This is a genomic window from Pseudomonas sp. FYR_7 (genome assembly GCF_043106155.1).
In the GTDB taxonomy this organism is placed as follows: domain Bacteria; phylum Pseudomonadota; class Gammaproteobacteria; order Pseudomonadales; family Pseudomonadaceae; genus Aquipseudomonas; species Aquipseudomonas parafulva_B.
In genome coordinates, this window is the sequence record NZ_JBICMI010000053.1 from 114,472 (window position 1) to 229,814 (window position 115,343).

The window sequence follows — 115,343 nt, forward strand, 5'->3', positions numbered from 1 at the left end:
AGGATCAGGGTATCGAGAGCCTCGCCAACGCTGGCAATCTGCAATACCTCATCCAGGCTACCGGCCTCGGCCACGCAGGCGCTTGGCAGCACACGGCAGACGGTACGTACCATGGCTTCCCTGAACAGCGGATGGTCGTCCGCCACGATTATTCGACTGGTCACACTTGGCAACTCCCTTTGGCCGCAGGTCGATCAGGCCATGTTAACGTAGCAGCCCTGGCACGTGCGCGCTGCCCCGTGATGGGAGCAAAGGCGCCTGATGATAAGGATTTCGGCCATGGTCATGGATAAAAATAACGAGCTCGATCAAGCGAACTTGCGTCTGATTGTTGGCAGTTGCGCGTTCGCCTATGTGGCGATGCTGGTATTTCTGCTGGACCGCTCTGCCGCGCTCTACGTGCCGGTGGTTGTCTACATCTTTGTCTTTCTCTTGGTATCGGTGCTTCTGCGCCAGGCTATCGCACGCTGGCCCGGGCATTATCCGTGGCGCCGGGTGCTGGGCATGGTGCACGACTACACAGGCACCTGTTTCGGCTTGGTGGTCGGCGGTGAAGCGGCGCTGCCGCTGTATGCCGTGATGGTGTGGGTCAACCTGGGCAACGGCATGCGTTTCGGCTCTCGATACCTGGCCATTGCGACCGGGCTGGCGCTGGTCGCGCTGGTAGTGGTGTACCGGCTGACGCCTTACTGGCAGGCCAACCCTTTTCTGGTGCTGATGTTGCTGACCACCAGTACCGTGATACCCGTCTATGCGCACTTGCTGCTCGAACGCACGCGCCGAGCTTCGGAGCAGGCCGCTGCAGCTAATCGCGAGAAGTCCCGCTTTCTGGCCCAGGCGAGCCACGACCTGCGCCAACCCATTCACTCTATCAGTCTGTTCACGGCGTGTTTGCGCGAGGCGCGGCTGGGCGAGGAGGAACGCAGGCTGGTGGACAGCATTGACCGATCGTTGCTGAACGTGTCCCAGCTGTTTCGGTCGATTCTGGACCTGTACACCCTGGATAACGGGCGCGTGCAGCCGCGCTATGAAACATTTGCTCTGGGCGATTTTCTCGAAGCCCTTGCACGTGAGCATGCCGAGGCTGCTCGCTGGGCGGGGGTGGAGATACGCGTGCGGCCTTGTCCCTACTGGACGCGTGCAGACCGCGGCATATTGACGACCATGGTCCAGAACGTCCTGTCCAATAGCCTTAAATACGCATCGGGACGGCCACTGTTGATAGGTGTACGGCGCTGCCGGGATGGTCTTGCCATCATGATCTGTGACCAGGGACGAGGCATCGAACCTGCACACCAGACGCTGGTGTTCGAAGAGTTCTACCGGGTCAGGCAAGTGCGCGACAAGGACGTCGAAGGCGTCGGGTTGGGCCTGTCGATTGTTCGTCGGCTTGCGCGGCTGATGAACGTGCAGGTGCACCTGCGATCTCGACCCGGTCACGGCACCACCGTGAGCCTGAAGGGGTTGCCGCAGATAACGCCTCACCCTACACGGGCAGCGCCTGAGCAAGAGCTGGCTGCTGCAGGTTTGCTCAACGGCCTGCGGGTTTGCCTGATTGAGGACGACCAGAACGTGCTCAGAGCAACGTCGGCCCTGTTGCAGCGCTGGGGATGCGAGGTAGATGGCCATAGTTCAGCTGCCGCTTCGAATGAGGACTGCGACGTCATCGTTGCCGATTATGACCTTGGCCAGGACGCCACCGGAGTCGATTGCATCGAGCGGCTGCGCAGCGAGCGTGGCTGGGCTGTACCAGCCTTGATCATGACGGGGCATGATCCGGACCGAATACAGGTCGCAATACAGGGTCGCGATATCGCGGTGCTTTCCAAGCCCGTGCGCCCTGTCGAATTGCGGGCCATGTTGCGCACGCTCTGTGATAACGCCACCTCGCCCCGTTATTGAAAGCGGCCATAGCGCCGGTCAAAAGCGTCCGGTCTGGCCTTCTTTCACGCAGCTGGGCGTGGGTTGATAGATGCCCATGCCGGCCGCAGCGACCAGCGCGCCACTGGGCATCTGGCATTCGAATCGCCCTTTGCCAGTTGTGGCGGTGTAGTACGTGATGGTGCTGTCGCTGCGCACATCTTCCACTTTGGAGACCTTGGTATTGAGTACGAACTCGGTACGCTTCTTCAGCGTGTCATCGGAAGGCTTGACGGTTTGGCAGCCGGCCACGGCGAACAGCGCACCGGCAATGCCGATTAGCTTGAAAGGACTCATGGGAGGTTTCCTTGGCGATGAAAGCCCTGGAATATAGCGTGCGTTGAAGGGAGGAGCGATTAGGACGGATGTGCTAAATGGCACCTGGCTACTAGAGCCTTGATCAATTTATACGAGATATAGAGTCAACAACTATTGATCTTATACTAGTTAGTGTTGATTATAGTCGCTTCTATGAGTCTGGTTTCTCATTTTAGAGGCAACCGACGTAAGTCTTAAGCCTCGTAAAATTGACGATGGTGAGCATTATGCAAGACTTCTTTCCCGTGGCTTGTGCCGACATGCTCGCGCGTGTAGGCATGCTGGTGAAGGCACAGCGTTTGGCGCTAGGTATTCGGCAGGCGGACATCAAGGCCGCTATTGGCATATCGCCGCACCTGTTGCGCAAGGTCGAACAGGGCTCGCCTCACGTAGACCTGCGCTCCTTCATGCTGGTGCTATGGCGGCTTGGCATCAACGATACGGTCTTCCGAACGCTCGAGGACGTTGAGCACAGCGCCCAGATGGCCCGTTTCGTTCAGCTGGAGGATGACCCTGAGCAACTTTCAGCCCGACGCGTGCGCCTTCCCAAACCCAAGCCTGAGGCGTTCTGATGCAACGTGCCTACATCTACATGGAGCATCCCGAGAGCGGCCAAGTAGTCACCCTCGGCCGCCTGAGCCTGAAGGGCAGACTGGGCGAATTCGTCTACGCACCCGAATACGTGGCGCAGGACGGATGGGTACCAGACCCGATCCACTACCCGCTGCGTGCCTGCGCTTCACGATCACTATGCCACCTTCCTCGCGGGTGCGGACCTGGACAGCGCATGCGCAGCGGCGAGCAGTGATCGGATGCTCAGTTGATTTCGCAGCGGGGTCTTTGCGGCAATCAGACCATAAGGGCCAACAGCGCGGCGGCCAAGGCTGGCGGCATGATCAGCAGACCCAGGCGCAGGAATTGCCAGGCGCTGACAGACTCGCCTTCACGTCGAATCGCCACCAGCCAGAGCAGGGTTGCAAGGGACCCGGTGATGGACAGGTTCGGACCCAGGTCGACGCCGATCAGCAAAGCGGCGGTAGTTTGCCGAGGCAGGTGGGCGATATCAACCATTGAGCCGGCAATCAGCCCAGTCGGTAGGTTGTTCATCAAGTTGCTTGCCACGGCCACACCGACCCCAGCGGTCCAGCTCGCAGCGGCCTGAGACCGCTGTTCCAGCGTCATGAGCATGTGCGCCAAGTGTTCGATCACGCCTGTCTGGGCCACAGCTTCGACCAATACGAACAAGCCCGCAACCAATGGCAGTACACTCCAGGCCACGTGTCGCATAACGGGCATCGGGCTGCGCCGTTGGCGCAAATGAATCAGCGCGGTGGTCGCGACACCAGCGCTGAAGGTAGGCAGGCCCAAGGGTATGTCCAGTGCCGAAGCACCCAATAACACGCAAGCAGTCAGCGCAATACCCCATGCACACAGACGGGCACCGGCTGAAAGAGGCTGTGTTTGCACAGTCAGGGCAAGCGGTTGGCAGACCTGGCGGCGTTGGGTAATGCGCAACATGAGATAGGTCGCCATGATTGCTGCCAACGAAGGCAAAGTGAACTGCCTGAGCCAGTCCCACAAGGGCGGCATCTGGCTGCCGAAAACCACTAGGTTGGCAGGATTGGAAATGGGCAGGACAAAGCTTGCGGCATTGGCGATGAACGCACAGATGAACAGATAGGGCAGGGGCTCAGCCTTGGCGGCCTTGCAGGCTGCATACACTGCCGGGGTAAGCACCACAGCAGTGGCATCGTTCGAGAGAAAGACGGTCACCAGAGTGCCGACCAAGAAAACCAGATTGAACAGGCGCTGGCCAGAGCCCCGGGCATGTCCTACGGCGTAACGGGCCACCCAATCGAAAAGGCCTTCCTGACGGGCTACTTCGGCCAGAACCATCATGCCGATCAGAAACAGGTAGACGTCGCCGCCCTTGGCCACGGCGGCCAAAGCGTTCATCGGCGCAATCAGCCCAAACAGCACGAGTGCGATGGCGCCACCCAGCGCCCAGATAAATTCCGGCACCTTGAAGGGTCGGAATATGACGCCGGCGGTAGCCAGGGCCGAGACGATCCAGATGATCAATGAGGTTTGGCTCAGGTGCATGAAGGGTTCAGTTTCCGGCGGCTGACGGTATTGAGGAGGAGGGCGCATCGCCCTGACGCGGGTGGGTTTCGGGCAGGGCGACCAGTACAAGCACGAAGGCGCAGGCTGCTATACCGGCCAGCGTCATGAACGCGGCATTATAGCCCGCCGCTTGGACGACGAACCCCGCCAGACCAGGGCTTAGCGCCGCACCAAGACCGAACACGGCGGTAAGCGCCCCAAGGCTGAAGTTGAACCGCCCGGTGCCCTCGGTGAGGTCCTTGACGATGATCGGGAACAACGCCCCGAAAATGCCGGCGCCAATGCCGTCGAGTAATTGCACGCCTACAAGCCAGAAGGGATTGTCCGACAAGGTGTAAAGGGCGCCGCGCAGCGGGAGTATCAGGAACCCCACGAGCATGAACGGCTTGCGCCCCCATTGTTCGGCACGCGCCCCGACCAACAGCGCCATGGGTACCATGACCAGCTGGGCTGCCACGATGCAGGCCGAGGTCAGCGGCGTGGCCAGGCGCAGGTCGACCTGGGAGAGCTTCTGGCTTACCAATGGCAGCATGGCCGCATTGGCCAGGTGGAACAAAGCGCAGCAGATCGCGAAGAGCAGCAAGGTGCGGTTATGCAGCAACAGCGCAAAGCCAGCCGGGTTGTCCTGATCGTTCGGGCCATGGGCCAGGCCGCGAGCCACGTGGTGGTCGATGGCGGCGCCCGGCACGCATGCTACTGCGATGATGCTGGCCACGGTCAAGGCAGCCATCAAATAGAACACCACTACTGGGCCATAAAGGTAGGCGAGCCCACCGGCTAGTAGTGCAGAGAATGCATTGCCAGCATGGTTGAAGGTTTCATTGCGCCCTACGCGTCGCGTAAACGCCTTCGGTCCGGTCAGCCCCAGTGAGATGGCAGCGATCGCCGGCGCGAACACGGAGCCGGCCAGTGCGCTTACAGTCTGGGTTATAGCGACCCAGGTAAATGACGTGATAAAAGGCAACAGCACACAGCTCCCGGTTACCAGTACTGCCGCTATGACCACCACGGCACGCTTGGCAGGCGTACGGTCAATCAGGGCGCCGGCGGGCGTCTGAGCGAGCAGGGCAGTAACACCGGCAATCGTCATGACCAGCCCTATGCTTGCGGGCTGCCATTGATGAACGGCAAGCAGATAGATGGCTAGGTACGGTCCAAGTCCGTCACGTACATCGGCAAGGAAGAAGTTCAACCAGTCTAGCGAGCGATACGGGGCGGATTGCCTAGGGTTTTCCAAGGACGTGCTCTCGAGAGGGCCACGCAGCCATCTCGCTGGCGTGGGCCGGGGGATGGACGGCAGGCGAGTACTGATGCTGGGGTGTCATTGGCAAAGACTGTGCTCTGCGATAATAGGTTCCAGAGGCGGATTTGAGTTGTCTGGGGTGAAGGCCAAGAATCAGTGAGGGATGAAATAACAGGCCTGGTCATCAGGGCATCATCAGATGAGAACTTGGCAAGGTAGGGCTGGATATACAACGATACGGAGTAATAAATTATAACTAAACTAAATGAATATTTAGTGTAGTTATCACCTGTAGTTATATTAGTTTAGGGCAGGAGGCGCCCTAACCATACGGTTAGTCCTCCAGATTCTGGATCTTCAACAACGTGATCGACGACCTCGAACCCGTTGATGCGCAACTGATCGGCGTATTCCTTGGCATTTAGACTCGCGTGATACAGCGTTTCGCCTTCGAATGTACCCAAGGCCTCACCGTAAGAAGGCCCACTCGTGAACATGAGCAACGCCCCTGGAGCCGCGTGACGACGGAAAACCGGGAACATCCCGCGCTGATCAGAGGGTTTGAGATGGAAGAAGCTGTTCCAAGCAATGATCGCGTCAAATTGGCGTCCCAATGCAAGCGCGCGCATGTCTGCGTGAATCCATTGCTGTTCAGGAAACTGTGCACTGCAAAGGGTCAGCATCTGGTTGGAGGAATCTACACCCACAATGCGAGCGCCGATTCCGACCAGATATCGCGCCACAGGTTGGCCAGAGCCGCAGCCCAGATCTAAAACAGTTGCTGACGGCCTCAACAAGGCCCCGAAACGCTCAATCCATTTGCGATCGGTGAAGTGATTGGCACGTTTTTGGTGCCAGGTGAATGCATGGCGATCGTAGAGGTCGATGATGTGGTCAGCTGATAGATGGTGGGACATGGGAAGAGAGTTTCCGTGAGCGGTCTACAGAAGGACGCTGTATGCGGTTCGTGGGTTCGAATGTACCCCAGGGTGGTATCGAACTGGAAATACCTAGATGCGCATAATGTGTATTATGTTAAATAGTAGGTAAGCTTGTTGGACTGAGCGTGTCACCAGCCCCCGGAAACCAGTGATCCCGTCGCTAAATTATGAGAATCGCTTCGCTTCGCCCCTAACCCATTGATATTGCTGATGATTGCTCCCTTGGCGAGAGGACGACTGCGAATACATGAGAAAAAACGGGTGAATTGTTAGCCTGCAAACGGGGTGCATGGGTCATTCAGGTCCTCGGCAGAGCCTATGACTCCCGAAAATAGGCTTGCATTAAAAAGGAGAAATTCCCGCTCGAATATTTCGCTAAAGCGAGAAAAAACGCTTTGAGTCTAGCGTGCCCTTACGGAAAGCCCGTAATAGTTAGGCTTGCTCTTTGCGGCAATTATGAGAAATTCCCGGCTGGATGTTGCCTATTGATGAGAAACCCCCGACTGACACACTGGCGCTGCAAACATAGCCATAGAAAATTCCGGGAATTTCTCATAATTGAACAATAACGCATTGCCGAGCCTTTGCATTTTAGGTGTCCGTCAGTCAGTCTTGCGCCTCAGGGAGCATGTCGCTACCATCGATATAAGGAGGCTAAATTCACCTAAAAGCTTCGTACTTCCGATTACTGTCATAAGTGGAAGTCTATTGTCTTCAAAACTCTGGCTGGTATTCCATGGCGCGCGCACCCACTCCCTTGTTCTAAACCTACGATAAATTCATCGAGCAAGACTTCAGTTTGCAGGGCTCCTCACTCGCCTGCGTCGCTTCCTTTTTGGATGAGTGTGAAGCGGCTTTGCAGCCTGAGCGTGGCTACGCTGCGGTGCGTGCATTCCTGCGCGCGTTTTCCGACAACGCGCAGACGTTCAACTCGTACCGCAGTCATACGGAGCGATGGGTACTCGTGATGGCTGGATCCCTAATCCGAAATGGCATCCTTTCAACATGAAGTCTCGCAAGGCGACGGCCACAGAATTGCCCAGTGCCCAGCACTATCAAGCGGCGAATGGCACGTTAAACCAAGTGTTTACCGTCTGCAGCCGGTTCTATGAATTTCTCATTGAAGACGGCTTCGCCCAAACGAATCCGTTTCGCCTCCTCAAGAAAGGCAACCGCTTTTCTACGCAAGAACTTGAAGTTGCGTCTTCGCGGGCACTCACGCCCCTGCAATGGGACTTTGTCCTGGACACCGTTGAGGAGATGGCGAACACCGAGCCGGAACGGCATGAACGAATAAGGCAACTGGTGGTACTTCGCGGTGGGTAAAGGCAACAAGGCGGCCAAGATCGCCGTGCGGGATATCTACGAAGAGCGCTATCTAAAACGTTACCGCCGATTCCTGGGACTCTCCCAATTACCTCATCCAGGGGAAAGTACGCCGCTGATCAAAACACTCAAGGGTCGAGCAGGCTTGTCTGATCGGCAAATCCGCGCCCTCCTCCAAGCTGTTTTTGATAAAGCCGTAGACAAGATGCGCAGCGAAGGCCGCGCTCACCATGAGATGGAGAGTCTGCGCTGTGCCTCTGCGCACTGGCTGCGTCACACCTCCGCCACGTTTGACGCTCCGCTGCGCAATCCTAAGGACCTGCAGGAAGACCTGCGGCACAGCAACCTTAGTACGACCCAGAACACCTATTATCACGCGCATGACCAGGAGCGTGCGCATTCGGTGAAGCGCATCGGCATGCGCGACCGCGGTTAAGCCTGGATTGCCCAGTCGTCAACCGCCAGCTTGCCGCCCCCAAGTGAACGATGTGGCTGGCACACTCCTGATAAAGACGCGTGCCGGCCCCAACTCAAATGTACTGTTTCCTGCCGCTTCGCTCGATCGGCCGGCCCTTGAATACGTGTGGACCATCCATGGTTAACTCGACCTTTTCACCCTTACGGGTCATCCAGGGTGTGGCTTCGGATCCCGACCTTGAGGTGACGCCGCTCGGGCTTATCGTGATGGCATCACCATCGATCTCAATGATGCCAAGAACATAGGTGTACACCATGCTGCTGAAGAATCCGCTCTTGAATTCGAACGCGCACTCCACTATCTGATCGCCGTACTCCATGCGCATTTTGGGCTTCAGCGAGGCTACCGAGACAGCACCGTTGTCGACTGCAGAGTACACGCTGCAAACAAGTGCCACCCTCCCACCCATGCGATGCGAGATAGCCGGATTGATCTCAACGCTCTCTATCCCAGGGGCAGAAGAACTCGCGCTTACCACATCGCCCGTATGGAAAACGTAGGGGTCAGAATCGAACGTCCCCCGCTTGTCAGGGGCCTGGATGATTGACATGCGTCCGTCAGGACGAAGTATGCCGACACGGAGATCAAGGTCGTCATTATCCCGACCATCTCCATTGTCCACCCAGGTAGCGCTTACCTTGATCGTCTTTGGCGCTGCAGCGCCCTTCTCCAGCGAGACCTTGTGGGCAGCTCCAGGCTTGTCCAAGGTGATGACCGACTTGGTGATGTTCACCGGCTTGGACTGTGCAGCTACTGGCTCGACCAGTGCAGGTTCATCGCTGACCTCCACCCCATACATGTTGCAGAGGCCGGCCAGGCCCGAGGCGAATCCTTGCCACACAGCCCGGGCCTTCGCCTGACCATTTCGCACATAGAGTTCAAGCACAGTGATGCCCGTCTCACCCTGGAAGGCATCAGGCGTTAGCGCCAGCACCTGGTCGCCCACTACTACCTGGGCACTGAGGTCCTTGACCTGTGCAAAACCACCGCCGCTGCCGTCCTGCGTCAGGGTGATCGCGATCTTGTTGATGCCGGCCGGGAGTCGACTCAGGTCGAAACTGATGCTGTGCCGTACCACGCCTGCCTGATTGCTCGGTGGAGTGAATGTTGCTGAGCCAGAGGCGTGCACTGGGGCATTGAAGAACACCATGCCACTGTCATCCTCGACGCGCCCAGCATCTGTCAACAAGAAAGCGGTCAGGTTCACATCGAGATTTGCGCCAGCCGCATGGGTTACCTGCACAAGTCCGTTAGCTACGCTGAGCCTTGTGTTCTCACCTGGCTTGAGGGATTGAGTCAAAGTTGGTCGCCTATTCCATTGATATGCCGACGGGGGCCGCCGGGCAGCTGCATACGTCCTTGCCCATTCAAGCAATGACAGTCTGCTGGCCAGTTTAACCAGCCGGCCGTCAGAGGGAAGCCAGAATGCGGCAGGGAAATCACGAGCGGGCTGAAGCTGCCCGCGTGGGGAATAAAGGCGCCGGGCAAAAAGGGGTCTTCTAGACCAGCATTTGGCCTATGCCTTCGGTACCGCGCTTGCTAGTCGCGCACTAAGGCACGAGAGCAAGGTGGACTAAACCTGAGCAGTTAGCTCGTCGATTCCTTATGAGTTCGCATCGCCGAGAGCCCAAACATTCATCACATCAAACGCTCGATCACGAAGCAGCTCCGCGGCGTGGCTACAGGCGTGCTCGAGCGTCATAGGCCCGGCGGTGATAGAGAACGCCGCGCAGATGCCAATCTCGCGCAGGAGCTGGTAGCCCTCACCAAGGGTACCGGCAATAGCGATCGTCGGTACTCCCGCCGCTTTTGCAACAGCTGCAACACCTGCAGTGGTTTTGCCGTAGTAGGTTTGCTGATCCAATTTACCTTCCCCGGTGATTACGAGGTCGGCCCCCTTCACCCCGTCAGCCAGGCCGGACAGCTCGGCGATTAGTTGCACACCCGGGCGAAAGCTTGCGTCAAGAAATGCTTTCGCTGCGAATCCTATTCTACCCGCAGCGCCGGCTCCTGGTGAATTGCGCACGTCCTTGCCCAGTAAGTTGGCAGCGATGTCGGCATAAACGCCCAGCGCCGAATCCAGTTCTCGGACCTGGGAAGACGTTGCACCCTTCTGTGGGCCGAAGACATGCGAGGCGCCTCTCTCGCCGGTGAGCGGGTTGTCAACGTCACATGCCACTTCGAATCGGATGCCCTGCAGACGTGGGTCCATACCTGACAGATCAATGCGGGCCAGCTGCTGAAGGGGCAAACCGCCAGGCTGCAACTCGGTACCGGCATCGCACAAGAACTTGGCCCCAAGAGCCTGAAGCATCCCTACCCCACCATCGTTGGTAGCACTTCCTCCAAAACCCATGATTATCCGGTGAACCCCAGCCTGAAGTGCCGCTTGAACGAGTTGGCCAGTGCCATAGGTGGAGGTCCGCGTTGCGTCGCGCTGGCCGACAGGCCCCAGGTGGAGGCCGCTAGCTTCAGCCATCTCGATCACTGCGGTGCGCGTATTTGCAAGCCAACCCCAGCTAGCAGTGACCTCCGTACCAAGTGGCCCGTTGACCTGGGTGGATCGCAGTTCGCCTCCGGCTGCGGCGAGAACAGCTGCGACAGTACCCTCCCCGCCATCAGCCATTGGAACGGTCACAATCTCAGCGTTGGGTAAGGCCTTTCGTACCCCTTCCGCAAGGGCCGCAGCAACTGCCTCAGCTGAAAGGCTTTCTTTGAAGGAATCGGGGGCAATGACGACTTTCATCTTTGGGAATCCTTGATCAATCGGTCAGGTCTTTTTGTGTTTTCCCGATCATGAGCCTGTTCCATGGCAGGTTCTATGTTCGAGGTGACAAAAAAGGGGCTGGCGTTTGTTCAGGTCGACAAAGGGTGCGGGGCAAGGTGCCCCGGCCTAACCGTCCAATTACGGGTGCTGCTTTGGTTCATCCTTAGGAACGGAAACTGCGGGCGGGGCTGGACACGCGGCACTTGCAGGTGCCGCTGCAGGAGGAAAGATGAATGTGAATGCCCCGAATGCAATGCCAGCGATGCCTACAATGAAGCCACCAAATGTGTAAAAACGCTGCCGTCGATTTGCTGGTTCTTGGTGCTTCAGAAGGTCTCTGACATGGTTAGCCAAAGGATAAAGGTCTGATCCATTGGGGGCTAGGTGAAGTCTCAAACGATCCATCATGAACCTGGTTTGTGTAGGTAGGCCCTCAAAGGGCAACTGTTTCTGGTGTTCCTCCTGAAGGGCCTCAAGAACCGATACCTTGTCATCAAGGCCAGTCAACCTGTTGGCTACCACATCCCGGATAAGCGTCTTGATGAGAAACTCAGTGCACGACATGTTTACGTGGCGTGTGTCAGCCATGGTACAAACTTGGCTCCAGCTAGGACTGCCTTTCTTGAGAGCGTTGATTAGGTCTGTGCGAAGGCTCCTTCGGCTCATGATGCCAAAGACTACGTCAACCGTAACCATTGTCATCCAGACCACCGACCCACACGCCACAAGTATCACGACGCCCCATGCACCAACAACCAACGATTCCATTACATTCCTCTGTTTTAGTGCTGCCCATGAATCTCGTGAAAAAATGCGCGACGTGACCCTTCTGCAACCCAAGTATACCGGGCCGCAGGTGCCAGATTAATTGGTCTGGAGGTCAAATCCAGGGGTGACAAAAAGCGATGCAAACAAGGTCTTTTCAGGACGGAACGTGTAGGTTTCCTCAAACGAGCCGCTCTTCGCTAAGGCCAACGCGATTCCACACTCCGAATCGCTGTGCGTCTTACCCTTGCTACCGAAATCGCTCTGCCAAGTTGCGAGGCCTGCAGAATCACAGAACGCACCGCCCGAATTGCCAGCCTGGCTGTAAGGCACCTTGAGCGAATCGAATCCCTTATAGGTCAGTGCATAGCTCTCAACCTTGGCCTTACGAGCGAAACTGCCGGCAGCGTCAGTCAGGATGGCTTGGCTAGCGATTTTGTCGTAGGCGCCGACGATGAAGGCGGTCAGACCTGTTTTGAGCGTTTCCTGGACGGCATCCAGCTCAGGCAGGGCAGCGAACCGAGCTTCGCGAACGATCCGGCCCACCTCGTTCCCATCGATACGGTGAATGACCACAAAACTCATGGTCCCTTCTCCGTCGTCGGAGCGCGTGAATGTTAGATCCAAGTCGACCTTGGTTCCGAACTCCCCCGAGGCTGCAATCAGAAATGAACCCGTCACCGATGATCGAACTGCCATGTTGGCACCCCACGAGTACTTGGGCTTCACAACTTCCCCATGCGGCCCCACCTCATCACCAGGCTGAACCTCATCAGGTACATCGGAGACCAAGACCATTTCTGACCCTAGGCGCGACAGGTACTGGTTGCTCTGGTCCACACCCAACAGCTGGATACGAATCTTGCCGCTTTTACTATCCCCACTGTGGCTGAGCTTCAACTCATCAGCATGGATGTAAGCGCCAGCAGTGCCGCGGCCGACTGTTGATCCAACCTGGTATTTTGCCCAATCAGCCAGGCCACCTTCTGTGGTCCCATCCAGGGAGGCACCGAATAGTCCGTACAGCCCACGCAGGAACTGCTCAGCTCCATTGGTTCGGGCAGCAATTAGGCGAATCTCAGGGTTCTCGACGGTCAGGTTCCCAGAGAAAATGCTGTAGGAGATGTCACCTTCAGCGAGGACATCCTGGAGGTAGAACCGTTGCTTGAAGTCCTCGTAGTAAGCGAGGGCCTTCTTCCCGCCAGTGTTCATCATGCCGGCTATTGAAGCTCCGCCCAGCACCACCATGGAGAGAGCGCAAATCAGCTGGGCCTTTCTGTTTTTCAAGATGGTCATCGTGATGCCTTATTGGATTTGTGCGGAAGCGTTCTTCCAGGCGTTCAGGTGCTGCTGGGATACATTAGGGGTCCATCTGAAATCGATTCCAGCATCGGGAAACTCCCGGCCTAGCACCGCGCCAAATGAAACGCGCTCCGCGCAGCTCGCCTGCTTACAAGGCTCCGGCTCCTCGGCCGAGTAGATCTTGAATGTCGGGACGGCTTTAGCACCCACGAGTGGAGCGACCGGGGTCAGGTTCGCTGCCTGCAGGACGTACCATCCATTCCCGAGCTTCCGATCGGACTTCAAGCGGCCTGGGCCTGGGAAGTCGATTTGATAGTAATCACCTTCATGGCCAGTCACGTGAACCATCATCGGGCTGGCTCTCATTGAACTGCCCGGGTCCATCATGGCCAACGGGGAGCTAAATCGAGCCCTGATCCCTGCAAGCTGTGCCAGCGCCTCACTCTCGTGCCCGCTGGTCTCCTTCAGGCTGGCCTTGAGCTGCTCGTAACGCGCTAGCACCCGAGTGTGCAGGTTTGCCATGCGCTCCATCTGGCGTCGTGCTTCCTGAGCCCGTTCTTCCCCGTCCTCGACTTGTGCGAGCTGGGTGTTACTGAGCACAACCGACCGGTAGCCGTCGATAGCCACAGCATCGACAACCGCCGCGGGGATTGTGTCCCCTGTCACAGTTGCCAGCTCATCTTGTGCCCGGGCCGGTACCGGCTCTGTTGCAACACTCTGTGTTGTTGCCTCCGCCTTTGGGGAATTCACCCCTTCAGTCGACGCTTTAGTGCCAGCCGTTGTTTGAGTTCCAGCTGCGGCTTCAGGTACCACTGTTGAGGCGGCCGAGGAGAGAGCTGTGGTAGGGCCATCTTGGCGTAGTTGGGGTTGCGCCAAGGAAACGATACCCAGGTTCGCAGCGTTACCAAAACCGCTCGCATATGGCTTGCCAGATGCGTCGACGGCTTTCCACGTTACTTTAGCCGCCGGGCAATCTTTCCCGAGGACGACCGGTAGCACAGAAACCAAACGCTCAAGAGTTTGTTGGTTGTCCCACGAGGCCCTCGAGATGGTTAGTTCAATGTCCGGTTTACACCAGGTATCCGCGGTACCAGGGACCTCAACCATGACCTGGTCTTTCTTCGAAAATGCCAACTCGTGAGATAGGGCATCCGGCACAAGACCGAATGCTCCAACCACAGCCAGCGCGAGAGCGCTATATTTCATCGCTGTCCTTAGATCAGTTCCCAAGTGCCGTTGTTCTGCTTGCAGAAGGTGCTCTGCTGCTGCTCAGGCTGGCCACTTGCGGACTTTAGGCTCACAGTCACCGGACGGCAGGATGTTTCTGCCGCGATCTGCTGGGTCTGCAGAGTCTGGATAGAGTCCAGGTCGAATGCCTGGGTCTCTTTGCTCGCTTTCACGTCCATATCGTCCAGGTGGGCAGCTGGTGCCGCCCGCTGAGCTACGGCCTGCTCTTTCGGCTGTACGTAGGACTTGTGCACGTATCCGACAGTGACACCTTTCCGACCAACCAAAACCCAATCACCCGTGGAGCCTACCGCGGTGAACTCTGTGCTCGGAGCAAGTCCGCCGACCTTTCCAGCCTTCAAACTCGGGGCGGATCGTACATTCACGCTCGACTTGGTCACGTAAGGCTCGTTGATCAATCGCATCGAGGGTACGGCCTGAACCGTAGGGGCGCGCTTGACCTCGACGACTTTGGTCTGGGTGAACTCCTTGCCCTGCACAATTTCAGCAGTCGCCCCAGAATGGTCCGACGCCCAGGTGGTGGGTCGGTTGGGGGCTACAGGTTGGTTGAGGATTTCCTGGGTACGCAGCGCCAAGGCTTGCTGGTCCTTTTCATCGAGACTGGCGCCGATACGGTTACCAAGGTAGCTGCCGAGGCTGCCGGCAATGATGATTGCCACAATCTTGCCGGTGCCCTTACCCATTGCCGCCCCAGCGACAGCGCCAGCCAGGCCGCCGATGATCGTACCGGCCTGCTGTTTGTTGATTCCCAGTTGAGCGCACCCGGTCGTGCTAGCGATGGCGATAGCCAAGCAAGTGGCGACAAACTTCTTACGCACGTTGAAACTCCTTTTTACGAACAGTCACTCTGCTTTAAGCAGTGGCTTGGTGAGGTTGTAGAGCATTGCTTCAGCAGTCATTGCCCAATGAAAAACACCCGCAACCAAAGTGGGGCCGCGATCGATGCTGCGGAAGGCCTTCTTGTACCCTTCAGATTGCACCAGGGCATTGCCGGCCATTAGGGGGATAACCACGATTGCAGCAATGGAGACGGTACGCAGCAGCCACTGGCGGCCTCGAATCAGTCCTCGCCGCTCGCAGGCGGACAGGATCAGGCCAACCAGGTTGAGTGCTCCCAGAAAGAGTCCGCTCAACAGCGACCAGGGGACGAACCACATGTTTTTGAGCACATTCAATCCTTGCTCACCGCGGATGTCGGTGTGTGCAACATCGGTGGCCATGTTGCGGGCGATCTGCGGAAGGTACTTCTCGAATTGCTCGCGACTGGCAAGCACATTCATCCCCTTCACGTAAATTGGCCCTAGCGCTTGACTCGCCATGTACAGGACCTCAGGAGACTGAGCGACCTGCGGCCGACTACGCAGGCCTGGCTTGATCGCCTGGGCGTATTCAGCAACTGTTGGCTCAAACCCGAGGTCTTCGCCAGGCTTGGGCAGCCGGATGGGTTTCCACTCACTATTGCCTATGCCAGTAGCACGGAGTGCTTCTAGCTGAGCATACGCGCGGATGACATCCAGAGTGGTTGGTACCACTTCAGCTTGGAGGCGCTCGTAGAGCGCATCGCCGTTGCGGCGCGTGTAACCTTTGAAAACGGCCTCAGCAAATGCTGGGAAATTCCCGTCGATCTTCTCTACATAGGTCCCCTGCGCACTCATCAAAATCCCGAGGTTTGCAATGAATGCCTTGCCCTCGCCGTGCTCCCGGTAATCCTGATAGGGAAGCCCTGGGATTTGAATGGAATCGTAGAGCAGCCCCTTTTTAGTGACATAGGCGTAGAGGCTGGATACCCGAAGGGTGTGAGGGAATTTCTCAGCGATGAGATCTGGCGCCTCACCCTGAACCCACCATGTTGCAGGAGCGGCCACCAATGTCATTGCTCCCACGCTGTGCCAGAGGTACTTTTCTCCGCCCCAGCGGTGATGAGCCCAGATGCACACTCGCCAACCAGTCAGGCAGACGGTTACTGACGCCAGGATCTGGCTGTATATTTCGAGATCCTGCAGTTTCTTCAGCGGTATGTCCGCGCCGGCGACGTTTAGGAGCTCAGCGTTAAAAAGAAGGCCTGCTAGCAAACAGACAGCGTTGAGGCACGCGAGCAAAACTAGGAGCATCCAACGGTTCCTTGTCAGTGTTGGTGTATAGAAACGGCACCTGCAGCTCCGAAAGCCTGAAGCTACGCATTACCCAAAAGCAGTGTGCCGAATCAGGTGAGAATTAAGCGTTATCTCTGAACCTAACTGCCGATCTTCGGATTTCAAGAGGTTCCTACCCTGCAGTAGAAGCTCTCAGGCTGTCCACGACAATATCATAATGACTTCACAGCAGTGATGGGTCTGAATTACGGCCCTATGAGCGTGTCCGTCTTCGATAGCACACACGCTGCTCTGCATCATCCAGAGCCAGGACGGCGTCGAACTTCCCTAACGGGATGAGAAATGGGATGCCTTCAGGGTACGCCACGTGCGCTAGGCCGGCTGTTACGTTCTAACGCGACAAGTAACCCTCGCTGCGGTCTTAAAAGAGACCCGGAGGATACCGGCTTCAGGGCGTGTGTCATCCCAAAGTGGGCGTACAGAATTGGGTCGCGCTGTTTAGGGACTGCGGACGCACGGCCTATCCCGCCTTAGGCGGGCTTGCTACTCAGAAGGACGGACAATTTGCGGCGCAAAATGTCCGTTCGACTACACAAAGGCGGCGCGGCGCATGATGAGCTTACTCAGGAGGCAGAGCGGCTTTTTGCGATTGGGTACCGTGCTTTCGGACGAAGGCCTGCATTGCTGGCGAAAGCGGCCGCTCTATGTCGAAGTCACCATAGGCTTGCAGGAACGATGGCCACCTTGCCTCGAGAAGGCCGGCGCGCCTGTATTTTGGTGCTACCCATATCCATTGCAAGGACCACTCAGGCCCCTCAACGGCGCCGTCGCGGCGCATGAATCCGCATGCACCCGCAATCGTACCCATGTCGTATGCAGCAAAGAGCCATCCCTGCCAATCCTCCCCTGCACGCCTAGTCGAGGAACCATCCCACTGTACAAAGTCGTACTTGAACTCGCGCTTGAACTCAAAAGCTCGATCGCAGACTGCACCGTGCATCCAGAAGGGGGAGTCCTGATCAACGAGTTCCCCAGCCCGACCGAGGTTGGTCAATCGCTCTGCAAATTGCTCATCTGGCTGGGGATCAATCATCTGCTTCTTACGACTGTGCACCTCACTATGGATGCGAGTCTCCTGCGAGTTGTTCGTGTAGTACGAATGACCGCAGTACTCGCATACCGTGTGCTCCTGAGGCTCTGGCTTCCGATACCTTGGGCCCAGGACTTCAAGCCAGACTACGACGTCACCGTCCCATTTCATGGTGAAACGGTATCCTGCTTCGTCTTGGTGGGTCGTCTCGGTCCACATAGGGTGTATCGGCCCTTGAGCTGCATTCAGCACAGTGCGGCGGCGGCCGGCGTAGTGATCATAAAGGACTATTTCAAGCTCATTGCTTGTGAGCACCTCTCTGCCCTCAAGTGCCTTTGTCAGTTCTCGAACGAGCCGAGAGGGGTCTACTTGAAGGCCGAGTCGCTCCAAACCAATGATCAGGGCCGTTGCGTCGAATGCAGTGAGGGCTTGAGTGAGGGTGATATCGTCTTCAGGATCGACCGGGCGGCGGCCAACAGACTGCTGAGCAATTCCAAAAGGCATGAGCAAGTCTTCGAAAATGTATTCGATGATTGCTAAGGCTCGCGTCTCAGTTGTAATAAGGTAGTCGCCAATGTCCAAGTTCTTGGCTACACCCTCCTTCAGAACCTCACGCTCAAATCTCGTCAGCCCCTCACCACGAGGTGAGGCTTTGCGCTCTTCAACAAGGATCTCGCAGAGCTTGGTAAGCGTTTCGCTAGATACGTTGGTGGCCATGGTCTACCTAAACTAAATGGTGCCCCGCTTCTTGGAAGCCGGAGGGTGTACAGACCTTCGTGAAAATCACCTTGATCACGAGGTGCAATTCATGAGCTACGGTTGGCTAGGCTCAGTGCTGTGCATAGTGCCAAACGATCTGACTGCATTTCGGCTCACCCTTCGAATGACCTGCTTGGGCAAAAAACGCACGCCGCGGCGCTGCATCTCCAAGCTCACGCTCATCTCTCCAGCCATTTTTTGGAGTTTGGCTCTATCCTCAAGCCGTGCGGTTCGTGTCACTTCTGCAAGTAGTCGCATGGCATGGACCAGCCCTCTCGCTTTGCGAGCTTCCGAAATGGTCGCAACAGCCGGAGGTGCGGCCCGAAGATCGATGCCTGAGAAGAGGTCAGCCACCAAATCTAAGCGTGGATCATCAGCCTCCTCAAGAAACCTCAACGCCGGCGGACTGAAGCGGAAGGAAAACTGATCCCCGTCGCTCCAGTACTCGATCAGGATCGGAGCCCGACTCATAAAACCATCATGGGTGACATTGACTGTCTCAGACGACAAGTACGCAGCGTGCTTGTGAATAGCTTCATCAGACAGGGTGCCGTTTGGGCTGCCCTTCAATTCAGGTTGAAATCTCATTTGTCGCCTTACGCCGGATAAGTGGGGTCACCTGGTCTGCAGGTCTTTCATCAACCATGAGTGCGTGTGCAGGCGGCAGATCAATTGCCGCCCAGTCGGCCCATTTTAACCGCATGCCCAGGCGGGGACCGCCTAGCGTGGGTCGAAATGCATGCTCACGGCACACAAACCCAAGCCCTGTAGCCAACTCGGCTGGTTCGAGGCTCGAAGACAGTTTCTAAGGCAATAAATTGTAGTGACAAAATGCCACGATGGCTCTTTACTACGTCGCCCGCCAGCCAATAGATGGAGGGTCAGGAATAGCTGTCTTCAAAGGAGTTCAGAATGCTTACAAAGGGCGCAATCGCACTGGCTATGGGTTTGATCGCAGGAAGCGCTTCAGCAGCAAGCTTCGACTGCACGAAAGCGTCGGGCTTTGCAGAGACTGAGATTTGCCGAGATGGCTACCTATCCGGAGTGGATGTAGTTCTCGATCGTACATACAAGAAGGCCGTCGCTGCCTCCTCAAACCCAGAGGGGCTCCGCCAATCGCAAAGGGAGTGGCTCCAAACCCGAAATCAATGCCAAGACCAGAAGTGCCTGGATAAGGCGCTTGGGACTCGAATTCAGGAACTGGAACGTATCGCAAGTGCCGAGCGCGTAAAAGCAATGCAGGCGCGAGACGAACAGGATGCGGCACAACGTAGAGCTGTGGAGGCCGAGCGCGAAAGGCAAGCCACCGCGCTGGCTAATCAGCAACGCCAGGCAGCACTAGCGACACAGCGCACACCCTCCCCAACGGCATCTTCCACGCAGGCAATACACCCGACTAGCGCCCACGCCCAGCAAGCACAGAATCCCGTGGCTTCGTGGTTCATCAATGGGCCTGGCTGGAAATACACCCTGGTGCTGGGGTTACTCCTCTCCATCTGGGCTGTTGTGCGCCACCATAGCGGGTCTGCAACCATCTACAGCGACTACACAGATGCTTTGATCACGAACCTACTACCTGCGCTCGGGATCGCTACAGGCGCGATTTGTCGCTGGCTTGAAATGCCAGGCGTCGTATCCGCTATCGCTGTGGTAGCTGGTTTCGTCCTCTCGATTGCCTACGCGATTTACTCGACTGCGAAGAACAACAGGGGTGGCTTAAGCATCTTCCTGACCTTGGTGGCGAAGCTGACTCTGATTTCAGTCTTCTATGTCGTCATCGGGTTGCTGATTGCCTCGCTGTTCAACGGTGGTGCGCGTCGTAAGGGCGAATCCCAGGCAAGAGCCGATGCCCGCAATCGACGTGAGCGAAAGGCAACCATGGCATTGATCACGGCTCTCTCTGCGGCATACACCGCCCTCACTGCATGGGTGTGCCGTAACCCTAAGTTCGCCCCTGTTAGCGAATGCCTGGAATTCAACCGAGTCCCTGCTCTGACATAAGCCCCCCTATTCCGTGCGCCACCAGGCGCACGCGACTTGCCCAGAAGGGTCAGCTGAGCATCATGGCGGGTGGAAGAATGCTAGGCCCACCCGCCCCGATATGGCAGCATCAATACTCGCCGGCCTGAAGCGGTTTGCAACAACTCTGCAGCGCAGGTGCCTCACTTTCCCTGCATATTGCCAATTTCAAAAGAGTGATCACTTTGATGCCCTGGGTAAAACGTTCGCTTGGAATCCTCAGCTTGGTGCTGGTTACGGCAATCGGTTTATGCCTCCACTTCTACTTACCGCGCCATGAGGTCGTTCATGTGACTGGTGTCGAGGTGAAGCGCATGGATGCAGATGGCGTGATCAGCGCTGAGAACCCGGCTGATGGTCCAACCCGAGATGTCTATTTCATCAACACTGTTTCAACCGACGCAAATCGTGAGGTAGCGGTCTATCGAAATGAGGATACCGGTTGGGGATTCCCGTGGTACTTCAAATTCGATAGCGCCGACCTGCAGGCTAAGGCCCAGGACTACTCGCGTGACGCGAACCAGCTCGCGGTCATCAGGTATTACGGCTGGCGCTTCCAGATCTTCTCGATGTTCCCAAACATCACCGACATCAAGGCCACAACCAGCAACATCGAGCCTTTCCCAATTTTCGTTACCCTCTTTTTCGGCGGGCTGCTCATTCTTGTGCTTGTGATCACCCTCCTCGTCCGCCGAAAGCTGCGCGCCCGGCATAGGCCAATGGTCCCGAACCAGTAGGCTTTACCTTCGCCGTTATTCCCCCGGACGTTAAGCTGTGTTGGGCACCGCCAGGGCGCTGTCCTGGCTTCTCAACCGCCGGATCTGACTTCTCAAGGACGCAGTATGCAAATCACACAGGGCCAGCGCCTGCCGCTGTCCAGCATAGGTATTTCTGACCGCCTCACGGTTGCGGTCTCCATTCAGTCAAGCAATGTGATCGACGTAGCCTGTTTCGGGCTTGATCAGCAATCGAAGCTGTCCGACGACCGCTTCATGGTGTTCTTCAACCAAACCTCCGCACCTGGTGATGCCATCCGGCTGATTGGACAAGGCCAGTTCGAAATCAACCTGGGCGCATTGCCGGCAACGATCGATCGATTGGTATTCACCGCGGCGATTGACGGTCCGGGTGCCATGAAAGACATCTCGTCCAGTCGCTTCGTTGTGAGTGGCCCTGATGCACCAAGCGCAGCCACGTGCGAGTTTGACGGGGGCACGTTCACCGTCGAGAAGGCGATCATGGTTGTCGACATTTACCGCAAGGGTGGCGAGTGGCGCATGCTTGCCAACCTGCAGGGCTTCAAAGAAGGCTTGAGCGCGCTTGTGCGCCACTTCGGCGGTGAGGTGAGCGATGAACCCGCGACCGCGCCTCCAGCACCTGCTACGCCGCCTCTTGTCCAGGCAACGGTATCTCTCGAGAAAAAGGTCGCAGCCCAAGCGCCAGCATTACTCAGCCTGGCAAAAAAAGCTCAGATCAGCCTGGAGAAAAACAACCTCACCAAGGTGAGAGCGAAGCTAGGCTTCGTGCTCGATGTGAGTGGTTCTATGAATGGCCAGTACAGCCGAGGCAGAGTGCAAGAGGCCATGAACCGGCTGATGCCACTCGCCGTAGCCTTCGATGATGACGGCGAGCTGGATGTTTTTGGGTTTGGGGCAAAACCAGTTCAGCTCTCGCCAGCCACTCTATCCAACTACAGCGACTACATCGACACTGAGCAAGGCGGTTGGCGGAAGTGGGATGTGGGCCAGCGCGTAAATGACGAACCACGCGCGATGAGGATGGTTATAGATTTCTATAACCGCTTGGGTGGATCAGAACCGGTCTACATCATTTTCCTCAGCGACGGCGGCGTGCACAAAAACCGTGAGATCACCCAGCTGATGATGGAGGCCTCAGGCAGTCCGTTCTTCTGGCAATTTGTAGGCTTAGGCGGCAACGGTTACGGCATCCTGGAGCGCCTTGACGATATGCCCGGCCGCGTTGTCGACAACTGTAGCTTCTTCGCTATGGATGACCTCCACGATCTCACCGAAGAAGCTCTGTACGAAAAATTGATGGAAGAATTCCCAGGATGGCTGATCGAGGCGCGTGCCAAAGGGATCATCACCTAGTAAGTGCTTGAAAGCTGCGGCACCACGGTGCCGCAGTTAATCTCAGCCCAAATACTTAAGGTCGAACGGTTGGATCTCCCGGAAACGCGCAGAACGGTCCAAGTCGACCCGAGCACCCCAGCTATTCAGCGCGCCGACAGGATCTATGTGCTCAATGCGGCCAAAGTCCAAAAGGTCCCAGTCTTCCCGTCGCACGACTACAGACAAGATATACGGCTCCTCTAGGCGACCGGTCGCGGGGTCATTACGCTGAACATACCCTGACACCAGGCAGCGATTGATTGCCGGCAGCAGCGCGAATACCTCGCCAACGACCCTGAACAAAGAGCCGTAACACAATCCCACAAAGTCCCGTCGCACCTGGGCATCACTTCGTGTCTTGAAGGTGAGTTTTCCATTGCCTTTTGCCTCGGCAGTACGCCGCGGGGTATCACCCTCGTCAGGTAGATCCACATCCAATGCTATCCCGGCTGCATCGTAGGTGAACTGATAGGCAACATTCGTTTCCTTGGGCCAGGCTATGCCGCTCAGCACGTAATCAAGCGCTTTCTCCATATGAGCACTGAATCCCTTCGCAGCCAGGCGAAAGGTCTTCTCAGCTTCCGAGCGCTCATTGTCATGCGCGTCACGGGCTGCCTCCCACTCCGATAGATCCTGCTGGTAGATCTGCTCGTTGGTGAGGCGGTCAGCCTCTAGCTTGCCAGACCTGAACAACCTATCAACGAAGCTAGGCTCAACTGACGTCGGCGCCGTCGGAATCGGCATCGAAAAAGGAGGCGGTAATGCCGGCATAGTACCCGGCCGAGGGGTGCCTACGTGGACGTTCAAGCAATCATTGAGATCCTGGTTCAAACTCTCTGCAGCTTTTGTGAGCAGCGCTTCAATCTCTGCAGCCTGTTCGCTCTTAACGCGCCTCACAACTCCTGCAGGAACCGGACTTCCTGCCTCATCGACAATCAATAGCGTACCGTCATCCTGCACGCTGATCTTGATCGGCCCTGAATAGCCCGCTGAACCGGAGGAGCTGGATGGTGACTGACGTGCACCATCCAAGCGCTGACGGTAGGACAACCCGGTCCCGGGTAGGCCAGCGTTCAGAAACGTGCCATTACGTCCCATTGTCATGCTTAGGCCCCTCGGGCCAACTGAAGCGGACAATCCGCTGGGGGAGATATTAAGCCTTACGCCCGGCACAATCGTGATCCGCTTACTGAACCTCCACCCCATAGCCTTTTCCTTGACTTATGATTGTAAAACTGGGCGCTTACTGTCATAGCAGTGTCTCGCACGCATGACGGCAGATACGAAGGTCTGAACATGCGCCCGGTTGAGAACTAGCGTTTAAGCGCCTGGGAGCTCGATGAACTTCTCACCACTCCACTGGAAGCGCTGAGGGTATGGCTGCGTCGGGCAGCAACGTGGATCATCATCTCCATGAACAAGGGCGTCGATGAAGATGGTGCGACTGCCGACATCGCGCGCCTCACGAACGGCTCCACTAATTGCAGCATCGCCACCTTGAGCCTGCCAACCCTCTGGCGCGTGGTAGAACGCTGCGAGGGAGTGATAGGCCGACTGTGAGCCGCCTGAGCCTTCGATGGTATAGAGCACTGCGGCATCAAATTCACCGTCACCATTCAGGTCCACCTGAATGATTTGCCGACCTTCTGGGTACTCTACACCGCCGTCTGTATCGAGCCCCGCGATGTACGCATTGATTGCCACAGTCAAGTCAGGGAACGACTGTGCTGCAACAGTAGATTGAGCCATCACGACTGCAGGTGGGGTGGCAACTGGGTTATTCAATTGCGGCTCGGCCGGACCTGCTGCCAAGGTATCAGCGCCGGCATTCGGCTCCGGCTCGACAGAGCTCGGGCTACCTTTGCCGTTCACGGCATCGGCAATCATTTGGTAACTCCGAAGTGCCTGATCGTCTGGCTTCAGACCTGCCTTCTTCGCACGAACAGAAAACTCCTTTTGGATCTCGCCCAAAGCCCGTCCCATGTCCTCAGGGTTGAAGGTCATCACAAATCCTTTAGGAGACATCGGTTGCGAGTCACCAAAGACGATGCGCGCAAAAATGTTCGGTCGCATGTCCTCAAGGGCGTCGATGCCGGCATCAACAAACTCGTCCGCGACATCCTTGTACAGCGACCATCCTTCATCGCCGAAAAGCTTGGTGATGTTCTCTTTGGCCACGTCATTTTTGAAGTCGGTTAGCTCCAGGGCTTTCTGGTTAAAGTCGATCGTTTGGCTCCTGCAGCTATACGTGTCATTACCGAAGCAGTTCTGCCTTAACTCGTTGAGTGCCAGGGAAAGACGTACGTCATTTGCTGCCTGGCCGCAGCCGGCCAGCATGGTGACCACAGCACTGGAAACCAAGATTCTCTTAATCACTTGAAACTCCGCAATCCATGCGCATCACGTGTGCGCGCAAAGCTAGGTGGTCAGAACGAACCACCTGACAAAAAAAAGCCCCTGCCGTGTTAGCAGGGGCTTTTCCTACAGGCTCGAATTAGCCGATGGAAACGCCATGAGCTTCAGCCAGTGGCTTCAGGCCGCCAGCGAAACCTTGACCGATCGCCTTGAACTTGAACTCGTCGTTGTGACGGTACAGCTCACCGAAGATCATCGCGGTTTCAGTCGAAGCGTCTTCGCTCAGGTCGTAGCGCGCCAGCTCTTTACCGTCTGCCTTGTTAACGACGCGGATGTAGGCGTTGCCCACCTGACCGAAGCTCTGCTTGCGTCCTTCGGCTTCGTGGATGGTGACCGCGAAAACCAGTTTTTTGACGTCTGCAGCCAGGCCGGTCAGCTTGATGTTGACCTGCTCGTCGTCGCCTTCACCCGCGCCGGAGCGGTTGTCGCCCAAGTGCTCAACAGAACCGTCTTGCGAGGTTTTGTTGTTGTAGAAGATGAAGCTGTTGTCGTTCAGGACTTTGCCATTTTCACCGGTGATGAAGATGGATGCATCGAGGTCAAACTCGGTACCGTCGGTTACACGAGGGTCCCAGCCCAGGCCAACGACCACTTCGGACAGGCCAGGAGCTTCTTTAGAAAGCGATACGTTGGAGCCTTTGGTCAGCGAGACAGCCATTGGATAATCCCTTGAAAATAGATGGAGTGGTCTTTAGCACCGTGTGGTGCTAACGACGGATAACGGACCTTAGAAATTCAGGCCGTACGAGTTGGCAAGAGCCTTCAGGCCGCCGGCGTAGCCTTGGCCAACGGCGCGGAATTTCCACTCGCCGTTGTTACGGTACAGCTCAGCGAAGATCATCGCGGTTTCAGTCGAAGCATCTTCGGCCAGGTCGTAACGAACGACCTCAGCACCAGTCACATCGTTGGCGATACGGATGAACGAACCGCCGACCTGACCGAAGTTCTGCTTGCGAACATCGGCGTCATGGATGGTAACGGTGAACGCGATCTTGTCGATGTCCGCTGGCACGCGGCTCAGGTCGACCTTCAGTACTTCGTCATCGCCGTCGCCAGCGCCAGTACGGTTGTCGCCGGTGTGCTCGATCGAACCGTCTTGGCTCTTCAGCTGGTTGTAGAAGATGAAGTCTGCTTCACCGCGAACCTTGCCATTGGCAGCCAGCAGGAATGCACTGGCGTCGAGGTCGAACTCGGTGCCATCGGTCGAACGCGGGTCCCAGCCCAGGCCGACGATGATCTTGGTCAGCGACGGGTCAGTTTTGGTCAGGGACAGGTTGCCGCCTTTCTGCAGGGTCAAAGCCATTTCTTAAACTCCTTGTTAGGGTACGAGTGATTCAGTTGGATTCTGCTTGAGTGTCTTCCTTTTCGGGGAAGATCACACTTGCAACGATGCCGATTACCAACACCACCATCACGATGAGGAGGCTGGTATTTGGATCGATCTTGAAGCCGTGGTGGAACATATGGTCTGTGGCGTTGAGGCCCAGTTTTACCGCGATGAAGAACAGCAGTGCAATGACAGCTTTCTCCAGGTGTACCAGGTAGCGCTTCAGGGCCTCGAGTACGAAGTACATCGTACGCAAGCCCAGAATGGCGAACAGCATAGCGGAGTAAACGATGAGAGGCTCACGGCTCACCGCGATCACAGCCGGCACGGAGTCGAAGGCAAACAGCACATCCGATACTTCAGCGACAACCAAGCACAGGAACAGCGGGGTAGCAAACAAACCACCTTTGGCCGCCAGGCTCATGCCTTTGTTCTCAGGTTTCAGCAACTCGCCCTCGAGAACCTTGCGGCTAACGAAGAACTGGTTGCCGTGCAGCCTTGGCCAGACCGGGAACAGTTTCTTGGCGAATCGATAGGCGATGTGCTTGGAGTAGTCTTCCTCCTCCTCATCATCACCGCCGCTACGAAGCATCATGACGGCGGTCCAGGCCACGATCAGTGCGAATACGATTTCTACCCAAGGGCCGAACGCCAGAAGGCCGGTACCGATCGCAACGAAAATGCCGCGGAAAACGATAGCGCCGATGATGCCCCAGTAGAGCACGCGGTGGCGCAGGCCATCAGGAACTTTGAACCAGGCAAAGATTGCCATGAACACGAAAAGGTTATCGACGCTGAGAACCTTCTCAAGGGCGTAACCGGTGACGAACAGGCTGGCGACTTCAGGCCCGTGCTGAACGTACAGGAATCCTGCAAACGCGAGGGATATGGCAATCCAGAACACGGACCAGACAGACGCTTTTGCCAGCGAGACCGGCTTATCGCCGCGATGCGTAACCATGTCGAGCAGCAGAGCGCCTAAGGCGATGCCGACGAAAACCATCATGGTCAACGGGGGGAAACCGATATGGGTAACTTCCACGGGTCAGTCCTTAAAGTTCGAAATCAGCTGGGGAGAGGCCCAGCTCCATGCAGATCAGACGGCATGCCGCCTTTTCCTTTTCATTAAAGTCACCATCGGATGCGCCGACGGAGCAGGTAACGCGTACGAGAAGGCGCGCAGCCCCTTCGTTGTCTTTGATTCTGCCGATGACCTTCAACGCTTCTGCTTGACCGATCTGCGGGTCAAATTCGAACTTGCTCATCGCGTCGTTGAACACGGCGAGTACGTCGGTCAGGCTGAACACCTTCAACTCTGGGGAGTTGTTGATGAAGCCGATCATCTTTTGCTTTTCTTCAGGACCTGAGCCATTGCTCGCTACAGCTACCATGGCGCAGCCGTTGGCGGTTGCTTCCATGAACTTGCGATTCTTGTGCTTGCCTACTTCGGCAGTCAGGGCCTCGCGTGCTTGCGCACCTTTTGCTTTCAACCAACTGAGCATTGTTCGTACCTCAAAGTGGCGGGACCGAAACCCCGCCCGAAAGTGGATTACTTGGAACCAACGCTCCAGCGCAGACCCCAACGGTAGGCCTTATCCATGGGCTCTTGGTTTCTATGGAAGTCGACCCTACGAGACACCTTAACGGCGCCGTTGTCGTTTTCAAGGAGAGCAATGGCGCAACAACCGAGACTTCCACCCTCCTCGTTCAAACGGACTTCAATCTCTGGCTGGCCAGGGATGAAAATGGTGACCACACCATCAGTCTGCCCCCAGTTCGGTGCACCGTCGTAGATGAAGGCGTAAACCAGGATTCGCTTGATCTCACTCCACTTCTTCCCATTGATGTAAATCCACTCGCCGCCGGATACGGAGCCAGTTCGGTCATCACCCATGAGTTGAATGTAAGGCTCGTGCTCAAGGGCGCCGAATGCGTTGCCAAGGGCTTGGACCACGCCCTTGTGGCCATCCTGCAACTCAAACAAGCAGCCAACATCGAGGTCAATAGACTTACTACGATTGAAGAAGCCGCCGGACTTTCCTTGGTTCCAGTTCAGGTTCACCCGGATTTCACCGAACCCAGCAGCTGTCTTTTCCAGGCTGATCGAGGATCGAGTCTTGTCGAGGGTCACCTTACTCAGGCTGATAGTCGACTTTGGAGCAGGGGCCGGTGCTGGGGTAGGCGCTGGAGCAGGTGCCGGCGCAGCACTTGGAGCTGGCGTCGGGGCCGGGGCCGCAATGTCGACACCAAAGTGGGTTGCCAGTGGTGCAAGGCCACCGGCAAAGCCTTGAGCGACACATCGGAATTTCCACGCACCCTGGCGACGGTAAAACTCGCCAAGAATGAGCGCGGTTTCCTTCATACCCGAAGTCGGGATTTGGGTCTCAATGCCGCCAGACACAGTGACCACAAGCATGGGTACACGGTCGAAGCTGGCTTTGTTCTCGTAGATGGTCGCCGTCAGCGCGACCTTTTCGATAGCTGCGTCCAGCCGGCTGAGGTCAACGGTGAACACGGCGCGGCCAGCAGCCGTATCAACCAGCTGCACCGACCCACCCAGTACACTGGGCTGGCCGTAGAAGCACATGTCATTGTCGCCACGGACCTTTCCAGTTGTGGTCAGGGCAAATGCAGACACATCAATGTCTGCACCTGGAATGGGCGAATAGCCCACCTCCACCCGCAGGCTCCCGGTCGCTACCGGTGCGTTACCACCAGGGACCAAGGTTGTCATGCGCGCACCGCCTGAACGGCCAGGTTCACCAAGTCGTCAGCAGTACGGCCATGGGTAGTCTTACCGATAGCTTTGAACTCCCAGCCAGAAGCGCCGCGCGACAGGTTGGCCATGACCACTCCAGTGTGCTCACCCTGGTCACTGAGGTTGAAACGCGCCAATTCCTGTTTATTGCCGTCATTGACGATGCGGCAGTACGCATTTTGGATGCGAGAGAAGTTCTGCCCAGTGAAGCTGTTAGTCGTAAACACCAGGTGCTTGACCGATGCAGGAACGTTGCTCAGGTTTACGGTAATCGACTCATCATCACCCTCACCCTCACCAGTGCGGTTGTCACCAGAATGCTGTATCGAACCATCTTTGGATTTCAACTGGCGGAACCACACCAAGTCGACCGGCTTCAGGTCGCCATCCAGCATGATGCACGACGCGTCGAGGTCGATCTCTCCACCGCCACCACCGAAAATCTTGCCGAAAAGACCAGTAGCTTTCACAGGATCCCAGCCCAGACCCAGGGTTACCTTGGACAGACCCGAGCCCGCGGTCTTCTCCAGAGAAATGGACTGATTCTTCGAAAGGGTAAGTGCCATCGTTACGCTCCTTGTTGGTCATCGTGCTGTTGGGTGCCAGAGGAGACACCCGTAACTGAATTTGTGGTCGCGTCCGTCGAGTTCACACGCGCACCAATTTTCTCAATCTTCATCCGGCCACGTTGCCAGCGCGGGTGAAAGTGCCGCCAGTGCGGCTCTTGCGCTGCAGCAAGTAGCTCTTGATCCCCGCGGGTGTCACCCCAAGCTCGTAGCTTGTACTGGGCCAGCGGGCCATATACAGCTTCCAGGCGAAGTACCTTTGCTTCGCAGCGGCAGTTACTCCCGCTAAGCGCGCCTGTTAGCTTGCCTTCAACTACTTCAAGCTCAGTCCCAATCAAGCTGATACCCAGCTCCTGAGCGAATGGCATGAGCACTATCCGCGGAGAAGCTGAACAGATTGTTACCAGGGCACCGCTTGCAACCTCGGACGCGACGGATTCTACGCCGGCCGGCCGCATGAGCCGTACCCAAAACGCCCGCCTGAATTCCGCAGCCTTCCGCTTCACCCAAGCCTCCTCAACACCAGTCAGGAAGGTGGCGACAAGCACAGCTTTAAGCTCGTCGCGACTCATTCCCTTGCCGAGGTAGCGAATGCACGCAGGAAGCATGCGTATCACCCGTGCGGCGAACTTCCGCTTACCGAACGCAAACAGCAGGAATGGGACGAAAGTGTCTCGCCGCGTCAGGGTGCCGTCGAAGTCAAAAACCGACAGGACCTGGCCGGAGGCCGGGCCAGCTTCAATCAATTCCTGGGTCATCGAACTGCCTCAGCCAAGCGAACTGGCTCCGCTATACCTGCTTCTGCGGGTTTCACTCCGTGCCATTTCACCCGTTCGATGATGTTGACGGCCCAGTTGTAGTGGGTCGCTGGTTCAACCATCGCATCGTTGTGCTTGAAGACAGCGGGCGCAGAACCATCGACGATGAGCTTGGCGCAGTTGTAGTCCTCAAGAGGAACGCGGAAGCCGTCATGAATCTGCGCAATCTGAGTCGGGTGGATCGCTGTCTTACCAACCAGCCCATGGGCAATGTCCAGGTCCAGCTCCTCAGCGAGCAGCTGAGGTGTTGCGAGCTGCTCGAAGACAGGCGCGGTAAGAGCAAAACCTTGTGCCCCAAGGACCCCGCACAGCATTGGGATCACGTACCCCATTGGGGTCTGATACAAGGTCGTTGCCGGGTTTCGGCGCAACCCCAGGCAACTCATAAGATCATTTCCACCGATGCGCAACGCAAGGATTCGATCCCCCAGCTCTGCGCGAAGCGCGCAACCCAACTCGCCCATCGCCCCAGGGTTGTATACGTCGCTGGTTTCAAGCGTGGGCATCAACAGCAGGTCGGGGTTGGTAACTGCTCGGACCCACTCGCCCAATGTGGCAAGGGACAGTTTCGGCACTACGAACCCATGCGCTGCGGTGATTTCTGGCCACTCATTGAGTACAGCCGCCATCCTCGAATCACGCGGTCGAACGAAAACCAGTGGACTTCTTGGAGAGCGATTAACTCGGGGCCCGATAGCAGTCAGGATCGCGCGCAGCGACTCCAGAGCATGCTCAACATCGGTCGCGGCAACCGCGTCCTCTAGGCAGATAACGAGCGAGCGAAGACCAGGCTGCTTATCAGCGCAAATCACCTCGACGATATCGGCTCGAGTTGCAGGCATGTAGAGCGTCGCGCCCAGTGCCCACGGGGAGATGCGGTCCATTAGCTCACCTCCCGGATGATAGTAACGGCACGGTAGGGCCCCAAGCCTTCACCAGCTTCCTGTACCTGGATGCCGGCACGGTCAGTCAGATGGATCAGCAGTTGGACATCTGCATCGCTGCGGTCCCGCACCAGTACCTGATCTGGGACACGGCGCAGCACAGCGCGAGTCGCTTCGGCGATACCGGGCTTGATGCGATTCAAATTGGTCACACCAAATCGGTCAGCAAGACGGCTGACGACATCAAGTGCATCGTTCTGCAGGTTCTTTGCCTCTTCTGGTGTCCACGGCAGGGCCGGACTTACCTCGACGGCAGCTCGAGCTGCTTCGATCCGATCAATGAAAGCCCGGGTCACGTCGTGCTCTCGCAGGTGGTCGTATACGACGCAACCATGCAACCCGCCATCACTCGGCCAGATCGAACGGGAAACCAAACCGGAGACGGTCGCACCGAGAATACCGGATGGGATGATCCAGTCTTCAGCCGAGGCTGCCAGCCAGGCCCGTCCGCACGGATCTGCCAGTACGACCAGTCGGGGGTCTTCAGGGAAACGGCTGTCTCCTGCAAGGCTGCGCTTGATCTCCCCAGAGATTGCGCCTTTGCCCGTCCACCCATCGACGAAAACGATGTTCTCGGCGCCGTGCGCAGCGATGATAGATTCAAGCGCAACAGTGTCGATACCACGATCGCGGACGATGCTGATGCCGTAGTGATGTGCATCGCGGCCCAGGTCAATCAATGCACGGCGTAACAGAACCCCAAGCGGAAGCCCGGCGCGAACGAAGGACACGAGCGCAATCGTCGGACCCTGATAGCGTTCTTCCAAGGCCAGAGCCAGGGATTGAACGTCCGCCGCCATGCGCAGGCCGTTCTGAGTCATCGCTCGCTCGAACAACTGCATGTGAGTCTGTGACGGCGCATCTTCCTGGCTGATCATTTCCGAGTAGTGCTTTTGCTTGGACTGGATCAGCCGCTCCTTTTCCAGCACATCGGTCAGGCCGATGTTCACTGGCTGCAAAAGGAAATGAACATCCTCAGGCAAGTAGCTACCGCTACCAACAGTCATCGAGGTCAGGATCGGGTTAAGCATGGATGCTGTCCTCCACCAATGCGGCAAGCTGGCTCCGCGCCGGAGTCGACCAGAAATCGCAGAGGTTCATGTAGCCGAGATCGGTGATGCTATCGCCGAAGCCGAGCACAGGGCGCTCCCCGTTCAACTCACGATCCTGCTTGAGGAAGTGCTCAACAGCGACGCGCTTGGACAGACCTGCAGGTAACAGGGCAAGGTTGTTGCCGTTGGAATGAGTGTGCATGCCTTCGATCAGGCCAGCTTCTCTCAGCTTGTTGCGCACCAGAATCAGGTCAGCGTCAGAACCGTTGTTGTGCTTGACCACAACGTAGTGACGCTGATCGGCCTCTTCCACAACCCAGCCACGAAGCGATACACCTTGCTCGTCCCCAATACGCAACGCCGTCTCACACAGCACGGGCAAGCGGTCCTGGAACGCCGAGAGAATTCCATTCATCACGCCATGCCAGTCCATATTGACGGAGCGGTCGGGATTCAGGATCAGGCCGCCATGGGAGCAAATAGCAGGGCCAGTGAAATCCAGACGAACACGGTTGAAGGCCTCGGCACTGCGCGCAGTAACGGGTACCGCATCAGTCGTTGCCAGAAGCCACCCAAGGAACTGCTTCTGCATCTCGGTCTGGAAACCGCTCACTTCACCGTTAACGTCAAAGGACGCCGGATAGCGCGAAGTGCCCTCAGGCATTTTTCGAGCGGTTTGGAAGAGCGTGTCGTCCAGGTCGACCAGGGCCAGCGGGCGCTTATTTGCCATCGACGATCACCTCCGCGTTCAAAGTCTCAACCAACGCAGGCGGCACGGCCTGTGCGTCCGTCTCACTGCAGATCAGCACTCGATCGAATTCCCCGGGTGCCACGTTGTAGAGGAAGTTGACGATGCCAAGACCGTAGTTGTCCGAGAAATTCAGCGCGTGCCCAATCGAATGGCCTAGTGCAATTGGCGAACGGGTAGTCGAGCTGAAATGCACATCGGCGCCAGCGCGCTCAAGGCGTTCAGCCAGCAGGAAGGGCTTCCAAACGAACTCACCGGTACCGAGGACGATGACCCGCTCACCCGGCTGGACAGCGATGTTGAGCCCCAGGGTGTCTGCGACCCCACGGGTACCCAGTCGGCCCCAATCGTTTTCGGGGTTCACAGCCCAATCTCCAGCTGCCACAGTGCCGGTGTCCGGCATTTCAGGAAGCGGAGCTTCAGGATCTTCAGTGAAGCTGTAAGCGCCACTCAGCAGGGATACCTGTGCGGCCGCTTCACCGATGCTGCTCGATACAGCGCCTGCAGACCAATCAGTCAGCACGCAGGTGACAACGCGCTCGATCTGGTTGAGGCCAGCGTCCACAAGGGCGCGGTGTAGATTGATGAAGGTGCGACCGGTCGAGGCCTCATCATCAACGAGCACCAGCGACTTGGCGCTGCGCATCATTTCCGAGAGTTGAGGTTCGGACGGCTCATGAATTAAGTGTGCACTGGCATGGCTGTGCTCTTCTTCAAAACGAGCAAAGATCTGATCGCCCACCGGGTGGCGGGTACTGACGATGTACATGGTGTCAGCCCGTGACTCGCTGAGGGCTCGATGAACGCCCGCCCCCAGGCCGACGGCTGTCTCTGCCATACCGATGACAAGTACAGGGCCTGGCAGGTCGGATGGGATTTGTGCAGCCAAGGCCTTATAGGATTGCTGCATCACCGATGGCTTGACGGGAATGTGCTTACCCAGCACCCGAGAAACAAACAAAAATGCTCGTTTCGGATTGCGCCGCTCGGCAAAGCCAAAAAGCGACTCAGGCAAAATGGAAGCCTGATGCACATCAACTTCGAGAATGCCGCGCTTCAGCGTGGCGCTCAACTTTGAAAACGGTTGATTCACTAAACTATGCTCCATGTTGGAGTTCCGTGGACGATAGTAGTGAACCTAACGTGCGCACTTTTAATTTCAATGGCCTGCAGCATTTAATTTCGCGCTTCGATTTTCCAAAGCGACGGTTGAACACCCCTCGCTATATCGGCAGGTGTCTGCGCTGCATGAGAGTCATTGACTGTGATGTGGATATGGCAAGCTTCTAAGAAGGCGCCGAGCAAATGGGACTTGACCGCAAAGTTCATGTTCTGCGCATCTGGCACGGTTGAAGTAACCATGCCGATCACACTCCCCCGCGAGTCGAACAGTGGACTACCACTCGACCCGGGTTGAATAGCCGCTGTGAACTGCAAGAGGCTCGAGTCGTTACGCAGTCCGAACAGGGCGGAGACGCCGCCCTGAGTGACATGCGCGCCACCGCCAGCAAATCCCGACATTGGGAAGCCAATCGCTGTCACTGCATCGCCCAGGGAGCAGCCGCCGGTTGCGGCGAATTGGACGGGCGTCAATGGCGCACCATCTACTCGGAGCAATGCAATGTCGTTTGAAGTGTCGACCATCACTGGCTCAGCTCGGTATCGACCATTGAAGGAACTGATCTCAATCGACGACATCCCCTCGATGACATGGGCGCAGGTCAGCAGCACGTTGCTGGATACAGCAAAGCCAGTGCCAGTGGCGGCAGTTGCACCGCCATTAGAGCGAGAGTCACGACTCCCAACCTCTGGATGGTCAGGGTTGGCTTCGTCAATCTCCACCCCGAGCTTGCGGCCAAACGCCGCCAGACCATAGGCTGAGCCTTCTGCCATGGCCCGGAATTTCCATTGTCCACCGCGGGAATAGAACTCGCCCAATATCAACGCGCTCTCGCCAAACGCGCTGGTATCTAGGTCGTAAGAAACCGTTTGATCAACCTTGAGCTTCAGGTGGCCAAGAGAGCTAACCGGCCCGAGGTTGGAATATCTGTAGACGATCAGCAGAACGCGATCACTGCCGGCAGGCAGGCTCCCGAACTGAAGCGAGCAGCCGACCTGCTCCCGACTGCCACTCCATTGCATCCAAGCGGGCTGCTCAATATGAAAGAGAGCGGCAGCTCCCCTTGGGGATCGTTTGTCATCAACAGGGATCAGCGCGACAGCTGCGGTCGAGCCAAAAGCATTCTGCTGCGAAGACTCCAGCGTCCACGATGCTTTTTGTGAAGAAAGTGCAACATTGGCGCCTGGCGTCAGCATGTCTCGCTCCCTGAGTAGACAGAAACTTTAATCTAGATTTGGTACACGTGGTACCAGAATGATGGCCATTCTATCACCCAGCTGGGGCCGTAACGGCAATAGTGATCGCCCGAATTCGCACCCCCTCCTTCCAAGAAATCTGTGGTTCTGGGAGGCCAAGCCGGCGCGCAGCGAAGATACCCGCCAGGTTGACACCAGCTTCACGGGTGTAGCCAACACCACCTGAATATCGTGGGTTGATCTCTAGAAGCCTTGGCATCCCATCGGCGCCATCGCGGGTCTGGACGTTGATGATGCCGTCACAATCGAAATGCTGAGCCGCGGCGACAGCCAGATCGGTTGCAGGCGTGTCTCGCTCGAAAGTTTGGTGCGCTCCGGCCTTCCGGCGACCGACATACGCTACTACCTTGCCGCCCTCACAAACCATGTCTACGGAGCACTCTGGCCCTGGGAGGTAGGGCATTACCAGCATCGGCTCACGAGCTGGCCCGGCCGAGTAGATCCGATGATAAGTCTCGAAGTCGACTTCTCGAGCATCTGGGTTCGCAAAGCAGCGGAATGGGTCAACCCCGGCCTTGAACCGCCAGAATCCCTGTCCATAGATGCCAACAACCGGCTTGATGCAAACCTCTGAAGTCGGACTCAAGGTTTCATAGGCAGCGCGTAGTTGGTCTGGGTTTTCAACCGGGATAGCGGGGATGCAAGCCAACCCAGCGCGTTCTGCCTCGGCTGTAAAATTGGCCTTGTCGTCAACCAGCTCAAAAGTGCGCTTGCTCATACCGCCGGTAACAAGCGTGATGCCTGCGCGCTCAAAATCCGCACGACGGCTCTCATACGCGCCCCCAACGCGACCAGCTAAGACCACCTTAATCGAGTTCTCGATTGCAGTGCGGAGCACCCAGTCGATGCGATCTTCGCGGTCTTCAGGCTCCTTAAAGCTGCCGTGAGCCAAACCGGTGATCTCCGGCCGGTCACCCCCATGGGATGCGAATACGCGCACGTCGGCTGGGAGTGCCTCCAAGGCGCCCAGAATGATGTCGCGCTGAGAAGCCTGACCCTGTAGAAACCAGATCATTAGAACCACCTTGATTTAGTGCAATTGAATTTGGATCTAGGATCCTGACCTTGGGCGAGATGGTAACGGTTGAGCCGGCGGCTTCAAGCGGGGCGACATTATGATCTGCCTCCCTGAAAAAGGCTTCTGGCCGAGCGAAAAACGCACCACGCAAATTGTTGCGATTTATGAATGGGGTTGACGCCAAGAATCCAGGGTACACTACCGTCAGGAAGGTGACTAAGTGTGCCCCTGGCCATGAATGTTTTTTCAATAACCTTGTTTGTTTTTACTCACGTTTGCAGAACCTGGAGGAGGCGGCGCGCTGACTTCGTCAAGCATTTCTATGAGGCGGTCGTACTCTTCCTGGGTGATCGCTCCTGATTCCAACGCCTTCCTAGCCTGAAGTCGGATCACGTCCTTCGATAGTGTTGTCCAAGGCTATGTCAGCCTGATGTGCCGAGGGATGACCATGGCGGGTGTGGTGAACGTCACGACCATCATTGCACGTCTTCCCTATTCGGAAACCATCTACAAAATCAGCACTGGTGGTAATACCTACGAACGATAGTGCGGGGATCATTAGCAGATCAGGTGGAGAGTCGGATCCTGATGTGAGATTGCTTCTTCAGGACAGGATAGAGGCACGCATACGGTCCCTCATTTCTTCGCCTGAGGGAGTGACACGCTTATCACGGTGTGCCACAGAACACTTTGCAGCCCCCTATTGCGACCCAAGGCCGTATCAAGAGTGTGCGATACGCCCTTAAAGACAGGCCTGGTGTACGCCGATCCAATTAACCCATCCAATGGCATCAGTTTGGAGGTCAGCATTTAGGCGAACCAGCCCGAATGGTCAAAGGCTTCAAGCAAGACGAAGAGGTCGTAGTGCTTGGGATCTGGCGCCACTCAGTTTCTGAGTCACCGGATACGCTCGACCCCATTCGTCGAGCTGAAAATTTTGTGAGAATTACGCACATATTGGGTCAAAAGGCGCTTCAATTAATAAGTGGAAAATCACGAATCTGGAGAAATTAATCGGTGGAATATCACGATCTATTTTGTTTATTCAGCGGAAAAACCATAAATAATTCCACTAATTTATCGAAGGGATCGATTTGGCCTATGAAATACGGGACTTTAGGGCTTTCCACTTAAATCACGATTGGTGCAGTAGATAAGGCATATTGGAGAGCATTATGGATCCCGGCTAGAACTCCACCTTCCCTCTGCCCGCCTTGATACCGCTACGCCTGGCCTTCCCCTCCAGGCGGCGCGTTTTGGAACCGAGTGTCGGCTTGGTAGGCCGACGCTTCTTTTCAACCTTGCCTGCACTCACGATCAATTCGGTCAGACGCGTCAGCGCGTCAGCCCGGTTCTGCTCCTGGGTACGGTATTGCTGAGCCTTGATGATCAACACACCGTCCCCAGTGATGCGGCTGTCTCGTAATGCCAACAGTCGCCCTTTGTAGAACTCAGGCAATGAAGAAGCGGGAATGTCGAATCGCAAGTGCACGGCACTCGACACCTTGTTGACATTCTGCCCGCCTGCGCCCTGGGCGCGCACGTAGGTCAGTTCCACTTCAGCGTCCGGCAGTTGTACGGAATTGGAGATGGTCAGCATGAAGGGACCCCTATGATTGACCGCATTATCACAGCAATGGCCGCGCCTTAATAACGGTACTTGATTATTCGATGGCTGGCCCTTGTGAAAGGTCAGTCGGGATCTGCCGCCAGGGCTTGTGCGACCTGCCCCTCCAACGCTCAGTCTGCTTGAGCGCCACGAGAATATCCCTTGCTTGGATCAAGCTGCTCAAGTAGCCGGGCAAGATCGGAAACCAGCGCCAATGCCTCCTTCTGATATCGCGCTTGCGACGATAGTTTACCAAGGTGCGAAATGGGTTAATCAGCTCACCAAAGCCTTGGATTGGCATGACAAATATTTCGTTCGCAAGCGCATGAATCGACTCAAAAACGTGCGGTCAGAGGCCGGTAATGGCGAGCTTACTCGATATCTGGATCAAGCGCTCGATATCGAAGTGTTTCGACTGGCCTCTGGCATCAGCGCCAGCCGCTCACTGGTGGAGTACCTGCTCAAACTCGACAGCACTGGACGCTGGAGTCACGCGCAACTGCGTAGCCTATCCAAGTTCGTAGTCCGGGACCCTGCAGATGACAACTTGAAGGTCGCCGTTAGTCATCTTGACGGTGTCATCGCCTGGGTCGGAGGGGTCATGGCCATCAGCTTATGGGCCATAGCTATGGAGTGCTGCATGATCGCTTCAACCGAACCCTCGCCTTGGGCAAACCGTGCTTCGATCAGGTGGTGCAAGTCCACAACTTCCTGAAGATAGCTATTCATTAGGGTCTCTCAAACGAAGATGCGCTGTGATCGGTCGGTGAATACCGCCTCACCGCAACCCGAACCCCATCCGCTTCAATTCATCAAACAGCGCTTCCCGCCCATGCAAGCTGGCAACGCTTCGTAGCCGGCTGACGACCTGTTCCGACCACCCCGAGGCTTTCATGCCTTCACGGTGGTAGAACGCCCCCAGGCGCTCGTCGTAACGGGACAGCAAGCTCTGTTCCTGAGCGGTCGAGTACGTCTCATGGTGCAACACGACCTCCTGCGGTAGCCGCGGCTTGACCTTGGCGGGCCGATCCGCAGAGGGGTAGCCGACACACAAGCCAAACACGGGATAGACATGAGCAGGCAAGTCCAACTCCGCGGCCACACCTTCGATGTCGTTACGAATGCCGCCAATGTAAACGCTCCCCAGCCCCAGGGACTCCAGGGCAATGACCGCGTTCTGCGCCGCGAGTGCCGCATCGATGGTGCCTAGCAACAAGCTTTCAAGATAAGGCAATGCTTCTAGTGCCACACCATGCTGCTCGCCAATGCGCGACACCCGTGACAAGTCGGCAAGCCAGACCAGAAACAGGGGTGCCTGGTGGATATAAGCCTGATTGCCCGCCAGCACCGACAGCCGTTGCTTGCGGCCGGGATCCTGAACTGCCACCACGCTCCAGACCTGAAGGTTGGAAGACGTGGACGCAGACTGGGCAGCGGCAACCAAAGCTTCCAACGTACCATCAGACAGCGATCGGTCCGCAAATGCCCGTACGCTGCGATGGTCGAGCAACTGCTCGATCACTGCATTGCATTGGGTGAGCGGCGATACCTCTTCGGTACCATAGCGGGCGGCAAGTTTTGATCGGCTATCGGCTGTCATACAATTCCTCCAGAACGATAGGAGGCTATCAAAAAACGGCCACGCGCACATAATGGGTGTTGTAGTCTCTGAGCCTAATGGCTGGCTCAAGTGCCATGGGCTAACTGACTTGCAACCCAATCGAGTACGGACCATCAGCGTGACAACACCTTCCCTGGCAACTCGTGAGGTCTACCAGATATTGCGCGATATCGCCCTCGGGATCCGGAACTTACAGCGCGTAAGCGAACCAAGCTGGACAGAAATAGCCTGTGGATCCATGACCGTGCAAGCAGACGGCTGGATACTCACCTTGCGCAATGAAGCCGGCGCGTTAGATCACCTCATCAGCTGTTTCAGCCCCGACGGCCGTGTTTACGCGTTAAACACCCATCACCACTACGGCACCGACCCGGTTGCGTTGATGAGCACTTGGGAGCACGCCCAGTTGCTGCGGTTACTCGGCGCGGCCTAGCCCCTGTACGGAAAGCTTTGCTACCGTCCGATCCCAGCACTGTGCGATCTCATCACCCACCGCCCCGCAGCGCGCAACTGCCGGCTCGAACGGCCGCACCTTAACGTGCTCGATCAAGAACTCATCCGTCCAGCCTGCCCACTCGCCGGTCATGGACCTGAGGTTCCAATGCAATGCCGGGTATAGTTCATGCCACAGCATGCTGTGCAATTGATCAAGCGTGTAGGGGCTCTGGGCCACGGCCCTAGCCACCCACGCCAGGCTCGACTCTGTCAGTTCGGTGTCCAGAAAGAACTGCGACAGGGCTTGCCAGGCTTGCAGGCGGCTCTCGTCTATCGTTTGCACCGACTGAGCTACCACTGCTCTGCCAGCGTCACGGGGACGCGCAGCGGCGCCAGGGGACCATCGCGCTGGCCGCACATCTCGTCATGCACCACATGCTGCACCAGCATGCATGGCACAGGCGGCACATCGGCCAGTAGCTCGCGCAGCTCCGTCATCGACCGCAGGCGCACCGCCTGCCCCTGGGCATCGCTGAACGTCTGCGGTCCGTCGGCCGTCAACGCACGCAGTACGTAAAAGCCGCCTTCGAGCGACAGCAGTTCGAGTTCGTTGACGGTGCCGGCAGTGGCCAGTTGCTTCAGTTGCTCTAGGTTCATGGCTAATACTCCATCCGGCAGGCGCGGCCTGCATCGGGCTTGATGGATAACGTCGAGCGTTCGCACTTATACAAATCCAGCGCCTTGTATAAGGATACCGCAGCGCTGCCGTCGTTCCGTCTCGTTTGCAAAACCCGAACACGGGTCGCGAAACTATTTGCACCCACTTGAACTCAATCGTGGCGATGCCGCAGAGCTTCAGCCTGCTTGCGGCCTACCTACTGAGGAAGATTGACCACCATGATCGCTCGCTGGCGTTGGGCACTTGCGCAAACGACGAAAAGGCTATGGTTTCGCGCCAGCCTGTTTTCCCTGATCGGTGTACTCACCGCGCTGCTGGCCATTGCCTTGCGCGACATGGTGCCGGCGTCGTTGCCGGCGAAAGTCGGGGCGGACTCGGTCGACAAGATCCTGGGCATCATCGCCTCCAGCATGCTGGCCGTGACCACGTTCTCGCTCAGCACCATGGTATCGGCCTACAGCGCCGCCAGCAGTGGCGTGACACCGCGCGCGACCAGCCTTGTGATGGAGGACGCCACGACTCAGAACGCCCTGGCGACGTTCATTGGCTCTTTTCTGTTCAGCCTGGTGGGCATCATTGCCCTGAGTACGGGCATTTATGGCGCTCAGGGCCGTGTAGTGTTGTTTGCAGTGACCTTGGTGATGATCGTACTGATCGTGTACACCCTGCTGCGCTGGATCGATCACTTGTCCAAACTTGGCCGCGTCGGGGAAACCATCGACCGCGTGGAGGACGCGGCTCTTGCAGCGCTCAAGCGCCGTGCGCAGTGGCCTTACCTGGGGGCACAACCCTACACGGATGCTACGCAGGTTGACCCGGACGCAGTACCGATTCCCTGCGATGACATCGGCTATGTACAACACGTCGATGTCAGCGCCCTCGCCCACGCAGCCGACAAGTACAGTGCCGTAATCTACCTGGAAGTGCTGCCGGGCAGTTTCGTGCATCACGGTACGGTACTGGCACGCGCCGTGTGCAGCGTACAGGCAGGCAATACCGCAGAACTTGAAGCTGAGATTCTGGCTGCAGTGACGCTCGGGGCACGGCGCACCTATGGCCAGGACCCGCGCTTCGGGCTCTCGGTGCTGGCAGAGATTGCATCCCGCGCACTGTCTCCCGCCACCAATGACTCTGGCACGGTCATCGACGTCATAGGCCGTGGGGTACGCTGCTTTTCCACATGGGCACGGCAAGCGCCGGATACAACGACCGATGGCCAGTTTCAGAACGTGCATGTGCGCGGTTTAACGGTCGACGACATGTTCGATGACTTCTTCACCCTGATTGCACGGGACGGTGCCGGCTTGCTGGAAGTGGACATCCGCTTGGTAAAGGCCCTGGCGAGCCTGGCGCACATCGCGCCTGATCGTTTTGGCCAAGCGTGCATCGCGCATGTGGATTTATTGCTCAAGCGGGCCGAGCATGCGTTGCCGTTGGAAGAAGACAAGCAGCGATTGCGGGCGTTGGTCCAGAATCTGGAATGGCCACGGGCGCAACTGCCTTAAGGGTCATCTCACAATCTGACCGTTCATCGGCTTTGCCGCACAAATTAGCGCTCTACACAATGGGGACTTTTATTTCACCGAATTTTCACGTTGCCAAGTGGATTATCAACTCATCCCCATGAGAAAGACTTAAGCCCGACTAGCAGCGGGCTTTCTTTTGCCCGCTCGAAAATCCCCCTCCTTTGAATGCCACCCTCCCTTGCTCAGCCCATGGCGACGCCCACGCTGAACCGTGGGTATTACCCTCAGGTCAATTGATCACAAGGTGGAGATGGAGGGCGCTTGATGGAGTCATTCGATCTGCAAAGGATGCTGCTGGGTGACTTGCCCGTCACGTTTCTGATGGAAGTGATGATGCGCGTGGTTGCGGCCTTTCTCGCCGTGTTTCTGTTTCTGAAGTTCAGCGGCAGGCGTGGCATCAAGCAGCTTTCGCGCTTCGAACTGGTCGTTATCCTCACCCTGGGTTCGGCCGCCGGCGATGTGACCTTCTACGAAGATGTGCCATTGCTGCCGGTGGCCCTGGTGTTCGTCACGCTACTGCTCCTGTATCGCGGTACGATCTACCTGATGCGCCGGAGTAAGACGTGCGAAGCCTGGATCGACGGGCTACCGATCACTGTCGTCAAGGACGGGCAGTACGAAATCCACTCGTTGCGCAACCTGAACATATCCTCCAACGAGTTGTTCATGGAGCTGCGCCAGCAAGGGGTGGAGCACCTGGGCCAGGTGCGGTTGGGTTTGCTTGAGACCGACGGCGAACTGAGCCTCTACTTCTACCAAGCCGAAGACACTCAGCCGGGACTGTCAGTGCTGCCACCTGAACACCGCCTGGAATACGACGCCCCACCTTCAGCAGGTTTGTATTGCTGCGTCAGTTGTGGTCTGCCGGTACAGCACCAACTTCATGACGTCATTGCCTGCCCGCGCTGTGGCCATCGCAGTTGGTCACCCGCCCTGATGACCACCCGCACCCGCTAGTGGCCGGCACCCACGAGACCCGTAAGCAACCATCGAGTTACAACTTGGGCCCGGCGATGCAAACAAAAGCTTAGCGATAACGATTCCCACTCGCTATAATTCTGCACCTTGCTGCAAGGCCATTTCCTGTCGTTCCAATTCCTTCATCAGGTTCTCACATGCCCTTCCCAAATTTTGCCCGCAAGCCTGCGTTGCACACTGTCGTCTGGTTGCCCCTGGGGTTGGTCGCAAGCGTGGCGTCACCGCTCACACTTGCCCAGAACACACTGGAAATCCCGGTGCCGGTCGCACAGCCCGTCAATGCGGCCGGCACCACCGGTACGGTTCTTGAGCTTGAAGAAACCGCAGTCTCGGCCAGCGCCGACGCCTCCAGGGATGGCTTGGTACCTGAATATGAAGGGGGCCAAGTAGCCCGCGGTGGGCGTGTTGGTATCCTGGGCAACAAGGACTACATGGAGACGCCCTTCACATCCACCTCCTATACCAATCAACTGATCCAGGACCAGCAGGCGCACAGCGTCGCGGATATTCTGCAGAACGATCCTTCCGTGAGAGTCGCCCGTGGCTTCGGCAACTTCCAGGAACTCTATGTCATGCGCGGCTTCCCGCTGTATTCCGATGACATCGCCTACAACGGCCTCTATGGCCTGCTGCCGCGTCAATATGTGGCGGCGGAGTTCATCGAGCGGGTCGAGGTATTCCGCGGGGCCAATGCCTTCCTCAACGGCGCTGCCCCCGGCGGCACCGGCATCGGCGGCGCCATCAACATCCTGCCCAAGCGTGCCCCGAACGAGCCCCTCACCCGGCTGACCGCTGGCGTTGAAAACCGGGGCTTCGGTACCGTTTCGGCCGACGTGGCGCGGCGCTTCGGGGAGCAAGACCGTTTTGGCGTTCGCGTGAACGTGGCCAAGCGCGACGGGGAGACGGCGGTACAGGACCAGGACCGCTCCCTGGACATGTTCGCCCTGGGCCTGGACTACCAAGGCGAGCGTCTGCGGCTTTCGGCCGACATCGGCCACCAGTACCATTTCATCGACAACCCGCTGCCCAGCGTCACTCCCACAGGCCGCGTACCCAGCCCGCCGGATGCCGACAAAAACTACGGCCAGCCCTGGACGTACTCCAAGGAGAAGCAAACATTCGGCACCTTCCGTGCCGAGTATGACCTCTCCGATGCACTCACCACCTGGGCTGCCATCGGCATGCGCAAGGGGGAAGAGAAGAACGTGCTGGCCAACCCCTCCTCCGACGCCAACGGCGTGACCCGTTCGACGCGCTTCGACAATTACCGGGAAGAGACCGTGGCCACCGGTGAGGTGGGCATGCGCTACACCCTGCAAACAGGTCCGGTGTCGCATCAGTGGGTGCTGTCCGGCTCGATGTTCGACAACAAGGACCGCAATGCCTGGGCGGGTAATTTCGGTGGTTTCGCCAACGATCTCTATGACCCGGTGTATGTCGCCAAGCCCGACAACACCAGTTTCAGTGGCGACATGTCCGACCCACATGTGACCGCGAGAACCCGTACCCAAAGCCTGGCCATCGCTGACACTCTAGGGTTCTTCAATGATCAGTTGCTGATCACTCTGGGGGCTCGTCGGCAAGGGCTGGACGTGACAGGTTACGACTACAATTCCGGCGACAAGACATCCAAGTACAAACGCTATGAAACCACGCCGGTTGCCGGCGCGGTGTATCAAATCAACGAGCAGTTCTCGGTATACGCCAACTACATCGAGGGCTTGACCAAGGGCGATACCGCCGGCGCCACCACTACCCTGCCTGACGGTTCCAGAGCGCCGGTGCTCAATGCCGGCGCCTCCCTGGCGCCCTACGTGGCCAAACAGACCGAAGTGGGCGTGAAGTATGACGGTGGTGGCCTCGGTGGCAGCCTGGCAGTGTTCGAGACGCGCAAGCCGGTCGGCATCGTCGAGGACCAGGTCTTCAAAGAAGGCGGCGAGCAACGCAACCGCGGGATCGAGTTGTCGGTGTTCGGCGAGCCGACGCCCGGCGTGCGTCTGCTTGGCGGCGTCACCCTCCTCGATGCTGAGCTCACCAAGACCCAGAACGGTCAGGACGACGGCAACCAGGCCATCGGCGTGCCCAAGACCCAGGCCAACATCGGTGGCGAATGGGACGTGCCAGGTGTGAACGGCCTGACACTGACCAGCCGAGTGGTCTACACCGGCCGTCAGTACATCAACAATGCCAATAACCTCGAGATCCCTTCATGGACGCGGCTGGACCTGGGGGCCCGCTACGGCTTCAAGGTCGACGAGAAGGATGTCACCCTGCGTGCGCGTCTGGACAACGTGGCCGGTCGTGACTATTGGGCTTCCGCTGGTGGGTATCCAGGCTCGAACTATCTGGTACTCGGTGCGCCACGTACGCTGTCTCTAAGTGCGTCGGTCGATTTCTGACCGCGCAGGTCGCACGACCTGCCCCCCCCTACGGCAAGCGTTGTGCCATGCACCGCTTCAGGGCTGCTTCGCAGCCCGTCGCCGTCAGGCCGGGCCCCTCACAACTTAGAGCCAATGCAGGCCTCAGGTTTGAATCTTCGCGCATCGACTACCCTCCCGTTTTCACTCCTGAAAAGAAAGTATTAATCCTCTAAGCCTGTTTTTCTTCACAAACGATAGGAATAGCCTAGGCAGGTACCTTTTCACTCAAGGCCCTGCCCCATGAAATCTGTCGTTTACTCGCAGCCCGGCTTGCCGCTGCAAGACCCTCAATCGCTCTATGATGCAGACCTGCCCAAACCGTCCCCCGGTGCGCGAGACCTGCTGGTCGAAGTCAAGGCCATCGCAGTCAACCCGGTCGATACCAAGATTCGCGCCAGCCGTGGCGGTGACCAGCCACAAGTGCTGGGCTGGGATGCGGTCGGTATTGTCCGCGAGGTGGGCGAGCAGGTGACGCTGTTCCAGCCAGGGGATGAGGTGTTCTACGCCGGCGCCATCGACCGCCCCGGCTGCTACAGCGAATTCCATCTGGTAGACGAGCGCATCGTCGGGCGCAAGCCGTCCAGCCTGGATGCTGCCAGCGCCGCCGCGCTGCCACTGACGTCCATCACGGCGTGGGAGCTGCTGTTCGACCGCTTGCGCCTCGAAGAAAACGGCGGTCAGGGTCAGCACCTGCTGATCATCGGCGCTGCCGGTGGGGTGGGTTCAATCCTGGTGCAATTGGCTCGCCAATTGACCGGGTTGACCGTGATCGCTACGGCATCCAGGGCCCAGACCCAAGCCTGGGTGAAAGACCTGGGCGTGCACCTGGTCATCGACCACACGGCCCCACTGGCCACCCAGCTCAGCGCACACGGTGTTGAAGCGGTCGATCACGTCATCAGCCTGACCCATACCGACACCTACCTTGAGCAACTGATCGAGGTCCTGCGCCCGCAAGGGCAGCTTGCCTTGATCGATGACCCGGCGCAGCTGGATGTGGTCCCACTCAAGCGCAAATCCTTGTCGCTGCACTGGGAGCTGATGTTCACCCGCTCGCTCTATCAGACGCCCGACATGATCAAGCAGCACCAACTGCTCAGTCGTATCAGCGAGATGGTCGACAGCGGTGTGCTCAAGACAACGTTGGGTGAACACTTCGGGACGATCAATGCGAGCAACCTGAAACGGGCGCACGCGGTCATCGAGAGCGGCAAGGCCAAGGGCAAGATTGTGTTGGAAGGCTTCTGAGCACGGCGGCTCGAGGGTCGCGTTCAGGCGTGCAACAGCGGCGTGATGGACTCCATCAACTGGTCGACTGCAGCCGTCACGGTGCCGTCATTCTGACAGAGCAGCCAGCCGTGCTTGTTTGCAGCACGGCTGAACGCCTGGGTGCTTGCGATCTGCTCCTGCAAGGTATGCATCACCGTGCTGCCCAGGCCCCGGCGGCGTGCCGCCGCCCTCGCCCAGGACGTTTGCGCTGTGGTGAGCACCGCAATGTTCAGGTCAGGCACCTGCACGCCGTGTTCGATGTTCAACCGCAAAACCTGATCGAACGGCACGGTTCGGCGAAACGCTGCGTCCGAGGGGTACCAACGGTCGATCAGAACAATGCTGTCGCCAGGTTGACGCGGCAGTACGTGCCGGGTGATCCAGGCGCGACTTTCGGCCAGTTGTTCGCAGACCTGCCACTCAAGTGCTGGCGAAGGCTGCCTAGCCAGCTGATTGACCAACGCCATGGTCTGCGCGCGCTGTGGATCATTGTTGCGCTCACACAGCCTGACCACCTTGTTGCCCTGGGCTCGCAACGCCTGGGTCAGTGCTTCGAGCAGCGTGGTCTTGCCAGTGCCCTTGGGCCCATCCATGGCGATGAAAAGCGGACGACTCATGCGCGTTTACCTTCACAATCATGGGGCGCATGAAACCACCGAAGCCTGTCATGCACAAGGGCGGGCACCTGGTGCAGACGACCGGCACCCACAAAACTGCTATCCGGGGCACTCACCGGCTTTGCCGTACGCGGGTGTACTGCTAGGCTGACGGCGGCGGCCGCGCAGGCAGCCTCTACATCATCTACAGGCATGGCTAATGACCCTCGACCCACAGGTAAACCTGAGTAATTGCGACCGCGAACCCATTCAGATTCCTGGCAGCATCCAGCCCCATGGCTGCTTGCTGGCCTGCGACGCCACCGCAACCGTGATCTTGCGCCACTCGGTCAATGCGCCGCAGTTACTGGGGGCGGCGCTGCCACTCAATGGCCTTAAACTCGATGACGTGATTGGCGGGGAGCTCGCCCATACCTTGCGCAATGCCCTGGCCCGGGTACGCGAAGGCTCGCGCCCGGCGTTGAGCTTTGCAGTCGCCCTGCCCGATGGCAGGCGTGTGGATGTATCGGCGCACCGCTTCAAGGGCAGCACCATCCTGGAATTCGAGCCTGCCGGCCAAAACGTTGCGGAACCCATCGAGCTCGCCCGCACATTGATCGCGCAGTTGCGTGAAATCGACCAGACCGACCGCCTGTTCCGCGATGCCGCACGGTTTGTCCGTGCAGTACTGGGCTACGACCGGGTGATGATCTACCAACTGGGCACCGATGGCGCCGGCAAAGTGATTGCCGAGGCCAAGCGCAGTACGCTGGAGAGCTTCCTGGGGCAGTATTTTCCCGCTTCGGACATCCCGCAGCAGGCACGCGCCTTGTACCTGCGCAACCCGATCCGGGTCATCCCGGACGTGCAGTTCGAGGCAGTTGCCCTGGAGCCTGTGCTGGACCCTTCGGGCGAGCCATTGGACCTGTCCTATGCGCACCTGCGCAGCGTCTCCCCAATCCACTGCGAATACCTGCAGAACATGGGCGTGGGTGCCACCATGTCCATCTCGATCATTGTCAATGGCGCGCTGTGGGGGTTGATTGCCTGCCACCACTATTCACCGCGCAACCTGACCATGGGCCGGCGAGTGGCGGCCGAGATGTTCGGCGAGTTCTTTGCCCTGCACATCGAAACATTGCGCAGCCGGCAACAACTCGAAGCGGCCGTGCAGGTGCACGACACGCTCGACCTCATGCTGCGCGATGCCAACCATGCCGCCGACATGCACAGCTTCTTCGAAGACCGGCTGCCAAGGCTGATGTCGCTGATCCCGTGCGATGGCATCGGCATCTCGCTGCAAGGGCGTTGGTCGAGTGCCGGTAGCGTTCCGCCCCGAACCTGCGTGCCTGAATTGTTGCGCTTTGCCGAGAGCGTGGCCGAGGCCAGAACATGGGCATCGAATAGCCTGTCCCAGGCCCATCCGGCGGCCCAGGCCTACTTCAGCGACGTATCGGGCGTGCTGCTCATCCCCATTTCGCAGCGCCCGCAGGACTACATCATGTTCTTTCGCAAGGAAGTGGTGCAGACCCTCGACTGGGCGGGCGACCCTAACAAGACCTATACCAGTGGCGCGATGGGCGACCGGCTGACGCCGCGCACGAGTTTTTCCATATGGAAACAGACCGTGCACCAGCAATCTGCGCCCTGGTCGGAGCAGGATCGGCAGTTCGGAGACGCCATTCGGACTGCCATCGTCGAGGTGTTGCTGCACAACAGCGAACTGCTGGCCAGCGAGCGCTCCAAGGCCGAGGTTCGCCAGCGAGTACTCAATGAGGAGCTCAACCACAGGGTCAAGAATATCCTGTCACTGATTGGTGCACTGGTCGCCCATCCCACGGCCGAGGGCCAGACGCTCAAGGGTTACGTGAACACCCTGCAAGGCCGCATCCAGGCCCTGTCGCTGGCCCACGACCAGGTCGTGCGGGGTGACGGTGGTGGGCGCCTGGCGATGTTGCTCGATGCCGAGTTGTCGCCTTATCGCACGGCGATTGCCGACATCGTCATGCAAGGGCCCAACGTGATTCTCGATGCCAGGGCCTACTCGGTAATGGCCCTGGTGCTGCACGAACTGGCGACCAACGCCGCCAAGTACGGTGCGCTGTCATGCCCAGGGGGGCGGCTGTGCGTCAGCTGGGCAATCGACGCTGCGGGCGCCTGCGCCATTATCTGGCAGGAAAGCGGTGGCCCGCCGGTGCAGGTGCCCAGGCGTCGAGGTTTCGGGTCGGTCCTCATCGAGCGCAGCATCCCGTTCGATCTGGGCGGTACCAGTAGCGTGGAATACTACCCTGAAGGGGTTCAGGGCTTGTTCACGCTGCCAGCCCGGCACCTGGCGGTCGCGGAATCCGAGCCTGCGCCTGCTGCTGCCTCGCCCCTGATCGATTCGACAGAGGCATTCGCCGCACGACCTGGCCTGAGCGTGATGATTCTGGAGGATCAGTTGGTCATTGCCATCGGCCTCGAGCAAATACTCAACGATGCCCAAATCGAGCACGTCATCACGGCCAGTTCCGAACAGGAAGCCTTGCAGATATTGGAGCGGCACTCACCCGACGCCGCCATTCTCGATGTGAACCTGGGAAGAGGTACGTCCATTGCCGTGGCCGAGGCATTGGTACGTCGGCGCATCCCTTTCCTGTTCGCAACCGGTTATGGCGATGGCATCAGTATTCCCGCGCACTTGAAGCACATTCCGGTCACGCGCAAACCCTATGACATGAGTACCATCGTGATGAGCCTTCGTGGCCTGCTGAACCCCAGGACTGAAGACGCTCAAAGCACGGCGGCCATTGCGGCCGCCGCATACAGCGGGAGATTACATCTTCACCGCCTGTTGCATCTGGTCGATGCAACAGGATGAACGACTCAGCGATCAGCCACAGCGTGTGGGTACGCTTCAGATCGCCAGCGCTCGCTCACGCAGCTCGCTGTTGAGAATGCGGTCGTTTTCGCTGTAGTCGACCGGGCAGTCGATCACATGAACGCCTGGGGTAGTGATGCAGTGCTCCAGCAGTGGCAACAGGCCCTCAGCGCTTTCGACACGGTGGCCGGTGGCGCCGTAGGCTTCGGCGTACTTGACGAAGTCTGGGTTGCCATAGTCCAGGCCGAAGTCGGTGAAGCCCATGTTGGCCTGCTTCCAGCGGATCATGCCGTAGCCATCGTCACGCAGAATCACCACGGTGATGTGCATGCCCAGGCGCACTGCGGTTTCCAGTTCCTGGCTGTTCATCATGAAGCCGCCGTCGCCGCACACCGAAATCACCGGGCGGTCCGGATAGACCAGGTGCGAGGCCATGGCCGACGGCAAGCCGGCACCCATGGTCGCCAGGGCGTTGTCCAGCAGCACGGTGTTGGGCTTGTGCGCCTTGTAGTTGCGGGCAAACCAGATCTTGTAGATGCCGTTGTCCAGGGCCACGATGCCCTCGGAAGGCAGTACACGGCGGATATCGGCCACCAGGCGCTGTGGATAGACCGGGAAGCGGTCGTCGTCGCCGCCTTCGGCAATCTGCGCCTCGTTGGCTTCACGAATGGCCATCAGGCGGGTGAAGTCCCAGTGCGCGGTGTCGGTCAGTTGTTCGCTGATCTGCCACACGGCGTTGGCGATGTCGCCGATCACTTCCACCTGAGGGAAGTACACGGCATCGACTTCGGCGGAGCGGAAGCTGATGTGGATGACTTCGGTGCCGCCACGGACCATGAAGAACGGCGGCTTCTCGATCACGTCGTGGCCGATGTTGATGATCAGGTCGGCCGCTTCGATCGCACGGTGCACGAAATCACCGGACGACAACGCCGCGTTGCCCAGGAAGCGCGGGTGACGCTCGTCGACCACGCCCTTGCCCATCTGGGTGGTGATGAACGGGATGCCGGTCTTGTCGATCAGCTGCTTGAGCACCTTGGCCGTCATCTTGCGGTTGGCACCGGCACCGATCACCAGAATCGGGCTGCGAGCCTTTTGCAGTTTTTCCACAGCCGCTTCGATGGCCACGTGCTCGGCCAGCGGACGACGGTGCAGGCTGCGCGGAATAGGCAGGGCGTCGGTCTGCTCGGCGGCGATGTCTTCAGGCAGTTCCAGGTGCACGGCACCCGGCTTTTCTTCCTCGGCCAGGCGGAAGGCTTCGCGCATGCGGGCCGGGATGTTGTCGGCCGAGGCGAACTGGTGGGTGTACTTGGTGATGGGGTCCATCATGCCGCACACGTCGATGATCTGGAAACGGCCCTGCTTGGACTTCTTGATCGGCTTCTGCCCGGTGATCATCATCATCGGCATGCCGCCCAGGTAGGCATAGGCGCTGGCGGTGACCAGGTTGGTGGCGCCAGGGCCCAGGGTGGAGAGGCTGACGCCGGTCTTGCCGGTCAGGCGACCGTAGGTGGCAGCCATGAAGCCTGCAGACTGTTCATGGCGGGTCAGTACCAGCTTGATCTTCGACTTGCGCAGGGATTCGAGCAGGTCGAGGTTTTCTTCACCGGGAATGCCGAACACATACTCGACACCTTCGTTTTCCAGGCATTGCACAACGACATCGGCGGCCTTGGCCATTTAATGTACTACCTCAAGATCCAGGGAGGATGCAGCCAGCTGGCTGCGTGACTGAGATGTTGCAGGATGTCTCAGTGCCGCGCATCGTAGGCCTTGGCGTTAATAATAGTAAATATATTGTTATGATGCTGAGCATCACAAAACGTTATCAATTCTGGAATGCCCTAAATGAATCTCAAGGCGCTGCGTTGTTGCGTCGAAATCGTCCGCCAAGGCAGCTTCACCAAGGCCGCTCAGCACCTGCATATCGCCCAGCCTGCGCTGAGCATGGCCGTGACCCGCCTTGAAGAAGAACTGGGCGTCAGTTTGTTCAACCGCACCACGCGCAAGGTGGTACTGACCGTGGAAGGCGAGCAATTTCTGCCCCGCATCGCATCAGCCTTGCGGGAGATGGACGTGGCCCGCCAGGCACTGCGTGACATGGCCGACCTCAAGCGCGGCGAAGTGCGGCTGGGGATCCCGCCCATGTTCGGCCTGCACTATGTGCCCGGGTTGATGAACGCCTTTCGCAGGCTTTATCCCGGCATCGCCATGACCGTGTTCGAGGGCAGCGCCGAAGACATTGGCCAGCGCCTAGAGCAACGAGAAATCGACCTGGCGCTGCTCGAGTCCCGCCGCGTGCCCGCGGATAAGGAATCGATCCTGTTGGGCAGCGACGAGATGCTGGCCTGCATGCACCCGGATCACCCCTACGCCGGCAAGGCAAGCCTGACTGCCGAAGACCTGCGCAGCACCGACATGGTGGTGTTCGACCGTACATTCGTGCAGCGCCAGTTGCTCGACGCCTTCTTTGCCGAACACGGCATTACCTACCAAGTGGCATTGCAGAGCAATTTCGTTTCGTTGGTGGTCCAGGCTGCACTGGACAACATGGGCGTGGCCACATTGCTGCGCTCCGTGCAATTACGAACGCCAGGTATCGTCGGTGTGCCGTTCGAGCCTGCCCAGCAGATGAGTTTCCGGCTGTGCTGGCGGTCGGGTGAGTACCTGTCGCTGGCCAGCCAGCGCTTCATCGACTTTGCCGGACAGAGTCAATATCTAGATCGCTAACGCTATGGAGTACATCTGTACTCCACCTCGCATTCGCCCTACTTTTGCGCCCGTTAGAAGACCGCTGGTTGCGTCGGCGAGCGAGTCGGCGCGGCTCGACGCACCGTTCGCGTTGCCATTATCATCCCTTGAACGTTTCAGCATGTTTCAAGGAGCCAGATGTCAGTTTTAGAACCCTCCCCGTTGCCCAGCAAAAGCACGGTCGTAAAAATGGAAGCCGCCATGGCGCTGGGCAGCTTCGCCATTGGCACCGGTGAGTTCGCCATCATGGGCCTGATGCCGGATATCGCCAGTAACCTGAACCTGAGCGAACCTCAGGTCGGACATGCCATCAGCGCCTACGCGCTGGGGGTCATGGTGGGCGCACCCACCTTGGCCATCCTTGGCGCCAAGATCCTGCGCAAGCACATGCTGCTGTTGCTGATGGGCCTGTACGCGCTGGGTAACCTGGCCACCGCCTTCGCACCTTCATTCGGCGGGCTGATCGCGTTTCGCTTTATCAGCGGCCTGCCCCACGGTGCGTACTTTGGCATTGCCGCAGTCGTGGCCTCCAGCATGGTGGCCAACAACCAGCGCGCAGGCGCCGTGGCTCGGGTCATGATGGGGCTTACCTTGGCCATGTTGCTGGGCAACCCGATCGCCACCTTTCTGGGCCAGTACTTTGGCTGGCGTTCGGCGTTCGTGCTGGTCGGGCTGATCGCCGTGTGCACCATCGCCATGGTGTGGCGCTTCGTGCCCCAGCGTCATGATGAGCTGCGCAGTGACCCGCGCAAGGAGCTCAAGGCCTTCACCTTGCCCCAGGTCTGGATGGCGCTGGGCATTGCGTCCATCGGCTTTGCCGGGATGTTCTGCGTGTTCAGCTACCTGGCCCCGACCATGCTCGAAGTGACCCGCGTGGCGCCGCAGTGGATTCCGTTCGGCCTGGCAGCCTTCGGCGTGGGCGGCATTGTCGGCAATATCGTCGGCGGCAAATTGTTCGACCGCTTGCAGTTCCGCGCCGTGGGGCTGGTGCTGGCGTGGTCGGTGTTGGTCCTGCTGTTCTTCACCTTTGCCGCCGCGAACCTGTGGAGCCTGCTGCTGGGCATCGGCCTGGTGGGTACCATGATCGCCCTGGCAGCGCCCTTGCAAATCCGCCTGATGGACATCGCTCACGAAGCCCCAAGCCTTGCAGCGGCCTCGAACCATGCCGCCTTCAACTTGGCCAACGCCCTGGGCCCATGGTTGGGAGGCATGGCGATCACGGCGGGGTTGGGCTGGACCAGTACAGGTTACATCGGCGCTGCCATGGCGCTGCTGGGGCTGGGGCTCTATGTTGTCGCACGGCGCATGAAAGGCGGCGCTTGAGCCAAGGCTACATTCCCGCACGGGCTGGTATCCAAGACGGTGTCTGGCCCTCTCAGACCTATAACTGCCGAGCCCGCTCATGTTCGATTGGGAAGACTTACGCCATTTCTCGACCTTCTGCGCGACCGGGTCGCTGTCTGCCGCCGCCAGGGTACTGTCAGTCGACCACGCTACCGTCGCTCGGCGGATCGCATCTCTCGAGGCTTCGCTCAACCTGAAGCTGGTCGACCGCCGCGCACGGGCCTATGTGCTCACCGAGGATGGCGAGCGCGTAGGCGAGTTGGCCGGTCAGATGGCCGCATCGTCCTTCGCCCTCGAACACTTTGCCAGCGCCGGTCAACAAACGGTAGAAGGTGAAGTGATCATCTCGGCACCGCCCGCCTTGCTGGGCAGCATCATCGCAAGGCGCCTGGGGGACCTTTACAAGCACTACCCCCAACTGCGCCTGCGGCTGGTGGGCAGCAAATCTCGGGCATCCCTGGCCAGGCGCGAGGCCGACATCAGCATCGTCCTGTCACGGCCCACCGAGCCGACCCTGGTGGTCAGCCTGCTCGGGCACCTGGACTATCGTTTGTATGCCAGTGCCGATTACCAAGCTAGCGGTTCGGCACGCCGGTACATTGGTTATGACGCCTCCCAGGCCCATTCACCGCAGCAACAGTGGCTCAACCGCCAGGCGGGCGAGCAACCCTTCGCCTTGCTGAGCAACGACTTGCGCATCCAGGCCCAGGCGTGTGCCGGAAGTATAGGCATCGCTTGCCTGCCCGCCTTCATGGCCCATGAGCACGGGTTGACCGTGGCTGGCCAGCCTGAGCAGACCATCAGCATCGAGATCTGGCTGGCGGTGCATGAAGACGTGCGCGCCACGCCGCGGATAAAGGCAGTGACCGATTTCCTGCACCAGCAGATCAAGCCCCTGTTGCGCTTGTGAATTCCTGCAGGTCCCACTTGCAGCAACACGGAATTTGCCCGCATGGCCAACGCGGGTACGCTGCACCTATTCAAAGGCTGACGAGGACACACTGATGCAATACGTGAAATTGGGTACCACCGGGTTGGACATTTCCAGGTTGTGCCTGGGCTGCATGACCTTCGGCGAGCCGGATGCCGGCACGCACCCCTGGACACTGGGCGAAGACGCGAGCAGGCCCATCATTCGCCATGCCGTCGAGCAGGGCATCAACTTTTTCGACACGGCCAATAGCTATTCCGCGGGCACCTCAGAGGTGATCCTCGGCAAACTGCTCAAGGAATTCACCCGGCGTGACGAGACGGTGATCGCCACCAAGGTTTTCTACCCGGCCAACATGTGGCAGGGCGCCAGCCGTCCCAATGAGCAAGGGTTGTCGCGCAAGGCGATCATGACCAGTATCGACGCCAGCCTGTCGCGTTTGGGCACCGACTACGTCGACCTGTACCAGATCCACCGCTGGGACTACACCACTCCCATCGAAGAGACCATGGAAGCGCTCAATGACGTGGTCAGGGCGGGCAAGGCCCGCTATATCGGCGCTTCGTCGATGTATGCCTGGCAATTTGCCAAGGCGCAGCAGGTGGCCACCAGCAACGGCTGGAGCCGTTTCGTGTCGATGCAGAACTTTTTGAACCTGCTGTACCGTGAAGAAGAGCGCGAAATGATTCCCCTGTGCCTGGATCAGGGCGTCGGGCTCATGCCCTGGAGCCCCATGGCACGTGGTCGCCTGACCCGCCCCAACGGGCAGCAGACCGAACGGACCCGCACCGATCTGTCCGGGCAGTCATTCTTCGAGAAAACCGAGGCGCAAGACGGACGCGTCATCGACGTGGTCGAACAGATTGCCCAGGAGCGTGGCGTGCCGATGGCCCAAGTGGCGCTTGCCTGGGTACTGGGCAAGCAAGGGGTCAGCTCGCCCATCGTCGGTGCGTCCAAGCCCGCGCACCTGGACGACGCCTTGGCCGCCATCGACCTGCGCCTGACGGCTGAGGAGACCGCTCGACTCGAGGCACCCTACGTGCCCCATGCAGTCACGGGTTTCAAATAGCATCACGCCTTCCCTGCGACCATTGGCCACCCGTTTTCCTACGCGTGGTGGTCAATGCGTGCTGTCTGCTCTGGGTAGAAGTACTACAATGCACGCCCCAGTAATCTGCGTGTTGTTTACCCATGAAATCATTGCGTTACGCCCTTCATCTACTTCTGATTCTAAGTAGCCCTGCCTGGGCAAACCCGCCCTCCACTTTTGCTGAAGCCAAGGTCGTGGCCAAGCAGCAGGTCTACATGGACCAGGACAAGAGCGCCATGGGCGAGCTGTATTGCGGCTGCCAGTGGACATGGGTAGGCAAGTCAGGCGGACGGATCGACGCGGCTTCGTGTGGCTACCAGACCCGCAAACAGCAAAACCGCGCCGAGCGCACCGAGTGGGAGCACATCGTGCCGGCCCATACCTTCGGCAACCAACGCCAGTGCTGGAAAAACGGCGGCCGGGAGCACTGTGTGGACAGCGACCCGGTATTCCGCGCCATGGAGGCCGACCTCTTCAACCTCTACCCTGCCGTGGGTGAGGTCAACGGTGACCGCAGCAATTTCAACTACGGCATGGTCAGTGGCAACCAGGGCGAATATGGCCAGTGCACGACCAAGGTGGATTTTGCCCAGCGCGCGGCCGAGCCCAGAGATGAAGTCAAGGGCCTGGTCGCCCGTACCACGTTCTACATGTTCGATCGCTACCGCCTGAACATGTCTCGCCAACAGCAACAGCTGCTGATGGCATGGGACCGCCAGCACCCCGTTTCAGCCTGGGAAAAAGAGCGCGACAGACGCATTTCCGCCATCATGGGCCACGCCAACCCGTTCGTCACGGGCGAACGCAAGTGGACCCTGAACTACACCCCAACGGGCGATGGCGTGCAGCCAGCGCTGGCGGCGCCTGCCCGTACCACCGTAGCAAGCCAAGCCCCCGTGGGCGCCGTACTGGGCAACCGCAACAGCCACGTGTATCACTTGTCTGTCGGGTGCCCGGGCTATCACCAGGTCGCGCCCAAGAACCAGGTCGCCTTCGCGACCGAGGTAGAAGCCCAGGCAGCGGGCTACCGCAAAGCCGGCAACTGCCGCTGATCAAACATCCTCAGCGGCGGCGCATCAGCCGTTGACCGCGTTGGCTGGGCGTCTACCCGCTAGCGCGGCGAGCATGTTGTCCACGGCGCAACGCGCCATCGCTTGCCGGGTGTCTTCGGTGGCCGAACCTATGTGCGGGGTGGCCACCACGTTAGCCAGCCGCAGCAAAGGCGAGTCGACCGCCAATGGCTCCTGAACGAACACATCCAGGCCCGCGCCGCGGATGCGCCGTGTTTCGAGGGCATCGATCAGCGCCTGTTCGTCCACGACACGCCCTCGGGAGATATTGATCAGGATGGCCGCAGGTTTCATAAGCGCCAGTTCCTTGCGCCCGATCAGCCCCTCGGTAGCTGCGCTCAACGGGACGGTGAGGCAGACGAAATCTGCCTGCGCCAATAGCGCGTCCAGCGCAACGCGTCTGGCCCCGTAGCGGGCCTCGACGTCAGGCTTGGGTCGCTGGCTGTGGTAGATCACCTGCATGCCGAAACCCGCGGCCGCCCGCCGCGCCAGTGCTTCGCCGATACGCCCCATGCCGACGATGCCCAGCGTCTTGCCGTGTACGTCGCTGCCGAACTGCGCAGGGCCAAGGCTTGATTGCCAATGACCATCGCGCACCCAGTTGGCCAGTTCCACCACCCGCCTGGCCGTGGCCAGGATCAGTGCGAAGCCAGTGTCGGCCGTGGTTTCGGTCAACACATCGGGCGTATTCGTGAGCACGATGCCGCGTCGATCAAGGTCGGTGATGTCGTAGTTGTCCACGCCCACCGACACACTGGAAATGACCTCAAGCTCGGGCGCCAGGTCGAGCAGGCTGGCATCCAGGCGCAAACTGGCGCCTAGCAGGCCGTGGGCGCCGGGCAGCGCATCACGCAAGCGCGCCATCCCATCGGGGCGGGCCAGGTCGACGGTGGTGACCTCTGCCGCGGCCTGAAGGCGCGCGAGCAAGTCGTGGGACAACGCCTTGTACAACACGATGCGTTTTTTCATGTTGGGTTCCTGAAGGGGGTGGCCGGACGCAGGCAAGGCGTCTTGGCGCGCCCGGAGGTGGTTGAGTTGTTCAGCGCTGCGGTCAGGGCAACGGCACACAGCAGCGCGCCACACATGAACAGGTACGACGCTGCGGGACTACCCGTGGCGCCGTTGAGGTATCCCACCAGCCACGAGCCACCGAATGAGCCCAGCGCGCCCATGCTGTTGATCAAGGCCATGGCGCCACCGGCCACGTTGGCCGGCAGAATCTCGGGCACGATTGCGAAGAACGGACCGTAGGGGGCATACATGCAGGCCCCGGCGACCACCAGCAGGGCGTACGACAACCAGAAGTGTTCGGTCCCCAATGCGTAGGAGCCGTAGAAAGCGAGCGCCGCCACCAGCAGCGGTGGCCACACGAAGCGCTTGCGCCGTTGCATCCGATCAGAGGCCCAGGAGACGCCCACCATGGCGATCACCGCCGCCAGGTAAGGCACCGAGGCCAGCCAGCCGGCCTCGACGATGTCGACGTTGGCCGCCTGCTTGAGGATCGAGGGCAGCCACAGCACGAAGCCATATACGCCAATGCTCCAGCAGAAATACTGCAGTGACAGGATGATCACCTGCGGCGAGCGAAACGCCTCACGGTAGTTCTTGACCGGCTTGATGCCCTGCTGCTCTGCTGCCAGTGCCTGTTGCAGATCATTTTTCTCCTGCTCGCTCAGCCAGGAAACCTGCGCAGGCCGGTCATCGACCAGGCGCCACCAGCAAAACGCCCAGAGCACCGCCGGCAAGCCTTCGATGATGAACATCCAGCGCCAGTCGAAATGCTTGATCAGGTAGCCCGATACCACCGACATCCACAGGATGGTCACTGGGTTGCCCAGCATCAGGAAGGTGTTGGCGCGCGAGCGTTCCGCACGGGTGAACCAATGGCACAGGTAGACCAGCATGGCCGGCATCACCGCCGCCTCCACCACGCCCAGCAGAAAACGGATGCCGATCAACATGTACACGTTGCTGACCATGCCGGTCAGCGTGGCCAGCCCACCCCACAGGATCAGGCAGACGAAGATAAGCTTCTTGACGCTGCGCTTTTCGGCATAGATAGCACCCGGCACCTGGAAGAAGAAGTAGCCCAGAAAGAACAGCGCACCCAGTAGCGAGGACAGCACAGGGGTGATGTGCAGGTCTTCGGCCATGCCCGATGCTGCTGCGAAGCCGTAGTTGGCACGGTCTAGGTAGGCAAGGCTGTAGGTGATGAACACGATGGGGATGATGTACCACCAGCGGCGTGGCGCCAGGCTTGTACGTTTCATGGTGAGTTTCTCCTGAGCTTGTTGTTTTTGTGCGACAGGTGATTCAGGCCGTGCGTATTTCAGGGTTATGTGGGAATTCGTATGCCGTCAGGTCCTGCCGGCGCGGCAAGCCCTCCATGTCACCGCGCGACTGCACGGCGCGGCTGCCGCACCAATTGCCACGGGCAACGGCGTGCACGACGGGCTGGCCTTCGAGCAAGGCGCTGAGCACACCGACGGCGAAGGCATCGCCAGCGCCCACGGTGTCGACCACCCATGGCGCGGGTACGGCCGCGACCTGGCCCTCGTCGTTGGCGCTGCGGTAATAGGCGCCCGCCTCGCCCAGCTTGATCACCACCAGGTCCACACCAAGGTCCAGGTAAAAGCCGGCGATCTCGGCAGGTGTCTGACGCCCCGTGAGCAGACGCCCCTCCTCCAGCCCCGGCAACACCCAGTTGGCCTGGGCAGCAATGGCGTTGATCTCCTCGATCATGCGCTGCTTGTCGGGCCATAGCGTCGGGCGCAGGTTGGGGTCGAATGAGATGGTGCGACCGGCTGTGCGCATCTGGCTGACCAACGCCTGGGCCAGCGTCCGACAGCCATCCGACAGCGCCAGCGGAATGCCGGTTACATGCAGGTGGCCCGCGCTCAGCCAGGCAGGATCCAGCATCGAAGCACTCATGTGGCTGGCTGCCGAGCCACGCCGGAAATACTCGACGACCGGATCACTGCCGTCATCGCAGCGCGCCTTCAGTTGAAAACCCGTAGGATGAGTGGGGTCAACCTGCACATCCGCGCAGTCGAGCCCTTCTGCACGCAAGCTATCGAGCACGAAGCGCCCCAGCGAGTCGTTGCCTACCCGGCTGATCCAGCGCACCCCAAAGCCAAGCCGCGACAACCCGATGGCGACATTGCTGTCGGCGCCGGCAATGCGTTTGCCGAACCGCCCGACCTGTGCAAGATCCCCCACATCGTCGGCCACGAACATGGCCATGGTCTCGCCGAAGCACAACACGTCATGATCAGGCATGGCTCAGCTCCCGTGCGTGATGGCGCGCACCCAGTGCGGACAGTTGACGTACATGGCTGCGCGTTACGGTCAACAAGTCTTCGCCGAGCAGCGGGTATTCGACCGCGCGTACCACCCCAGGTGTGAAATGGGCCAGTATCTGCTGCCAGTGCTCAAGGTCGGGCGCCTGAGGTGCCGCGGCAGCCAAGCGCCCGGTGGCATGGCGTATCACTGCCTTGCAATGCACGTACTCCACCCAACGTCCAAGCCGGTTGGCGGCCTCCAGCACAGGCTCGTCCAGCCACTGCCAGTTGCCGATGTCGAACGTCATGCCGACGCGCACACCGCATGCCTGTGCCTGTTCGAAGAAACACACAAGCGGCGCTATCCGCCCACCGTGCTCAGTCTGATCGTTCTCGACCAGCAATACCGGGCCGTCCTCGGACAGCAGCGCCCGTAATGCCCGCATGTCGACGTCAGCTCGGTACTGCCCCAAGGACACCTTGACCGCCACAGCCCCAAGTGCCTTGGCGATGCGCAGCTTGGCCTTCAACTCGGGCGCGAGGACCCCTTGGGCGCACCAGAGCTCTAGCGGCGTGGAGTACAGACATTGCAGCCCTGCACCGGCGATGAATGCACCCAGGGCAGTCGGGTCGGGCTGGCATGGGAACAACTCCTCACGTAACTCCACGCGGCTTGCCCCGGCGCTGGCCAGCAGATCGATGAACTGCTCCTGGCCGCGGTGTCGGACGAAGTCTGCGCCGTAGCTGGACAGGCTGATGGAAACAGGATTTGCATGCATTGTTATTGTCCTATGAAACCGGTTTCATTTTTAAGCGACAGGCATCGCGGGCAAGGCCCAGGCCGCCGTTGTGTTCAGCGTGGGTGGGTGGAACCTCGTATGATCAGCGACGCTTTGAAATCGATGCGCCGGGCGACGCCTTGTTCACCGTGCAGGCGACTGAGCAAGTGTTCGAAGGCTGCCATACCGATGCGTTCGGTGGGCTGCGCCAGGGCCGTGATGCCGTTGCCAACCAAGGGATACCAGTCAAGGTCGTCCAATGCGATCACCCCGACCTCACCGAACAGCGCATGCCCGGCCTCGCGCAATGCGGTGGTCACCGCCAGCGTCGCAACGCCATTGAGGGTGAAAAGTGCCTTGGGACGGGTGCCGTCGCTCCCCAAGAAGCGGGTGAGCGCTTGCGACAGTTCAGGGCCGGTTGGCACCACCTGGCACTGCATGTCAGCACGGGTTTGGACAAGGGCTGTCAACGCCTGGACGCGCTCGGCTCGCGAGCTGGTACCGTCCAGCGGCTCGGTAATGGCGAGAATGTTTCGGTAACCACGGGCGTGTAGATGCTCGATACCCTGCTGCATCGCGTGCGCATTGTCCAGGCCGACCAGGTCGGCGTTGAGCTCAGGCAACTGCCGGTCGACCAGCACGATGGGCAGGTCGCGCATGACGGTAAGCAACTCACCCGGGTGGTGGCCCAGGGTGTTCACGATCAGTCCTTCCACGTTGTAAGACTGCAAGGCGCGCAGGTGGTGGCGCTCTTGCTCGTCATCGCGGTTGGTGTTGCACACGACCAGGCTGTAGCCATGCTGGCGGCACGCCGTCTCCACGCCGTGCATAACGGCGACCGAATAGGGGTTGAGAATATCGGCGACCAACATGCCGATCAGCCGTGTCTGCCCGCGCTTGAGCCCGCGCGCCATCTGGTTCGGCCGATAGCCAAGCTGCTCGATCACCTCGCCCAGGCGCTGGGCGGTGGCATCGGCCAGCAATTGGCGATCGCCCCCGATGTACCGGGAAACGGTGGCCTTCGAGACGCCTGCGACACGGGCCACCTCGCTGATGGTGACACGGTCGCGCACTGGCGCGGGTGCTGGGCTCATGATGGGACCTTATGGTTGTTGTGATCATGATGAAACCGGTTTCACTAGAACAAAAACGTCTGTGCGCGTCAATCTACCGTTGATCGGGAATCCTCCGTGCCGCTTGTTTCCGGGTAGATACCGTCTTGACCCTCACCTCGCAAGCGCGATTTGAGGGTCGACCGGCTTGCCGGACTTTAATGCTCAGTCACCTGCCCCAGATCATCACCCGATGTCTGCTTCATGTCGCTTGTGCGCAGCTTTTTCACCGCCTTGACCTCGATAGGCTCCCCCTGGTTACCCCAACTGGTGCGGATGAAGTTGACCACGTCAGTCACCTCCTGATCGCTCAGGCGCCAGCCATAGGCCGGCATGGTGAAGGTCGAGGGCGCAGTGCGGGTCGCAGGCAGGGTCCCGCCCTTGAGGATCAAATGGATCAACGAGGTAGCATCCTGGGTCTGCACCACCGGGTTACCGGCAAGCGCTGGAAAGACGCGCGTGTATCCCTTGCCATCGGTACGGTGGCAGGCGGCGCAATTGTCGATATACACCCCAGCCCCAGGCTTGCTGTCGTCGCCCTTCCACAGCGCATCCGCTACTTGCCGGTCATAGACGTGGGGCGTGTCATTCGGATTGCTGGGCGGCAAGGTCTTCAAGTAGCGCGCGATGGCCGTCAGGTCGGCGTCGCTCATGTACTGCATGCTGTGCTCCACCACATCGCTCATGCCACCGAACACGGCACTGGTGTCACTGCGGCCAGTCTTGAGAAACTGCACCAGTTGCGCCTCGCTCCAACTGCCCAGGCCATCCTTGTGATCGCCTCGCAGATTCTTCGCCACCCAACCTTCGAGCGGCGCGCTGCCGGCCAGGAAGGCATCGCCCTCCTCTGCACTTAACGCTTTTTCCTGCATGGTCAGTGCCCTTGGGGTATGGCAGGCACCGCAGTGGCCCAGGCCTTCGACCAGGTAAGCTCCGCGATCAACCACCGGATCCCGCTCGGGCAATGGCTGCCAGGGTTCAGGGTCCGGGGCGAATACACTGCGCCAGATCGACAACGGCCAACGCATGCTCAAGGGCCAAGGAATGTCCGTGTCCTTGTTCGGCTCCTGCACGGGCGCCACGCCTTTCATGAAGTAGGCGTACAACGCCTGCATGTCGGGTTCGGTCAACCGGGCATAGGACGGGTATGGCATGGCCGGGTACAGCGTACTGCCATCCTTGCGGACCCCATGGCGCAGGGCACGGTCGAAATCTTCGAAACTGTAATGACCAATGCCCTCGGATGAGGGCGTGATATTGGTCGAATAGATCGTGCCGATCGGCGTTTCCATCGGCAACCCGCCTGCGAACGGCTTGCCGTCTTTGGCCGTGTGGCACGCCACACAGTCTCCTGCCCGCGCCAGGTACTCACCCTGGCTGACCAGCGCCGGCTCGTCCTGCGCTGCCTGCGCCGTCATGCCTACACCGATCAGGACGGTGGCGATCAACATTCTGTTCATGCTCATCGCTCCTTACACCGCCACCAGGGGGCCGGGATTCTTCAGGTACCGTTCACGAATGGCCCGCGCCGACCAGTAGGTCAGCGCAGCGACCAGGCCGGTCGGGTTGTAGCCAAGCCCCTGCGGGAAAGCCGAAGCCCCGGGCACGAACACGTTGTGCACATCCCAGCACTGCAAATAGCGGTTCAAGGCGCTGGTTTTAGGGTCAGTCCCCATGATCGCCCCACCGTTGAGGTGAGTGGTCTGGTAGGTGGCAGTATTGAAATGCTCGTTCACTTGCTTGCCCAGCACCGCAATGGCCTTGGGGTTCATGGCCTTGGCGATGGCGCTGAGCTTGCCGACCATGAACTGATTCATGCGGATGTCGTTTTCCTGCCAATCGAAGGTCATGCGCAGCAGCGGCAGGCCATAGGCATCACGGTAGGTTGGGTCCAAGTCCAGGTAATTGCCGCGGTAAGACTGGTGCGCGCCGTGCGCATCCATGGAGATCTGATGGGTGTAGTAGTCAACCGTGGCCTTTTTCCAGGCACTGCCCCAGGCGGGGGTGCCCGGGGGGTTGCCTACACCTGCAATGGGCCGCGTCCCTGCCTGGTTGACCCACATCGGTGAGCCACCGACGAAGCCGTGGGGGCCATGGTCGAAATTGTCGGCGTTGAAGTCGTCGATCGCCACGCCATTGCCACCGGCGCCGATGAAGTTGTTGGTGTGCAAGTCCTTGTCGAAGAAGGCCTTGACGGTGCCCATGTTCTGATAGGCGAAATTGCGCCCGACCACACCCTCATTCTTGACCGGGTCGTAGGGCTTGCCGATGCCAGAAAGCAGCATCAGGCGGACATTGTTGAACTGAAAGGCCGACAGGATCACCAGGTCAGCCGGCTGTTCGACTTCACGGCCCTGGGCGTCGATATAGGTCACGCCGGTCGCACGCTGCTTGCTGTCGTCCAGGTTCACCTTCAGCACATGGGCATTGGGCCTTAGCTCGAAGTGCTCCACCTGGCGCAACGCTGGCAGGATGTTCACGTTGGGCGACGCCTTGGAATACATGTAGCACACGTAGCCGCTGCAGAAGCCGCAGAAATTGCACGGTCCCATCTGAGCGCCATACGGGTTGGTGTAAGGGCCGGATGTGTTGGCCGAGGGCAGGTTGTAAGGGTGATAGCCCAACGACGCGGTGGCCTTCTGGAAAACCTGGGCCGACACCACGTTCTTCTGCGAGGGCAGCGGGAACGGATTGGAGCGGTCTGGGGCAAACGGGTTGCCGCCCTTGCCCTGCCCGACCAGCTCACCCTTGACCGTCCAGGCCTGGCCAGAGGTGCCGAACACCTTCTCGGCAAAGTCGAAGTAGGGTTCCAGTTCTTCGTAGCTGACGCCGAAATCCTGAATGGTCATGTCCTGGGGGATGAACGATTTGCCGTAGCGCTCTTCGTAGTGGCTGCGCATGCGCAGCTCCATCGGGTCGACACGAAAGTGCACCCCCGACCAGTGCAAACCGGCACCGCCCACCCCCTTGCCAGGCAAGAACGCACCCAGCTGGCGGTACGGCAGCGCTACATCGTTGACGGTATGGCGTATGGTCACCGTTTCCTTGGAAAGGTCCACGAACAGTTTCTTGCGCACGCTGTAGGTCAGCTCGTCGATGACTTGCGGATAACTGCCGTCAGGGTACGTGTCCTGCATGGGCCCGCGCTCCAGCGCAACCACGTGCAGGCCGGCCTCGGTCAGCTCCTTGGCCATGATGGCCCCCGTCCAGCCAAAGCCGACGATCACGGCGTCCACCTTCTTCAATGCATTGGCCATGGCTCAGGCCCTCTCGCCGCGAATGGATACGGGGGGGAACGGGTAGCGCTCGTTGCGCTCGGCCCAATCCATGAAGTCGGCCCGCGCGCCGGGAAAGCCGATCAGCTTCCAGCCGACCATGCCCTGGTTGCCGCCATGCACCGGATCGCAGAAAAAGCCTTCGCGCGTGTTTTGCAGCAGCAGGCTGAAAAATGCCTTGGCCGGCACGTCCTGCAAAGTCAGCTCGCCAGATTCCAGCTGCGCCAGCACCTTGTCCTGCTGCTCGGGGCTGCGCGCGTGGAAGGCTTTGTTACCGTTGGCCAGGCACCATTGGTGAACACCCGCGATACCTAGGCGATAAATTTGTTGCGGGGTCAGTTGCAATTGATAGCCAAGCTCTGGCGCCGCATCGGCCTTGAACGGACCTTGCATGTACCACAGCCCGCCACTGGCGTAAGCAGTGCCCATCTGGCGGTCGATATACTGCGCAGCGCCGGCCTCGAGGGCCCCAGGCCCTAGCTCGTCGGCTGGAATGAGACGGCTGACCGCTGCTTGGACAAAAGCGAACTCCTCTGGGGTGAAGAACGCAGGATGGTAGGCAGTGGCAGCGGGCTTGGATTCGGGCTGGTCGGGCTGGCGTACCGGCTCGGCCAGTGCGGTGGCACTGCCCAGGCCAATGCCGGTACTGGCCACCGTTACCACTGGTATCAAGGTCAGGGTCTTGCGCAGGAAGTCCCTGCGGGGGTTGTCCGGTACGTGCTCAGACATGTGTAATCCTCATCATCAATCGGCTACCGCGGCCACGGCACGATGAAGACCATTAACAGACGGATGGCGTTCAGAAACGTTTTGAATTAATTGGTGGCTCACCGATAGTGAACACCCATGAACTCCAGCTTTCCTCTGCTGGGTAACAGGCCAACTGGAATACTCAGACTGATGATTCAATCCGATCTGGACCTGTTCGGGGCCCAACCGCAGCACCTGGCACCCTGCACAGTACTGTTGCCAGGCGTCGCGCTGGAAGATGTCGAGCACGTGCTGGATGCGCTTCGCCCGATACTGCGTTGCGCGCCCTGGCGGCACATGCGTACCCCTGGCGGTTTGAACATGGCCGTGGGCCTGACCAACTGCGGCGCACTGGGTTGGATCAGTGACGAACGCGGTTACCGATACAGCCCCGTGGACCCGCTGTCGGGTAGACCCTGGCCGGCGCTGCCGCCTGTACTGCTGACCTTGGCCACGCAGTGCGCTGCGCGTGCAGGGTTCGAGGGCTTCGTACCGGATGCGTGCCTGATCAATCATTACCAGCCAGGTATCCGCCTGAGCCTGCATCAGGACCGCGACGAAAAGGATTTCAGCCAACCCATCGTGTCCCTCTCGTTGGGTTTGCCTGCCGTATTCCTGATGGGTGGATTGCAACGTTCAGACAGAACCCAGCGTATTGCCTTGAATCATGGCGATGTGCTGGTGTGGGGGGGTGAAGACCGTCTACGCTTTCATGGTGTACTGCCCATCAAGCCTGGCGTGCATCCGCGCATGGGCCCGCGCCGCATCAACCTGACGTTTCGCAAGGCAGGCGCCTGAACGCCAACGCAATCGAATTGAACGCATGAAGCAGGATTGAACTCCCATGCAGCCTGCAGCCTCCTCACGTTTCTTCCCTAAAGGAGATCGTCATGACACATCGACATGCCCCAGCACGTACCACGGTCAGAGAGCAGCGTCCATGAGAATGCCAGGCCGCGCTCCTAATGCATCGGTACAACTTGACTACGTCCGCGATACCCTGTTCGGACCCGTGGCGCAAAGTGTCGAGTGCCAGTGCCAGCTCGCACCGCTCAACCTTCAAGGGCGGCCTGCACTGCGCCTGCACATCTGCCCGCCCCTGCCCAATAAGGTGCACCGAGCGCACAGTGTCGCATTCATCTGGGACGGACGCAGTTACCATGGCGTTGTCAGAGACCAGGGCAAGTGCGGCGACGGTGGGCTCAACCTTCTGCTCGAACTGCAGTGACGGGCGGTTAGAAGCGTCGGTTGCGCCGCGCTGTCAGGCCAACTTCTTCGAGTACACGGGAGCGCCGTCGCGCATTGCGTGTAATTGGCCGACCAGATTGACCAGGTCCCTGCTGCTGTTGAGGCTGCTGAGCGGGACATCACAAAGCGTGACGGCTTGTGTCAGATCCTGACCATTTCCAAGGCGGATGGTCAGGTGTGCGCCGTCGGCGCAGCTGATTTCACACCGATCTGGCAAGCAGGCCTGCTCGATCATCTGTCGCAGTTCCAGTGTCGATACGCCTATCAGAGACATGGCAGAGCCCTCTTTGGATTAGCTGTGGGTGAATAGGCCTGGGTGTCAGGCACAGGATCACAGGAAGAGGAACCTGTCGGGGCGCATGCAACGATGCGGTATCGAAGTGCTGGGTTCCATCTGCACCTTAGTTGAAGAACACGCCGAGTGCTGGGTAGTTCGAGCCGTATCGAATCGGTGCGACGGGTGGTGGTTAGCGCCCTTGGACGGTGCGCGTTCAGGGCATCCGGCCAAACTTCCCTGACTTGAACCCTTCGATGGACTCGATGATTTCATCCCGCGTGTTCATCACGAAGGGGCCATATGCCACCACCGGCTCGTCGATAGGCTCGCCGCTCAGCACCAGCACACGAGCGTCCTGCGGGGCTTCAAGCAGCACGTCGGCGCCGTCACGGGCCAATATCGTCACCGAGCACGGGCCAGCCTCACAGACCTGGTTCAGCCGCACACCGCCTTGGAGGCTCACCACTGCAGCCGTGCGGCCTGCCGGGACGGGCAGCACCAGTATGGCGCCGGCCTCAAGGTTCAGGTCCCACACGTCCATTGGCGTGAAAGTGCGAGCCGGGCCGCTCGCGCCTTGATACTCTCCTGCGATCACACGCAGGCTGCCCACGCCCGCACCCAAGTCCACCGTGGGGATATCGGCGCTGGCCAGAGTCTGATAGCCGGCCGGCGCGCGCTTGAACCGGGCCGGAAGGTTCACCCATAGTTGCACCGACTCCAGCACGCCGCCGCTGCGGGCGAACCCACGTGAATGAAACTCTTCATGAACGATGCCGTCTGCAGCGGTCATCCACTGAACGTCACCCGGTCCTATGACCCCGCCAGCGCCAGTGGAGTCGCGGTGCTCGAGTTCGCCCTGGTACACGATCGTGACCGTCTCGAAACCCCGGTGTGGGTGAGATCCGACCCCGCGGCGCGCCGAGGTGGAGGCAAAGGTGTGGGGGCCGGCGTAATCGAGAAGCAGAAACGGGCTGGTGCGACTGACGTCGTCGTCATAGGTGAACAGGCTGCGGACCGGAAAGCCATCGCCGACCCAGTGCCCGGCAGGGTTGGAATGGGTATTCAAAATTGTCTTCATCGTGCGCTCCTCAACGTGCGGGTGCCACGATAACGTTGCATCGACTCACGGGCTAGCTACCTGGAACGGCCCAGCGTGTTCTATGGGTAGGACGCTGGATCGGAGGAAAGCCAGCACCTCCTGCGCCGCAGCCTCAGGATTTTCCTGCATGAAACAGTGTCCGCCAGCGACCTGCTGCGCACTGACATGAGGGTTGAGCGCTGCCAGCCGTATCGCCGAGGCCTGTACATAAGGGTAGGTCTGGCTGCCGTACACCACACGCGTCGGCACGCTGATACGCGCCAGGCTCGACCACAGGTGGGACGGATAGCTACTGAAAATGTCCACTTCGCGGCTTGGACGGCACTTGAGTATTACACCCCCTTCGCCTTCGGCGATCGCGTGCGCCACGTAGGCCTGCAATGCCGCGTCGGTCCAGCCTTTGAAAATGCCCCGCCCTTGCAAGGAAGTCATGGCTGAGGGGCGGTCCGGCCAGGTGCTGCGCCTGCCGGCCGTTTTGCGCGCCAGCGCATGGTGCCGATTCAACCCGAAGCAGGCGGCCAGCTTCATCGAAAACAGCATGCGCCGGCTGAAGATCACCGGGTCGAGTAGCACCGCGCGCTCGAACAGCTGCGGCTCATTGGCCAGCAGCAACCCGGTGAGCACTCCACCGAAGCTATGACCGATGGCAAGCCGGGGTACGTTGCCATACTCAGCCACGTGTGCGCTGAAGGCTTCGGCGGCCAGCGCTGCCGTGCGGTTCCAGCCACGGAATGGGCCGCCGTGGTCACTGTCCCCGTGCCCCTGGACGTCGCTGAGCCAAAGATCGAAGTGCTGGCCCAGGTGCATCAGCAACGGTTGATAGGCCAGCGAGCAGAACCCGTTGCCGTGCAGAACGTGCAGCAGAGGTCGCCCTGTAGGCTCGCTGCGCCAGCCGCGCAGGGTGAACCCTTCGCTACAGTCGTGGGACCACGGTATCAGTTGCATGATGGGCGCTGCCTTCTGCATCAAGGGTGAAACGCCGATTCTACAAACAGCAGCGGGTAGAGAGAAATGACCAGCAGTGCAGCCATCAGGACATTGAACAGCATCAGCCAGCGCGGGTTCTGCAGCAGACCGCGCAGCGCACTGCCGAACATGACCCATACCCCCACGCTGGGTAGGTTCACCAAAGCGAACAAGGCGGAGATGACCACCACGTTAGCGACGTAGCCTTGCGCCGGGGTATAGGTCGTTATTGCGCCGATGGCCATGACCCAGGCCTTCGGGTTGACCCATTGGAAAGCAGCCGCGGCCCAGAAGCCAATAGGCTTGGGCTCTGCCGTAGAAGCGGTGCCAACCGGCCCTGAGGTGGCGATTTTCCAAGCCAGGTAAAGCAGATAGCCCGCTCCGGCATAGCGCAGTACGGTGTAGAGCGCAGGCCAGGCCTTGAACACCTCTCCCAGGCCCAGGCCGACGGCAAGCACCATGACCATGAACCCTACGCTGACGCCCAGCGCATGTGGCACCGAGCGGCGCACACCGAAATTCACGCCCGAAGCCAATAGCATGGTGTTGTTGGGCCCAGGAGTGATGGAAGAAACGAATGCGAACAGGACGAAGGCGATCAGCAGGTCGAGCGAGGCAAGCATGACGGGTATTCCACTGGGTTCAGGAAAGGGTTCACACTAGCCCAGTGCACGCTTCACCCTTGCAGTACAGATACAGAGAATTTTGCAGATACACATAGCTGTACCACTCGCAGCCGATAAAGGATAAGCGCTCGATGAGTCTTGTAATTCGCCCTGCCCTACGCACTGACGCCCAACAGATTCTGGATTTCATTACCGAATTGGCCGAGTACGAGCGCGCCCGCGACGAAGTGCTGGCCACTCCCCAGGACATCGAGCGCAGCCTGTTCGACGCAGGCAGCACCGTTCATTGCCTGATGGCCGAACGTGAGGGCCGTGCGATTGGTTTTGCCATTTACTTCTACAGTTACTCGACCTGGCTTGGGCGCAATGGCATCTACCTGGAAGACCTCTACATCACCCCAAACGACCGTGGCGATGGCGCCGGACGTCAGTTGCTCAGGCACATTGCCAAGCAGGCGGTTGCCCAAGGCTGCGGCCGTCTGGAATGGAGTGTGCTGGATTGGAACGAGCCGGCCATTGGGTTTTATGACGCACTGGGGGCGCAACCGCAGAACGAGTGGCTGCGGTATCGGCTCGATGGTGAGCGGCTAATCGCCTTCGCTCAGCAATGATCGAGCGCTTGCCCGCCTCGCCTGTGCATTTGACGCAGCGCAGCGCTCGTGCTTTTCTATCGCATTGCGTCAGGTGCCCCAAGAGGGTGAAACGGGAAATCGGTGCGTCACAGGCCTGTCAGGCAGGCTTTGACTATTCCGGTGCTGCCCCCGCAACGGTAAGCGAGTGAGGCGTCTTTACCACTGTGCCAGGAAATTCAGCATGGGAAGGTGACGCTGCCCAGGAGATACACTCCTCCTCGCAAGCCCGGAGACCGGCCTGGCGTCCATCAACATCCCGCGGTGGGCGGGCGCTGTCGCATTCCTGCGGGTATCGCCTGCAGCTGCCGCGCCTGCCCGTCCCCAACACGCAGAGGAAGGCGCCAATGCCCATCACAACCCGCCCGCACGTTACCAGCATCGTTGCCCCCGTATCCCTCAGCCAACGCATTGTCGTCGCTGTAAGCGCCAGCCTGCTGGGCTTGTGCCTGGTCTACTTTGCCGGTTTCTCGCACATCGAAGCCGTTCACAACGCTGCGCATGACACCCGTCACAGCGCCGCCTTCCCCTGCCACTGAGTGCCACCCATGATCACGCACATTGCCCGTACGGCGGGCTTCAGCGGACTGCTGGCGGCACTGCTGCTGACCGTGCTGCAAAGTTTGTGGGTCAGCCCGCTGATCCTGGAAGCGGAGACATACGAGGCATCGGCCCCGGCACATGCCCATGCCCATGCCCATGCCCAAGATACCGAGGCTGCCCATGAGCACAGTGACGAGGCCTGGTCACCCGAAGAGGGTTGGCAGCGCACGCTCTCGACCACCGGCGGCAACCTGGTCGTGGCGGTGGGGTTCGCTTTGATACTGGCTGGCTTGTACAGCCTGCGCCAACCGCGCACCACGGCCAGTGGTGCTGCCTGGGGCCTGGCCGGTTTCGCCGTGTTCTGCCTGGCGCCCACGCTCGGGCTGCCGCCGGAGCTGCCGGGCACCGCTGCGGCGGACTTGGCGCAACGCCAGGTCTGGTGGGCTGGCGCCGCGGGTGCCACGGCCGTGGGCCTGGCACTGCTGGTATTTGCCCGCCACTGGGCCTTGAAGGGGGTGGGTGTCATTGTCCTGCTGCTGCCGCACGTGATGGGTGCGCCTCAGCCTGAAGTGCACCAGAGTTTGGCTCCAGCGGCGCTGGAGACTCAGTTCCAGCTGGCGTCCTGGCTCACCAATGCAGCATTCTGGCTTGCCCTTGGCCTGATCAGCGCAGCGCTGTATCGCCGCTTCAGCCGACCAGAGTGAAGCCGTTCTACGTAGGGTTTGGCTGCCGCAGGGGTTGCCCGATGGACAGCTTGTTGACCTTGCTCGAACAAGGCCTCGCCCAGCGAGGCCTGGACACTACGCACCTTCACGGTATCGCCAGCATCGATCTCAAGGCGCACGAGCCAGGGCTGCATGCACTGGCCAGCCACCTGGCGCTGCCCTTGGTGTTCTACCCTGCACCGCACTTGAATCGCTTCGAAACGCATCTGAGCCATCGCTCAGCCGTCGCCTATGCGCACAGCGGGTGCTGGGGCGTGGCAGAGAGTGCAGCGCTGGCCATGGCTGACCAGTACAATGGCGACCCGCAACTGCTGGTCACGCGTCGAACGCTGGGCCCTGCGACCCTGGCCATCGCTCACTGATCCCGCTCACCTTTGTCAATCATTCAGGAATACCATGACGGTTTACTTCATCGGCGCAGGCCCCGGCGACCCCGAGCTGATCACGGTCAAGGGGCAGCGCCTGATTCGCACCTGCCCTGTCATCATCTATGCCGGCTCTCTGGTCCCCCTTGCCGTTCTGGAAGGCCACTGCGCCGATACCCTGATCAACAGCGCAGAACTGCACCTCGAGCAGATCATCGACGCCATCGAGTGCGCCCATGCGCAGGGCAAGGATGTCGCGCGTGTGCACAGCGGTGATCCGAGCCTTTATGGCGCCATCGGTGAACAGATCCGCCATCTGCAGCGTCTTGGCATCGACTATCAGATTGTGCCAGGCGTCACCGCCGTGGCTGCCAGCGCCGCGTTACTGGGATGCGAACTGACCTTGCCCGACGTCGCCCAGAGCGTGATCCTCACCCGCTTCGCAGACAGCTCGCCCATGCCAGCCGGCGAGCAGCTGGAGGCGCTTGCGCGCCATGGCACGACGCTAGCCATTCACCTGGGGGTGAAGCACCTGGCACGCATCGTCGAACAGCTACTGCCGCACTACGGTGGCGACTGCCCCGTTGCCGTGGTCTACCGCGCCACTTGGCCGGACCAGAATTGGGTGCGAGGCACACTGGACGACATCGTCGAGCGCGCCACTGTCAAAGGTTATCGCCGCACCGCGTTGATTCTGGTGGGCCGAGTACTGGGCGACACGCCATTCGCCGAATCGGCCCTTTACCGTGCGGGGCATGCGCACCTTTACCGCGTCTAGCTTGCCAGCCAGTTCCGGTCCGGAACACACTGCGTGCAGACAGTCCCGACAGGAATCACGCTTATGCTGGAATTGCGCCCCAACTGCGAGTGCTGTGACGCCGCCCTGCCCGGTGACAGCCTCGATGCCTTCATCTGCTCCTTCGAGTGCACCTTTTGCCGAGGGTGTGCGCAGGAACGTTTGCAAGGTCGATGCCCCAACTGCCAGGGGATGCTTGCAGCTCGACCCGCGCGGATTGGCAAATCTTTGGTTGAGCACCCTGCATCGTCAGCACGCGTAAGTAAAGTACACACAGCGTGTAGCTGATCTTACGGTTCGGCGGCCAACAATAGGCCAAACGCCGCTGAATCGGCCTCCTTTTTGTAGGAATTTTCAACAGCCCCTTGAGGGTAATTCAACACCTCATATACTCGGCATTACTAAAGTTCGGTAATGGTCGTATCGTGCTGCGCTTCTGACAACCCGCTTACAGAAGTATTCCTGAGTACCTCAGGAGCTGGACCACATCTGAACAGGAGTTTTCCTAATGACCAACGTGCTGATCGTGGAGGACCACCCCATCGTCCGCTTATCTTTGCGCATGCTGCTCGAACATGAACGTTTCAATGTGATCGCAGAAGTGGGCAATGGCAGTGAAGTCGCGCAAATGGCACGCGAGCTGAAACCGGACGTGGTGATTCTGGACATCGGTTTGCCTGGGCTGGACGGCATGGAAGTCATCAAGCGCCTGCAATCGCTCGATCAGGTGCCCAAAATCATGGTCCTCACCGGCCAGGCAACAGACTTGTATGTACGCCGCTGTCTTGACGCAGGCATCGGCGCATTCGTGACCAAGGAGGAAGATCACGAAGCCTTGCTGTTCGCGCTCAAGGCCCTGGTAAAAGGCTATTCGACGTTCCCGCAGATGTCGGTCAACAGCAATTCGCTGGAAAGCGAGCCGGTGCGCTTGGCGAGCCTTTCCAACCGCGAAATGGAAGTCCTCAGGCGCCTGACACGTGGAGAAAGCAACAAGAACATCGGCAGCTGCATGAACCTCAGCGCCAAAACCATCAGCACCTACCGCGGCCGGATCATGGAAAAACTCAAGACCGAGTCACTGGTTGAGATGGTCGATCTCGCCAAGCGTAACCACGTCTACTGAGCGGCGCATGACGATCAAACGCGTGCTGGCGAGCACCGTCCTGCTGATGGTGCTGGCGTGCGCCGTCGCGCAGTCGCTGGCCAGCGAGACGCGCAGTTTGCTGGCCCGTTCAGTAAGTGCCACGCAGCCTTTGAAGCTGCAAACGGCCGAGCGCCAGTGGCTGGACGCCCGCAAGCGCTTGGTGTTGGGCACTTCCCGGCCCGACTATCCGCCATTCGATATCAATGTCAGTCCCAATGACTACGAAGGCCTGACGGCAGATTACGTCGGCATCATTGCAGATTTGTTGGGTATAGCCGTTGAAGTCAAACGTTTCGATAGCCGCTATCAGGCCATAGAGGCGCTGCATGAAGGACGTGTGGACGTGCTGGGCAGCTCCAACAGCTTTGAGGCTGCAGACGCCGGGTTGAGCTTGACTACAGCGTATGCCGATGACCTGCCGGTGATCGTGACCCGGGAAGGCCAGCGCCTTGCACCTGCCCACGACCTTGCAGGGCTGCGTCTGGCCATGGTTGACCATTATCTGCCGGCCAATCGTGCCCGCGCCCTTTATCCGGCAGCGCAACTGATTTTGTATCGCTCTACCCAGGCGGGTCTGGCCGCCGTGGCAATGGGCGAAGCCGACGCCTACCTGGGCGATGCTATCAGCACGGACTATCTGATTGGCAAGACATTCAAAGGCGCACTGCGGATCGATCACTTCTCACCGATTGTTCCTGAGGCGTTTGCCTTTGCAGTGGCACGCGATAACGATGCACTGCGTCAACTGCTCGACAAAGCACTGCGCCGGATTGGCGAAAGCGAGCGCCTGGCCATTCTCAAGCGCTGGAGCAACAGCAACACCAGTCTTTTGTTACAGCGCCACCTGAGTGTACTGACCGACGAGGAGCAAGCCTGGATCACGGCTCACCCGGTCGTAGACGTGTTGATCAATCCGGCCTTGGCGCCCTTGACGTTCTACGATGACCAGCAGCGGCCCAGTGGCATAACCCTGGACCTGCTCAAACAAATTACCCTGAGGACCGGGCTGCAATTTCATATCAGGCAAGCCGAGTCCGCCCAGTCCATGATCGACCGCCTGGGCCAAGGCGACGCAATGATGATCGGCGCGTTGGGTTACGGCGCCGAACGGTCCAAGCACGTGCGCTTTACACGGCCCTACCTGATCAGCCCGCGTGTGCTCGTTACCCGCGCCGATTACCCGTTGCAGGCCGGTAGCCAGCGCTTTGAACCGCAACGAATCGCGTTGATTCGCAGCTCTCCGCAGCGCGCCATGCTGCAACAGCGCTACCCCCAGGCCCGGCTTGTCGAAGTCGACAACCCCCTGGACCTGATGGAGGCTGTGGTCAATCGCAGTGCCGATGCCGCTTTGAGCAGCCATATCAATGCGGCTTACTACATCAGTCACGTCTTCAAGAACCGACTTCAGATCGCAAGCATTCTTGACGAAGATCCGGCCGTTGCGGCGTTTGCCGTCGCGGCCGATCAGCCACAATTGCAATCGATCCTGGACAAAGCCTTACTGAGCATAGCGCCCGAAGAACTCGAGCAATTGATCAATCGCTGGAGGACCAGCACCGTGGTCAGCGACAGCCCATGGCGCAACTACCGAGAACTGGCACTACAGGTGTTGGTCCTTGCGGCGTTGCTGATCGCAGGTGTCGTCTTCTGGAACAGCTACCTGCGCAAACTGATCCAGAAGCGAGTCGAAGCCGAGCGCGCCCTGCAGACACAACTGGCGCTGAGTCGTGGCTTGCTGGAGCAGCTTCGCCATGCCAAGGATGAAGCCGAGCAGGCCAGCCTCATGAAAAGCACGTTCCTGACCACCATGAGCCACGAGATACGCACCCCCATGAATGCCGTGATCGGCTTGTTGGAATTGGCGCTCGAGGACAGTCGCGACGGTCGATGCGATACCCACATGCTCGAGACCGCGCATGAGTCAGCACTGGGTCTGCTAGCGCTGATAGGCGATATTCTTGATATTTCCAGGATCGAATCAGGCCACATCAGTTTGCAGCCGACCCCCACCGACCTGGTGGACCTGGTGCGCGCTACCGTTCGCGTCTTCGAGGGCAATGCGAGGGCCAAGGGCCTTGAGCTTGCCTGTGACCTACCCACCGAACCTGTGTGGGTTCAGGTAGATGCTGCGCGCCTGAAGCAGGTGCTGTCGAACCTGATCAGCAATGCGATCAAGTTCACCGACCGTGGTGAAGTCCACACCTCGATGCACACGTCGTTGCAAGGAGAACGCCAGTGCGTCGAGCTTTGTGTCCGCGACTCGGGTATTGGCATAAGTCCTGCGGACCAGGCGCGTCTGTTCAATGCATTCGTTCAGGTCGACGGGCCCCGTGCGCGCCAGGGTACCGGGCTGGGTCTTGTCATTAGCCGGGCTCTTGCCGAGCTCATGGGCGGTACGCTGACGCTGCAAAGTGTCGAAGGCGTGGGCACCAAGGTACAGATCGTGATGGCCCTGCCCCAGTGCGCCCCTGAGCTCAGTGCCGACAAGCAGGACTCAGCCACGGACCTTGACGTTTGCACGATGAACGTTCTGGTCGTGGACGACTATCCGGCTAACCTGCTGTTGCTTGACCGCCAGTTGCGCGCACTGGGGCATCAGGTGACCCAGGCGCAGAACGGCGAAATCGCGCTGCAACTGTGGCGTGAAGCGCACTTTGACGTGGTGATCACCGACTGCAGCATGCCTGTGATGGACGGTCACGAACTGGCTCGCCGTATCCGTGCTCAAGAACGCCGGCAAGGATTGTCGCCCGTAACGATTCTAGGGGTGACCGCCAATGCCCAGGCCGAGGAGCGGGAGCGATGCCTGGCCAGCGGAATGAATGACTGCCTGTTCAAGCCTATCGGCCTGCACGGCCTCAAAGCACACCTGCCCCAGTTGGCTGGCAAGCCGCAAGCAGCCCCTGCACCTGCCCGGCCCGTTGGCTTGAACCTGGCCGAATTACGTCACTTGACCCGCGACGACGACGATTTGATCCGGCATCTGATCGAGCAGTTGTCGCAAAGCGTGGCCGAAGACCTTGCAACGCTGCGTACGCTTGACGGGCGAGCCTCGGATGGCGCACTCAAGGCGTTGGCTCACCGTATCAAGGGTGGGGCCAAAATGCTCAAGGTACGTCACCTGGTTGCCGACTGCGAAGCGCTCGAGCAGGCGCTTGCAGCAGGTGGTCCTGTAGACGACTTGCGTCGCGTACTCCAGGGCACCCTGCAAGTGCTGCTGCAAGACCTGATTGCCACCTTGGAGACCATGCCCAAACCACCAGAGCGGAACTGAAGCGGTCGCATCACTTGGGTGTTGAATCTCAGGAGCTTTCTCGCACCATCAACTCAAACCCCAGGTCCTGCCGGGCTGGCGTGACGGCTTTGCCATCGAGCAGCGTCAACAATGCCTGGGCGGCGACCCGCCCCACCGCAGCCCTTGGCGTGCGAATGGAAGTAAGCCTGGGCACCATGTGCGCCGAAGCCGGCAGATCGTTGAAGCCAACCATGGCAACCTGCTGCGGGACATTGATGCCCTGGCGCAGCGCTTGAAGCACAGCGCCCTGGGCGAGGTCATCATTGCAAAAGAAGATACCGTCCACTGCCGGCGCCTGCCTGATCAGGCGGCTGAACAGCTCACCGCCGAGTGCGATGGACGACGGTGCTGGGGTCAGGACCTCTCGCTCGGCCGCGTGCAACCCAGCTTCGGCCAACGCCTGACGAAAGCCCTCGGCCCGCTGCATGACCCGGGGATCGAGCTGTGCCGCAATGAATCCAGGCCGTGTGCAACCACGTTCGATCAGGTGTTGAGCCGCGGCCCGGCCCGCTTGGTGCTGGGAAAAGCCTACCGCCAACGCGTCGGCATCCCCATCCAGTTCCATCATGTGAACGCAGGGGACGCCACTGGCCGCGAGCATCTGACGTGAAGCGTCAGTGCGTTCGAAACCCGTCAGCAGCATCCCACATGGCTGATAGGCCAGATAGTTGCGGATGAGGTTTTCTTCCTCGGCGGTATCGTAATGGTAGTTGCCGATCAGCACCTCCAGCGCTCGTGGGCGCATCACATCATGGATGGCTTCGAGGGTGTCGATGAACAACTGGTTGGACAGTGACGGTATGAGCACCACGACCGAGTGGCTGCGGGCAGATGCCAACGCCCGAGCGGCGGGATTGGCCACGTAGCCAAGGGTCGTGGCCGCAGCCATGACCTTGGCAGCGAGTTCCGGGGCCACGGTCGTGACGCCGCGCAAGGCCCGGGATGCAGTTATGGGGGAAACCCCGGACATTCTGGCGACTTCAGCCAGGGTGGGACGACCAGTAGTGCGCGAACCAATGCGGGCCATAATGTTGTAATTTTACTACTTGCAAGGACTGGGAACGGCCTCTAAGGTAGCGCTGTCTCAGGACGTAGGCAACGGCTGTTTGCACGTTGCCCTCAGGTGATTGCCGCACGGCGTCCATACTGCGTAAGCACAAGATCAATAACACTGGGGAGACTGCGCTGCCCGAGCTTAAGACAGCGCTGTCCCACCCTGCAGGAGGTACAGATGAATTCCCCACTGCCCGCCATCGTGGTCATGGGTGTGGCCGGCTGCGGCAAGAGCTGCATCGCATCGGCCATCGCCGCTTACAGCGGCGGGCACCTGATCGAAGGTGACGCTTTTCACCCGCAGGCCAATATCGACAAGATGAGCGCCGGTATCCCCCTGGATGACACTGACCGTGCTGGTTGGCTGGTCCGTCTGGGCGAGGAAATGCAAGCGATAAGTCAGGCCGGCACTCGACCGATTCTCACCTGTTCCGCACTCAAGCGCAGCTACCGCGACACGCTGCGTTGCGCGATGCCTGGGCTGATGTTCGTCTTTCTTGAGCTCACCCCTGACCAGGCTAGGCAACGGGTTCTGGCGCGACCAGGGCATTTCATGCCGGCTAGCCTCATCCAGAGCCAGTTCGCCGCCCTTGAGCCACCCTACGATGAACCGCTTACCCTGACACTGGATGCCACCCAGCCGATCGTTGCGCTCGCCGAGGCGGTAGACGGCTGGCTCAAGCGCTGCGCCGAGCACAGTGTTGCGCAGACTGCCTGAGCCTGCTCGCACTTCGCATCGCCAAGACAGCGCTGTCTTACTAACGACTTACCCACCAAGCTCCGCCAAAAACAACGATAAGACCGAGGCCTACACACCATGTTCGGACTGGCTACTGATACCTTCCTGCTCCTCGACGCGTTGGTTACCATCGTCGGGCTGATTCTGCTTATCACCCATTTCAAGGTGCACCCCTTCGTCGCCCTCACCCTGGCTGCCGGTTTCCTTGGCCTGACCTCTGGCATGCCGGTAGCCAAGGTCATGAAGTCGTTCCAGGACGGCTTCGGAGGCGTGCTGGGGTTCGTCGGCATCGTGCTCGCACTGGGGACGATGCTGGGCAAGCTGATGGCCGATTCCGGCGGGGCTGACCAGATCGCTCAAACCCTGATCAGGGCCTTTGGCAAGAAGAACGTGCATTGGGCGATGATGTTCGCTGCCTTTCTGGTGGGCATTCCGCTGTTCTTCGAGATCGGTTTCGTCCTGCTCATCCCCCTGGTCTTCATCGTCGCGCGGCGCTCCGGGGTCTCGCTGATCAAGATCGGTATCCCCTTGCTGGCAGGCCTATCGGTCGTGCACGGCCTGGTACCGCCGCACCCAGGGCCGTTGCTGGCCATCGGCATCTTCCACGCCGACATCGGCAAGACCATCTTCTATGGCCTGATCGTGGCCCTGCCCACAGCCATTATCGCCGGCCCCCTGTTCGGCAACTTCATCTCGCGCTATATCCCCGGGCACCCTTCCCAGGAGCTGATGGACCAGATCGCCAAGGAATCGGACCAGGCCAACCTGCCGAGCTTCAGCGTCACCTTGATTACCGTGTTGCTGCCGGTGGTACTGATGCTGCTCAAGACCTTCGCCGACGTGGTGCTGCCTGCCGAGCACATCGTGCGCCAATGGATGGACCTGATCGGGCACCCTATCACTGCATTGCTCGCCGCCTTGCTGCTGGCGTTCTACACCTTTGGCTCGGCGCGCGGTTTCAATCGCCAACAGATCATGAAGATGCTCGATCACAGCCTCGCGCCCACGGCTGCGATTGTCCTGATTGTTGGCGCCGGCGGCGGCTTCAAGCAAATGCTGGTCGATACTGGCGTTGGCAACGTGATCGGGCAAATGGCTGTGCAAGCCGAGATCTCGCCGATTCTGCTAGCCTGGTTGGTCGCTGCGGTCATTCGAATCGCCACGGGGTCTGCCACCGTGGCGACCATTACCGGCGCAGGGATCGTGGCACCTGTGATCGACCTGGTACCTGGGGTGAACCGTGAACTGCTGGTGCTGGCGACCGGTGCCGGGTCGCTGATTCTGTCCCATGTCAACGATGCCGGGTTCTGGCTGGTCAAGCAGTACTTCAACATGACCGTGGCCGAGACCTTCAAAACCTGGAGCATGATGGAGACCCTGCTATCAGTGGTCGGCATCGTGTTCATCATGGCGCTGTCGTTGGTGGTGTGACCGTTGATCGGGGTGCTGGCACTTTGAACTGCCGGGCAAGGCCAAAAGGTTACGAACCTGCCCTGCCCGTCGCTAAGGAGATTGCCATGAATCGCCCCAGCATCCTGCTGCTTGCCCTGCTCGCCTCACCCCTGGCCCTCGCTGCCGGGACCGGGCCTACTTACCCGGATGACCCACACAACCAGGCACCCAAGCCAGGCGCAGACAGCACGCTCAACCCGATTGAAAAGCCTATGCCCCGTGATACGGATCCAAGGCTACAGGGCAACGATCCAGACAGCCCGCCAGCCCAGCTGAACGACAACCAGGATTTACCAGGCATGGACGGCACTGGCTCGGAAGGCACAACCGGCAAGGGTGCAAGCCAGCCCTGAGCTGTTGGGGGCGCCTGTAGCGCCCCATGCAGCTGCCGTATCGCCAGAAGGCGATAAGCGACGGGTTCATATCATTCGCCATGATATTAACCTTCAGCCCATTCGATTCGTTCCCCGCGCGCAACACACTCACACTCCGCCCATTCCTAATATATTGGCGGAGTTCTCCATGGAGCAGTCACTCAAACCTTTCGGCGTCCCACTTGCAGCCCTTGCAGTGGTAGCGCTCGGCGCTTGCAGCAAAACCCCCGATGCCGCGCAGGCCCCGGCGGCTCCAAAGGTCACCGTGGCCAAGGTGATCGAGCAGCCGATCAACGAATGGGACGAGTTCACCGGGCGCCTGGAAGCGCCGGAAACCGTCGAGGTGCGCCCCCGTGTCTCGGGTCAGATCGACCAGGTGGCGTTCACCGAAGGCGCCCAGGTGCGCAAAGGTGACCTGCTGTTCCAGATCGACCCACGGCCGTTCCAGGCCGAGGTCCGCCGCCTTGAGGCCCAGCTGCAACAAGCCAAGGCCAGTGCCATCCGAAGCGCCAACGAAGCCCGCCGGGGCGAGCGGCTACGAGACAGCAATGCCATCTCCGCCGAACTGGCAGAATCACGCAACAGCGCTGCGGCCGAAGCACGCGCCGGCGTAGATGCCATCCAGGCGCAACTTGACCTGGCACGTCTGAACCTGAGCTTCACCCGGGTCACCTCCCCTATCAACGGCCGCGTGAGCCGCGCGCAGTTCACCGCCGGCAACATCGTCACTGCCGACGTCACGCCTCTGACCAGCGTGGTCTCCACCGACAAGGTGTACGCCTATTTCGATGCTGACGAACGCGTTTACCTCAAGTACACGCAGCTGGCCCGCCAAGGCCAGCGCGGGCAAAGCACACCGGTCTACCTGGGCCTGACCAACGAGACTGGCAACCCGCATCTAGGGCAGATGAACTTCGTCGACAACCAGGTCAACCCACGCACCGGCACCATTCGTGGCCGGGCCGTGTTCGACAACAAGCGCGGTGAATTCACCCCTGGCCTGTATGCACGCCTGAAACTGGTCGGCAGCGCACAGTACGATGCTGTGCTGATCAACGATGAAGCGGTGGGCACCGATCTGGGCAAGAAGTTCGTGCTGGTCATGGACAAGGACAACAAGGCGGCCTACCGCGCTGTCGAGCTGGGGCCAAAGCTCGAGGGCTTGCGCATCGTGCGCAGCGGGCTAGCCAAGGACGATCGCATCGTCGTCAGGGGCCTGCAGCGCGTGCGCCCGGGCTCTCAGGTCACTCCTGAAGAAGCGCCCATGGCCAGTGAGCAGACACTGGCCGCACTCGCCCAGCAACGTCAGGCGCTGGAAGCGAGCACCGGCACGGCCAAAGTGGCCGGCACCACCAACCAGGGCGCCAGCGCCCCTGCGCCGCGCGGTTGAGGAACCCCACCGATGAACTTCTCCAAATTCTTCATCACCCGGCCCATCTTCGCGGCGGTGCTGTCACTGGTGCTGCTGATCGCCGGCTCCATATCGCTGTTCCAGTTGCCCATTAGCGAATACCCCGAAGTCGTACCGCCCACGGTCGTCGTGCGCGCCAACTTCCCGGGTGCCAACCCCAAGGTCATCGGCGAAACCGTCGCCGCGCCCCTGGAGCAAGCCATCACCGGGGTCGAGAACATGCTCTACATGTCTTCGCAGTCCACCGCCGATGGCAAGCTGACCCTGACCATCACCTTCGCCCTGGGGACCGATCTGGACAATGCCCAGGTACAGGTGCAGAACCGTGTGACCCGCACGCAGCCCAAGCTGCCCGAGGAAGTGACCCGTATCGGTATCACGGTGGACAAGGCCTCGCCCGACCTGACCATGGTCGTGCACCTGACCTCACCGGACAACCGCTATGACATGCTCTACCTGTCCAACTACGCCATCTTGAACATCAAGGACGAGCTGGCGCGGCTGGGCGGTGTGGGTGATGTGCAACTGTTTGGCATGGGCGACTATTCCTTGCGCGTGTGGCTGGACCCTAACAAGACCGCCTCGCGCAACCTGACGGCCACCGATGTGGTTACCGCGATTCGCGAGCAGAACCGCCAGGTGGCTGCGGGACAGCTGGGCGCTCCGCCCGCACCAGGCTCCACCAGCTTCCAGCTCTCGATCAACACCCAGGGTCGCCTGGTCAATGAGGAAGAATTCGAGAACATCATCATCCGGGCCGGCGCGGACGGTGAAATCACGCGCCTGAAGGATATCGCTCGCGTCGAACTGGGCTCCAGCCAGTACGCCCTGCGCTCGCTGCTAAACAACCAGCCCGCCGTGGCCATCCCGATCTTCCAGCGCCCAGGCTCGAACGCCATCGAGATCTCCGATGAAGTGCGCGCGAAGATGGCGGAATTGAAGAAAGACTTCCCCGAAGGCATGGACTACAGCATCGTCTACGACCCCACCGTGTTCGTGCGCGGCTCGATCGAGGCGGTGGTGCACACGCTGTTCGAAGCACTGGTGTTAGTCGTGCTGGTGGTCATCCTGTTCCTGCAGACCTGGCGCGCATCGATCATTCCGTTGCTGGCCGTGCCGGTATCGCTGATCGGCACCTTTGCCGTGATGCACCTGTTCGGCTTCTCGCTCAACGCCCTTTCCTTGTTCGGATTAGTGTTGGCAATCGGCATCGTGGTCGATGACGCCATCGTGGTGGTGGAAAACGTCGAGCGCAACATCGGGCTGGGCCTCAAACCGCTCGAGGCCACGCAAAAAGCCATGAGCGAGGTGACAGGCCCGATTATCGCCACCGCCTTGGTGTTGTGCGCGGTGTTCGTCCCTGCAGCGTTCATCTCGGGGCTGACCGGGCAGTTCTACAAGCAGTTTGCCCTGACCATTGCGATCTCTACGGTGATTTCGGCGTTCAACTCGCTGACACTGTCCCCTGCCTTGGCAGCGGTGTTGCTCAAAGACCACCATGCACCCCGGGACACGTTCTCGCGGCTGCTGGACAAGTTGCTGGGCCGCTGGCTTTTTGCCCCGTTCAACCGCTTCTTCGACCGCGCCAGCCATCGCTACGTAGGCGGTGTTCGCCGAGTGATCCGCTCCAGTGGTATCGCCTTGTTCGTCTATGCCGGTTTGATGGGCCTGACCTACCTGGGGTTCTCCTCCACGCCAACGGGTTTCGTACCTGCCCAGGACAAGCAATACCTGGTGGCTTTCGCCCAGCTGCCAGATGCCGCCAGCCTTGACCGCACCGAAGCGGTAATCAAGCGCATGAGCGAGATTGCCCTCAAGCAACCGGGCGTGGCGGACTCTGTCGCGTTCCCGGGCCTTTCGATCAACGGCTTCACCAACAGCCCCAACAGCGGCATCGTGTTCACTCCCCTCAAGCCCTTCGACGAACGCAAGGACCCCAGCCAGTCGGCAGCTGCCATCGCCGCGGCGTTGAACGCCCAGTTCGCGGACATTCAGGACGCCTACATCGCGATCTTCCCGCCGCCGCCCGTGCAGGGTCTGGGTACCATCGGTGGCTTCCGCCTGCAGATTGAGGACCGTGGCAACCTGGGTTACGAAGCGCTGTACAAGGAAACCCAGAACATCATTGCCAAGAGCCATGAGGTGCCAGAGCTCGCGGGCCTGTTCACCAGCTACCAGGTCAATGTGCCGCAGGTCGACGCGGCCATTGATCGCGAGAAAGCCAAGACCCACGGCGTGGCCATCAACGATATCTTCGACACCCTGCAGGTGTACCTGGGGTCGCTGTACACCAACGACTTCAACCGGTTCGGACGTACCTACCAGGTCAACGTGCAGGCCGAGCAGCAGTTCCGACTCGACGCCGAGCAGATCGGCCAACTGAAGGTGCGCAACAACCGGGGCGAGATGATCCCACTGGCCACGTTCCTCAAGGTCACCGACACTTCCGGGCCCGACCGCGTGATGCACTATAACGGCTTCATCACCGCGGAAATCAATGGCGCAGCGGCGCCTGGATACAGCTCAGGCCAGGCAGAAGCGGCCATCGAGAAACTTCTGAAGCAGGAACTGCCCAACGGCATGACTTTCGAGTGGACGGACCTGACCTACCAGCAGATCCTCTCGGGCAACACTGCGCTGTTCGTGTTCCCGCTGTGCGTGCTGTTGGCGTTCCTGGTACTGGCCGCCCAGTACGAGAGCTGGAGCCTGCCCTTGGCCGTGATCCTGATCGTGCCGATGACGCTGCTCTCGGCCATCACCGGGGTCATTGTCTCGGGAGGCGACAACAACATCTTCACCCAGATCGGGCTCATCGTCCTGGTGGGGCTTGCCTGCAAGAACGCCATCCTGATCGTCGAGTTCGCCAAGGACGAGCAGGCCAAAGGCCTCGACCCCTTGGCTGCGGTGCTCGAAGCCTGCCGTCTGCGCTTGCGCCCCATCCTGATGACGTCCATCGCGTTCATCATGGGTGTCGTACCACTGGTGTTCAGCTCGGGCGCGGGCTCGGAGATGCGACATGCCATGGGCGTGGCGGTGTTCTCCGGAATGATCGGTGTCACGGTGTTCGGCCTGTTCCTGACGCCAGTGTTCTTCTTCCTGATCCGCCGTTTTGTCGAGCGCCGTCAGGCCCGCAAGGCCGAGCGCGTCCATCCGCTGGAGAACCCTGCATGAACCTGTTCAAACACCTGACACCGAGCCTGCTCAGCCTGGCCCTGGCGGCTTGCGCGGTGGGACCTGATTACCAGGCTCCGGCCACTGCTCCAGCCCAGCTGGAGGTCGACGCCCAAGCCAAGGCCTATGACCGCACCCATTTCGAAAGCCTGTGGTGGAAACAGTTCGACGACCCTACCCTGAACCAACTGGTGCAGGCCTCGTTGGAGGGCAACCGAGATCTACGGGTCGCTTTCGCACGGCTTAAGTCCGCCAGGGCAATACGGGACGATGCCGAAAACGATCAGTTCCCGGTCGTGACAAGCCGTGCCAGCAGTGAAGTGGGTAAAGGCCAAGTGCCTGGCCAGACCGACCACCGAGTCAATGCCGAGCGCTATGACTTGGGCTTGGATATGGCATGGGAAGTCGACCTGTTCGGGCGAATTTCCCGCCAGATCGAAGCCAGCCAGGCTCAGGAAGCGGCAGCGGCGGCCGACCTTCAGCAACTTCAGGTCAGTCTCATCGCCGAGCTGGTCGACGCTTATGGCCAGCTGCGCGGCGCACAACTGCGTGAACACATTGCCTTGGCGAACCTCAAGACGCAGCAACAGTCACGTACCATCACTGAAACGTTGCGCGATGCCGGGGTGGGTAATGAACTGGACGTGGTGCGGGCCGACGCGCGCCTGGCAGGGGTTGAAGCCAGTGTGCCGCAGTTGCAGGCTCAACAGGCCAGGTCGCGGCATCGCATCGCCACCTTGCTGGGCCGTCGGCCTGACGCAATCGGTGTGGACCTTTCGCCCAAGGCCCTGCCCGCCATCGCCAAGGCCCTGCCTGTGGGCGATCCGGGTGAACTGCTGCGCCGCCGTCCGGACATCCGCAGCGCCGAGCGCCAGCTTGCCGCAGCCACCGCCAACGTCGGGGTGGCGACGGCAGATCTGTTTCCCCGGGTGAGCCTGAGCGGTTTCCTGGGCTTCACCGCAGCGCGCGGCTCTCAGCTCGGCTCCTCGGCAGCGGGCGCCTGGGGGTTGGGCCCCAGCATTACCTGGGCGGCGTTTGACCTGGGTAGCGTGAGGGCACGGCTGCGCGGCGCCAAGGCCGACGCGCAAGGCGCGCTGGCCAATTATGAGCAGCAGGTACTGTTGGCGCTGGAAGAGTCGGCCAACGCGTTCAGCGACTACGACAAGATCCAGCAGCGCCTGCTGTCGCTGATGCGTCAGAGCGAAGCCAGCCGCAAGGCGGCCGACCTGGCGTCGATCCGCTACCGCGAGGGGTCAGTCGATTATCTGGTGCTGCTAGATGCCGAGCGCGAGCGCCTGAGTGCGGAAGATGCGCAGGCGCTAGGCGAGGTCGACCTCTATCGAGGAATCGTTTCGATCTACAAGGCACTCGGTGGCGGCTGGCAACCCGACACGGTGGCCAGTTCGCACTGAGCAGCCCCACAGGCTCCTTTGGTGGGTCCATGACCGACCGTTTGCCCCGCCGATTCAGTTCTGCGGGGCTTTTTTTGCTCAGGCTTGGGGTTTCACGCCCAGCCCGCCACACGCGTGCCCAGCCCCGGTTGCATTTGCCCGTAGGCTGGCCCAAGCTTTGCCACTCCTGACACACGGACCGTCCGATGCCAAGACGTACCCGCTACCTGATTGCACTGCTGGCGTTGATGATGCTGTCAGCGCTGTTCGGCTATCTGTGGCGCGACGTGGAGCCTGAACAGCCAGCCCTGCCCCCGCACAGTTACGTGAAGGCACTGCGCCAGGCACATGACGGTCAGCCCGGCGCTGCACGGGTCTTGTACCAACAGCTGCAGCGCCGTGACCTACCGGCCATCCGCCGAGCGGCCCTGTATGCCGAGCTGCCCAACTATCCGTCTGCGCAAGCCTTCAAGCTTGCCCAGGCAGATCTGAATCATGCCGATGCGATCGTACGCCGCGCCGCCGTGGCGGCGATCAGCCGTCTGCTGCCTGGGCCTCAGCGGAGTGTGATACTTGGCCCCCTGCTCGAAGACAGCGATCAGAGCGTTCGTTTTGCCGCCGTAACGGCGCTGCTGGGCGTGGCCCCGGACAGCATGGGCCTTTACATCCGCGCCATGCACAACGCCATTCAAGCGCAGGAAGAGGTTCTGCTCGCCCAGCCCCAGGACGTAGATGCTCAGGTCCAGCTTGCTCGCCTGTACCTGCACGAGGACGAGTATGCCAAGGCGGGCGCTGCCATCGAGCGGGCATTGGCAGGCGATGACAGTAACCTCGATGCCGTGGCGTTGAAGGTGACCTTGCTTGAGCGCCAAGGGGCGCAGGATGCTTCACGTCAGGTGCTGGCCGATGCGCTGGCAGCAAACCCCGATTCGGCGTTCTTGCAGCATGAGCTCGGCCGTTGGCTGATTCGTCACGACCAGCAGGAGTACGCACTGCTGGCGCTGTCACGGGCGGTGGAACTAGAGCCGGACAATGCCGAGTATCGTCTGAGCCTTGCCAAGACCCTGCATGATCTTGAGCAACTGGATGCGGCCCAAAGGCAGTTGGAAGCCATTCTGAGCAGGACGCCCGCCAATCGGCAAGCCAGAGTCCTGCTGATCGAGTACTGGAAAGAGTCCGGGCAGTTGCAGAATGTGCAGGTGCTGCTCGCCGAACTCGAGCGCCAGAACCCGGATGATCCTTATCTGCAGAAAGACCTTTAGGCATACGGCAGCCCCGTATCAGTTGTCGATCATCTCCAGTACCTGCTCCACCAGCTGCGCCAGCTGGAACGGCTTGCGCAGAAGTGCCGTTCCGGGCTGTTGAATGGAGTCTGACTCGATCTCTTGCAGGGCATAGCCTGTGATGAACAGAATTTTTTGTTCGGGCTTGAGCATGCGCATGGCCCTGGCCACTTGCCTGCCACTGAAGCTGCCGGGTAACCCGATGTCGGTAACCACCAGATCGAACGGCTCATCCTGGCGAAAGCGCTGCAGAGCGCTATTGGCATCTGCGGCATCGGTGACATCGAAGCCAGATTCAAGCAAATATTCGCGCATCACCGTACGCAGGTTCAATTCATCGTCTACCAGCAATACACGCTCGCCGCTCCCCACCCGACCCGGGCTTTTGCGGCCGACGGGCGCTTCGTGAACGGCCTCAAAGCAGCGGGGGAACAGCATGCTCACCTTGGTCCCATCGCCCACTGCAGACTCGATCCACGCATAGCCACCCGATTGACGTACGAAACCATAGACCATCGACAGCCCCAGCCCAGCACCCCGACCTGGAGGCTTGCTGGTGAAGAAGGGTTCGAAAGCCCTGGCCACGTCGCTGGCCGGCATGCCATGACCTTCATCGGCGACATGCACGGCCACATAGTCGCCCGCAGGCAGTCCTGTTTCATCCGGAAAAGGCACGCTCAGCCGTTCGTTGACGCTCCGAACTGTCACGGTGCCCTTGCCAAGGCATGCCTCGCGCGCTTTGGCGCACAGGCACAGCAGTGCGTTTTCCAATGCCGCAACGTCCAAGGACACGACCCAGGATGCGACGTCCAGTTGCCAGTCAATGTGCATCTCGGGGCCCAGAGCGCTCAGCAGCAGTGGCTCGCTTAGGCGTAGTTGGCGATTGAGATGAAGCGGTCTCGGGGCCGACGGCCGATCACGAGAGAAAGCGAGTAGGCGTTGAGTCAGCTCCATGGCGCGTAGCACCGAATCACGAGAAAGCTTCACGTACTCCTCTACACGTTCCAGGCGCCCTTCCTGGAGCCGCAGTTGCAGTAACTCCAGCCCACCCCCAATGCCTGCTAGCAGGTTGTTCATCTCGTTGCCCATGCCGCCGGCCAACTGCCCCACCGCCTCCATGCGCTCGGTGTTACGCATCAACATGCGGGACTGACGCATGGCGTCTTCGCGTGCGCCGGTGATGTCTCGCCCAACGATGGTCACCAATCTCGCACCCACTCGCGCACTCCAGCTGAACCAGTGGTAGTGACCCTCACGGTGCCGCAAGCGTGTCTCGATCGGGTGGGTATCGTTGCGATGCAGCAGCGATTCAATCGCTAGCTGGACCTGCGCAAGGTCTGCAGGATGGACCAGGGACAGAATGGGCAAGTGCTGCACCTGCTCCAGCTCCCATCCTAGAAGGCTTAGCCAGGTGGGATTGACATTGTGCAGCTTGAGGTCGGGGGTGACCGTCATCATGGCGTCGCTTGAGAGCTGCCAGAGCCTTTCCAGCTCACTGACATGAGAGGCAATCTGCCTCTCCAAAGACTTGGCCAGGCTTCGCCAATGCTCACGCCCTCCTTTGTTCGCACTGGTTTCGATAACTGTATGGACAAACCCTGCAACCTCCCCCAGCTCATCGTTCAGTGGGGTATAACCCAAGGCGCACCAAGGTCCTTCAGCGTGATCGCAATGACCGACGCGTACTGGCGCTTCTTCGATAAAACTGGAACGGCCCGCTAGCGCGTCGAACACATACGGGCCCAGACTCTCCCATTGGTCGTGCCACAGCGTATCGAAACGCGCGCCCAATGTGCCTGCCGCCCCCTTGAGCGCCACATAGGCGTCGTTGGGGATGACTGTCAGCTGATTGCCCCACACCACTGCACACGGAAAAGGTGAGTGACACATTGTATCGACGGCGATGCGCAGGCAGGCAGGCCAGTGTGGCAAGGCCCCTAGCGCCGTTTGCGACCAATCGAAGCGCATCACCTGTTCCTTCAAATCGCCCGAGAGTGCGCGTTTGGACAGCTCCCTTGCGACCGATGCGGTTGGGGCTCTAGTTCCTTTTTTGCCGACCAATGTGATTCTCCGTCATAAAGCAAAGGCTGTGGTCTGGATGTGGGCCTACGCACAGGGCTCGTGCGACGTGTCACGTTAGCATAGGCCAACGCCACACAATGACCTCCCTGCCCCGGATGCGCCGATGCGAGCGCGTCGATCGGCTGCGATACCGTTTAGATAAACGGATGACAGCTACACCAAGCCTAACCAAATCCCACACTTTCACGGCTCTCCCCCTACAGTGCCGCTTTTGACAACGACCTAGGATCAAACCAGCCGCCCATCCTGGGCAGCGCGAGGCTTGAGGAACGGTTATCAATGGACAAGTTCGTGCATGCGGGACGTAGCCTGCTTGAGTTGGTACTGCTGATGGCAGTAGGTCTGGTACCTGTCTTTTCGGGACTGCTGGTCATTAACTATCAGCAGGAGGCCAAGCTAGAAGAGAACGCTGAAGTGTCGGTGCGCGAGGCGGTTTTCAGCGTCGATCAAGCCCTGGACCGTGTGCATGAAGTCGCCATGAGTACGCTGCCACTAGCAGGTCAGCCTTGCAGTAGGATCAAACGCGCCCTGGTCGACCAAGTGACCAGCCGTTCAATGCTCAGGTCGCTCGCAGTTATCGAGGACGGCAAGGCCTATTGCAACTCCGCATCGGACTCGCTTGAAGTGCTGACTGAAATCGCCTCGACGGGAGAGTTCTTGACATTCGATCACCAAATGCTGGATGCGCAGGGCTATCTGTTGATGAACATGCACTTGCAAGGTGAGAGAACAGGCGTGATTGCAACAAGCTTTCCGATACAATTACGCTCTGAACTTGACGCTTTCAAAGACGGACTCACACTCGTGCTCGAGTTTGACAAGCACGCCGTATGGAAGGATGGCGATAGCCTGCACGGTGAAAGGCCTTCTGTCGCCGAATTTACCCATGAACTGGCATCCACTCATTACCCTTACCGGGTGCTGGGTGGCTATCCCGAGGGTTACATCGCCCAGGAAATCCGCACGGCCGTGTTCAACGTGCTCCCTTCATTGATGCTGGTGGGGCTCATGACGGGGTCGGTAATTTACGTGGTGTTGGGCAAGATGCGCGTCAGGCAGCGAGACAGTGCCGTCGATCGCCCAGGACGATGACGGCACTGCCGGCCATTACTCGACGCTCAGCACGCCACGGCGTACCTGGTCCCGCTCGATGGACTCGAACAGCGCCTTGAAGTTGCCTTCGCCGAAACCATCGTCACCCTTGCGCTGGATGAACTCGAAGAACACCGGCCCCAGCAGCGTTTCAGAGAAAATCTGCAACAACAGTCGTTTGTCCCCGGCTTGTGCTGCTCCGTCCAGCAAAATGCCACGTGCCTGAAGCTGATCCACCGGCTCACCATGGTCAGGGAGGCGCTCGGGAAGCATTTCGTAGTAGGTCTGCGGTGGCGGGGTCATGAACCGCATACCCAGCCCTTTGAGAGCATCCCAGGTCTTGACCAGGTCATCGGTCGAAAACGCGACATGCTGGATGCCTTCACCGTTGAACTGCATCAGAAACTCTTCGATCTGCCCCGCCCCCTTAGACGATTCTTCGTTGAGCGGAATCCGGATCATGCCGTCGGGCGCAGTCATGGCCTTTGAGGTCAAACCCGTGTATTCGCCCTTGATGTCGAAGTAGCGTATTTCGCGGAAGTTGAACAACTTCTCGTAGAAGCCGGCCCAATAGGCCATGCGCCCGCGATACACGTTATGGGTCAGGTGGTCGATGACCTTCAGGCCCGCACCGGTCGGGTGGCGATCCACGCCGTCAATGAAATTGAAGTCAATGTCATAGATCGAGCTGCCTTCCTCGAAACGGTCGATCAGATAAAGCGGGGCACCGCCAATGCCCTTAATCGCCGGAAGACGTAATTCCATGGGACCTGTTTCGATTTCGACCGGCTGAGCGCCCAGCTCGAGGGCGCGGGCGTAAGCCTCGTGAGCGTTGCGCACACGAAAGGCCATGCCGCAGATAGACGGGCCATGCTCGGCGGCGAAATACGACGCTACGCTTCTGGGTTCATTGTTCAGGATCAAGTTGATGTCGCCCTGTCGATACAGGTGCACATCCTTGGAGCGGTGGGTGGCCACCTTGGTGAAGCCCAACATCTGGAATACAGGCTCCAGAACACCGGGGGTAGGCGAAGCCAGTTCGATGAACTCGAAGCCCATCAAACCCATAGGATTGTCGAAAATATCAGCCATGTGCGTGTCCTCATCTGCAGCGGATTCAATGTTTGCCTGGGATGTCGAACAGCGCTGGCGGGGAGCACGGAATGCCCCGCACACTGCGCGCGAGGAAGTCGCCGATGATCAATCTGAAGCCAGGGTATGTCATAGGACCCGTACTCAGCAGGTGTGACTCCTCCGAAACAAAGGAGCCTTATTGTTGTTTTCGTAAATCGATTCTACACAGCGTAATTTGTTTTGTCCCGTATTTGTTCCTCGCCCCTGGGCACAGGGCTATGCTTTGTAGCGTCTCCCTAGATTAGTTGCCACTATGCCCCTTTCTAGAAAATCGCGCTCAGGCTTCGGCTGGCGAACCCTGCTGCCTTGGATGGTCGGCGCATTCCCTATCGCATGCGGCATCGCCGTGATGAACTGGCAGATCGAGCGTGATCTGCAAGCTGGCAGCCGAGCGTCTGCCCAGCAGGTCATCGAGCACGTCGAGCGCATCCTCGATGGGGCCTCACGTACTGCGATCGCGTTGCTCCCCTCGGCGGGTACCCCTTGCGCCGAGGCGCAGCTGCTGTTACGTGGCGAAGTCACCCGTAACGCCTTCATTCGCTCGACCAACCTGGTCAAGCAAGATCGGCTGTACTGCAGTTCATTGTTCGGCGCGTTCGATGAACCAGTGACAGCCAGCGACTATGTCGATGGGCACCTGTGGTTGATGGACGGTAATTCCGTTACACCTGGGCACCCGCTGCTGGTCTATCGCGCCAGTGACAAAGACCGTGCGGCGATCACCACGGTCGATGGCGATCATCTGCTGATGGCGCTGCGACTGCTCGGTGCAGGCCATGCGCTGTACCTGCGCGTGGGAAGCGCCTGGATGGGCCGAGACGGCATTGTGCACCAGGGTCCAGCCCCGGTTGCGATAAGCGCCCCTGTATTCATCGCGTCTGCACACTATCCGTTTAGCGTTGAAGGCGGCTACATGGCGCCGCAGTCGAGCCGGCTTTGGCGCAGTCACTATCTGGCGCTTCTAGGCTTGCTGGCAGTGCTGGGCGTTCTTGCCGGCGTTGCCTGCCACTGGCAGGTCAGGCGGGCTACCTCGCCGCGTGCCGAACTGCGCAGGGCGCTGGAAGCCGACGAGTTCCTGCCCTATTTCCAACCGGTGGTTCGTCGAGGGGACTACCGCTGGGCCGGTGCCGAAGTGCTCATGCGCTGGAATCACCCGAGCGAAGGGCTGGTAAGGCCCGACCTGTTCATTCCCTATGCCGAGCACAGCGGCCAGATCGTGGCGATGACCCGTTCGCTGATCAAGCACACGGCGAGCAGCCTGGCGCCCTACGCCGCCCTGATGGATGACGGATTCCACATCGGCATCAACATCACGGCCGACCACTGCCGCAGCCTTGAGCTTTTGGATGATTGCCGCGCATTCTTGGCCCACTTCCCACCGGGTCGGGTCATCCTCACGCTGGAGTTGACCGAACGCAAGTTGCTCGAACCCTCGCCCACGACGCTTGAGTTGTTTGAGCAGTTGCATGAGATCGGCGTAATGATCGCCCTCGATGATTTCGGCACAGGCCAGTCGAGCCTCAATTACCTCAGGCAATTCAAGGTGGATTACCTGAAGATAGATCAGAGCTTCGTTGCGCTGATCGGCGGGGACGCGTTGTCCGTTGCCGTTCTCGAAACCATCATCGAACTATCGGTCAAGTTGGGGCTCGGCATCGTGGCCGAAGGCGTCGAAACGCTAGTTCAGCGCGATTACCTCGAGCAACACGGGGTTCACTTCCAGCAGGGTTATCTTTACGCCAAGCCCATGCCTGCCGCCGAGTTTCTGCAGACGCTGGCGGCGCAGCCTGCCGCTTCGCGGTTGCCGCAAAGTACGCCCCCTGAGATCATGCGCGGCTGATCTCAACGCTCATCTCCTGTATACGAGGCACTTGTGTCAAAAGGGATTGTTACATCGGTCATGGCGTCCTGCCTGTTCGCCGTGATGTACTTTTATACATCGCTGCTCAAGCCACTGGACGGCGAGGAAATCTTCGGTTGGCGCACGCTGCTCACTCTGCCTTGCCTGACGCTGTTCATGCTGGTGTCCAAGGACTGGGCAAGGGTGGGCGAATTGCTGCGCAGGGTGAGACGTACACCCCAGCTGCTGCTGGGTATGGTGGGTACGTCCTGGCTGATGGGCGTGCAACTGTGGCTGTTTCTGTGGGCGCCGCTGCATGGACGCAGCCTGGAAGTGTCGATGGGTTACTTCATGTTGCCCCTGGCCATGGTGCTCACGGGCCGATTGGTCTACGGCGAACGATTGTCGCACTTGCAGAAGATTGCAGTGGGCTGTGCAGCGCTTGGGGTGGGCCATGAACTGTATCAGCACGGCAGTTTCGCCTGGGAAACCCTGGTGGTGGTTATCGGCTACCCGATCTATTTCGTGCTGAGGCGCCGCTGCGGCACGGATCATCTAGGCGGGCTGTGGTGCGACATGTGCCTGCTGTTGCCTTGGGCCATCTATTTCGTGGTGCAAGGGCCGCTCTCCAACGCCGACATGCAGGCCCATCCAGGCCTTTATGTACTGATCCCCGTGCTGGGAGCGATCAGCGCGTCCGCGTTGATCGCTTATGTCCTGGCCAGCAGGCTATTGCCGTTTAGCCTGTTTGGACTGCTCAGCTACGTCGAGCCGGTCCTGCTGGTCGGCGTAGCCTTGCTGTTGGGCGAAACCATCGGTCCAGACCAATGGCTCACTTACCTGCCCATCTGGGCTGCGGTAGTGGTGCTGGTCATCGAAGGGTTCAAGCACATGCTGCGTCACCGTCGGCGTTCGGTTTAAGCCGCACCTGACGTACCCGGCGCTCTTCCACAGCCTCGACGATTAGCGTCCAGCCGTTCCAGGCAATACGATCGCCTACCACCGGAAGGCGATCGAGCAAACTCATCACCAGGCCCGCCAGGGTCTGGTAGTCCTCGGTCGCACGAGCAGCGAAGCCCGTTCGAGCCTGCACCTGGGTCAGGTTCACTGCGCCACTGACGACAAAGCCCTCGCTGTCCTGAATGATCCCAGGCCCTTCGACTTCACTGGCGTCAGGTAGCTCACCGGCGATGGATTCGAGAATATCGGTCATGGTCAGCACGCCTGTGAAATCCCCGAACTCGTTGACCACGAAAGCAATATGGGTGGACTGGTTGCGCATCTGTTCCAGGGCGTTAAGGATGCTGAAGCTGTCCAGCAGGTTCAACGGGGCGCGGGCCATGCCCTCCAGATCAGGCTGATTGCCCGACAACAGTTCCTTGAGCATTTCTTTCTTGTGCACGAAGCCTAATGGCTCGTCCACCCGACCATCACGAATCAGCGGCAGCCGCGAGTAAGGCGAACTGATCAATGCGTGTGTGATGGCGTCGGGCGGTTGAGCCAGATCGATCACGTCGACTTCCGAGCGCACGGTCATGACTGTCCGGATCGGGCGCTCGGCCAAGTTCAGCACGCCGCTGATCATGACCCGCTCGCGGCGATCGAACAGCACCTGTTCGCCATTGCCCTCTACCATGTCGGCGATCTCTTCCCCGATTTCGTCAGCTTCGACGCGACGACCGCCGAGCAGACGCAATACCGCATGCGCCGTACGCTCACGCAAAGGCCGATGCTGCTGCAGGCTGCGCTTGCGCCGCGCCCTGGCCAGCTGATTGAACAGCTCGATCAGAATCGAGAAGCCGATCGCTGCATACAGATAGCCTTTGGGGATGTGGAAGCCCAGGCCTTCTGCGGTCAGGCTGAAACCGATCATCATCAAAAAGCCCAGGCACAACATGATGACCGTCGGGTGGGCATTGACGAACCGGGTCAGCGGCTTGCTGGCCACGATCATGATACCGATGGAGAAAATCACCGCGATCATCATGATGGACAGGTGTTCGACCATGCCCACGGCGGTGATCACCGCATCCAGAGAGAAGACCGCATCGAGCACCACGATCTGCGCAACGATTGGCCAGAAGGCCGCGTGACGTACCGGGCCGCTGGTCTGGGCGACATGGCCCTCGAGCCGCTCATGCAATTCCATGGTCGCTTTGAACAGCAGGAACACACCACCAAAGAGCATGATCAGGTCGCGCCCCGAGAAACTCTTGTCGAACACCTCGAACAATGGCGCCGTAAGCGTGACCATCCAGGAAATACTCGCCAGCAGACCCAGGCGCATGATCAGCGCCAGGCTCAGGCCAATGATGCGGGCGCGGTCGCGCTGATGAGGGGGAAGCTTGTCAGCCAGAATGGCGATGAATACCAGGTTGTCGATACCCAATACCAATTCCAGGACGATAAGCGTGAGCAGGCCTAGCCAGGCCGTCGGATCAGCCAGCCATTCCATTAGCGAATACTCGTAGAGATTGAGGGGATTGAACGATGTGGCCAGCAAGGCCGGGGACTGGGAGGCTCCGCGAAGGTGCTCATAGTGACCTGAATAACAATTAGGGAAGATGATCCTACAAGCACAGCAGGTTTTCCGGTAAGCGCAAAACTATTACAAACCGTTAGCAACCTATGCCCGTGTGCAGCCGGTGCGTTCACCGGCGCCGGGTGGGCACTTTTGTTCAATACCGGACTGACGTTGTGGCTGGATGATGCCCGGCACATCACCCGTGAGTACTTTGCCATGAATCTAGCATTGTCCATGGCCGCCTTCGCACTGGCGGCCTCCATTTCGCCAGGCCCGGTTAATGTAGTGGCCCTGGCCAGCGGCGTTCGGCACGGCCTTCCCGCCAGCCTGGGCCACGCAGCAGGCGCGACACTGGGTTTTTGCGCGCTCCTGCTGCTGGTGGGCAACGGCCTGCATCAGCTACTGGCACATTGGGCGCCGCTACAGGGTGTGCTCCAGGCCGGGGGCGTGCTGTTTCTGCTTTACATGGCCTTGCGACTCGCCAGCGACGACGGCGCACTGGGCGCCACTCATACCTGCGCGCCCCCTTCAGCCTGGTGCGGGGCAACCATGCAGTGGTTGAACCTCAAGGCGTGGCTTGCCGCAGTGGCCGGGGTGGGCGCCTATGCAGCAGGCGAGCAACAGGCGTTGTGGATCTTTACAGGGATATACGCACCGATATGCTTCGTGTCCGTGGCCTGCTGGGCTTGGGCGGGCAGCGTTGCAGGGCGGCACCTGCAGAGCCCGCGCCCGCTGCGCCTATTGAATCGTACGCTTGCTGCGTTGTTGATCGCCAGCGCAGTAGGGCTGGTCATATAGACTCTGCGGCTTACCGATAATGCCCGGGGGTGGCCGCCAGACGCCGCTTGAATGCCCGCTGCAAGTGCGACTGATCGGCAAAGCCCGCGTGCTGGGCTGCCTCGGCGATCGATTGCCCGTGGCGCAAGTGCGACCGGGCCAGTTGCACACGCTGATCGAGCAGGTAACCGTGCGGCGTCAGGCCGAAGCGCTTGCCAAAGGCACGGATCAGGTAGGCACGCGACAAGCCGCATGCCGTGGCAATGTCTTGTAGCGTTAGCGGATCGCTTCGGTGGGCGCGGATGAACGCTGCGGCCGCCTCAAGGCGCGGGTTGAGCGCAGCCTCAGGCGCCGGTTCATGGTCGAGGAAGCTGGGCAGGTCGCACAGCATCGATATAAGGCCTTGCTCACGCTCGGCCGCATCGGGGTCAAACAGCGTGGCGCATACCGATAGCACCTGCTGATACAGGCCTGGGGCTGCGCTGTATCGTTGGCTCGGCCAGGTAAAACCTACCGATGCCAGCCACGGCGTGTCGATGAACAGCATGATGTATGACCACGGCAGACCCGACACAGGATTGCACGCGTGAATCACGCCCGGATTGATTAACACGGTGCTGCCGGCCGCAACCTCGAACTGTTGATTACCGCTGACGTAAGTACTGCGCCCGCCGGTGATCACCCCGAGCGAAAAGCTCTCGTGGGAGTGGGATGCGTGGCACACCTGGCGCCCGTCTCCCACCACACGCGCCTCGACGAAGGGCAGTGCCGGATCACGCCAGAACCGAGATACCTCAAGCATCGTCGCTTTGCCCCCATCCCTTGGAATCGGCCTATACTACACCGCCGGAGACGGGAACAGGTCCAGCGTTCGCTCCACTTCCTGGATGTCGATACGAAAGCCCTCCCCGTCGGGCAAGCCAACCACGAAACCGAAGTGCTGATGGTCGCGGTCGGTGAGGTACTTGTAGTAGCTGACGAAGCGGTTCGGCGGCTGCAGGGTCAGCAGGCACCCGCCCGCCTCCAGCACGTTCACGCCGTGAACCAATTGGCTCCCCTCCACCCCGATGACCACATGCGCCCCGGCGCAGGCTGCGACAATCGAAGGCACGTCGCTTTTCAACGGATCGACGACGCGAAACCCCCGGGTGAGGCGCAAGTGTTCAGCCAGTGCCAGTTCGTTGCGCAGCAAGCGCAGGTCGCCATCGCCGCCGCGCAGCAGAAATACGCCTGGGTGCGAGGCGTGGGCCACATGCGCACGAAGCTTGTCGCCCATTGCCCGATACCGGGCATGACGATCACGGTTATTGCTCTGGTCATCGAACAGCACCAGTTCGCGGAAGAACGCCGTGCGCAGGCGATGCGGCTGCATGCCAAGCCATGCTTCATAGGCAGGGGCCTGGGTGAAGATCGGGTATTTCACGGAGGGCGCGGTGGTGACGGGCATGCCCTCGTTGCAGGCCAGCGCGTAGGTCGGGCAATCCTCCATCAACCAGGTGCCGAACCACGCATTGCCGTTATGCGTGCAGTAGATGGCCCCGCGATCGATCTCATGCTCAACGCTCAGGGGCGCAAACGCGCTATGCCGGTGCGACAGCCACTGGGCAGCCTTGCCCTTGTACAACGCGCCGTCGATCAGCCACACGTCCCTGCACAAATAGCCGCGGGTCGGCCCATGCGCGGTCCGGATGCCGCCTTCCATGGTCGAGCGCGGGTGCACGAAGGGATAGAACCGCTTGCCTTCCCAGCCCGTGACGCGCTCGAGCTGGCCTGGCAAAAATATCGCGGGCGGGGTAATGGACATTTCACCCGGCGCAATGTCCCACGAACGCTCGGCAATGCTCCTGATATCTGGCGAGGCCTGCCTGAGCAGGCGCTTTCGCAACATGTACTGATAAGCAGCCAGGGTCCATGAGCGCGACGAAGGGGCCGCGGGCAAAGTGCTGGGCTGCAAGCTATCACCTGCCATTGAACGTCTCCACGCGAAATTGTCGATTAAGGTGGCCGCTTGGCCCGTGCGTTGCCTGTACCGCACTCAGGTACAGGTGATGATCTCCATTGCCGGCGCTGATGGCAGGCCTGCATACCGCTGCTTGAGCGCCGTGACCAGCTGATCGCCCGCCCCCGCGGCACCATACAAGTAGATCTTGCTGAGCCCGCCGAAGACCATTTCGTGATAACGGCTGGCCAGCGCCTGCTCGCTCGCGCCGTCAGGCACGCCAAGGTGCAGCGTAAGCTTGTCACTTTCGACTGCGAACAATGGCGTCTCCCATAGAAAGTGGGCGATGCCGGATTTGGGCAGGCGCACAAAGAGGTGGGCATGGTTGCCAAGCGAGTCGATGTCGCCGCCTCTTCGACGCTTCCACTTCAACAGCCCGTCGTCGGGCCGTGCCAGACACAGGCCAATGTCGTAGTAATCGAAGCCCTGCCCAAGCGCCCACTCCAGCGCCATGTAAGTCGTAATCGAGTTGACTTCACGCAGACGCTTGGCATCGGAGAACACTGCTTCGCAATAGCCGAAACGCAAAGTGCTCCAGTAGCGCTTGCCGTCGCGAACCACTTCACAACCCAGGTGACAACCGATCACGTGATCACCCTGGACGATGAGGTCGAGCCTGCCGACCTGCCTGGCGATCCTGAAGACTTCATCGGTCGGTATGTGCGACGCAAGAAGGCCCTTGCGAGCTGTGGCATAGGGACGCAAGAACTCCCGGTCCGCCATCTCGATGTCCTCGTCAGACACCGCCTGGCGCATGTGGTAAAGGGGCCGGTGTTTGCGAATGCTGCGGCGCAACTCGCTGTCATAGCGCGCGGTTATGTCGTCTAGGGGGCGCCCCAACGGCACGACGGCACTCACGTAGTGAGGCACCGTCAGAGCACCCGCGGTAGGAACTTCGCTCACCATCACCACGGGACGTCGGGCGTTTGGTACAGGGCTGATCACTGAAGAGAGGGGGCTGGACAGTCCGCTCATCAGCAACTTTGCCATGTCGCGTTGCTGTTTGCGGCCCACATAAAGGATGTCATGGGCACTTTCGTGTTGTAGGCGAAACCGACTGATTTCCCAACGCCAGACACAGGCACGGGCGGCAATCTCACGTGCCTGGGTTGCCAAGTGCCGTAACCGATATCGCTGGGAGGGTGACAGTGAGCGACGAGCCACTGCCCAGAGCGTCTGTTTCATCAGGTTCGACGTCCACTGTAGGTTTTGCGTTCTTGCAGACATATAAAAAAGCCGAAGCACTGCTAACCTATTGATTAATAGAGCATTGCATTACTTGAGATTTCATATTCAGTAACAATTTAAGGTGCTATCAAAGTGTTTGGCAAGTAGCGAGCCTCTATAAAAGCCATATGTTTTATGGCGCCAATAATCCACGGAGCAGCCTGGTCCCGATTGGGACAAGCTATGAGTTATAGCGCCTGGCAATAACCGAGTACCACCGCATCAAATACCCCGTGACGTGTGATAGCGCCTCAACGAAAGGAGCTCGCGCCACATGTCTGAAAGCAACTCAGTGTCACCGACAACTTTGCCACATTGGGCTGCACGGGCCACCGCGCGTCAATGGCAGGCCCTCAAGCACACGCAACAACCCCCTTGGGAAACCCAAGACTGGTTCTGCAATGCCCCACCGGATCTGAGGGAAAGTGTTGCCGCCAGTCATCGGCGATTGATCAACGCGCAGGCAGCGCTGGGTCGAGCGATGCGCGGCCTGGAACAAGTTGCAGAATTCGCAGAGCGTGCCGTGCAGCAGGGCTTGCAGGCGCAAGGTTTGAATGTGGACTTGAAAGCCTGCGAGTTGCTGCGCGTCGAGCAAACCTGGCGATGGGTCGGCCTGCGCTACGTTTATAGCCACCAACGGGAAAACATCGTAAGGGCAGCACTGCAGAACTTTGCCGAGGATGAAGTTTTCTCTTCCCAGAGTGCAATCGCCCTGAGCAAGGATATTCACATCACGCCCGTCAGGGTGACAGGCACCGCGCCGATTGGCATGCAAGTGCCGAATGCACAATTTTCCATCGACTCGGAACGCTACCATGTAACTGCGTTGCCCCTCACGCCAGCCGCTTTCGCCGTCATGATGCGAGCGCTGGATTTGGGAAGTGCCTACCAGGCTCATCTGCAAGGGTATTTCGACAGCCCGGCGGTAAAAACGCACATGTTGCAGGTGTTCAAAGCTCGCCTGCAGATGGCGGCGGATCTGGCTGTGCTTAGGCACTTGATCAGCGGCAGCGCCCGCGATGACCTTGACCGCCTGTTACAGGGCGAGCCTTTGCCATGCTGGCGGCTGAGCCTGTTCGGCACCGTCCTGTACGAAGTCATGCTGATCGACCTGGGCCAGGCCGGCCTAGGTGTGTACCTGCCCAGCCACGAACCTGCATTGCGTAGCTGCAAGGACCTGGCAGCCGTGCATGAAGCGCTGGCCATCTTGCTGCTCGAGCCAGCAGCGCGTGAAGCGTTCGCAGGGTATGTAGCCCAAGACCAACGCGGCCACTTCTTCGATATGTTGCAGCAAAACCTGGACGCGAATGGCAATACCCCACTCGATAGCCCCTGGGAACGCGCCGTGGGCGCTGACCTGCGCCCGGCCCGTCAACCCATTGAGGGGGATCCATTTAGCGACTGCTATGTCCGGCACTGGGCACGTCTGCAGCATGAAGCCAGTCTGCTCGCCGTTCCCACCGCACAGTTTGACGCCAATGCCAGGGCCCAACGTCTGGCGACGTGGGAAAGTCGCGGCTGGGACCTGCTCAACATCGCCAGCTTTTTCGTACCAGCGGTGGGCACCTTCATGTTGGCCGTCACTGCTTGCCAGCTCCTGGACGAAGCGTTCGAAGGTTATGAAGCCTGGGAAGCCGGCGATCGTCATCTGGCGCTAGAGCACATCGAATCGGTTGGGATCAACCTTGCGTTGCTAGGCGGTTTCGCCGCAGCAGGACACGCGTTGCCGCGACTGTTCGGCAAACTGCGCGGTACGGCGCTGCAAGAGGTGCGTGGCAGCGATGGCACACTCAGGCTCTGGAACCAGGACTTGGCCCCCTACCGTTCCAATGAAGCGCTGCCAACGCAGTTGCGGCCCAACGCGCTGGGCCAGTACCTGCATGACGGCCGGTACTTCATCAAGATGGACGGACACCTCTATGAGCAGCGGCTGGAGCCTTCACTGTCGCGTTGGCAGATCGTCCACCCCGAGCGGGCAGATGCCTGGCAGCCACCCCTTGAACACAATGGTCAAGGCGCCTGGCGCGCCCAGCACGAGCAGCCAGGCGATTGGCCGCTGGCAACGCTGGTAAAGCGCCTGGGTGAGCCGTTCGAGGCATTTACAGCAGAGCACATCCAGCAAGCGTGCGATGTGACTGGCATTGACGCCCACAGCCTGCGAGACCTGCACCTTCGCGGGCAACCGGCGCCGCCGTTGCTACTGGATGTTCTGCAACGGCTGCGCATTAGCGCCGAATGCCCTTCGATGAACGCACAAGACGCGTCGCAGTGGTTCGAGCAGCGCTACAGCCCAAGCATGTCGCACGCCCCTGGCGTGGACCGCTTGCTATCGACCTACCCGCGCCTCACGCCGCCGTTGGCCAGGCAACTGCTGGGCCGGTTGGAGGCTGGCCAAGTTCTGGCCTGGGAACAGGAAGGGACACTGCCTGCCAGCATCCGCCAATCGGTAGAACAGGTGCACAGCGAGCTACCTCTGGTGCGGGCGCTGGAGGGGCTCGTACAGCCAGCGCTGGCCAATGCCGACACCCAGCGTCTGCTATTCAGCGCGCTTGATGCCATGCCGGACTGGCCCGCCGATATACGTCTGGAATTGCGCGCCGGTAACCCTGACGGCCCGATCCTGGCTCATACCGGCGTAGGTCCGCTCGTTCGTGTGATCAAATCAAGCCAAGGCTATGAAGGATTCCTTGGAGAGCGCCCTGCGCCCGGCATGGTGAGTATCGATATTTGCCAGGCCATCGAACAGGCACTGCCTCGCGCCCGTCGCGACCTGCTGGGTATCGAACATACGGATGGCGCCTCTCTTCGCCACCGAGTGATGACATGGGCCAAGGCAAACCGTGCCACCCTCGCACCCAGGCTTTATGGGCAGCGCAGCCAGCGCCTGGCCACACGAGGCTGGTTGCGTGGCGGGCAGCCGCTTGAGCCACTGCCGGCAGCGCCACGTCAGACCAGCTCGTTGAGCGCAGCCTATCGACGTCTTTTTCCCACTGCGACCGACGCAGAGTTTGCCGACTGGCTCAATGAAGGGGATGACGAAGACAACCTACATGACATGCGCTCGCCGACCCAGCGCTTGCGCGACCTGCAAGCCCGTCTTGAGAATTTGCGTCGTGATCTGGCCCAGTGGGCCGCCCCTAATCCCCACCACCCACATCAGCGCCACCTTGCCGTGCGCCCTGTCATCAACGCCTGGCAACGGGTGTCGCGCACGGTGCTCGATGGCGGCGGTCGTCTATACAGCCTCGAACTCTCCGAGCTGGATCTGACGCATGAAGACTTGGCTAGCTTGCCGCTAACCGATGATTTCAATCACATCGAGCACCTGTCTCTGCGCGGGAACTCTGCACTCAGCCAGCTACCTGCGGCCTTCCACCAGCGGTTTCCGAATCTCAGGCGGCTACTACTTGGCGATTGCCGCTTCGACCACCTGCCTCGCCTGGCCTTCGGCCAGCAACTGCGCTGGTTGGATGTGGAACGCAACCGCATCACCTGGGACGCCACGGACCAGACTACCCTGCAAAGTTACTCCGGCCTGGCCGTACTTGATCTTAGTGAGAATCCGCTGGTGGCCGCGCCTGACCTGCGCCTGAATCCAGGTATCAGGTCGCTGTTCCTGTCAGGATGCTCGCTGACCGAGTTGCCACAGGGGTTAGCGCAATTAACGGAGCCGCTCACCGTCGACCTGACCGATAACCAGTTCGTGCAGCTACCCGACGGCTTCGCCCTGCCCGTTCAGGTAGCCGACCCGCTGTCTTTGGAAAGCAGATGGCTGGCTGGGCCGATACTGAGCCAGATCGAAGCGTACAACGAAATCCACGACGTGGACCTGTTGGTGAATGAGGCCGACTACACCGACTTCTTTGAACAGGCCGGCCCACCTGAATTTGCGCTGTGGCGCCGCTTGCCACTGCAATACCGGCGCGACCTCAGGGCGCTGCTGGAGGCTGAGCCGTTCCTCACCCACCCCGAGCGAGCGCGCGGGGAGTTCTGGCGCCGGTTGGCCGTGATCGATAATGCAGGGCCGGACCGGCAATCCCTATTGGAACAACCTGCAGAGGGTCTATTCGAGCTCGACCTGTGACACCGTGATCAAGCGCCGGGCGACCGGCGCACTGCTAAAGCGCTTGCTGTGCGCTGGTATTCTGACCGGGTCAGGCGCATGCTCGTCGCTGAACCGTTTCACTGTGCTAGACCCTTCTCGGCCATTGTGAGGTGCAGTTTCATGGAATCCTTGCTCGACAACCTTTATCCCAACGCCGCCGACGTTCCTCAAGCGTGGCAACTGGGTGCTCCGCTTGAACAACGTGACTACCTTGTGGGCGGTGAACTGCGCCATTGGGACGGACCGTTGGCCACAGTCCGTAGCCCCGTTTGGCTCAAGGACAACGGCCAGGAGCAACAAGTGGTGCTGGGCCACGCTCCGCTGCTCGACGCCGACACGGCCATGACCGCACTGGACGCTGCAGTTCAAGCCTATGACAAGGGGCGCGGAGCATGGCCGAACATGCGGGTAGCAGAGCGCATTGGCCATGTGGAAGCGTTCCTGGCGCGCATGCGCGAGCAGCGTCAGGCCGTGGTCAAGCTACTGATGTGGGAAATCGGCAAGAACCTTGCGGATTCGGAAAAGGAATTCGACCGCACCTGCGACTACATCAATGAAACCATCAGTGCCCTCAAGGACTTGGACAGACGCTCCAGCCGCTTCGAGCTCGTGCAGGGCACCCTGGGTCAGATACGCCGCGCGCCTTTGGGCGTGGCGCTGTGCATGGGTCCGTACAACTACCCACTCAACGAAACCTTCACCACCCTGATTCCGGCCTTGATCATGGGCAACACCGTGGTGTTCAAGCCCGCCAAGTTTGGTGTGCTGCTGATCCGCCCGCTGCTCGAAGCCTTCCGCGACAGCTTCCCGCCTGGTGTCATCAATGTCATCTACGGCAAGGGCCGCGAGACCGTCAGCGCAGTGATGGCCAGCGGCAAGGTAGACGTCTTCGCCTTCATCGGCACCCACAAGGCTGCCAGCGATCTCAAGAAGCTGCACCCACGGCCCCATCGGCTGCGCGCGGCACTAGGCCTGGACGCTAAGAACCCCGGCATCGTGTTGCCCCAGGTCGATCTGGACAACGCCGTCGAGCAGGCCCTGACCGGCGCGTTGTCGTTCAACGGCCAGCGTTGCACGGCGCTCAAGATTCTGTTCGTCCATGAAGATGTGGTCGAGGCATTTCTCGACAAGTTCACGCGCAAGCTCGCCACACTCAAGCCGGGCATGCCTTGGGAGCCTGGCGTCGCCCTGACACCGCTGCCTGAACCCGGCAAGATCGATTACCTGGACGGCCTGGTGCACGATGCGACTGACAAGGGAGCACGGGTGGTCAACGAACACGGGGGGCGCAGCCGGGGTTCGTTCTTCTATCCAGCCCTGCTGTATCCGGTGTCGGCGCAGATGCGCGTGTACCAGGAAGAACAGTTCGGGCCGGTTGTGCCGATCGTCCCTTACCGCGATCTGCAGACGGTCATCGACTACGTTCTGGACTCGGACTATGGCCAGCAGCTGAGCCTGTTCGGCAACGATCCTGCCACCGTCGGCAGCCTGATCGACATCTTCGCCAATCAGGTCGGTCGCATCAACATCAATACCCAATGCCAGCGAGGCCCGGACACCTATCCGTTCAATGGCCGCAAGAACAGCGCCGAGGGTACTCTTTCGGTGCACGATGCCTTGAGGGTCTTTTCCATACGCACCCTGGTGGCAACGCGCTTTGAGGACGACAACAAGGCCTTGTTCAGTGACATCATCCGCAATCGGCGGTCGAGTTTCCTGACCACCGACTACATCTTCTGACGGTTGAAAGCGGCACCGCTTTGCTGGAAGCTTGAAGCTCATAGCACGGAGCCGCTCAATGCGTATCATCGACAAGACCGCCGCCCAGGTGCGCAGCCTGACGCCCGCCGAAGACGCGCTGCTGGTGGACTTTGCCACCGGCGGCTTGACCGGGCCCCGCCTGCTGCAGGCCAACCAGATGCTGATGAAGGTGCGCAACGCTAACCAGTGGCTGGCCTGCGATTGCCGCACCGATGCCCTGCCTGTGCTCAATGTCACCCTCAATGGCAACACCGGTACGTTGTTTCTCAAGAACAACCCTGGCACGGCCGAACATGCCCCAGGCTGCCCCTTTACCAAGGATGAACAGGAAGCGGCCGAGCGTGCACAGGCACCTGTCCAGCCGGTGGCCTGGCTGCCCCCCGATACGCCGCTGCGGCTGATCGGCGATTTTCGCACGGGCGCAAGCACAAGCACTAACGGGCCAGGTGAGCGCCGCGAACAACAGCGGTTGCTGGCCTTGTTGCTGACGTGGATCGAGACCAGCGGCCTGAACCTTTACGCCACGCATTTGAAGCAGGACCTGACCGGGCAATTCGCTCAACTGCGTGCTGTGGCCAGTCGCTATCCGCTGGTGGAACGGGTACCGGCCAGCAACTACCTGGAAACGCGCCTGGACATGAAGCACATGATGATGCTCAAGGCGCGTCTGCGTGAGGCCACGATCTTTGGCAATCACCGGCGTCATGGGCTACTGCTCGACTGCATCGACCAGATCAAGGGCCGCAAGGTCTTTCACTACCGAAGCGAAGACGGTTTCGATTTCCAGGGCCACCATCTGTACTGGGGTGGTCAGCGCACCTGCGGCCCGCTGCTGACGCTGGCACTCTATTCACCTACGACTCCCGGCAGTCACTTCTTTGAGCTAATCCACGTGGCCAGCGTACCGGTGCTATCGCGGGGCCATCTGTTTCCGGTCTATCGCGATGAAGAACGCGAACCGCTCAAGGCATTGGTATCGCTGGTGGACTGGATGGCCAGCAAGGGCGTCAAGGTGCAGATGCGCCGTCCGGTGGTTGGCGGGCAGCTCATGGATGAACTGGTGATGACGTCCGACCAAGACCGTGTTCTGTCCATATCGCTGCTTGAACAACCCATCGGGCCCGAGCCGGATACCGAGAACTTCAAACGGTATGCCGACTTCAAGAGCCCTGAAACCTTCCGCAAGTTCGTGGCCGGTTTCTTCATGCGCGAGCGATGAACCGCCGCCTCAGCCGAGGAACAGCCGATAAGCCGGGTTATCCGTTTCGTCCCAGTAGCGATAATCCATCTGGTCGAGCGCCACGAATAACCCGGCACGCTCATCGGCAAGCACTTGCAGCGCAGCGAACACCCGCGCATGGGCTGCACCGTGATTGCGGTAATGGAACAGGCTGATGTTCCAGCGCTGGCCCAGGCGCTCCAGAAACGCCAGCAGTGCCCCGGGGCGCTCTGGAAACTCGAAACGCAGCACCTGCTCGTGACTGCCAGGCGCCAAAGGCCCACCCACGGTGTGGCGCACGTGCAGCTTGGCCAGTTCATTGTCAGTCAGGTCCACAACGTCATAGCCTTGTGCTTTTAAACCGCTCAACAGCTGATCGCGCGGGTCCTGCACGGGGTGCGTTTGCACTCCAACAAACAGACGCGCAGGTTTGCCCGGCTGGCAGCGGTAGTTGAATTCCGTGACTTGGCGCTTGCCCAATGCTTGGCAGAACGCCCGGAAGCTACCGGGCTGATCAGGGATGGTCACCGCAATCACCGCTTCGCGTTGTTCACCCAGTTCGGCGCGCTCTGCCACATGCCTCAACCGATCGAAGTTGATGTTGGCCCCGGAATCGATAGCCACCAGTGTCTGCCCGCCAATACCCTCACGGTCCACGTACTGCTTCATGCCGGCAACTGCCAGAGCGCCCGACGGCTCGGTGATCGAGCGGGTGTCATCGTAGATGTCCTTGATCGCGGCACACAGCGCGTCGCTGCTGACCGTTAGTACCTCGTCCACAGAATGCTGGCATAGCTCGAAGCAGTGGGCGCCCACCTGGGCCACGGCCACCCCATCGGCGAAGGTGCCCACATGCGGGAGCACCACCCGCTCGCCAGCTTGCAGGGCGGCCTGCAGGCAGTTGGCATCTTCCGGTTCTACCCCGATCACCTTGACTTCGGGGCGCAGGTATTTGATATAGGCTGCGATTCCGGCAATCAAGCCACCCCCGCCAACCGGCACGAAAACGGCATGCAGCGGCCCAGGGCACTGCCGAAGAATCTCCATGCCGATCGTGCCTTGACCCGCGATCACATCCGGGTCATCGAAAGGTGGCACGAATGTGGCTCCTTCCAGGTCGGCCAGCTTCAAGGCATGGGCCAGGGCATGGGGGAAGCTGTCACCGTGCAGCACCACCCGTCCCCCGCGGGTGCGCACGCCCTGTACTTTGAGCGAAGGCGTCGTGGACGGCATGACGATCGTGGCCGTCATGCCCAGGTGCGCGGCGGCCATGGCCACGCCCTGAGCATGATTGCCCGCCGAAGCGGTCACTACGCCGGCCTGACGCTGGCGGGTTGTCAACCTCGATAGTCGCGTGTACGCCCCACGGATCTTGAACGAGAATGTGGGTTGCAGGTCTTCGCGTTTGAGCAGTACCCGATTACCCAGCCTGTCGGACAACCCTGCGGCCTCTTGCAGCGGCGTTTCGATGGCCAGGTCATAGACGGGCGCGGCCAAGATACGCCGAACCTGCTCGGACAGCAGTTGCTGAGGGGTGATTGCTCGCGGGGCGGAACACAGGTTGGACATCGTCGACTCCTTGGCCGGTTAACGGTGCCCAGGAGTCAGATGAAAAAAACCCGCCTCCAGGGCGGGTTCGGTGCATGCTCGCGCTAGCCCGCCAATCCAATGATGGCGGTAATAATGCTGGCGAAGGCAGGCTGATAGCGGTTCATGCGCCGAACGTTAGCCCGAGGGCTGGCCGCACGTCAACACTTGGCCTGCTGCGCCGACAACGGCACGTCAAAAACCTTGTCGAAGCCCCACTGGAACACGAAGGCGTAGACGAAGAAGAAGACGAACAGGGCCAGATTGGTCAAAAGCGCTGCCAGCAGGCTGACTTGCAGCCAATAAGCCACCAACGGCAGCAGGATTACCACCAGGCCACCTTCGAAGCCAAGCGCATGCAGCAAGCGGCGCAATAGTGTGCGCTTGCGCTGAGGCTGGCGCGCCTCCCAGCGCTCGAACACCCAGTTGTAGAGCATGTTCCAGCTCATGGCGACGCCTGACATCAGTACCGACAGCACGGTGGACTGCGCCATCCCCGCCCCGAACGCCAGTTCCAGGGCGGGAGCGACGCACGCCACGGCGATGGCCTCGTAGAGAATGGCCTGGACGATCTTGCGGGCCTTGCCTTGCATGTTCAGCTCCCTGAATGACGACCCGACACGCTACAAGATCCCGCCGGTTAAAAGAAGAGGCTTACTACCAGGCATCAGGCATCAGGTCACCTTCCCGGCGGGCAAGCGAATACGGAACTGCGCTCCGCCCAATGGGGACTGGGCAACCGTCAAGGTCCCGCCCTGCCCCTCAATGGCCCGCCTGCTGATCGCCAACCCCAAGCCGAATCCACCCGTGCTGCGGTCACGGCTGCGGTCCAGGCGATAGAACGGCTGGAAGATTCGCTCACGCTCCTCGACGGGGATGCCGATGCCGTCATCTTCTACCGTCAGCAGGCATGCCCCGTCGGGCTCCAGGCGCAAGCGCAGCACCAGGCGCTGCTCGCAGTAGCGCATGGCATTGCGCACCAGGTTCTGCACTGCTCGGGCCGTCAGGCGCGGATCGAGCACGAAGCGTGGCAACTCGGCGTCGGCATGCACCTCCCACTGGATGCCACGCCCGTCCAACTCCTCGGCAAAGCTGCCTAGCACGCTGTCCACCAGCTCGAGCAACGACACCTCCACCCGCTCGCGCGCCTGGTCGGCATTGTACAAACGGCTGTAGGACAACAACTCCAACACCAGTTCGTCCAGCTCTCGCACATGCCCGACCAGCTCCAGCAAACGCTTGCGGCTGGCCGGCGGCACTTCGTCAAATAGCAGCACCAAACCGAAATCCAGGCGCGTCAGAGGCGTGCGCAGCTCGTGGGACACGGCATTGAGCAACTCGCGCTGCTGATTGACATGGCGTTCAAGGTCGCTTGCCATGGTGTCGAACACCCTGGCCAGTTCGCCAATGTTCGAATGCGCCGAGATATGCGTGCGTTCGGACATCTGCCCTTGGCCCAGGCGCCGGGCAGTTTCCTTCAAGCGCTCCAAGTCACGCCAGTGCGGCCATACCCAGAGCAACAGGCAACCGAGCATCGCGGCCCCGATCAACACCGTCACGCCCCAGGACAGGACGTTGATGTCCAAAGGATCGGGCGGCGAATCCAGGCGTACCAGCCAATGGCTGTCCAATGGCGCCAGCAGGGTTTCGTAGTAGCCCCATTGGGCCAGGCGCACTGCCGACTCCCCCTGTGCCAATCGTGCGCGCTCCGTTTCATCCAAGCGGGCATGGTCAATACGCAGCAGCTGTACCTGCAAGGGCGCAAAATCGTCGGCAAGCGCCTGCGCCACGACAGGCCACTGGGACTGGGGAGCCTGGTGAAACTGACGCACGATCAGCGTCTGCACACCTTTGGTCTGGCTGAGGTTGTAGGCCATGAAGCGTTCCTGAAACAGCCCCACGATGGTGTCGGGTATGAACAGCAAGGCTCCGGCATAGGCCACGATGATCAGCAGATACAGCCGCACCAGGATCTTGAACATCGCGGCTTACTCCCACTCGACACGGCTGAACAGATAGCCTTTGCCCCAGACCGTCTTGATCTTGCGTGCTTCGCCTGCGTTGTCGTCGAACTTGCGACGCAGTTTGGAAATGGCCACGTCCACCGAACGGTCAGTGCCGTTGAACTCGATGCCGCGCAGCTGTTGAAGAATGCGGTCGCGATTGAGCACCACCCCGGCATTGCGCGCCAGCACGACCAGCAGGTTGAATTCTCCGGCCGACAGGTCGACAGGCTCGCCGCGCCAGGTGACGGTGCGCTCGGCCAGGTCGATGCACAACCCACCCACCACGATCAGGTCATGGTCCAGCCTGGGTTCGTTACCGCTGCGGCGCAACAAGGTGCGCACCCGTGCCAGCAACACCCGTGGCTCGCACGGCTTGGTGACGTAGTCGTCAGCACCCATTTCCAGCCCCAGCACCTGGTCATGGCTGTCATCGCGGGCGGTGAGCATCAGGATCGGCAGGCATTGGGACTGCTGACGCAATTGGCGACACACCTGCAGGCCGTCCAGGCCTGGGAGCATCAGATCGAGAATCACCAGGTCGGGTTTGTCCCGGCGATATTCGTCCAGCACGTGGTCACCCCGGGCGATGACCCGGACCACGAATTCGTTGCGTTGCAGGTAACTGGCGATGAGCTCGGCCAGGGCGCTGTCGTCTTCGACCAGAAGTATAGTGGGCATGGGTCGCTTGGCAGGCAGATATAGGGACTTGCAGCACTGCGGCTCGGCATGGCCAGGTGAGCGCTGCGTTATAGTGGCCCAAGCTTATAGAAACATCACGGTGCACAACCCATCGTTTCACACTTTTTCACACTCCCCGTACAGCTGTTAACAGCCAATCATGACCCGGGTGCCGTAGCATAGCGCAGATCATCAGCGGAAGATCCCAATGTCCGACACATTCACTGTTACCCTGCGCCGCATGGCGCTTCTGGCGCTTCTGGCGCTTCTGGCGCTTGTAGGCTCGAGCCTGGGCGGCTGTAGCGCTAGCGACGAACCCGAACAGCAAGCCCCGGTCCCGCATGTGCGCGTCGAGACGCTGCAACTGCAACCGTTGGCCATTACCAGCGAGCTCAACGGCCGCATTCTGGCGCCGCGTACCGCTCAGGTGCGGGCTCGGGTGGCCGGCGTGGTGCTCAAACGGGTCTACCGCGAAGGTAGCGACGTCAAGCAGGGCGATGTGTTGTTCCAGATCGATCCGGCACCCTTCAAGGCCGACCTGGACAGCGCTCAGGCGGCACTGGCCAGAGCCGACGCCACCCGTTATCAGGCTCGCCTGCAAGAGCAGCGTTACCGCGAGCTGGTCAACGACAAGGCCGTCAGCGGCCAGGAATACGACAACGCCAAGGCCAGCCTGCTGCAAGCCAACGCAGCGGTGGCCGAGGCCAAGGCAGCCGTACAACGAGCCCGTCTGAACCTGGGATACGCCACCGTCACCGCCCCCATCGCTGGCCGCATTGGCCGCGCCCAGGTCACCGAAGGCGCATTGGTCGGGCAGAACGAAGCCACGCCGCTGGCGACCATCGAGCAACTGGACCCCATTCATGTCGACGTCACCCAGTCAACCCGTGAGATCACGGCGCTGCGCAAGGCCTTGCGTGCCGGCCAGCTCCAACGGGTCGACGCAGACCAGGCCAGTGTCACCTTGATCGAGGACGACGGCAGTGCCTACCCGCTGCCTGGCAAGCTGTTGTTTTCCGACATCCAGGTCGACCCTTCGACCAATCAGATCACCCTGCGCAGCGAGTTCCCCAACCCCAACCTCGACTTGCTGCCAGGCAGCTATGTGCGCGTGCGCCTGGCCCAGGCCGTGCAAGCGCAAGGCCTGAGTGTCCCGCAACGGGCGATCCTGCGTGACAGTGCAGGCGTGCCGAAGGTGCTGGTCGTGGATGCTCAGTCTCAGGTCAGCGAACGGCAGGTGGTCCTGGGCAGCGTACAGGGCGACCGCTGGGTAGTGCGCGACGGCCTGGCTGCCGGTGACCAGGTGGTGGTCGAAGGCCTGCAACATGCCAAGGCAGGCGAACGTGTGCAGATCGACACCGCGCCCCAGGCCACCTCCGTCACCCAGCACACCGGCCAGTGAGGGCTTGATCGATGCCGCAATTCTTCATTGACCGCCCTATTTTCGCTTGGGTGGTGGCGCTGTTCATCCTGCTGGCTGGCGCCCTGGCCATTCCTCAGTTGCCTGTGGCGCAGTACCCCAATGTTGCGCCACCGCAGGTAGAGATCTACGCCGTATACCCTGGCGCCTCGGCGGCAACCATGGATGAAAGCGTGGTCAGCCTGATCGAGCAGGAGCTCAACGGCGCCGACAACCTGCTGTACTTCGAGTCGCAGAGCAGCCTGGGCAGCGCCACCATCACCGCCACCTTCGAGCCGGGCACCGTGCCCGACCTGGCCCAGGTCGACGTGCAGAACCGCTTGAAAGTGGTCGAGTCGCGCCTGCCACGCCCGGTTACCCAACAAGGGTTGCAGGTGGAAAA

Annotated in this window: 102 protein-coding genes, 1 pseudogene and 1 riboswitch (2 of these 104 only partly in view); of the genes and pseudogenes, 46 read left to right on the forward strand and 57 right to left on the reverse strand. The window is 59.9% G+C overall.

The genetic code is table 11. The features are described from left to right. Positions 1-164 carry the 5' end (the start) of a response regulator transcription factor gene (locus ACF8R3_RS13870; protein ID WP_058639286.1) on the reverse strand. 451 nt of this gene lie to the left of the window's left edge, so 164 of the gene's 615 nt are visible here — the first part of the coding sequence; its start codon is at positions 162-164; its stop codon lies beyond the left edge, outside the window. A 115-nt stretch (positions 165-279) separates the two neighbouring features. On the opposite strand from ACF8R3_RS13870, the gene ACF8R3_RS13875 reads away from it, so the two are divergent. Then, the gene (locus ACF8R3_RS13875) at positions 280-1,902 is read left to right on the forward strand and encodes a hybrid sensor histidine kinase/response regulator (protein ID WP_058639287.1); all 1,623 of its coding nucleotides are present in this window, start codon (positions 280-282) and stop codon (positions 1,900-1,902) included. Positions 1,903-1,920: 18 nt separating this feature from the next. Here the strand turns inward: ACF8R3_RS13875 and ACF8R3_RS13880 are convergent, their stop codons facing one another. Then, complete coding sequence (locus ACF8R3_RS13880) at positions 1,921-2,217, reverse strand: hypothetical protein (protein ID WP_058604601.1); 297 nt, start codon at positions 2,215-2,217, stop codon at positions 1,921-1,923. 248 nt (positions 2,218-2,465) lie between these two features. On the opposite strand from ACF8R3_RS13880, the gene ACF8R3_RS13885 reads away from it, so the two are divergent. Continuing rightward, positions 2,466-2,810: a transcriptional regulator gene (locus ACF8R3_RS13885; protein WP_078478616.1), complete on the forward strand. Its 345-nt coding sequence runs from the start codon at positions 2,466-2,468 to the stop codon at positions 2,808-2,810. Next, entirely contained in the window at positions 2,810-3,046 is a 237-nt protein-coding gene (locus ACF8R3_RS13890) for a hypothetical protein (protein ID WP_230384416.1), read from the forward strand. The genes ACF8R3_RS13885 and ACF8R3_RS13890 overlap by 1 nt, the downstream gene beginning before the upstream one ends. A 41-nt stretch (positions 3,047-3,087) precedes the next feature. On the opposite strand, the gene ACF8R3_RS13895 is transcribed toward ACF8R3_RS13890, so the two are convergent. From ACF8R3_RS13895 to ACF8R3_RS13905, 3 genes are all read right to left on the reverse strand, one after another. After that, complete coding sequence (locus ACF8R3_RS13895; RefSeq protein ID WP_392515740.1) at positions 3,088-4,341, reverse strand: arsenic transporter; 1,254 nt, start codon at positions 4,339-4,341, stop codon at positions 3,088-3,090. Positions 4,342-4,348: 7 nt separating this feature from the next. Beyond that, positions 4,349-5,599: an MFS transporter gene (locus ACF8R3_RS13900; RefSeq protein WP_392515741.1), complete on the reverse strand. Its 1,251-nt coding sequence runs from the start codon at positions 5,597-5,599 to the stop codon at positions 4,349-4,351. 311 nt (positions 5,600-5,910) lie between these two features. Continuing rightward, positions 5,911-6,522, reverse strand: coding sequence for a trans-aconitate 2-methyltransferase (locus tag ACF8R3_RS13905; RefSeq protein ID WP_058639291.1), 612 nt, complete (start codon positions 6,520-6,522; stop codon positions 5,911-5,913). A gap of 1,029 nt (positions 6,523-7,551) precedes the next feature. Here ACF8R3_RS13905 and ACF8R3_RS13910 point away from each other — a divergent pair. Continuing rightward, a complete protein-coding gene (locus ACF8R3_RS13910) occupies positions 7,552-7,872 on the forward strand; it encodes a hypothetical protein (protein ID WP_392475260.1) in 321 nt (106 codons plus the stop codon). Beyond that, positions 7,865-8,308, forward strand: a complete 444-nt coding sequence (locus ACF8R3_RS13915; RefSeq protein ID WP_392475261.1) for a hypothetical protein — start codon at positions 7,865-7,867, stop codon at positions 8,306-8,308. Before ACF8R3_RS13910 ends, ACF8R3_RS13915 begins: the two co-directional genes overlap by 8 nt. Before the next feature lie 94 nt (positions 8,309-8,402). On the opposite strand, the gene ACF8R3_RS13920 is transcribed toward ACF8R3_RS13915, so the two are convergent. From ACF8R3_RS13920 to ACF8R3_RS13955, 8 genes are all read right to left on the reverse strand, one after another. After that, a complete protein-coding gene (locus ACF8R3_RS13920; protein WP_196185889.1) occupies positions 8,403-9,650 on the reverse strand; it encodes a TerD family protein in 1,248 nt (415 codons plus the stop codon). A 303-nt stretch (positions 9,651-9,953) separates the two neighbouring features. After that, the gene (locus ACF8R3_RS13925; protein ID WP_196185888.1) at positions 9,954-11,096 is read right to left on the reverse strand and encodes a glycerate kinase; all 1,143 of its coding nucleotides are present in this window, start codon (positions 11,094-11,096) and stop codon (positions 9,954-9,956) included. A gap of 885 nt (positions 11,097-11,981) precedes the next feature. Then, on the reverse strand, positions 11,982-13,178 hold the full coding sequence (locus ACF8R3_RS13930; RefSeq protein WP_196185887.1) for a hypothetical protein: 1,197 nt from the start codon (positions 13,176-13,178) through the stop codon (positions 11,982-11,984). 9 nt (positions 13,179-13,187) lie between these two features. Continuing rightward, positions 13,188-14,390 carry a hypothetical protein gene (locus tag ACF8R3_RS13935; RefSeq protein ID WP_196185886.1) on the reverse strand — a complete coding sequence of 401 codons (1,203 nt, stop codon included), beginning with the start codon at positions 14,388-14,390 and terminating at the stop codon, positions 13,188-13,190. An 8-nt stretch (positions 14,391-14,398) separates the two neighbouring features. Beyond that, a complete protein-coding gene (locus tag ACF8R3_RS13940; RefSeq protein ID WP_392515742.1) occupies positions 14,399-15,250 on the reverse strand; it encodes an SH3 domain-containing protein in 852 nt (283 codons plus the stop codon). A gap of 24 nt (positions 15,251-15,274) precedes the next feature. Further along, entirely contained in the window at positions 15,275-16,543 is a 1,269-nt protein-coding gene (locus tag ACF8R3_RS13945) for a hypothetical protein (protein ID WP_196185884.1), read from the reverse strand. Positions 16,544-17,144: 601 nt separating this feature from the next. Next, the gene (locus tag ACF8R3_RS13950; protein WP_197844479.1) at positions 17,145-18,332 is read right to left on the reverse strand and encodes a GNAT family N-acetyltransferase; all 1,188 of its coding nucleotides are present in this window, start codon (positions 18,330-18,332) and stop codon (positions 17,145-17,147) included. Between the two features lie 96 nt (positions 18,333-18,428). Next, positions 18,429-18,962, reverse strand: a complete 534-nt coding sequence (locus ACF8R3_RS13955) for a hypothetical protein (protein ID WP_196185882.1) — start codon at positions 18,960-18,962, stop codon at positions 18,429-18,431. Positions 18,963-19,286: 324 nt separating this feature from the next. On the opposite strand from ACF8R3_RS13955, the gene ACF8R3_RS13960 reads away from it, so the two are divergent. The 3 genes from ACF8R3_RS13960 to ACF8R3_RS13970 all read left to right on the forward strand — a co-directional run bounded on the left by ACF8R3_RS13960 (position 19,287) and on the right by ACF8R3_RS13970 (position 22,504). Next, on the forward strand, positions 19,287-20,375 hold the full coding sequence (locus ACF8R3_RS13960; protein ID WP_196185881.1) for a lysozyme inhibitor LprI family protein: 1,089 nt from the start codon (positions 19,287-19,289) through the stop codon (positions 20,373-20,375). Positions 20,376-20,581: 206 nt separating this feature from the next. Next, on the forward strand, positions 20,582-21,130 hold the full coding sequence (locus ACF8R3_RS13965) for a DUF1523 family protein (RefSeq protein WP_197844493.1): 549 nt from the start codon (positions 20,582-20,584) through the stop codon (positions 21,128-21,130). A 105-nt stretch (positions 21,131-21,235) separates the two neighbouring features. Then, positions 21,236-22,504, forward strand: coding sequence for a VWA domain-containing protein (locus tag ACF8R3_RS13970; RefSeq protein WP_196185879.1), 1,269 nt, complete (start codon positions 21,236-21,238; stop codon positions 22,502-22,504). 42 nt (positions 22,505-22,546) lie between these two features. Here ACF8R3_RS13970 and ACF8R3_RS13975 read toward each other — a convergent pair whose 3' ends face one another. The 16 genes from ACF8R3_RS13975 to arfB form a co-directional block, all read right to left on the reverse strand. After that, the gene (locus tag ACF8R3_RS13975; protein ID WP_392515743.1) at positions 22,547-23,731 is read right to left on the reverse strand and encodes a DUF4236 domain-containing protein; all 1,185 of its coding nucleotides are present in this window, start codon (positions 23,729-23,731) and stop codon (positions 22,547-22,549) included. Between the two features lie 114 nt (positions 23,732-23,845). Beyond that, positions 23,846-24,901, reverse strand: a complete 1,056-nt coding sequence (locus ACF8R3_RS13980; protein ID WP_392515744.1) for a hypothetical protein — start codon at positions 24,899-24,901, stop codon at positions 23,846-23,848. Positions 24,902-25,019: 118 nt separating this feature from the next. Beyond that, positions 25,020-25,598: a TerD family protein gene (locus ACF8R3_RS13985; RefSeq protein WP_196185876.1), complete on the reverse strand. Its 579-nt coding sequence runs from the start codon at positions 25,596-25,598 to the stop codon at positions 25,020-25,022. Positions 25,599-25,667: 69 nt separating this feature from the next. After that, positions 25,668-26,243: a TerD family protein gene (locus ACF8R3_RS13990; RefSeq protein WP_014753722.1), complete on the reverse strand. Its 576-nt coding sequence runs from the start codon at positions 26,241-26,243 to the stop codon at positions 25,668-25,670. A 31-nt stretch (positions 26,244-26,274) separates the two neighbouring features. Beyond that, positions 26,275-27,309 (reverse strand): TerC/Alx family metal homeostasis membrane protein, encoded by a 1,035-nt coding sequence (locus tag ACF8R3_RS13995; RefSeq protein WP_196185875.1) that lies wholly within the window; start codon positions 27,307-27,309, stop codon positions 26,275-26,277. A gap of 10 nt (positions 27,310-27,319) precedes the next feature. Beyond that, positions 27,320-27,769 (reverse strand): tellurite resistance TerB family protein, encoded by a 450-nt coding sequence (locus ACF8R3_RS14000; protein WP_392515745.1) that lies wholly within the window; start codon positions 27,767-27,769, stop codon positions 27,320-27,322. A gap of 47 nt (positions 27,770-27,816) precedes the next feature. After that, positions 27,817-29,001, reverse strand: a complete 1,185-nt coding sequence (locus ACF8R3_RS14005; RefSeq protein ID WP_392515746.1) for a TerD family protein — start codon at positions 28,999-29,001, stop codon at positions 27,817-27,819. Further along, positions 28,998-29,591 (reverse strand): TerD family protein, encoded by a 594-nt coding sequence (locus ACF8R3_RS14010; RefSeq protein ID WP_014753726.1) that lies wholly within the window; start codon positions 29,589-29,591, stop codon positions 28,998-29,000. The genes ACF8R3_RS14005 and ACF8R3_RS14010 overlap by 4 nt, the downstream gene beginning before the upstream one ends. A gap of 2 nt (positions 29,592-29,593) precedes the next feature. After that, complete coding sequence (locus ACF8R3_RS14015; RefSeq protein ID WP_196185872.1) at positions 29,594-30,349, reverse strand: HAD-IB family hydrolase; 756 nt, start codon at positions 30,347-30,349, stop codon at positions 29,594-29,596. Beyond that, positions 30,346-31,293 (reverse strand): HpcH/HpaI aldolase/citrate lyase family protein, encoded by a 948-nt coding sequence (locus tag ACF8R3_RS14020; RefSeq protein ID WP_197844482.1) that lies wholly within the window; start codon positions 31,291-31,293, stop codon positions 30,346-30,348. Before ACF8R3_RS14020 ends, ACF8R3_RS14015 begins: the two co-directional genes overlap by 4 nt. Then, positions 31,293-32,384: a cysteine protease StiP domain-containing protein gene (locus ACF8R3_RS14025; RefSeq protein ID WP_197844483.1), complete on the reverse strand. Its 1,092-nt coding sequence runs from the start codon at positions 32,382-32,384 to the stop codon at positions 31,293-31,295. The genes ACF8R3_RS14020 and ACF8R3_RS14025 overlap by 1 nt, the downstream gene beginning before the upstream one ends. Then, the gene (locus tag ACF8R3_RS14030; RefSeq protein ID WP_197844484.1) at positions 32,377-33,135 is read right to left on the reverse strand and encodes a trehalose phosphatase; all 759 of its coding nucleotides are present in this window, start codon (positions 33,133-33,135) and stop codon (positions 32,377-32,379) included. The genes ACF8R3_RS14025 and ACF8R3_RS14030 overlap by 8 nt, the downstream gene beginning before the upstream one ends. Then, positions 33,125-34,261 (reverse strand): phosphoribosyltransferase domain-containing protein, encoded by a 1,137-nt coding sequence (locus tag ACF8R3_RS14035; RefSeq protein WP_392515747.1) that lies wholly within the window; start codon positions 34,259-34,261, stop codon positions 33,125-33,127. Before ACF8R3_RS14035 ends, ACF8R3_RS14030 begins: the two co-directional genes overlap by 11 nt. A 68-nt stretch (positions 34,262-34,329) precedes the next feature. Then, positions 34,330-35,469 carry a trypsin-like peptidase domain-containing protein gene (locus ACF8R3_RS14040; protein ID WP_392515748.1) on the reverse strand — a complete coding sequence of 380 codons (1,140 nt, stop codon included), beginning with the start codon at positions 35,467-35,469 and terminating at the stop codon, positions 34,330-34,332. Positions 35,470-35,542: 73 nt separating this feature from the next. Further along, on the reverse strand, positions 35,543-36,544 hold the full coding sequence (locus ACF8R3_RS14045; RefSeq protein WP_392515749.1) for an ATP-grasp domain-containing protein: 1,002 nt from the start codon (positions 36,542-36,544) through the stop codon (positions 35,543-35,545). A gap of 1,189 nt (positions 36,545-37,733) precedes the next feature. Further along, entirely contained in the window at positions 37,734-38,147 is a 414-nt protein-coding gene (gene arfB, locus ACF8R3_RS14050) for an alternative ribosome rescue aminoacyl-tRNA hydrolase ArfB (protein WP_058604619.1), read from the reverse strand. 223 nt (positions 38,148-38,370) lie between these two features. On the opposite strand from arfB, the gene ACF8R3_RS14055 reads away from it, so the two are divergent. Next, positions 38,371-38,871 carry a hypothetical protein gene (locus ACF8R3_RS14055; protein ID WP_196185865.1) on the forward strand — a complete coding sequence of 167 codons (501 nt, stop codon included), beginning with the start codon at positions 38,371-38,373 and terminating at the stop codon, positions 38,869-38,871. Positions 38,872-38,934: 63 nt separating this feature from the next. On the opposite strand, the gene ACF8R3_RS14060 is transcribed toward ACF8R3_RS14055, so the two are convergent. Then, on the reverse strand, positions 38,935-39,756 hold the full coding sequence (locus ACF8R3_RS14060) for an NADPH-dependent oxidoreductase (protein ID WP_392515750.1): 822 nt from the start codon (positions 39,754-39,756) through the stop codon (positions 38,935-38,937). Between the two features lie 139 nt (positions 39,757-39,895). Here ACF8R3_RS14060 and ACF8R3_RS14065 point away from each other — a divergent pair, with 139 nt between their 5' ends. Next, positions 39,896-40,210, forward strand: coding sequence for a hypothetical protein (locus ACF8R3_RS14065; protein WP_058637775.1), 315 nt, complete (start codon positions 39,896-39,898; stop codon positions 40,208-40,210). Here the strand turns inward: ACF8R3_RS14065 and ACF8R3_RS14070 are convergent. Next, positions 40,193-40,555, reverse strand: coding sequence for a hypothetical protein (locus ACF8R3_RS14070; RefSeq protein ID WP_392515751.1), 363 nt, complete (start codon positions 40,553-40,555; stop codon positions 40,193-40,195). The genes ACF8R3_RS14065 and ACF8R3_RS14070 overlap by 18 nt on opposite strands. An 8-nt stretch (positions 40,556-40,563) precedes the next feature. After that, the gene (locus tag ACF8R3_RS14075; RefSeq protein WP_058604983.1) at positions 40,564-40,869 is read right to left on the reverse strand and encodes a DUF6482 family protein; all 306 of its coding nucleotides are present in this window, start codon (positions 40,867-40,869) and stop codon (positions 40,564-40,566) included. A 240-nt stretch (positions 40,870-41,109) separates the two neighbouring features. Here ACF8R3_RS14075 and ACF8R3_RS14080 point away from each other — a divergent pair, with 240 nt between their 5' ends. From ACF8R3_RS14080 to ACF8R3_RS14095, 4 genes are all read left to right on the forward strand, one after another. Beyond that, positions 41,110-42,396, forward strand: coding sequence for a DUF2254 domain-containing protein (locus ACF8R3_RS14080; protein WP_196185862.1), 1,287 nt, complete (start codon positions 41,110-41,112; stop codon positions 42,394-42,396). A gap of 285 nt (positions 42,397-42,681) precedes the next feature. Beyond that, complete coding sequence (locus tag ACF8R3_RS14085) at positions 42,682-43,374, forward strand: DUF421 domain-containing protein (RefSeq protein ID WP_392515752.1); 693 nt, start codon at positions 42,682-42,684, stop codon at positions 43,372-43,374. Positions 43,375-43,532: 158 nt separating this feature from the next. After that, positions 43,533-45,794 carry a TonB-dependent receptor gene (locus ACF8R3_RS14090; RefSeq protein ID WP_392515753.1) on the forward strand — a complete coding sequence of 754 codons (2,262 nt, stop codon included), beginning with the start codon at positions 43,533-43,535 and terminating at the stop codon, positions 45,792-45,794. A gap of 261 nt (positions 45,795-46,055) precedes the next feature. Beyond that, a complete protein-coding gene (locus ACF8R3_RS14095; protein ID WP_392515754.1) occupies positions 46,056-47,063 on the forward strand; it encodes a zinc-binding alcohol dehydrogenase family protein in 1,008 nt (335 codons plus the stop codon). Positions 47,064-47,086: 23 nt separating this feature from the next. Here ACF8R3_RS14095 and ACF8R3_RS14100 read toward each other — a convergent pair whose 3' ends face one another. Further along, a complete protein-coding gene (locus ACF8R3_RS14100) occupies positions 47,087-47,701 on the reverse strand; it encodes a thymidylate kinase (RefSeq protein ID WP_058637732.1) in 615 nt (204 codons plus the stop codon). A gap of 199 nt (positions 47,702-47,900) precedes the next feature. Here ACF8R3_RS14100 and ACF8R3_RS14105 point away from each other — a divergent pair. After that, positions 47,901-50,432, forward strand: a pseudogene (locus ACF8R3_RS14105) (HWE histidine kinase domain-containing protein); the annotation flags it as partial. Positions 50,433-50,576: 144 nt separating this feature from the next. On the opposite strand, the gene ACF8R3_RS14110 reads toward ACF8R3_RS14105, so the two are convergent. After that, the gene (locus ACF8R3_RS14110) at positions 50,577-52,220 is read right to left on the reverse strand and encodes an acetolactate synthase large subunit (protein WP_058604990.1); all 1,644 of its coding nucleotides are present in this window, start codon (positions 52,218-52,220) and stop codon (positions 50,577-50,579) included. A gap of 168 nt (positions 52,221-52,388) precedes the next feature. On the opposite strand from ACF8R3_RS14110, the gene ACF8R3_RS14115 reads away from it, so the two are divergent. The 5 genes from ACF8R3_RS14115 (at position 52,389) to ACF8R3_RS14135 (ending at position 57,708) form a co-directional block, all read left to right on the forward strand. Further along, positions 52,389-53,270: a LysR family transcriptional regulator gene (locus ACF8R3_RS14115; protein ID WP_058604991.1), complete on the forward strand. Its 882-nt coding sequence runs from the start codon at positions 52,389-52,391 to the stop codon at positions 53,268-53,270. A 159-nt stretch (positions 53,271-53,429) separates the two neighbouring features. Beyond that, positions 53,430-54,614 (forward strand): MFS transporter, encoded by a 1,185-nt coding sequence (locus ACF8R3_RS14120; protein WP_178102732.1) that lies wholly within the window; start codon positions 53,430-53,432, stop codon positions 54,612-54,614. Positions 54,615-54,693: 79 nt separating this feature from the next. Continuing rightward, positions 54,694-55,545 carry a LysR family transcriptional regulator gene (locus ACF8R3_RS14125; protein ID WP_196126065.1) on the forward strand — a complete coding sequence of 284 codons (852 nt, stop codon included), beginning with the start codon at positions 54,694-54,696 and terminating at the stop codon, positions 55,543-55,545. A gap of 94 nt (positions 55,546-55,639) precedes the next feature. Beyond that, the gene (locus tag ACF8R3_RS14130; protein WP_058637735.1) at positions 55,640-56,635 is read left to right on the forward strand and encodes an aldo/keto reductase; all 996 of its coding nucleotides are present in this window, start codon (positions 55,640-55,642) and stop codon (positions 56,633-56,635) included. A gap of 122 nt (positions 56,636-56,757) precedes the next feature. Then, complete coding sequence (locus ACF8R3_RS14135) at positions 56,758-57,708, forward strand: endonuclease (protein WP_058637736.1); 951 nt, start codon at positions 56,758-56,760, stop codon at positions 57,706-57,708. Between the two features lie 24 nt (positions 57,709-57,732). Here the strand turns inward: ACF8R3_RS14135 and ACF8R3_RS14140 are convergent, their stop codons facing one another. The 8 genes from ACF8R3_RS14140 to ACF8R3_RS14175 all read right to left on the reverse strand — a co-directional run bounded on the left by ACF8R3_RS14140 (position 57,733) and on the right by ACF8R3_RS14175 (position 66,902). Continuing rightward, positions 57,733-58,695, reverse strand: coding sequence for a D-glycerate dehydrogenase (locus tag ACF8R3_RS14140; protein ID WP_058637737.1), 963 nt, complete (start codon positions 58,693-58,695; stop codon positions 57,733-57,735). Then, positions 58,692-59,996, reverse strand: a complete 1,305-nt coding sequence (locus ACF8R3_RS14145) for an MFS transporter (protein WP_196126068.1) — start codon at positions 59,994-59,996, stop codon at positions 58,692-58,694. The genes ACF8R3_RS14140 and ACF8R3_RS14145 overlap by 4 nt, the downstream gene beginning before the upstream one ends. A gap of 43 nt (positions 59,997-60,039) precedes the next feature. Further along, positions 60,040-61,005 (reverse strand): sugar kinase, encoded by a 966-nt coding sequence (locus tag ACF8R3_RS14150; protein WP_196126069.1) that lies wholly within the window; start codon positions 61,003-61,005, stop codon positions 60,040-60,042. Beyond that, on the reverse strand, positions 60,998-61,786 hold the full coding sequence (locus tag ACF8R3_RS14155; protein ID WP_078478604.1) for a sugar phosphate isomerase/epimerase: 789 nt from the start codon (positions 61,784-61,786) through the stop codon (positions 60,998-61,000). The genes ACF8R3_RS14150 and ACF8R3_RS14155 overlap by 8 nt, the downstream gene beginning before the upstream one ends. 74 nt (positions 61,787-61,860) lie before the next feature. Next, on the reverse strand, positions 61,861-62,880 hold the full coding sequence (locus tag ACF8R3_RS14160; RefSeq protein ID WP_058637741.1) for a LacI family DNA-binding transcriptional regulator: 1,020 nt from the start codon (positions 62,878-62,880) through the stop codon (positions 61,861-61,863). Between the two features lie 176 nt (positions 62,881-63,056). Beyond that, the gene (locus tag ACF8R3_RS14165; protein ID WP_392515755.1) at positions 63,057-64,358 is read right to left on the reverse strand and encodes a c-type cytochrome; all 1,302 of its coding nucleotides are present in this window, start codon (positions 64,356-64,358) and stop codon (positions 63,057-63,059) included. Positions 64,359-64,370: 12 nt separating this feature from the next. Continuing rightward, positions 64,371-66,155 carry a GMC family oxidoreductase gene (locus tag ACF8R3_RS14170; RefSeq protein ID WP_392515756.1) on the reverse strand — a complete coding sequence of 595 codons (1,785 nt, stop codon included), beginning with the start codon at positions 66,153-66,155 and terminating at the stop codon, positions 64,371-64,373. 3 nt (positions 66,156-66,158) lie between these two features. Continuing rightward, positions 66,159-66,902: a gluconate 2-dehydrogenase subunit 3 family protein gene (locus tag ACF8R3_RS14175; protein WP_078478601.1), complete on the reverse strand. Its 744-nt coding sequence runs from the start codon at positions 66,900-66,902 to the stop codon at positions 66,159-66,161. 171 nt (positions 66,903-67,073) lie between these two features. Here ACF8R3_RS14175 and alkB point away from each other — a divergent pair, with 171 nt between their 5' ends. Both alkB and ACF8R3_RS14185 read left to right on the forward strand, forming a co-directional pair. Then, positions 67,074-67,721 carry a DNA oxidative demethylase AlkB gene (gene alkB / locus ACF8R3_RS14180; protein ID WP_196126073.1) on the forward strand — a complete coding sequence of 216 codons (648 nt, stop codon included), beginning with the start codon at positions 67,074-67,076 and terminating at the stop codon, positions 67,719-67,721. A 142-nt stretch (positions 67,722-67,863) separates the two neighbouring features. After that, entirely contained in the window at positions 67,864-68,151 is a 288-nt protein-coding gene (locus ACF8R3_RS14185; RefSeq protein ID WP_049695925.1) for a hypothetical protein, read from the forward strand. A gap of 33 nt (positions 68,152-68,184) precedes the next feature. Here ACF8R3_RS14185 and ACF8R3_RS14190 read toward each other — a convergent pair whose 3' ends face one another. The 4 genes from ACF8R3_RS14190 to ACF8R3_RS14205 all read right to left on the reverse strand — a co-directional run bounded on the left by ACF8R3_RS14190 (position 68,185) and on the right by ACF8R3_RS14205 (position 71,136). Continuing rightward, on the reverse strand, positions 68,185-68,445 hold the full coding sequence (locus ACF8R3_RS14190) for a DUF1652 domain-containing protein (RefSeq protein WP_058605004.1): 261 nt from the start codon (positions 68,443-68,445) through the stop codon (positions 68,185-68,187). A 217-nt stretch (positions 68,446-68,662) separates the two neighbouring features. Continuing rightward, positions 68,663-69,526, reverse strand: coding sequence for a pirin family protein (locus tag ACF8R3_RS14195; protein ID WP_078478600.1), 864 nt, complete (start codon positions 69,524-69,526; stop codon positions 68,663-68,665). Positions 69,527-69,571: 45 nt separating this feature from the next. After that, positions 69,572-70,492 (reverse strand): alpha/beta fold hydrolase, encoded by a 921-nt coding sequence (locus ACF8R3_RS14200; protein WP_392515757.1) that lies wholly within the window; start codon positions 70,490-70,492, stop codon positions 69,572-69,574. A gap of 20 nt (positions 70,493-70,512) precedes the next feature. Beyond that, on the reverse strand, positions 70,513-71,136 hold the full coding sequence (locus ACF8R3_RS14205; RefSeq protein ID WP_058605006.1) for a LysE family translocator: 624 nt from the start codon (positions 71,134-71,136) through the stop codon (positions 70,513-70,515). A gap of 134 nt (positions 71,137-71,270) precedes the next feature. Here ACF8R3_RS14205 and ACF8R3_RS14210 point away from each other — a divergent pair, with 134 nt between their 5' ends. The 8 genes from ACF8R3_RS14210 (at position 71,271) to ACF8R3_RS14245 (ending at position 78,615) form a co-directional block, all read left to right on the forward strand. Further along, positions 71,271-71,750, forward strand: coding sequence for a GNAT family N-acetyltransferase (locus tag ACF8R3_RS14210; protein WP_058605007.1), 480 nt, complete (start codon positions 71,271-71,273; stop codon positions 71,748-71,750). A gap of 54 nt (positions 71,751-71,804) precedes the next feature. Continuing rightward, positions 71,805-72,028, forward strand: a riboswitch (cobalamin riboswitch). 87 nt (positions 72,029-72,115) lie between these two features. Beyond that, positions 72,116-72,307 carry a CbtB-domain containing protein gene (locus ACF8R3_RS14215; RefSeq protein ID WP_058637748.1) on the forward strand — a complete coding sequence of 64 codons (192 nt, stop codon included), beginning with the start codon at positions 72,116-72,118 and terminating at the stop codon, positions 72,305-72,307. A 9-nt stretch (positions 72,308-72,316) separates the two neighbouring features. Then, positions 72,317-73,015: a CbtA family protein gene (locus ACF8R3_RS14220; RefSeq protein ID WP_392515758.1), complete on the forward strand. Its 699-nt coding sequence runs from the start codon at positions 72,317-72,319 to the stop codon at positions 73,013-73,015. Next, the gene (locus ACF8R3_RS14225; RefSeq protein ID WP_196186236.1) at positions 73,012-73,398 is read left to right on the forward strand and encodes a cobalamin biosynthesis protein; all 387 of its coding nucleotides are present in this window, start codon (positions 73,012-73,014) and stop codon (positions 73,396-73,398) included. Before ACF8R3_RS14220 ends, ACF8R3_RS14225 begins: the two co-directional genes overlap by 4 nt. Positions 73,399-73,432: 34 nt before the next feature. After that, positions 73,433-74,179, forward strand: coding sequence for a precorrin-4 C(11)-methyltransferase (gene cobM / locus ACF8R3_RS14230; protein ID WP_058637751.1), 747 nt, complete (start codon positions 73,433-73,435; stop codon positions 74,177-74,179). Positions 74,180-74,242: 63 nt separating this feature from the next. Then, complete coding sequence (locus tag ACF8R3_RS14235) at positions 74,243-74,485, forward strand: DUF1272 domain-containing protein (protein WP_078478598.1); 243 nt, start codon at positions 74,243-74,245, stop codon at positions 74,483-74,485. A gap of 220 nt (positions 74,486-74,705) precedes the next feature. Then, positions 74,706-75,320: a response regulator transcription factor gene (locus ACF8R3_RS14240; protein ID WP_058637752.1), complete on the forward strand. Its 615-nt coding sequence runs from the start codon at positions 74,706-74,708 to the stop codon at positions 75,318-75,320. Between the two features lie 13 nt (positions 75,321-75,333). Further along, positions 75,334-78,615, forward strand: a complete 3,282-nt coding sequence (locus ACF8R3_RS14245; RefSeq protein ID WP_392515772.1) for a transporter substrate-binding domain-containing protein — start codon at positions 75,334-75,336, stop codon at positions 78,613-78,615. Positions 78,616-78,643: 28 nt separating this feature from the next. On the opposite strand, the gene ACF8R3_RS14250 is transcribed toward ACF8R3_RS14245, so the two are convergent. Then, on the reverse strand, positions 78,644-79,663 hold the full coding sequence (locus ACF8R3_RS14250) for a LacI family DNA-binding transcriptional regulator (protein WP_196186235.1): 1,020 nt from the start codon (positions 79,661-79,663) through the stop codon (positions 78,644-78,646). Positions 79,664-79,867: 204 nt separating this feature from the next. On the opposite strand from ACF8R3_RS14250, the gene ACF8R3_RS14255 reads away from it, so the two are divergent. The 7 genes from ACF8R3_RS14255 (at position 79,868) to ACF8R3_RS14285 (ending at position 89,489) form a co-directional block, all read left to right on the forward strand. Beyond that, positions 79,868-80,407 (forward strand): gluconokinase, encoded by a 540-nt coding sequence (locus ACF8R3_RS14255; RefSeq protein WP_392515759.1) that lies wholly within the window; start codon positions 79,868-79,870, stop codon positions 80,405-80,407. Positions 80,408-80,506: 99 nt separating this feature from the next. Next, positions 80,507-81,859: a GntP family permease gene (locus tag ACF8R3_RS14260; protein ID WP_027914937.1), complete on the forward strand. Its 1,353-nt coding sequence runs from the start codon at positions 80,507-80,509 to the stop codon at positions 81,857-81,859. Between the two features lie 86 nt (positions 81,860-81,945). Next, on the forward strand, positions 81,946-82,233 hold the full coding sequence (locus ACF8R3_RS14265) for a hypothetical protein (RefSeq protein WP_196126075.1): 288 nt from the start codon (positions 81,946-81,948) through the stop codon (positions 82,231-82,233). A gap of 169 nt (positions 82,234-82,402) precedes the next feature. Continuing rightward, positions 82,403-83,644 carry a multidrug efflux RND transporter periplasmic adaptor subunit MexE gene (gene mexE / locus ACF8R3_RS14270; protein ID WP_058637755.1) on the forward strand — a complete coding sequence of 414 codons (1,242 nt, stop codon included), beginning with the start codon at positions 82,403-82,405 and terminating at the stop codon, positions 83,642-83,644. Positions 83,645-83,656: 12 nt separating this feature from the next. Then, complete coding sequence (locus tag ACF8R3_RS14275; RefSeq protein WP_145257414.1) at positions 83,657-86,836, forward strand: efflux RND transporter permease subunit; 3,180 nt, start codon at positions 83,657-83,659, stop codon at positions 86,834-86,836. Continuing rightward, positions 86,833-88,248, forward strand: coding sequence for an efflux transporter outer membrane subunit (locus ACF8R3_RS14280; protein WP_392515760.1), 1,416 nt, complete (start codon positions 86,833-86,835; stop codon positions 88,246-88,248). The genes ACF8R3_RS14275 and ACF8R3_RS14280 overlap by 4 nt, the downstream gene beginning before the upstream one ends. Before the next feature lie 185 nt (positions 88,249-88,433). Further along, positions 88,434-89,489 (forward strand): lipopolysaccharide assembly protein LapB, encoded by a 1,056-nt coding sequence (locus ACF8R3_RS14285; RefSeq protein ID WP_078478592.1) that lies wholly within the window; start codon positions 88,434-88,436, stop codon positions 89,487-89,489. An 18-nt stretch (positions 89,490-89,507) separates the two neighbouring features. Here ACF8R3_RS14285 and ACF8R3_RS14290 read toward each other — a convergent pair whose 3' ends face one another. Further along, a complete protein-coding gene (locus tag ACF8R3_RS14290) occupies positions 89,508-91,478 on the reverse strand; it encodes a response regulator (protein WP_392515761.1) in 1,971 nt (656 codons plus the stop codon). 393 nt (positions 91,479-91,871) lie between these two features. Between ACF8R3_RS14290 and ACF8R3_RS14295 the strand changes: the two genes are divergently transcribed. Then, on the forward strand, positions 91,872-92,684 hold the full coding sequence (locus ACF8R3_RS14295; protein ID WP_392515762.1) for a CSS-motif domain-containing protein: 813 nt from the start codon (positions 91,872-91,874) through the stop codon (positions 92,682-92,684). A 15-nt stretch (positions 92,685-92,699) separates the two neighbouring features. Here the strand turns inward: ACF8R3_RS14295 and hppD are convergent, their stop codons facing one another. Further along, the gene (gene hppD, locus ACF8R3_RS14300; protein WP_392515763.1) at positions 92,700-93,776 is read right to left on the reverse strand and encodes a 4-hydroxyphenylpyruvate dioxygenase; all 1,077 of its coding nucleotides are present in this window, start codon (positions 93,774-93,776) and stop codon (positions 92,700-92,702) included. A gap of 295 nt (positions 93,777-94,071) precedes the next feature. Between hppD and ACF8R3_RS14305 the strand changes: the two genes are divergently transcribed. After that, a complete protein-coding gene (locus tag ACF8R3_RS14305; protein ID WP_326383489.1) occupies positions 94,072-95,658 on the forward strand; it encodes an EAL domain-containing protein in 1,587 nt (528 codons plus the stop codon). Positions 95,659-95,691: 33 nt separating this feature from the next. After that, positions 95,692-96,579: an EamA family transporter RarD gene (rarD, locus tag ACF8R3_RS14310; RefSeq protein ID WP_197844630.1), complete on the forward strand. Its 888-nt coding sequence runs from the start codon at positions 95,692-95,694 to the stop codon at positions 96,577-96,579. On the opposite strand, the gene ACF8R3_RS14315 is transcribed toward rarD, so the two are convergent. Then, positions 96,542-98,113 carry a TerC family protein gene (locus ACF8R3_RS14315; protein WP_058637763.1) on the reverse strand — a complete coding sequence of 524 codons (1,572 nt, stop codon included), beginning with the start codon at positions 98,111-98,113 and terminating at the stop codon, positions 96,542-96,544. The two genes, rarD and ACF8R3_RS14315, sit on opposite strands and share 38 nt — an antisense overlap. A gap of 285 nt (positions 98,114-98,398) precedes the next feature. Between ACF8R3_RS14315 and ACF8R3_RS14320 the strand changes: the two genes are divergently transcribed. Next, positions 98,399-98,980: a LysE family translocator gene (locus ACF8R3_RS14320; RefSeq protein ID WP_392515773.1), complete on the forward strand. Its 582-nt coding sequence runs from the start codon at positions 98,399-98,401 to the stop codon at positions 98,978-98,980. Between the two features lie 10 nt (positions 98,981-98,990). Here ACF8R3_RS14320 and ACF8R3_RS14325 read toward each other — a convergent pair whose 3' ends face one another. From ACF8R3_RS14325 to ACF8R3_RS14335, 3 genes are all read right to left on the reverse strand, one after another. Continuing rightward, on the reverse strand, positions 98,991-99,761 hold the full coding sequence (locus tag ACF8R3_RS14325) for a helix-turn-helix domain-containing protein (RefSeq protein ID WP_392515764.1): 771 nt from the start codon (positions 99,759-99,761) through the stop codon (positions 98,991-98,993). A gap of 36 nt (positions 99,762-99,797) precedes the next feature. Further along, positions 99,798-100,928 carry a glycosyltransferase 61 family protein gene (locus tag ACF8R3_RS14330; RefSeq protein ID WP_058637765.1) on the reverse strand — a complete coding sequence of 377 codons (1,131 nt, stop codon included), beginning with the start codon at positions 100,926-100,928 and terminating at the stop codon, positions 99,798-99,800. Positions 100,929-100,994: 66 nt separating this feature from the next. Further along, positions 100,995-102,143 carry a hypothetical protein gene (locus ACF8R3_RS14335; protein WP_392515765.1) on the reverse strand — a complete coding sequence of 383 codons (1,149 nt, stop codon included), beginning with the start codon at positions 102,141-102,143 and terminating at the stop codon, positions 100,995-100,997. Between the two features lie 316 nt (positions 102,144-102,459). Here ACF8R3_RS14335 and ACF8R3_RS14340 point away from each other — a divergent pair, with 316 nt between their 5' ends. The 3 genes from ACF8R3_RS14340 to ACF8R3_RS14350 all read left to right on the forward strand — a co-directional run bounded on the left by ACF8R3_RS14340 (position 102,460) and on the right by ACF8R3_RS14350 (position 109,270). Continuing rightward, complete coding sequence (locus ACF8R3_RS14340; RefSeq protein ID WP_392515766.1) at positions 102,460-106,269, forward strand: dermonecrotic toxin domain-containing protein; 3,810 nt, start codon at positions 102,460-102,462, stop codon at positions 106,267-106,269. Between the two features lie 141 nt (positions 106,270-106,410). Continuing rightward, positions 106,411-108,030 (forward strand): NADP-dependent glyceraldehyde-3-phosphate dehydrogenase, encoded by a 1,620-nt coding sequence (locus tag ACF8R3_RS14345; protein ID WP_392515767.1) that lies wholly within the window; start codon positions 106,411-106,413, stop codon positions 108,028-108,030. A gap of 58 nt (positions 108,031-108,088) precedes the next feature. Beyond that, a complete protein-coding gene (locus ACF8R3_RS14350; protein ID WP_058637768.1) occupies positions 108,089-109,270 on the forward strand; it encodes a hypothetical protein in 1,182 nt (393 codons plus the stop codon). Positions 109,271-109,279: 9 nt separating this feature from the next. Here the strand turns inward: ACF8R3_RS14350 and ilvA are convergent, their stop codons facing one another. The 4 genes from ilvA to ACF8R3_RS14370 all read right to left on the reverse strand — a co-directional run bounded on the left by ilvA (position 109,280) and on the right by ACF8R3_RS14370 (position 113,541). Beyond that, a complete protein-coding gene (gene ilvA, locus ACF8R3_RS14355; protein WP_392515768.1) occupies positions 109,280-110,839 on the reverse strand; it encodes a threonine ammonia-lyase, biosynthetic in 1,560 nt (519 codons plus the stop codon). 179 nt (positions 110,840-111,018) lie between these two features. After that, positions 111,019-111,450: a PACE efflux transporter gene (locus tag ACF8R3_RS14360; protein WP_058637770.1), complete on the reverse strand. Its 432-nt coding sequence runs from the start codon at positions 111,448-111,450 to the stop codon at positions 111,019-111,021. 81 nt (positions 111,451-111,531) lie between these two features. Continuing rightward, complete coding sequence (locus ACF8R3_RS14365; RefSeq protein WP_058637771.1) at positions 111,532-112,839, reverse strand: ATP-binding protein; 1,308 nt, start codon at positions 112,837-112,839, stop codon at positions 111,532-111,534. Positions 112,840-112,845: 6 nt separating this feature from the next. Next, positions 112,846-113,541 (reverse strand): response regulator transcription factor, encoded by a 696-nt coding sequence (locus ACF8R3_RS14370; protein WP_058605030.1) that lies wholly within the window; start codon positions 113,539-113,541, stop codon positions 112,846-112,848. Positions 113,542-113,749: 208 nt separating this feature from the next. Between ACF8R3_RS14370 and ACF8R3_RS14375 the strand changes: the two genes are divergently transcribed. Beyond that, positions 113,750-114,943 carry an efflux RND transporter periplasmic adaptor subunit gene (locus ACF8R3_RS14375; protein ID WP_392515769.1) on the forward strand — a complete coding sequence of 398 codons (1,194 nt, stop codon included), beginning with the start codon at positions 113,750-113,752 and terminating at the stop codon, positions 114,941-114,943. Positions 114,944-114,954: 11 nt separating this feature from the next. Continuing rightward, positions 114,955-115,343, forward strand: partial view of a multidrug efflux RND transporter permease subunit gene (locus ACF8R3_RS14380; protein ID WP_392515770.1) — the start only. 2,740 nt of this gene lie beyond the right edge of the window; the window shows 389 of its 3,129 coding nt (coding positions 1-389); its start codon is at positions 114,955-114,957; its stop codon lies off the right edge, out of view.

Bases quoted from the DNA above. Each gene is read 5' to 3' on its own strand.
- ACF8R3_RS13875 (WP_058639287.1), top strand. From the start codon at position 280: ATGGTCATGGATAAAAATAACGAGCTCGATCAAGCGAACTTGCGTCTG.
- ACF8R3_RS13880 (WP_058604601.1), bottom strand. From the start codon at position 2,217: ATGAGTCCTTTCAAGCTAATCGGCATTGCCGGTGCGCTGTTCGCCGTG.
- ACF8R3_RS13885 (WP_078478616.1), top strand. From the start codon at position 2,466: ATGCAAGACTTCTTTCCCGTGGCTTGTGCCGACATGCTCGCGCGTGTA.
- ACF8R3_RS13890 (WP_230384416.1), top strand. From the start codon at position 2,810: ATGCAACGTGCCTACATCTACATGGAGCATCCCGAGAGCGGCCAAGTA.
- ACF8R3_RS13895 (WP_392515740.1), bottom strand. From the start codon at position 4,341: ATGCACCTGAGCCAAACCTCATTGATCATCTGGATCGTCTCGGCCCTG.
- ACF8R3_RS13905 (WP_058639291.1), bottom strand. From the start codon at position 6,522: ATGTCCCACCATCTATCAGCTGACCACATCATCGACCTCTACGATCGC.
- ACF8R3_RS13910 (WP_392475260.1), top strand. From the start codon at position 7,552: ATGAAGTCTCGCAAGGCGACGGCCACAGAATTGCCCAGTGCCCAGCAC.
- ACF8R3_RS13925 (WP_196185888.1), bottom strand. From the start codon at position 11,096: ATGAAAGTCGTCATTGCCCCCGATTCCTTCAAAGAAAGCCTTTCAGCT.
- ACF8R3_RS13930 (WP_196185887.1), bottom strand. From the start codon at position 13,178: ATGACCATCTTGAAAAACAGAAAGGCCCAGCTGATTTGCGCTCTCTCC.
- ACF8R3_RS13935 (WP_196185886.1), bottom strand. From the start codon at position 14,390: ATGAAATATAGCGCTCTCGCGCTGGCTGTGGTTGGAGCATTCGGTCTT.
- ACF8R3_RS13945 (WP_196185884.1), bottom strand. From the start codon at position 16,543: ATGCTCCTAGTTTTGCTCGCGTGCCTCAACGCTGTCTGTTTGCTAGCA.
- ACF8R3_RS13950 (WP_197844479.1), bottom strand. From the start codon at position 18,332: ATGGCCACCAACGTATCTAGCGAAACGCTTACCAAGCTCTGCGAGATC.
- ACF8R3_RS13955 (WP_196185882.1), bottom strand. From the start codon at position 18,962: ATGAGATTTCAACCTGAATTGAAGGGCAGCCCAAACGGCACCCTGTCT.
- ACF8R3_RS13960 (WP_196185881.1), top strand. From the start codon at position 19,287: ATGCTTACAAAGGGCGCAATCGCACTGGCTATGGGTTTGATCGCAGGA.
- ACF8R3_RS13965 (WP_197844493.1), top strand. From the start codon at position 20,582: ATGCCCTGGGTAAAACGTTCGCTTGGAATCCTCAGCTTGGTGCTGGTT.
- ACF8R3_RS13970 (WP_196185879.1), top strand. From the start codon at position 21,236: ATGCAAATCACACAGGGCCAGCGCCTGCCGCTGTCCAGCATAGGTATT.
- ACF8R3_RS13975 (WP_392515743.1), bottom strand. From the start codon at position 23,731: ATGGGGTGGAGGTTCAGTAAGCGGATCACGATTGTGCCGGGCGTAAGG.
- ACF8R3_RS13985 (WP_196185876.1), bottom strand. From the start codon at position 25,598: ATGGCTGTCTCGCTGACCAAAGGCTCCAACGTATCGCTTTCTAAAGAA.
- ACF8R3_RS13990 (WP_014753722.1), bottom strand. From the start codon at position 26,243: ATGGCTTTGACCCTGCAGAAAGGCGGCAACCTGTCCCTGACCAAAACT.
- ACF8R3_RS14000 (WP_392515745.1), bottom strand. From the start codon at position 27,769: ATGCTCAGTTGGTTGAAAGCAAAAGGTGCGCAAGCACGCGAGGCCCTG.
- ACF8R3_RS14005 (WP_392515746.1), bottom strand. From the start codon at position 29,001: ATGACAACCTTGGTCCCTGGTGGTAACGCACCGGTAGCGACCGGGAGC.
- ACF8R3_RS14010 (WP_014753726.1), bottom strand. From the start codon at position 29,591: ATGGCACTTACCCTTTCGAAGAATCAGTCCATTTCTCTGGAGAAGACC.
- ACF8R3_RS14015 (WP_196185872.1), bottom strand. From the start codon at position 30,349: ATGACCCAGGAATTGATTGAAGCTGGCCCGGCCTCCGGCCAGGTCCTG.
- ACF8R3_RS14020 (WP_197844482.1), bottom strand. From the start codon at position 31,293: ATGGACCGCATCTCCCCGTGGGCACTGGGCGCGACGCTCTACATGCCT.
- ACF8R3_RS14025 (WP_197844483.1), bottom strand. From the start codon at position 32,384: ATGCTTAACCCGATCCTGACCTCGATGACTGTTGGTAGCGGTAGCTAC.
- ACF8R3_RS14030 (WP_197844484.1), bottom strand. From the start codon at position 33,135: ATGGCAAATAAGCGCCCGCTGGCCCTGGTCGACCTGGACGACACGCTC.
- ACF8R3_RS14035 (WP_392515747.1), bottom strand. From the start codon at position 34,261: ATGGAGCATAGTTTAGTGAATCAACCGTTTTCAAAGTTGAGCGCCACG.
- ACF8R3_RS14040 (WP_392515748.1), bottom strand. From the start codon at position 35,469: ATGCTGACGCCAGGCGCCAATGTTGCACTTTCTTCACAAAAAGCATCG.
- ACF8R3_RS14045 (WP_392515749.1), bottom strand. From the start codon at position 36,544: ATGATCTGGTTTCTACAGGGTCAGGCTTCTCAGCGCGACATCATTCTG.
- arfB (WP_058604619.1), bottom strand. From the start codon at position 38,147: ATGCTGACCATCTCCAATTCCGTACAACTGCCGGACGCTGAAGTGGAA.
- ACF8R3_RS14055 (WP_196185865.1), top strand. From the start codon at position 38,371: ATGCCTCCTTCTGATATCGCGCTTGCGACGATAGTTTACCAAGGTGCG.
- ACF8R3_RS14060 (WP_392515750.1), bottom strand. From the start codon at position 39,756: ATGACAGCCGATAGCCGATCAAAACTTGCCGCCCGCTATGGTACCGAA.
- ACF8R3_RS14075 (WP_058604983.1), bottom strand. From the start codon at position 40,869: ATGAACCTAGAGCAACTGAAGCAACTGGCCACTGCCGGCACCGTCAAC.
- ACF8R3_RS14080 (WP_196185862.1), top strand. From the start codon at position 41,110: ATGATCGCTCGCTGGCGTTGGGCACTTGCGCAAACGACGAAAAGGCTA.
- ACF8R3_RS14085 (WP_392515752.1), top strand. From the start codon at position 42,682: ATGGAGTCATTCGATCTGCAAAGGATGCTGCTGGGTGACTTGCCCGTC.
- ACF8R3_RS14090 (WP_392515753.1), top strand. From the start codon at position 43,533: ATGCCCTTCCCAAATTTTGCCCGCAAGCCTGCGTTGCACACTGTCGTC.
- ACF8R3_RS14095 (WP_392515754.1), top strand. From the start codon at position 46,056: ATGAAATCTGTCGTTTACTCGCAGCCCGGCTTGCCGCTGCAAGACCCT.
- ACF8R3_RS14100 (WP_058637732.1), bottom strand. From the start codon at position 47,701: ATGAGTCGTCCGCTTTTCATCGCCATGGATGGGCCCAAGGGCACTGGC.
- ACF8R3_RS14110 (WP_058604990.1), bottom strand. From the start codon at position 52,220: ATGGCCAAGGCCGCCGATGTCGTTGTGCAATGCCTGGAAAACGAAGGT.
- ACF8R3_RS14115 (WP_058604991.1), top strand. From the start codon at position 52,389: ATGAATCTCAAGGCGCTGCGTTGTTGCGTCGAAATCGTCCGCCAAGGC.
- ACF8R3_RS14120 (WP_178102732.1), top strand. From the start codon at position 53,430: ATGTCAGTTTTAGAACCCTCCCCGTTGCCCAGCAAAAGCACGGTCGTA.
- ACF8R3_RS14125 (WP_196126065.1), top strand. From the start codon at position 54,694: ATGTTCGATTGGGAAGACTTACGCCATTTCTCGACCTTCTGCGCGACC.
- ACF8R3_RS14130 (WP_058637735.1), top strand. From the start codon at position 55,640: ATGCAATACGTGAAATTGGGTACCACCGGGTTGGACATTTCCAGGTTG.
- ACF8R3_RS14135 (WP_058637736.1), top strand. From the start codon at position 56,758: ATGAAATCATTGCGTTACGCCCTTCATCTACTTCTGATTCTAAGTAGC.
- ACF8R3_RS14140 (WP_058637737.1), bottom strand. From the start codon at position 58,695: ATGAAAAAACGCATCGTGTTGTACAAGGCGTTGTCCCACGACTTGCTC.
- ACF8R3_RS14145 (WP_196126068.1), bottom strand. From the start codon at position 59,996: ATGAAACGTACAAGCCTGGCGCCACGCCGCTGGTGGTACATCATCCCC.
- ACF8R3_RS14150 (WP_196126069.1), bottom strand. From the start codon at position 61,005: ATGCCTGATCATGACGTGTTGTGCTTCGGCGAGACCATGGCCATGTTC.
- ACF8R3_RS14155 (WP_078478604.1), bottom strand. From the start codon at position 61,786: ATGCATGCAAATCCTGTTTCCATCAGCCTGTCCAGCTACGGCGCAGAC.
- ACF8R3_RS14160 (WP_058637741.1), bottom strand. From the start codon at position 62,880: ATGAGCCCAGCACCCGCGCCAGTGCGCGACCGTGTCACCATCAGCGAG.
- ACF8R3_RS14165 (WP_392515755.1), bottom strand. From the start codon at position 64,358: ATGAACAGAATGTTGATCGCCACCGTCCTGATCGGTGTAGGCATGACG.
- ACF8R3_RS14170 (WP_392515756.1), bottom strand. From the start codon at position 66,155: ATGGCCAATGCATTGAAGAAGGTGGACGCCGTGATCGTCGGCTTTGGC.
- ACF8R3_RS14175 (WP_078478601.1), bottom strand. From the start codon at position 66,902: ATGTCTGAGCACGTACCGGACAACCCCCGCAGGGACTTCCTGCGCAAG.
- alkB (WP_196126073.1), top strand. From the start codon at position 67,074: ATGATTCAATCCGATCTGGACCTGTTCGGGGCCCAACCGCAGCACCTG.
- ACF8R3_RS14185 (WP_049695925.1), top strand. From the start codon at position 67,864: ATGAGAATGCCAGGCCGCGCTCCTAATGCATCGGTACAACTTGACTAC.
- ACF8R3_RS14190 (WP_058605004.1), bottom strand. From the start codon at position 68,445: ATGTCTCTGATAGGCGTATCGACACTGGAACTGCGACAGATGATCGAG.
- ACF8R3_RS14195 (WP_078478600.1), bottom strand. From the start codon at position 69,526: ATGAAGACAATTTTGAATACCCATTCCAACCCTGCCGGGCACTGGGTC.
- ACF8R3_RS14200 (WP_392515757.1), bottom strand. From the start codon at position 70,492: ATGCAACTGATACCGTGGTCCCACGACTGTAGCGAAGGGTTCACCCTG.
- ACF8R3_RS14205 (WP_058605006.1), bottom strand. From the start codon at position 71,136: ATGCTTGCCTCGCTCGACCTGCTGATCGCCTTCGTCCTGTTCGCATTC.
- ACF8R3_RS14210 (WP_058605007.1), top strand. From the start codon at position 71,271: ATGAGTCTTGTAATTCGCCCTGCCCTACGCACTGACGCCCAACAGATT.
- ACF8R3_RS14215 (WP_058637748.1), top strand. From the start codon at position 72,116: ATGCCCATCACAACCCGCCCGCACGTTACCAGCATCGTTGCCCCCGTA.
- ACF8R3_RS14220 (WP_392515758.1), top strand. From the start codon at position 72,317: ATGATCACGCACATTGCCCGTACGGCGGGCTTCAGCGGACTGCTGGCG.
- cobM (WP_058637751.1), top strand. From the start codon at position 73,433: ATGACGGTTTACTTCATCGGCGCAGGCCCCGGCGACCCCGAGCTGATC.
- ACF8R3_RS14235 (WP_078478598.1), top strand. From the start codon at position 74,243: ATGCTGGAATTGCGCCCCAACTGCGAGTGCTGTGACGCCGCCCTGCCC.
- ACF8R3_RS14240 (WP_058637752.1), top strand. From the start codon at position 74,706: ATGACCAACGTGCTGATCGTGGAGGACCACCCCATCGTCCGCTTATCT.
- ACF8R3_RS14250 (WP_196186235.1), bottom strand. From the start codon at position 79,663: ATGGCCCGCATTGGTTCGCGCACTACTGGTCGTCCCACCCTGGCTGAA.
- ACF8R3_RS14255 (WP_392515759.1), top strand. From the start codon at position 79,868: ATGAATTCCCCACTGCCCGCCATCGTGGTCATGGGTGTGGCCGGCTGC.
- ACF8R3_RS14260 (WP_027914937.1), top strand. From the start codon at position 80,507: ATGTTCGGACTGGCTACTGATACCTTCCTGCTCCTCGACGCGTTGGTT.
- ACF8R3_RS14265 (WP_196126075.1), top strand. From the start codon at position 81,946: ATGAATCGCCCCAGCATCCTGCTGCTTGCCCTGCTCGCCTCACCCCTG.
- mexE (WP_058637755.1), top strand. From the start codon at position 82,403: ATGGAGCAGTCACTCAAACCTTTCGGCGTCCCACTTGCAGCCCTTGCA.
- ACF8R3_RS14275 (WP_145257414.1), top strand. From the start codon at position 83,657: ATGAACTTCTCCAAATTCTTCATCACCCGGCCCATCTTCGCGGCGGTG.
- ACF8R3_RS14280 (WP_392515760.1), top strand. From the start codon at position 86,833: ATGAACCTGTTCAAACACCTGACACCGAGCCTGCTCAGCCTGGCCCTG.
- ACF8R3_RS14285 (WP_078478592.1), top strand. From the start codon at position 88,434: ATGCCAAGACGTACCCGCTACCTGATTGCACTGCTGGCGTTGATGATG.
- ACF8R3_RS14290 (WP_392515761.1), bottom strand. From the start codon at position 91,478: ATGCGCTTCGATTGGTCGCAAACGGCGCTAGGGGCCTTGCCACACTGG.
- ACF8R3_RS14295 (WP_392515762.1), top strand. From the start codon at position 91,872: ATGGACAAGTTCGTGCATGCGGGACGTAGCCTGCTTGAGTTGGTACTG.
- hppD (WP_392515763.1), bottom strand. From the start codon at position 93,776: ATGGCTGATATTTTCGACAATCCTATGGGTTTGATGGGCTTCGAGTTC.
- ACF8R3_RS14305 (WP_326383489.1), top strand. From the start codon at position 94,072: ATGCCCCTTTCTAGAAAATCGCGCTCAGGCTTCGGCTGGCGAACCCTG.
- ACF8R3_RS14315 (WP_058637763.1), bottom strand. From the start codon at position 98,113: ATGGAATGGCTGGCTGATCCGACGGCCTGGCTAGGCCTGCTCACGCTT.
- ACF8R3_RS14320 (WP_392515773.1), top strand. From the start codon at position 98,399: ATGAATCTAGCATTGTCCATGGCCGCCTTCGCACTGGCGGCCTCCATT.
- ACF8R3_RS14325 (WP_392515764.1), bottom strand. From the start codon at position 99,761: ATGCTTGAGGTATCTCGGTTCTGGCGTGATCCGGCACTGCCCTTCGTC.
- ACF8R3_RS14330 (WP_058637765.1), bottom strand. From the start codon at position 100,928: ATGGCAGGTGATAGCTTGCAGCCCAGCACTTTGCCCGCGGCCCCTTCG.
- ACF8R3_RS14335 (WP_392515765.1), bottom strand. From the start codon at position 102,143: ATGAAACAGACGCTCTGGGCAGTGGCTCGTCGCTCACTGTCACCCTCC.
- ACF8R3_RS14340 (WP_392515766.1), top strand. From the start codon at position 102,460: ATGTCTGAAAGCAACTCAGTGTCACCGACAACTTTGCCACATTGGGCT.
- ACF8R3_RS14345 (WP_392515767.1), top strand. From the start codon at position 106,411: ATGGAATCCTTGCTCGACAACCTTTATCCCAACGCCGCCGACGTTCCT.
- ACF8R3_RS14350 (WP_058637768.1), top strand. From the start codon at position 108,089: ATGCGTATCATCGACAAGACCGCCGCCCAGGTGCGCAGCCTGACGCCC.
- ilvA (WP_392515768.1), bottom strand. From the start codon at position 110,839: ATGTCCAACCTGTGTTCCGCCCCGCGAGCAATCACCCCTCAGCAACTG.
- ACF8R3_RS14360 (WP_058637770.1), bottom strand. From the start codon at position 111,450: ATGCAAGGCAAGGCCCGCAAGATCGTCCAGGCCATTCTCTACGAGGCC.
- ACF8R3_RS14365 (WP_058637771.1), bottom strand. From the start codon at position 112,839: ATGTTCAAGATCCTGGTGCGGCTGTATCTGCTGATCATCGTGGCCTAT.
- ACF8R3_RS14370 (WP_058605030.1), bottom strand. From the start codon at position 113,541: ATGCCCACTATACTTCTGGTCGAAGACGACAGCGCCCTGGCCGAGCTC.
- ACF8R3_RS14375 (WP_392515769.1), top strand. From the start codon at position 113,750: ATGTCCGACACATTCACTGTTACCCTGCGCCGCATGGCGCTTCTGGCG.